Source organism: Bacillus sp. PK3-037 (genome assembly GCF_054161355.1).
In genome coordinates, this window is record NZ_CP096408.1 from 3,046,871 (window position 1) to 3,162,213 (window position 115,343).

114 protein-coding genes and 4 pseudogenes are annotated in these 115,343 nt (G+C 43.5%); 45 read left to right on the forward strand and 73 right to left on the reverse strand.

Annotation, left to right across the window (positions count from 1 at the left end):
- Positions 1-457: 457 nt before the first annotated feature.
- From M1D69_RS15695 to M1D69_RS15705, 3 genes are all read left to right on the forward strand, one after another.
- Positions 458-895: an HIT family protein gene (locus M1D69_RS15695; RefSeq protein ID WP_003327743.1), complete on the forward strand. Its 438-nt coding sequence runs from the start codon at positions 458-460 to the stop codon at positions 893-895.
- A gap of 147 nt (positions 896-1,042) precedes the next feature.
- A complete protein-coding gene (gene serC / locus M1D69_RS15700; RefSeq protein WP_458106135.1) occupies positions 1,043-2,122 on the forward strand; it encodes a 3-phosphoserine/phosphohydroxythreonine transaminase in 1,080 nt (359 codons plus the stop codon).
- 123 nt (positions 2,123-2,245) lie between these two features.
- Positions 2,246-2,764 carry a tryptophan transporter gene (locus M1D69_RS15705; RefSeq protein WP_044156554.1) on the forward strand — a complete coding sequence of 173 codons (519 nt, stop codon included), beginning with the start codon at positions 2,246-2,248 and terminating at the stop codon, positions 2,762-2,764.
- Between the two features lie 73 nt (positions 2,765-2,837).
- On the opposite strand, the gene M1D69_RS15710 is transcribed toward M1D69_RS15705, so the two are convergent.
- On the reverse strand, positions 2,838-3,029 hold the full coding sequence (locus tag M1D69_RS15710; protein WP_024120779.1) for a hypothetical protein: 192 nt from the start codon (positions 3,027-3,029) through the stop codon (positions 2,838-2,840).
- Between the two features lie 127 nt (positions 3,030-3,156).
- Between M1D69_RS15710 and M1D69_RS15715 the strand changes: the two genes are divergently transcribed.
- Both M1D69_RS15715 and M1D69_RS15720 read left to right on the forward strand, forming a co-directional pair.
- Complete coding sequence (locus M1D69_RS15715) at positions 3,157-3,513, forward strand: YtxH domain-containing protein (RefSeq protein ID WP_024120778.1); 357 nt, start codon at positions 3,157-3,159, stop codon at positions 3,511-3,513.
- 177 nt (positions 3,514-3,690) lie between these two features.
- Positions 3,691-4,302, forward strand: coding sequence for an HTH-type transcriptional regulator Hpr (locus M1D69_RS15720; RefSeq protein ID WP_024120777.1), 612 nt, complete (start codon positions 3,691-3,693; stop codon positions 4,300-4,302).
- On the opposite strand, the gene M1D69_RS15725 is transcribed toward M1D69_RS15720, so the two are convergent.
- Positions 4,299-4,640 carry a YhaI family protein gene (locus M1D69_RS15725; protein WP_024120776.1) on the reverse strand — a complete coding sequence of 114 codons (342 nt, stop codon included), beginning with the start codon at positions 4,638-4,640 and terminating at the stop codon, positions 4,299-4,301. The genes M1D69_RS15720 and M1D69_RS15725 overlap by 4 nt on opposite strands.
- A gap of 207 nt (positions 4,641-4,847) precedes the next feature.
- On the opposite strand from M1D69_RS15725, the gene M1D69_RS15730 reads away from it, so the two are divergent.
- Complete coding sequence (locus tag M1D69_RS15730) at positions 4,848-5,366, forward strand: DUF3267 domain-containing protein (RefSeq protein ID WP_458105560.1); 519 nt, start codon at positions 4,848-4,850, stop codon at positions 5,364-5,366.
- Positions 5,367-5,437: 71 nt separating this feature from the next.
- Positions 5,438-5,656: a hypothetical protein gene (locus tag M1D69_RS15735; protein WP_081638266.1), complete on the forward strand. Its 219-nt coding sequence runs from the start codon at positions 5,438-5,440 to the stop codon at positions 5,654-5,656.
- 70 nt (positions 5,657-5,726) lie between these two features.
- On the opposite strand, the gene yhzE2 is transcribed toward M1D69_RS15735, so the two are convergent.
- Both yhzE2 and yhzE1 read right to left on the reverse strand, forming a co-directional pair.
- Entirely contained in the window at positions 5,727-5,813 is an 87-nt protein-coding gene (yhzE2, locus tag M1D69_RS15740; protein WP_003155248.1) for a sporulation protein YhzE2, read from the reverse strand.
- Between the two features lie 125 nt (positions 5,814-5,938).
- Positions 5,939-6,025, reverse strand: coding sequence for a sporulation protein YhzE1 (gene yhzE1 / locus M1D69_RS15745; RefSeq protein ID WP_003327753.1), 87 nt, complete (start codon positions 6,023-6,025; stop codon positions 5,939-5,941).
- A 159-nt stretch (positions 6,026-6,184) separates the two neighbouring features.
- On the opposite strand from yhzE1, the gene M1D69_RS15750 reads away from it, so the two are divergent.
- Positions 6,185-7,060, forward strand: a complete 876-nt coding sequence (locus M1D69_RS15750; RefSeq protein ID WP_458105559.1) for a peptidylprolyl isomerase — start codon at positions 6,185-6,187, stop codon at positions 7,058-7,060.
- Between the two features lie 43 nt (positions 7,061-7,103).
- Here the strand turns inward: M1D69_RS15750 and M1D69_RS15755 are convergent, their stop codons facing one another.
- The 6 genes from M1D69_RS15755 to M1D69_RS15780 all read right to left on the reverse strand — a co-directional run bounded on the left by M1D69_RS15755 (position 7,104) and on the right by M1D69_RS15780 (position 14,852).
- The gene (locus tag M1D69_RS15755; RefSeq protein ID WP_010333590.1) at positions 7,104-7,316 is read right to left on the reverse strand and encodes a sporulation YhaL family protein; all 213 of its coding nucleotides are present in this window, start codon (positions 7,314-7,316) and stop codon (positions 7,104-7,106) included.
- A 124-nt stretch (positions 7,317-7,440) separates the two neighbouring features.
- Complete coding sequence (gene yhaM, locus M1D69_RS15760) at positions 7,441-8,385, reverse strand: 3'-5' exoribonuclease YhaM (protein WP_024120773.1); 945 nt, start codon at positions 8,383-8,385, stop codon at positions 7,441-7,443.
- Positions 8,386-8,458: 73 nt separating this feature from the next.
- On the reverse strand, positions 8,459-11,356 hold the full coding sequence (locus M1D69_RS15765; protein WP_458105558.1) for an AAA family ATPase: 2,898 nt from the start codon (positions 11,354-11,356) through the stop codon (positions 8,459-8,461).
- Between the two features lie 4 nt (positions 11,357-11,360).
- Positions 11,361-12,587, reverse strand: a complete 1,227-nt coding sequence (locus tag M1D69_RS15770) for a metallophosphoesterase family protein (protein WP_458105557.1) — start codon at positions 12,585-12,587, stop codon at positions 11,361-11,363.
- A 116-nt stretch (positions 12,588-12,703) separates the two neighbouring features.
- Positions 12,704-13,963 (reverse strand): ABC transporter permease, encoded by a 1,260-nt coding sequence (locus M1D69_RS15775; protein ID WP_024120770.1) that lies wholly within the window; start codon positions 13,961-13,963, stop codon positions 12,704-12,706.
- Complete coding sequence (locus M1D69_RS15780; RefSeq protein WP_044156564.1) at positions 13,956-14,852, reverse strand: ABC transporter ATP-binding protein; 897 nt, start codon at positions 14,850-14,852, stop codon at positions 13,956-13,958. Before M1D69_RS15780 ends, M1D69_RS15775 begins: the two co-directional genes overlap by 8 nt.
- Positions 14,853-14,979: 127 nt before the next feature.
- Here M1D69_RS15780 and M1D69_RS15785 point away from each other — a divergent pair, with 127 nt between their 5' ends.
- Positions 14,980-15,165, forward strand: coding sequence for a YhzD family protein (locus tag M1D69_RS15785; protein WP_059336506.1), 186 nt, complete (start codon positions 14,980-14,982; stop codon positions 15,163-15,165).
- A 20-nt stretch (positions 15,166-15,185) separates the two neighbouring features.
- Here M1D69_RS15785 and M1D69_RS15790 read toward each other — a convergent pair whose 3' ends face one another.
- On the reverse strand, positions 15,186-15,953 hold the full coding sequence (locus M1D69_RS15790; protein WP_458105556.1) for an enoyl-CoA hydratase: 768 nt from the start codon (positions 15,951-15,953) through the stop codon (positions 15,186-15,188).
- Between the two features lie 186 nt (positions 15,954-16,139).
- Between M1D69_RS15790 and M1D69_RS15795 the strand changes: the two genes are divergently transcribed.
- The 3 genes from M1D69_RS15795 (at position 16,140) to khtU (ending at position 18,250) form a co-directional block, all read left to right on the forward strand.
- On the forward strand, positions 16,140-16,457 hold the full coding sequence (locus tag M1D69_RS15795) for a hypothetical protein (RefSeq protein ID WP_458105555.1): 318 nt from the start codon (positions 16,140-16,142) through the stop codon (positions 16,455-16,457).
- A gap of 67 nt (positions 16,458-16,524) precedes the next feature.
- Complete coding sequence (gene khtT, locus M1D69_RS15800) at positions 16,525-17,022, forward strand: K(+)/H(+) antiporter subunit KhtT (protein WP_010333581.1); 498 nt, start codon at positions 16,525-16,527, stop codon at positions 17,020-17,022.
- A 7-nt stretch (positions 17,023-17,029) separates the two neighbouring features.
- Positions 17,030-18,250: a K(+)/H(+) antiporter subunit KhtU gene (gene khtU, locus M1D69_RS15805; RefSeq protein WP_010333580.1), complete on the forward strand. Its 1,221-nt coding sequence runs from the start codon at positions 17,030-17,032 to the stop codon at positions 18,248-18,250.
- A gap of 18 nt (positions 18,251-18,268) precedes the next feature.
- Here khtU and M1D69_RS15810 read toward each other — a convergent pair whose 3' ends face one another.
- A complete protein-coding gene (locus M1D69_RS15810; protein ID WP_458105554.1) occupies positions 18,269-19,774 on the reverse strand; it encodes a coproporphyrinogen III oxidase in 1,506 nt (501 codons plus the stop codon).
- A 112-nt stretch (positions 19,775-19,886) separates the two neighbouring features.
- On the reverse strand, positions 19,887-20,753 hold the full coding sequence (locus tag M1D69_RS15815; RefSeq protein ID WP_059336402.1) for a Cof-type HAD-IIB family hydrolase: 867 nt from the start codon (positions 20,751-20,753) through the stop codon (positions 19,887-19,889).
- Between the two features lie 487 nt (positions 20,754-21,240).
- Here M1D69_RS15815 and M1D69_RS15820 point away from each other — a divergent pair, with 487 nt between their 5' ends.
- Complete coding sequence (locus M1D69_RS15820; protein WP_458105553.1) at positions 21,241-22,314, forward strand: DNA alkylation repair protein; 1,074 nt, start codon at positions 21,241-21,243, stop codon at positions 22,312-22,314.
- A gap of 44 nt (positions 22,315-22,358) precedes the next feature.
- Here the strand turns inward: M1D69_RS15820 and M1D69_RS15825 are convergent, their stop codons facing one another.
- Both M1D69_RS15825 and M1D69_RS15830 read right to left on the reverse strand, forming a co-directional pair.
- Positions 22,359-22,712, reverse strand: a complete 354-nt coding sequence (locus M1D69_RS15825; RefSeq protein ID WP_010333576.1) for a YlbF family regulator — start codon at positions 22,710-22,712, stop codon at positions 22,359-22,361.
- 91 nt (positions 22,713-22,803) lie between these two features.
- The gene (locus tag M1D69_RS15830) at positions 22,804-23,937 is read right to left on the reverse strand and encodes a DUF445 domain-containing protein (protein WP_458105552.1); all 1,134 of its coding nucleotides are present in this window, start codon (positions 23,935-23,937) and stop codon (positions 22,804-22,806) included.
- A gap of 261 nt (positions 23,938-24,198) precedes the next feature.
- Between M1D69_RS15830 and M1D69_RS15835 the strand changes: the two genes are divergently transcribed.
- The 6 genes from M1D69_RS15835 to M1D69_RS15860 all read left to right on the forward strand — a co-directional run bounded on the left by M1D69_RS15835 (position 24,199) and on the right by M1D69_RS15860 (position 28,316).
- Positions 24,199-25,290, forward strand: a complete 1,092-nt coding sequence (locus M1D69_RS15835) for a YheC/YheD family endospore coat-associated protein (RefSeq protein WP_458105551.1) — start codon at positions 24,199-24,201, stop codon at positions 25,288-25,290.
- Positions 25,280-26,641 carry a YheC/YheD family endospore coat-associated protein gene (locus tag M1D69_RS15840; RefSeq protein ID WP_069486318.1) on the forward strand — a complete coding sequence of 454 codons (1,362 nt, stop codon included), beginning with the start codon at positions 25,280-25,282 and terminating at the stop codon, positions 26,639-26,641. The genes M1D69_RS15835 and M1D69_RS15840 overlap by 11 nt, the downstream gene beginning before the upstream one ends.
- 158 nt (positions 26,642-26,799) lie before the next feature.
- Positions 26,800-27,009 carry a YheE family protein gene (locus M1D69_RS15845; RefSeq protein WP_024120758.1) on the forward strand — a complete coding sequence of 70 codons (210 nt, stop codon included), beginning with the start codon at positions 26,800-26,802 and terminating at the stop codon, positions 27,007-27,009.
- Between the two features lie 212 nt (positions 27,010-27,221).
- On the forward strand, positions 27,222-27,425 hold the full coding sequence (gene sspB, locus M1D69_RS15850; protein WP_010333571.1) for a beta type acid-soluble spore protein SspB: 204 nt from the start codon (positions 27,222-27,224) through the stop codon (positions 27,423-27,425).
- Between the two features lie 106 nt (positions 27,426-27,531).
- Complete coding sequence (locus M1D69_RS15855) at positions 27,532-27,657, forward strand: hypothetical protein (protein ID WP_081638264.1); 126 nt, start codon at positions 27,532-27,534, stop codon at positions 27,655-27,657.
- 38 nt (positions 27,658-27,695) lie between these two features.
- On the forward strand, positions 27,696-28,316 hold the full coding sequence (locus tag M1D69_RS15860) for an NAD(P)-dependent oxidoreductase (protein ID WP_458105550.1): 621 nt from the start codon (positions 27,696-27,698) through the stop codon (positions 28,314-28,316).
- Between the two features lie 45 nt (positions 28,317-28,361).
- Here M1D69_RS15860 and M1D69_RS15865 read toward each other — a convergent pair whose 3' ends face one another.
- A complete protein-coding gene (locus M1D69_RS15865; protein WP_458105549.1) occupies positions 28,362-30,383 on the reverse strand; it encodes an ABC transporter ATP-binding protein in 2,022 nt (673 codons plus the stop codon).
- Positions 30,380-32,137: an ABC transporter ATP-binding protein gene (locus M1D69_RS15870; RefSeq protein ID WP_458105548.1), complete on the reverse strand. Its 1,758-nt coding sequence runs from the start codon at positions 32,135-32,137 to the stop codon at positions 30,380-30,382. The genes M1D69_RS15865 and M1D69_RS15870 overlap by 4 nt, the downstream gene beginning before the upstream one ends.
- A 445-nt stretch (positions 32,138-32,582) precedes the next feature.
- On the opposite strand from M1D69_RS15870, the gene M1D69_RS15875 reads away from it, so the two are divergent.
- Both M1D69_RS15875 and nhaC read left to right on the forward strand, forming a co-directional pair.
- Entirely contained in the window at positions 32,583-33,083 is a 501-nt protein-coding gene (locus M1D69_RS15875; RefSeq protein WP_458106134.1) for a universal stress protein, read from the forward strand.
- A 125-nt stretch (positions 33,084-33,208) separates the two neighbouring features.
- Positions 33,209-34,570 (forward strand): Na+/H+ antiporter NhaC, encoded by a 1,362-nt coding sequence (gene nhaC, locus M1D69_RS15880; RefSeq protein ID WP_458105547.1) that lies wholly within the window; start codon positions 33,209-33,211, stop codon positions 34,568-34,570.
- Between the two features lie 37 nt (positions 34,571-34,607).
- Here the strand turns inward: nhaC and dat are convergent, their stop codons facing one another.
- Positions 34,608-35,459 carry a D-amino-acid transaminase gene (dat, locus tag M1D69_RS15885; protein WP_458105546.1) on the reverse strand — a complete coding sequence of 284 codons (852 nt, stop codon included), beginning with the start codon at positions 35,457-35,459 and terminating at the stop codon, positions 34,608-34,610.
- A gap of 282 nt (positions 35,460-35,741) precedes the next feature.
- On the opposite strand from dat, the gene M1D69_RS15890 reads away from it, so the two are divergent.
- On the forward strand, positions 35,742-36,590 hold the full coding sequence (locus M1D69_RS15890; RefSeq protein ID WP_024120750.1) for a polysaccharide deacetylase family protein: 849 nt from the start codon (positions 35,742-35,744) through the stop codon (positions 36,588-36,590).
- Positions 36,591-36,615: 25 nt separating this feature from the next.
- Here M1D69_RS15890 and M1D69_RS15895 read toward each other — a convergent pair whose 3' ends face one another.
- The 3 genes from M1D69_RS15895 to M1D69_RS15905 form a co-directional block, all read right to left on the reverse strand.
- Positions 36,616-37,341, reverse strand: a complete 726-nt coding sequence (locus M1D69_RS15895; RefSeq protein ID WP_458106133.1) for an NAD-dependent protein deacylase — start codon at positions 37,339-37,341, stop codon at positions 36,616-36,618.
- Positions 37,342-37,440: 99 nt separating this feature from the next.
- On the reverse strand, positions 37,441-38,556 hold the full coding sequence (locus tag M1D69_RS15900) for a mechanosensitive ion channel family protein (protein ID WP_044156590.1): 1,116 nt from the start codon (positions 38,554-38,556) through the stop codon (positions 37,441-37,443).
- 149 nt (positions 38,557-38,705) lie between these two features.
- Positions 38,706-38,813 (reverse strand): YhdX family protein, encoded by a 108-nt coding sequence (locus tag M1D69_RS15905; RefSeq protein ID WP_024120747.1) that lies wholly within the window; start codon positions 38,811-38,813, stop codon positions 38,706-38,708.
- 235 nt (positions 38,814-39,048) lie between these two features.
- Here M1D69_RS15905 and M1D69_RS15910 point away from each other — a divergent pair, with 235 nt between their 5' ends.
- Genes M1D69_RS15910 through crcB form a run of 3 tightly spaced genes read left to right on the forward strand, consistent with a single transcriptional unit; the run spans position 39,049 to position 40,515 of the window.
- A complete protein-coding gene (locus M1D69_RS15910; protein WP_458105545.1) occupies positions 39,049-39,774 on the forward strand; it encodes a glycerophosphodiester phosphodiesterase in 726 nt (241 codons plus the stop codon).
- Positions 39,767-40,159 (forward strand): fluoride efflux transporter FluC, encoded by a 393-nt coding sequence (locus tag M1D69_RS15915; RefSeq protein ID WP_458105544.1) that lies wholly within the window; start codon positions 39,767-39,769, stop codon positions 40,157-40,159. Before M1D69_RS15910 ends, M1D69_RS15915 begins: the two co-directional genes overlap by 8 nt.
- A complete protein-coding gene (gene crcB, locus M1D69_RS15920) occupies positions 40,159-40,515 on the forward strand; it encodes a fluoride efflux transporter CrcB (protein WP_099043373.1) in 357 nt (118 codons plus the stop codon). Before M1D69_RS15915 ends, crcB begins: the two co-directional genes overlap by 1 nt.
- A 14-nt stretch (positions 40,516-40,529) precedes the next feature.
- Here crcB and M1D69_RS15925 read toward each other — a convergent pair whose 3' ends face one another.
- A complete protein-coding gene (locus M1D69_RS15925) occupies positions 40,530-41,915 on the reverse strand; it encodes a hemolysin family protein (protein WP_458105543.1) in 1,386 nt (461 codons plus the stop codon).
- Between the two features lie 654 nt (positions 41,916-42,569).
- Positions 42,570-43,751 carry a pyridoxal phosphate-dependent aminotransferase gene (locus tag M1D69_RS15930; protein WP_458105542.1) on the reverse strand — a complete coding sequence of 394 codons (1,182 nt, stop codon included), beginning with the start codon at positions 43,749-43,751 and terminating at the stop codon, positions 42,570-42,572.
- A gap of 157 nt (positions 43,752-43,908) precedes the next feature.
- On the opposite strand from M1D69_RS15930, the gene M1D69_RS15935 reads away from it, so the two are divergent.
- The 3 genes from M1D69_RS15935 to M1D69_RS15945 all read left to right on the forward strand — a co-directional run bounded on the left by M1D69_RS15935 (position 43,909) and on the right by M1D69_RS15945 (position 46,812).
- On the forward strand, positions 43,909-44,340 hold the full coding sequence (locus tag M1D69_RS15935) for a MerR family transcriptional regulator (protein WP_099043372.1): 432 nt from the start codon (positions 43,909-43,911) through the stop codon (positions 44,338-44,340).
- 58 nt (positions 44,341-44,398) lie between these two features.
- A complete protein-coding gene (locus M1D69_RS15940) occupies positions 44,399-45,733 on the forward strand; it encodes a hemolysin family protein (protein WP_458110415.1) in 1,335 nt (444 codons plus the stop codon).
- Positions 45,734-45,912: 179 nt separating this feature from the next.
- A complete protein-coding gene (locus M1D69_RS15945; protein WP_458105541.1) occupies positions 45,913-46,812 on the forward strand; it encodes an NAD-dependent epimerase/dehydratase family protein in 900 nt (299 codons plus the stop codon).
- Positions 46,813-46,836: 24 nt separating this feature from the next.
- Here the strand turns inward: M1D69_RS15945 and M1D69_RS15950 are convergent, their stop codons facing one another.
- The 3 genes from M1D69_RS15950 to M1D69_RS15960 all read right to left on the reverse strand — a co-directional run bounded on the left by M1D69_RS15950 (position 46,837) and on the right by M1D69_RS15960 (position 49,794).
- The gene (locus M1D69_RS15950) at positions 46,837-47,964 is read right to left on the reverse strand and encodes an NAD(P)/FAD-dependent oxidoreductase (RefSeq protein ID WP_458105540.1); all 1,128 of its coding nucleotides are present in this window, start codon (positions 47,962-47,964) and stop codon (positions 46,837-46,839) included.
- Between the two features lie 99 nt (positions 47,965-48,063).
- Positions 48,064-48,663, reverse strand: coding sequence for a 1-acylglycerol-3-phosphate O-acyltransferase (locus tag M1D69_RS15955; RefSeq protein WP_024120737.1), 600 nt, complete (start codon positions 48,661-48,663; stop codon positions 48,064-48,066).
- A gap of 135 nt (positions 48,664-48,798) precedes the next feature.
- A complete protein-coding gene (locus M1D69_RS15960) occupies positions 48,799-49,794 on the reverse strand; it encodes an aldo/keto reductase (protein ID WP_458105539.1) in 996 nt (331 codons plus the stop codon).
- Between the two features lie 196 nt (positions 49,795-49,990).
- Here M1D69_RS15960 and sigM point away from each other — a divergent pair, with 196 nt between their 5' ends.
- Genes sigM through M1D69_RS15975 form a run of 3 tightly spaced genes read left to right on the forward strand, consistent with a single transcriptional unit; the run spans position 49,991 to position 51,826 of the window.
- The gene (gene sigM, locus M1D69_RS15965) at positions 49,991-50,482 is read left to right on the forward strand and encodes an RNA polymerase sigma factor SigM (protein ID WP_024120735.1); all 492 of its coding nucleotides are present in this window, start codon (positions 49,991-49,993) and stop codon (positions 50,480-50,482) included.
- The gene (locus M1D69_RS15970; RefSeq protein ID WP_458105538.1) at positions 50,472-51,548 is read left to right on the forward strand and encodes an anti-sigma factor; all 1,077 of its coding nucleotides are present in this window, start codon (positions 50,472-50,474) and stop codon (positions 51,546-51,548) included. The genes sigM and M1D69_RS15970 overlap by 11 nt, the downstream gene beginning before the upstream one ends.
- A complete protein-coding gene (locus tag M1D69_RS15975) occupies positions 51,536-51,826 on the forward strand; it encodes a hypothetical protein (RefSeq protein WP_024120733.1) in 291 nt (96 codons plus the stop codon). The genes M1D69_RS15970 and M1D69_RS15975 overlap by 13 nt, the downstream gene beginning before the upstream one ends.
- A gap of 33 nt (positions 51,827-51,859) precedes the next feature.
- On the opposite strand, the gene M1D69_RS15980 is transcribed toward M1D69_RS15975, so the two are convergent.
- Positions 51,860-52,288 carry a GNAT family N-acetyltransferase gene (locus tag M1D69_RS15980; RefSeq protein ID WP_458105537.1) on the reverse strand — a complete coding sequence of 143 codons (429 nt, stop codon included), beginning with the start codon at positions 52,286-52,288 and terminating at the stop codon, positions 51,860-51,862.
- Positions 52,289-52,397: 109 nt separating this feature from the next.
- On the opposite strand from M1D69_RS15980, the gene pdxR reads away from it, so the two are divergent.
- The gene (pdxR, locus tag M1D69_RS15985; protein ID WP_458105536.1) at positions 52,398-53,804 is read left to right on the forward strand and encodes a MocR-like pyridoxine biosynthesis transcription factor PdxR; all 1,407 of its coding nucleotides are present in this window, start codon (positions 52,398-52,400) and stop codon (positions 53,802-53,804) included.
- A 37-nt stretch (positions 53,805-53,841) separates the two neighbouring features.
- On the opposite strand, the gene M1D69_RS15990 is transcribed toward pdxR, so the two are convergent.
- The 4 genes from M1D69_RS15990 to citA form a co-directional block, all read right to left on the reverse strand.
- On the reverse strand, positions 53,842-55,197 hold the full coding sequence (locus tag M1D69_RS15990) for a sodium-dependent transporter (RefSeq protein ID WP_458105535.1): 1,356 nt from the start codon (positions 55,195-55,197) through the stop codon (positions 53,842-53,844).
- Positions 55,198-55,314: 117 nt separating this feature from the next.
- On the reverse strand, positions 55,315-56,712 hold the full coding sequence (gene bcaP / locus M1D69_RS15995; protein ID WP_458105534.1) for a branched-chain amino acid transporter BcaP: 1,398 nt from the start codon (positions 56,710-56,712) through the stop codon (positions 55,315-55,317).
- Positions 56,713-56,960: 248 nt separating this feature from the next.
- Positions 56,961-57,830 (reverse strand): SDR family oxidoreductase, encoded by an 870-nt coding sequence (locus M1D69_RS16000; RefSeq protein ID WP_458105533.1) that lies wholly within the window; start codon positions 57,828-57,830, stop codon positions 56,961-56,963.
- 72 nt (positions 57,831-57,902) lie between these two features.
- Complete coding sequence (gene citA, locus M1D69_RS16005) at positions 57,903-59,003, reverse strand: citrate synthase CitA (protein ID WP_458105532.1); 1,101 nt, start codon at positions 59,001-59,003, stop codon at positions 57,903-57,905.
- Between the two features lie 108 nt (positions 59,004-59,111).
- Between citA and citR the strand changes: the two genes are divergently transcribed.
- Positions 59,112-59,987, forward strand: a complete 876-nt coding sequence (gene citR / locus M1D69_RS16010; protein WP_458105531.1) for a transcriptional regulator CitR — start codon at positions 59,112-59,114, stop codon at positions 59,985-59,987.
- Positions 59,988-60,057: 70 nt separating this feature from the next.
- On the opposite strand, the gene M1D69_RS16015 is transcribed toward citR, so the two are convergent.
- Complete coding sequence (locus tag M1D69_RS16015) at positions 60,058-61,059, reverse strand: LysM peptidoglycan-binding domain-containing protein (protein WP_458105530.1); 1,002 nt, start codon at positions 61,057-61,059, stop codon at positions 60,058-60,060.
- 537 nt (positions 61,060-61,596) lie between these two features.
- Between M1D69_RS16015 and M1D69_RS16020 the strand changes: the two genes are divergently transcribed.
- The gene (locus tag M1D69_RS16020) at positions 61,597-62,973 is read left to right on the forward strand and encodes an alkaline phosphatase (RefSeq protein WP_458105529.1); all 1,377 of its coding nucleotides are present in this window, start codon (positions 61,597-61,599) and stop codon (positions 62,971-62,973) included.
- A gap of 30 nt (positions 62,974-63,003) precedes the next feature.
- On the opposite strand, the gene spoVR is transcribed toward M1D69_RS16020, so the two are convergent.
- Positions 63,004-64,410, reverse strand: coding sequence for a stage V sporulation protein SpoVR (gene spoVR / locus M1D69_RS16025; protein WP_024120723.1), 1,407 nt, complete (start codon positions 64,408-64,410; stop codon positions 63,004-63,006).
- A gap of 166 nt (positions 64,411-64,576) precedes the next feature.
- Here spoVR and M1D69_RS16030 point away from each other — a divergent pair, with 166 nt between their 5' ends.
- The 3 genes from M1D69_RS16030 to M1D69_RS16040 all read left to right on the forward strand — a co-directional run bounded on the left by M1D69_RS16030 (position 64,577) and on the right by M1D69_RS16040 (position 68,263).
- Complete coding sequence (locus M1D69_RS16030; RefSeq protein ID WP_458105528.1) at positions 64,577-66,109, forward strand: mechanosensitive ion channel; 1,533 nt, start codon at positions 64,577-64,579, stop codon at positions 66,107-66,109.
- A gap of 113 nt (positions 66,110-66,222) precedes the next feature.
- A complete protein-coding gene (nsrR, locus tag M1D69_RS16035; protein ID WP_458105527.1) occupies positions 66,223-66,663 on the forward strand; it encodes a nitric oxide-sensing transcriptional repressor NsrR in 441 nt (146 codons plus the stop codon).
- Positions 66,664-66,817: 154 nt separating this feature from the next.
- Positions 66,818-68,263, forward strand: coding sequence for a LysM peptidoglycan-binding domain-containing protein (locus M1D69_RS16040; RefSeq protein ID WP_458105526.1), 1,446 nt, complete (start codon positions 66,818-66,820; stop codon positions 68,261-68,263).
- A 42-nt stretch (positions 68,264-68,305) separates the two neighbouring features.
- Here the strand turns inward: M1D69_RS16040 and M1D69_RS16045 are convergent, their stop codons facing one another.
- A complete protein-coding gene (locus tag M1D69_RS16045) occupies positions 68,306-68,629 on the reverse strand; it encodes a YqzG/YhdC family protein (protein ID WP_458105525.1) in 324 nt (107 codons plus the stop codon).
- A gap of 201 nt (positions 68,630-68,830) precedes the next feature.
- On the opposite strand from M1D69_RS16045, the gene M1D69_RS16050 reads away from it, so the two are divergent.
- Complete coding sequence (locus tag M1D69_RS16050; RefSeq protein WP_024120719.1) at positions 68,831-69,073, forward strand: YhdB family protein; 243 nt, start codon at positions 68,831-68,833, stop codon at positions 69,071-69,073.
- Between the two features lie 16 nt (positions 69,074-69,089).
- On the opposite strand, the gene M1D69_RS16055 is transcribed toward M1D69_RS16050, so the two are convergent.
- From M1D69_RS16055 to M1D69_RS16115, 13 genes and pseudogenes are all read right to left on the reverse strand, one after another.
- Positions 69,090-69,614, reverse strand: a complete 525-nt coding sequence (locus M1D69_RS16055) for an NADPH-dependent FMN reductase (RefSeq protein WP_458105524.1) — start codon at positions 69,612-69,614, stop codon at positions 69,090-69,092.
- Positions 69,611-70,258 (reverse strand): response regulator, encoded by a 648-nt coding sequence (locus M1D69_RS16060; RefSeq protein WP_458105523.1) that lies wholly within the window; start codon positions 70,256-70,258, stop codon positions 69,611-69,613. The genes M1D69_RS16055 and M1D69_RS16060 overlap by 4 nt, the downstream gene beginning before the upstream one ends.
- Positions 70,255-71,397 (reverse strand): GAF domain-containing sensor histidine kinase, encoded by a 1,143-nt coding sequence (locus tag M1D69_RS16065; protein ID WP_458105522.1) that lies wholly within the window; start codon positions 71,395-71,397, stop codon positions 70,255-70,257. The genes M1D69_RS16060 and M1D69_RS16065 overlap by 4 nt, the downstream gene beginning before the upstream one ends.
- Positions 71,398-71,543: 146 nt before the next feature.
- Complete coding sequence (gene pgcA / locus M1D69_RS16070; protein WP_458105521.1) at positions 71,544-73,289, reverse strand: phosphoglucomutase; 1,746 nt, start codon at positions 73,287-73,289, stop codon at positions 71,544-71,546.
- A gap of 130 nt (positions 73,290-73,419) precedes the next feature.
- Entirely contained in the window at positions 73,420-75,087 is a 1,668-nt protein-coding gene (gene glpD, locus M1D69_RS16075) for a glycerol-3-phosphate dehydrogenase (protein ID WP_458106132.1), read from the reverse strand.
- A gap of 139 nt (positions 75,088-75,226) precedes the next feature.
- Positions 75,227-76,717, reverse strand: a complete 1,491-nt coding sequence (glpK, locus tag M1D69_RS16080) for a glycerol kinase GlpK (protein ID WP_458105520.1) — start codon at positions 76,715-76,717, stop codon at positions 75,227-75,229.
- 18 nt (positions 76,718-76,735) lie between these two features.
- Positions 76,736-77,560 carry an MIP/aquaporin family protein gene (locus tag M1D69_RS16085; protein WP_458105519.1) on the reverse strand — a complete coding sequence of 275 codons (825 nt, stop codon included), beginning with the start codon at positions 77,558-77,560 and terminating at the stop codon, positions 76,736-76,738.
- Between the two features lie 170 nt (positions 77,561-77,730).
- A complete protein-coding gene (gene glpP / locus M1D69_RS16090) occupies positions 77,731-78,306 on the reverse strand; it encodes a glycerol uptake operon antiterminator GlpP (protein WP_024120712.1) in 576 nt (191 codons plus the stop codon).
- A gap of 30 nt (positions 78,307-78,336) precedes the next feature.
- Positions 78,337-79,619, reverse strand: a pseudogene (locus M1D69_RS16095) (aminotransferase).
- A 385-nt stretch (positions 79,620-80,004) separates the two neighbouring features.
- The gene (locus tag M1D69_RS16100) at positions 80,005-81,546 is read right to left on the reverse strand and encodes a GNAT family N-acetyltransferase (RefSeq protein ID WP_458105518.1); all 1,542 of its coding nucleotides are present in this window, start codon (positions 81,544-81,546) and stop codon (positions 80,005-80,007) included.
- Between the two features lie 15 nt (positions 81,547-81,561).
- Positions 81,562-82,224 (reverse strand): HAD family hydrolase, encoded by a 663-nt coding sequence (locus M1D69_RS16105; protein ID WP_458105517.1) that lies wholly within the window; start codon positions 82,222-82,224, stop codon positions 81,562-81,564.
- Positions 82,225-82,346: 122 nt separating this feature from the next.
- Positions 82,347-82,769 carry a CBS domain-containing protein gene (locus tag M1D69_RS16110; RefSeq protein ID WP_024120708.1) on the reverse strand — a complete coding sequence of 141 codons (423 nt, stop codon included), beginning with the start codon at positions 82,767-82,769 and terminating at the stop codon, positions 82,347-82,349.
- A gap of 136 nt (positions 82,770-82,905) precedes the next feature.
- Entirely contained in the window at positions 82,906-83,301 is a 396-nt protein-coding gene (locus M1D69_RS16115) for a YhcU family protein (protein WP_024120707.1), read from the reverse strand.
- A 110-nt stretch (positions 83,302-83,411) separates the two neighbouring features.
- Here M1D69_RS16115 and M1D69_RS16120 point away from each other — a divergent pair, with 110 nt between their 5' ends.
- Positions 83,412-84,320, forward strand: coding sequence for an RluA family pseudouridine synthase (locus tag M1D69_RS16120; protein ID WP_458105516.1), 909 nt, complete (start codon positions 83,412-83,414; stop codon positions 84,318-84,320).
- Positions 84,321-84,350: 30 nt separating this feature from the next.
- On the opposite strand, the gene srtA is transcribed toward M1D69_RS16120, so the two are convergent.
- On the reverse strand, positions 84,351-84,944 hold the full coding sequence (srtA, locus tag M1D69_RS16125) for a sortase SrtA (protein WP_458105515.1): 594 nt from the start codon (positions 84,942-84,944) through the stop codon (positions 84,351-84,353).
- A complete protein-coding gene (locus tag M1D69_RS16130; RefSeq protein ID WP_458105514.1) occupies positions 84,941-88,504 on the reverse strand; it encodes a 5'-nucleotidase C-terminal domain-containing protein in 3,564 nt (1,187 codons plus the stop codon). Before M1D69_RS16130 ends, srtA begins: the two co-directional genes overlap by 4 nt.
- A 145-nt stretch (positions 88,505-88,649) precedes the next feature.
- On the opposite strand from M1D69_RS16130, the gene M1D69_RS16135 reads away from it, so the two are divergent.
- Positions 88,650-89,297, forward strand: coding sequence for a spore coat protein (locus M1D69_RS16135; RefSeq protein ID WP_024120704.1), 648 nt, complete (start codon positions 88,650-88,652; stop codon positions 89,295-89,297).
- Here M1D69_RS16135 and M1D69_RS16140 read toward each other — a convergent pair.
- Positions 89,229-90,195: pseudogene (locus M1D69_RS16140) on the reverse strand (hypothetical protein). The gene M1D69_RS16135 and the pseudogene M1D69_RS16140 sit on opposite strands and share 69 nt — an antisense overlap.
- Before the next feature lie 121 nt (positions 90,196-90,316).
- On the reverse strand, positions 90,317-90,886 hold the full coding sequence (locus tag M1D69_RS16145) for a YhcN/YlaJ family sporulation lipoprotein (protein ID WP_217827224.1): 570 nt from the start codon (positions 90,884-90,886) through the stop codon (positions 90,317-90,319).
- A 154-nt stretch (positions 90,887-91,040) separates the two neighbouring features.
- On the opposite strand from M1D69_RS16145, the gene M1D69_RS16150 reads away from it, so the two are divergent.
- Positions 91,041-91,481, forward strand: a complete 441-nt coding sequence (locus tag M1D69_RS16150; protein ID WP_217827225.1) for a hypothetical protein — start codon at positions 91,041-91,043, stop codon at positions 91,479-91,481.
- Positions 91,482-92,130: 649 nt separating this feature from the next.
- Here M1D69_RS16150 and M1D69_RS16155 read toward each other — a convergent pair.
- Complete coding sequence (locus tag M1D69_RS16155; RefSeq protein ID WP_044156634.1) at positions 92,131-92,754, reverse strand: hypothetical protein; 624 nt, start codon at positions 92,752-92,754, stop codon at positions 92,131-92,133.
- An 82-nt stretch (positions 92,755-92,836) separates the two neighbouring features.
- Here M1D69_RS16155 and M1D69_RS16160 point away from each other — a divergent pair, with 82 nt between their 5' ends.
- Complete coding sequence (locus M1D69_RS16160; protein WP_217827227.1) at positions 92,837-93,010, forward strand: hypothetical protein; 174 nt, start codon at positions 92,837-92,839, stop codon at positions 93,008-93,010.
- Between the two features lie 86 nt (positions 93,011-93,096).
- On the opposite strand, the gene M1D69_RS16165 is transcribed toward M1D69_RS16160, so the two are convergent.
- The 4 genes and pseudogenes from M1D69_RS16165 to M1D69_RS16180 form a co-directional block, all read right to left on the reverse strand.
- Entirely contained in the window at positions 93,097-93,276 is a 180-nt protein-coding gene (locus M1D69_RS16165) for a hypothetical protein (protein WP_044156636.1), read from the reverse strand.
- Positions 93,277-93,372: 96 nt separating this feature from the next.
- Positions 93,373-93,789, reverse strand: a complete 417-nt coding sequence (locus M1D69_RS16170) for an immunity 70 family protein (RefSeq protein WP_229043432.1) — start codon at positions 93,787-93,789, stop codon at positions 93,373-93,375.
- Positions 93,790-94,120: 331 nt separating this feature from the next.
- Positions 94,121-95,420 (reverse strand): annotated as a pseudogene (locus M1D69_RS16175) (ribonuclease YeeF family protein); the annotation flags it as partial.
- A 335-nt stretch (positions 95,421-95,755) separates the two neighbouring features.
- On the reverse strand, positions 95,756-97,147 hold the full coding sequence (locus tag M1D69_RS16180) for an L-cystine transporter (RefSeq protein ID WP_458105513.1): 1,392 nt from the start codon (positions 97,145-97,147) through the stop codon (positions 95,756-95,758).
- A 172-nt stretch (positions 97,148-97,319) separates the two neighbouring features.
- Between M1D69_RS16180 and M1D69_RS16185 the strand changes: the two genes are divergently transcribed.
- Positions 97,320-98,399: a diguanylate cyclase domain-containing protein gene (locus M1D69_RS16185; RefSeq protein WP_458105512.1), complete on the forward strand. Its 1,080-nt coding sequence runs from the start codon at positions 97,320-97,322 to the stop codon at positions 98,397-98,399.
- A gap of 2 nt (positions 98,400-98,401) precedes the next feature.
- On the opposite strand, the gene M1D69_RS16190 is transcribed toward M1D69_RS16185, so the two are convergent.
- The gene (locus M1D69_RS16190; protein WP_458105511.1) at positions 98,402-99,232 is read right to left on the reverse strand and encodes a MetQ/NlpA family ABC transporter substrate-binding protein; all 831 of its coding nucleotides are present in this window, start codon (positions 99,230-99,232) and stop codon (positions 98,402-98,404) included.
- A 444-nt stretch (positions 99,233-99,676) separates the two neighbouring features.
- On the opposite strand from M1D69_RS16190, the gene cspB reads away from it, so the two are divergent.
- Entirely contained in the window at positions 99,677-99,880 is a 204-nt protein-coding gene (gene cspB, locus M1D69_RS16195; RefSeq protein ID WP_010333511.1) for a cold shock-like protein CspB, read from the forward strand.
- A gap of 91 nt (positions 99,881-99,971) precedes the next feature.
- Here the strand turns inward: cspB and M1D69_RS16200 are convergent, their stop codons facing one another.
- The 15 genes and pseudogenes from M1D69_RS16200 to M1D69_RS16270 all read right to left on the reverse strand — a co-directional run bounded on the left by M1D69_RS16200 (position 99,972) and on the right by M1D69_RS16270 (position 113,444).
- Positions 99,972-100,913, reverse strand: a complete 942-nt coding sequence (locus tag M1D69_RS16200) for an ABC transporter permease (RefSeq protein ID WP_044156646.1) — start codon at positions 100,911-100,913, stop codon at positions 99,972-99,974.
- Positions 100,906-101,823, reverse strand: coding sequence for an ABC transporter ATP-binding protein (locus M1D69_RS16205; protein ID WP_458105510.1), 918 nt, complete (start codon positions 101,821-101,823; stop codon positions 100,906-100,908). The genes M1D69_RS16200 and M1D69_RS16205 overlap by 8 nt, the downstream gene beginning before the upstream one ends.
- 16 nt (positions 101,824-101,839) lie before the next feature.
- The gene (locus M1D69_RS16210) at positions 101,840-102,538 is read right to left on the reverse strand and encodes an ABC transporter ATP-binding protein (protein WP_059293174.1); all 699 of its coding nucleotides are present in this window, start codon (positions 102,536-102,538) and stop codon (positions 101,840-101,842) included.
- Positions 102,535-102,906, reverse strand: coding sequence for a GntR family transcriptional regulator (locus M1D69_RS16215; RefSeq protein ID WP_458105509.1), 372 nt, complete (start codon positions 102,904-102,906; stop codon positions 102,535-102,537). The genes M1D69_RS16210 and M1D69_RS16215 overlap by 4 nt, the downstream gene beginning before the upstream one ends.
- 5 nt (positions 102,907-102,911) lie before the next feature.
- Complete coding sequence (locus M1D69_RS16220; RefSeq protein ID WP_458105508.1) at positions 102,912-103,691, reverse strand: hypothetical protein; 780 nt, start codon at positions 103,689-103,691, stop codon at positions 102,912-102,914.
- Positions 103,692-103,860: 169 nt separating this feature from the next.
- Positions 103,861-104,235, reverse strand: coding sequence for a hypothetical protein (locus M1D69_RS16225; RefSeq protein WP_458105507.1), 375 nt, complete (start codon positions 104,233-104,235; stop codon positions 103,861-103,863).
- 12 nt (positions 104,236-104,247) lie between these two features.
- On the reverse strand, positions 104,248-104,778 hold the full coding sequence (locus tag M1D69_RS16230; RefSeq protein ID WP_003224063.1) for an NAD(P)H-dependent oxidoreductase: 531 nt from the start codon (positions 104,776-104,778) through the stop codon (positions 104,248-104,250).
- A 22-nt stretch (positions 104,779-104,800) separates the two neighbouring features.
- Positions 104,801-106,405, reverse strand: coding sequence for a DHA2 family efflux MFS transporter permease subunit (locus M1D69_RS16235; protein ID WP_458105506.1), 1,605 nt, complete (start codon positions 106,403-106,405; stop codon positions 104,801-104,803).
- Between the two features lie 40 nt (positions 106,406-106,445).
- Positions 106,446-107,112: pseudogene (locus M1D69_RS16240) on the reverse strand (HlyD family efflux transporter periplasmic adaptor subunit).
- Between the two features lie 35 nt (positions 107,113-107,147).
- Positions 107,148-107,612, reverse strand: a complete 465-nt coding sequence (locus M1D69_RS16245) for a MarR family transcriptional regulator (RefSeq protein ID WP_044156656.1) — start codon at positions 107,610-107,612, stop codon at positions 107,148-107,150.
- 159 nt (positions 107,613-107,771) lie between these two features.
- On the reverse strand, positions 107,772-108,950 hold the full coding sequence (gene yhbH / locus M1D69_RS16250; RefSeq protein ID WP_458105505.1) for a sporulation protein YhbH: 1,179 nt from the start codon (positions 108,948-108,950) through the stop codon (positions 107,772-107,774).
- A 178-nt stretch (positions 108,951-109,128) separates the two neighbouring features.
- Entirely contained in the window at positions 109,129-111,024 is a 1,896-nt protein-coding gene (prkA, locus tag M1D69_RS16255; protein WP_024120689.1) for a serine/threonine protein kinase PrkA, read from the reverse strand.
- A gap of 356 nt (positions 111,025-111,380) precedes the next feature.
- Positions 111,381-112,088, reverse strand: a complete 708-nt coding sequence (locus M1D69_RS16260) for a hypothetical protein (protein ID WP_458105504.1) — start codon at positions 112,086-112,088, stop codon at positions 111,381-111,383.
- Between the two features lie 10 nt (positions 112,089-112,098).
- Positions 112,099-112,812: a bactofilin family protein gene (locus M1D69_RS16265; RefSeq protein WP_458105503.1), complete on the reverse strand. Its 714-nt coding sequence runs from the start codon at positions 112,810-112,812 to the stop codon at positions 112,099-112,101.
- A complete protein-coding gene (locus M1D69_RS16270) occupies positions 112,803-113,444 on the reverse strand; it encodes a YhbD family protein (protein WP_458105502.1) in 642 nt (213 codons plus the stop codon). The genes M1D69_RS16265 and M1D69_RS16270 overlap by 10 nt, the downstream gene beginning before the upstream one ends.
- A gap of 191 nt (positions 113,445-113,635) precedes the next feature.
- On the opposite strand from M1D69_RS16270, the gene M1D69_RS16275 reads away from it, so the two are divergent.
- Positions 113,636-114,786, forward strand: a protein-coding gene (locus tag M1D69_RS16275; RefSeq protein WP_439024324.1) for an IS3 family transposase whose coding sequence is annotated in 2 segments (ribosomal slippage) — positions 113,636-113,909 and positions 113,909-114,786 — 1,152 coding nt in all. Because the reading frame shifts where the segments join, the coding sequence is not laid out codon by codon here.
- A 61-nt stretch (positions 114,787-114,847) separates the two neighbouring features.
- Here the strand turns inward: M1D69_RS16275 and trmL are convergent.
- Positions 114,848-115,330 (reverse strand): tRNA (uridine(34)/cytosine(34)/5-carboxymethylaminomethyluridine(34)-2'-O)-methyltransferase TrmL, encoded by a 483-nt coding sequence (gene trmL, locus M1D69_RS16280; protein WP_458105501.1) that lies wholly within the window; start codon positions 115,328-115,330, stop codon positions 114,848-114,850.
- Positions 115,331-115,343: the final 13 nt, after the last annotated feature.

Here is a 115,343-nt window from a genome sequence, read left to right on the forward strand (position 1 = left end):
ACCAAAAACAAAGCCTGATTTGAAACAATTCCCTTTTAACAAATGATGAATTTGCTGTCATAAAGAGACAGGTTTCTGGACAATATAATCGTTGTAGAGGAAAAAGCATATCAACTGAAAAATGAGGTGTTTGTCAAAGACGTCTTAGGCACAGTTGGATAGAAAATAAACATGTCCTATGCTCAAACCTTTTTGCATTCACTGAATTGATGAATCTTCATTTCTGAAGCTGATTATCAAATGAGGTGTTTATCGCAGGAATCGTTAGGCATTAAACAAGTCTTCATTTTATTGACAAATGAGGTGCTTACCAAAGGCATATCACATTTTCTTTATAAAGCTGATTCCTCTGCATTCAGGGTGAACGCTCCGCCGTTCATCCTGTTTTCTATTTTCTTCATTTCTGTGGTACGATGAGTTTATACATAAAAAAACAATTTCATAAGGAGGAACCCTCATGCATAGTGCAGAGAATTGTATCTTTTGTAAAATTATCGCCGGCGAAATCCCGTCAGCAAAGGTTTATGAAGATGAACATGTGCTGGCATTTCTCGATATCAGCCAAGTGACGAAAGGCCATACCCTCGTTATCCCGAAAACACATATTGAAAATGTTTACGAATTTACAGACGAATTAGCGAAACAATATTTTCACGCCGTTCCGAAAATTGCCCGCGCCATCAGGGATGAATTTGAACCGATCGGCTTAAATACGTTAAACAACAACGGCGAAAAAGCAGGTCAATCTGTTTTCCATTACCATATGCATATTATCCCGCGCTACGGAAAAGGAGACGGATTCGGAGCAGTGTGGAAAACACATGCAGATGATTACAAACCGGAAGATTTGCAAGACATTTCTTCATCCATTGCCAAACGCCTGGCCTCATCATAAAGATGAGGTTTTTTTATTTGTGAACAATTCGCAAATATTCGTCATTTTCTTTTGATAATTCTAATTTTTTATCAAAAAAACTGAATTTTTGTGATAGGATAATTGTATTATTTATTACATTAACGTGGAAAACAGGGAGAGATCATGATGGAACGTACAACGAATTTTAACGCAGGTCCTGCAGCGCTGCCATTAGAAGTTCTGCAAACAGCACAGAAAGAGTTTATTGATTTTAATGAATCCGGCATGTCCGTTATGGAGCTTTCCCACCGCAGCAAAGAATATGAAGCGGTGCATCAAAAAGCGAAAAGCTTGCTGATTGAACTGATGGGCATCCCGGAAGACTATGACATTCTGTTTCTTCAAGGCGGGGCAAGCCTTCAATTCTCAATGCTTCCGATGAACTTTTTAACACCTGAAAAAACCGCTCATTTTGTGATGACAGGCGCTTGGTCTGAAAAAGCGCTCGCTGAAGCGAAACTGTTCGGAAACACATCTGTGACGGCGACAAGCGAATCAGACAATTACAGCTACATTCCAGAGGCTGACCTTACAGATGTAAAAGACGGCGCATATTTACATATTACATCTAACAATACGATTTTCGGCACACAGTGGCAGGAATTCCCGAATTCTCCAATTCCGCTCGTTGCTGACATGTCAAGCGATATTTTAAGCCGAAAAATCGATGTATCCAAATTTGACGTCATTTACGGCGGTGCCCAAAAAAACCTTGGCCCTTCAGGTGTTACCGTTGTCGTAATGAAAAAATCATGGCTGCAAAATGAAAATGACAACGTTCCGAAAATCCTTAAATATTCAACACATGTCAAAGCGGATTCACTTTACAACACTCCGCCTACATTTGCCATTTATATGCTGAGCCTCGTTCTGGAATGGCTTAAGGAAAACGGCGGTGTTGAAGCGGCTGAACAGCGCAACGAACAAAAAGCACAGGTTCTTTACAGCTGCATTGACGAAAGCAATGGCTTCTATAAAGGCCATGCCAGAAAGGACAGCCGTTCACGCATGAACGTTACCTTTACGCTCCGTGATGACGAATTAACGAAAAAGTTCGTTCAGGAGGCAAAAGAAACAAAAATGGTAGGCCTTGGCGGGCATCGCTCAGTAGGAGGCTGCCGTGCTTCCATTTATAATGCGGTGTCACTGGAAGACTGTGAAAAATTAGCTGCGTTCATGAAGAAATTCCAGCAGGAAAATGAGTAAAAAGTCTGGCTGTGCAAACCGCTCGTTTGGTATACTGTTTGCATAACAAATTTTTTAAGCCTTCGCAATAAATGATGAGCATATTATTGGAGGGCAAAAAGCTTAGCAGAGGAGAGCATAGTTATGAAAACAAAAGAGTTAGTCATTATGGCTCTGTTTGCCGCAATCGGCGCAGCGCTCCATTCCATTATTCCGCCCTTTTTAGGCGGGATGAAACCAGATATGATGCTGATCATGATGTTTATGGGCATCCTTCTGTTCCCGCGGGTGCAAAATGTACTCGTTATCGGAATTGTGACCGGAATCATTTCAGCTCTTACAACCGCGTTTCCGGCCGGACAGATTCCGAATATCATTGACAAACCTGTATCAGCGTTTCTGTTTTTCTTCCTGTTCCTTCTGGTCAGAAAGAGCCAGAAAACAGCTTCAGCCGCAGTGCTGACAGTCATCGGCACCATCTTATCAGGAACTGTATTTTTAACGTCAGCTTTATTTATCGTCGGTTTGCCTGGCGGTTTCGCCGCATTATTCGCCGCAGTCGTTCTTCCGGCAGCTGTATTGAATACAATTGCCATGATCATGATGTATCCGATTGTGCAAACCATTTTAAGACGCTCAAGTTTTATGGAAGCTGCAAAATAAATGTGACACAAAACCTCTTCCGCTTCCGGGAGAGGTTTTTTTAAAAAAAGAGCCCGCAGCATGTCAGCATGTTTTAAGCGAGGAGTTTTGTGAAAAAGATAAGGCATAGTGTAAAGGCGGTTCCGGTTGAACAAACAAGCGCTTTCTGCCGGATGACTTTCTTCGGCGGATAAGAAGCAGCCTGGCTGAGAAGTCTGATATAGTAAATGGCGCCTGTTGCAAAGGCAAGGGTGATGCAGGATAACACAATCATAAAGACAGACAACCTTCTCCCTCCTTTTCACTTAAAAAATATGCTAAAATAAAGCAAGCTATGTATAGAAGTTCATTCTTCGAACAAAATTGAAAAAGCTGCATGTATCATATTTCAAGAAAAAAACGGGGTGATTTTAATGGCGGACGGACGTTCTCTATTAACAGGACTATTCGTGGGCGGCATCATCGGAGGTGCTGCAGTTCTTCTATCAGCACCTTCTTCAGGTAAACAGCTGCGAGAAAAGATCAAAACCAATTGCGATTCTTTTGAAGAAACGATCAAGCGCTTAAAATCAGACGGCTTAACTTTAAAGGACCAGCTAGTGAAAGCGGCAAAAGAAAGTGCAGATGTCATTAAAGACGTGAGCGGTGAACTGCAAACCTCAATTAAAAAATGGCAGGAAGAGATCAAACCTCATCAGCAGGATCTTCAAAAAGAAATCGCCGATATTGAAGAAAAAATCAAACAGCTGGAGAAAACCTTACAAAACTAATATCCTATTCAAAGGAAAAAAGTGCGGGTCAAAACATGACCTGTACTTTTTTTATTCGCAAAAGCCTTTCCTAGCAACGGCTCAAGAATTTATTAAAAAATTCTTACATTTTCATCTTTATTAATCTTTATTTTATTGGCATAATAGAGAAAAAGATAAAGAGAAGCAGGTGACGTAATGAATCAAGTGGAACCGCCTTACGATGTGAAAGAGGCTCTGGTCTTCACCCAGAAAATGGCTCAGCTTAGCAAAGCTCTTTGGAAATCGATTGAGAAGGATTGGCAGCAATGGCTCAAACCGTATGACCTGAATATTAATGAGCACCATATTTTATGGATTGCTTATCAGCTGAATGGAGCTTCTATTTCTGAAATTGCCAAGTTCGGAGTCATGCACGTTTCAACGGCATTTAACTTTTCAAAAAAGCTTGAAGAACGCGGGTATTTAAGGTTTTCAAAACGGCTGAACGATAAACGAAACACATATGTTCAGCTGACTGAGGAAGGAACTGAGGTATTCTGGAGCTTGCTTGAAGAATTTGATCCGACGCGCAACGCGGTTTTTAAAGGATCACAGCCTCTGTACCATTTATTCGGAAAATTCCCTGAAGTGGCAGAAATGATGTGTATGATCCGCCATATATACGGCGATGATTTTATGGAAATTTTTGAAACATCACTCACAAATATCGACAACGACTTTGAAAGCGTAAACGGAAAACTGAAGAAAAAAGCAACGGACACTGCTGCGGATGAATCAGCCGAAGAACTTGAACCTGTAAACAGTTAATCAAAGTGTCTGATAATGTCTATAAAAACTTCCATCAGTTCTTTATAAAGCCCCTGCTCATACAGGGCAAAAATCGTTTCATGAACATCTAATTTTTCGTTCAGCTGTCCGGCAAAAAGCGCAAGGAGCTTATCAAAGGTTACAAATCCCTGCGCTTTTTGTGCTGCCAGCTCCTCCGACAATTCACCGCATATGCGCACAACCTCTTCCCCTTCTTCTCTGCTCAGCCCTTTATCAATCAGCAGCGCATAGAAAGGGTACCTGTCCATATCCACTGTTTTCACTAATAATTGTATGTAATATTCCAATCGCTCAATGCGATGATCCATCGAATCCATCCACACCACTTCTTTCTATCTTTAATCTTATTTTAGCTGATAATTCACTGAGAAGAAAGTTCTAACCCCATATTTCATAGATTGTTTGCTCCTTTCAAAAAAATACCTATTGAAAGATATTTTTTCTTAAAAAAGCATTGATTTTTTTTCTTGGGAGGAGTAAATTATTTTGAGATTCTATTCAAGATGTACGGAAGGATGACTTTGATGAATTGCTGGAAAACCATAAATCTGATGAAAGATTATGGTGCCGTTCGCATAATATTGATTGCTGTGTGTTTCATGATTATGGTTTTTATATCTAACTTCTTAGCATTTGAGCTGTTGCGGCCTAAAACAAGCTTGAGCGATGAATATGTACCGCTGTTCGGCGCTTTGCTCGTCGTTATTTTATTTGTACATAAAGTCATCCATGTCCTGCCGATCATCTGCAAAAAAAGAAAAATAGAAAAAAAGATTTATATATGGCGTATGCGAACGTGGAAACGAATACCGAAAACGACGATGCTGATTTCACTGTTAAGCCCTTTTATGCTGATAACACCTGTATTATTTTACGCCGCGCTGGCGTTTCCGAATCACGCCCATTACTTCTGCATGATTTCAGGCATTCATGCAGGCTACTGTCTGCCTGACTTTTTGCTGGCTCTGAAGCTGATGAAAGCACCGAAAGCATGCTTTATCGATCAGGAAGCAGACGGCTTGGATATTTTGGTCGAAAAGTAGCGGACGCTTGGCGCTGTGCCGATTTTTCAGTTTACATTCTATCTTTTTTGATAAATATTTGGTAATGTAATATGGGAGCAGTTCAGAGAGAGGGGGAATCTCCCATCATTTTATTCTATTTTATCGTGACTGCCTTGTTTATTGTTTACTTTATAAACAGGCTCACCAATACATTATGCCTTGTCAGAGAGATTCCTGAAGAGCGCCAGGATAAGGTATTTCGATTTATCAATGTATGTATATTAATTTTACTGATCTCTTCATTTGTGGAGATATCCTTTACTGTTTAAATATGAAGGAAGTAAAGAAAGCATAGCTGCCGGTCTCGCTAGAACCGGCAGCTATGCTTTTTTGCATTGATTAGTAAAGCCAAGAAGCGCCGATGATAATCAACAAGATAAATAAGACGACCAATAAAGCGAAACCGCCTGCAAATACTTCACCCATCTTAAAAAGCACCTCCTGTAAAAAGCTTTATTTTCCAATTCCATCTTATGCAGTTAATTGATGAAACGATTAGGCGCTTGTGAAAGTAAAGGATCGCTTATTCAACAAGCGATCCCTTTTGCTGCTTAGTAGATGTAAGCTGCACCTACAATGATAAGCAAAATGAACAGTACAACAAGCAAAGCGAAACCGTTTGAATATCCTCCGCTCATGTTACATACCTCCTTTTCTTGATCAATATATTTGTATGTCATCAGCAAAAGTTTGACTAGACGAATGCCCTTTATTTAAAATCTTTTTACAGAAAGCCACAATATGTTATGATACGCATAGGCAATTCAATTTGGAATGATTAGGAGTGTTTGAAAACAATGAAGAAAATCGCAATAGCAGCTATCACTGCTACAAGCATCCTCGCTCTCAGTGCTTGCAGCAGCGGCGACAAAGAAGTCATCGCAAAAACGGACGCAGGCGATGTAACAAAAGGCGAACTTTACACAAACATGAAAAAACAAGCTGGAGCGAGCGTTCTGACTCAGCTGGTGCAAGAAAAAGTTTTGGACAAGAAATACAAAGTATCAGATAAAGAAATTGACAACAAGCTGAAAGAATACAAAACACAGCTCGGGGATCAATATACTGCGTTAGAAGATCAATATGGAAAAGATTACCTAAAAGAACAAGTTAAATATGAATTGCTTACACAAAAAGCAGCAAAAGATAACATCAAGGTTACAGATGACGAAATTAAAGAATACTGGGAAAACTTAAAAGGCCAAATTCGCGCAAGCCACATCCTTGTCGCTGACAAAAAGACAGCTGAGGAAGTGGAGAAAAAGCTGAAAAAAGGCGAGAAATTTGATGCCCTTGCGAAGGAATACTCTACAGACACAAGCTCAGCTACAAACGGTGGCGAACTTGGCTGGATTTCAAAAGATAACGAACAACTGGATTCCACATTCAGAAAAGCTGCATTCAAGCTGAAAACAAACGAAGTCAGCGACCCTGTGAAAACACAATTTGGCTACCATATCATCAAAAAGACTGAAGAACGCGGAAAATATGAAGATATGAAAAAAGAGCTGAAATCTGATGTTCTTGAGCAAAAACTTAATGACAGTACAGCTGTGCAGGCAGCCGTTCAAAAAGTAATGAAAAAAGCTGACATCGATGTGAAGGATAAAGATTTGAAGGATACATTTAACACTTCTTCTTCTACTAGCAGTTCTTCAAACAGTTCTAAATAATAAAAAAAAGCTGTGCAGGCTCACCGGAGCTGCGCAGCTTTTTTTATGCGATGGAATGATTTTGGTTTTCTTCCTCACGCTGCTGGGACGTGCGGCGTTCTTTTTCTTTTTCCATCCTTTCAATATAGATCTGACCTTCTTTTTCAATAAAAGACTGGTCTAACTTATCTTCCTCTTTGGCTGCTGACACCAGCTTATATGCACTGAAAATGATACCCACAATACAAAGATATACCCACCATGGAAAAAACAACACGGGCTTCTCCCCCTTTTGCATAGATTCTTTATTTTTAACCTTATGCATGAATGAGACAGGTTATGAGCGGGAAAAGCATGTAAAAAAGGACTGAGCTGAACATGTCAACATCAGTCCTTTTTGATTATTGATGAAAAGTCGGTTTATAAAAGGAACGGTTTTCAAGTGCAAATACACGTTCAGTGTACTCACCCGGCTTCACGCGCTCCAGCGCTCTGTCCATCATATTCATTTTCGCATCCAGGTTATCAATATAGTGCAAAATTTCCGCTTCTTTTACCATCGGCGGTTTTGGGCTGCCCCACTCTGCTTTGCCGTGATGGCTCAGGATCAAGTGCTGAAGAATCAACACCTCTTCAGAATCGATTTGAAGCTCCTCAGCCGCTTTTGACAGCTCTGTGACCATAATGGAAATATGGCCGAGCAGATTGCCTTCTACTGTATAGGAAGTGGAAACGGGCCCGGACAGCTCTTTCACTTTTCCGAGATCGTGAAGGATAACTCCCGCATAAAGAAGATCACGGTCAAGAGACGGATATAAATCAGCAATTGCTTTTGCCAGATTCAGCATAGAGACGACGTGATACGCTAAACCCGAGACAAACTCGTGATGATTTTTCGTAGCCGCCGGGTAATCCATAAATTCTGCTTCGTGTTTTTTGACCAAATATCTTGTTATTCGCTGGATATTTGGATTTTTCATTTCAAATATATATTGAGTGATGGTATCCAGCATTTCATTTTTCGGAATCGGCGCAGTTTCCAAAAAATCATCAATATTGACGTTTTCATTCTCGCTCACCGGTCTGATATTTCTCAGCTTCAGCTGGGTGCGTCCGCGGTAATGGTGGACATCCCCCACAACCTTAACGATCGTCTGCGGCGCATAGGTTACTTCATCGCTTTGCTTGGCATCCCACAGCTTGGCTTCAATATCACCTGATTGGTCTTGAAGCATCAGAGTTAAAAACGGTTTTCCATTGCTTGCAATCCCTTTTGTTAAGGATTTGATCAATAGATATTGGTCAACCTGTTCGCCAACCTCATGTAGCATAATCCCTTTAGCCATACTATTAAAGCTCCCTCCGTATCTTACATAATATCAGTATATCACATACCGATTTTCAGCTATATAACCTCATTTATGATACTAAATGGATGATTTGATCACCTTGAAACGCATTTTTTACATGTTCATGGCATGTAAAATAGAAAATCTGCCGTTCTCCTCCTGATAAAACAGCAAGCATTTCCAGCACGCGGTTCAGACGTTTCTGATCGAAATGTACAAAGCTGTCGTCGAGCTGGAATGGCAGCATTGCCCCATCCTGACGAGTAACGGCCAGAGCGAAACGAATTGCTGTATACAGCTGTTCACACGTGCCCTGAGACAGCTCTTCCGCCTGAAATACCGTTCCAGCGCTGTTCATGACCATGATGGAATTATCTGTTTCGGAAAAATAAATCGATTGATAGCTGCCGTCAGTCAGCGGGCGGAAGAATTCTTCAGCCGTCTCCAATAGACGCGGCAGGCCGACTTTTTTATGCCGCTCCATTTTGTTTCTGATCACATGTCTGACCATTTGAATCGATGCCCATTTTTTTGAAATTTCTTTCACACGCTCTTTTTGCATTTCGGTTTGCAATTTGAGATCTGAGACCAATCCCGAAACCTCTAACTGTTCCTGTTTGACCAAAAGCATTGCGATTTGAGCGCGCAGCTGTTTCAGCTCCTCATCGAGCCGTTCTTTTTTTTCATGTTCCTGCAGTCGTTTTTGTTCCAATTCAGAAAGAGTGCAGGAGTCCGTCAAATGAAGTTCTGCTGAGCTGACACCTTGAAGCTGTGCATTAACGTTATACAGCCTTATTTCAGTATCCTTCAATTTCTTGCTGATATCGGCTATGGCGAAAAACTCATTTCTGTCTTTTGCTCCCGCCTCAGTGAATAATTGTTCGATCTGCGCTTGGAAATACCGTATCTCTTGTTCCAGCTCCAGCACCTGCTCTTCGTGAAATTGGATATCTGTTTCAATTTCTCTTTTTTGCTTCTCGATCTCTTTTTCGCGTTCCGCATTTTTCCGCAGTGCGTGAAGGACATCAGCCACGGGGGTTTGAGAATCGTTTTTGTCGGAATGCAGCATTCTGACGCGTTCCTCAAATGTCCGCCGATGCTTTTGAAGTCTCCCGGCTTCGATCGTCAGCTCATGTTTTTTCTTCACTTCTTTTTTTACATCCTTCATTACATTGTAAGCATCCAGCAAGAAGGAAGGGTCTTCCTTAAATCCGAGTTCATTCATGAATTGCTCAGCTTGTCTGAAGGAGGGAGCCATATCGGCCTCCCACTGTTCGAATTGCTGGATGATCCTTTCGTAAGCCGCCTCTTTCTGCTGGAGCTCTGCCCGCAACGATGTGAGGTTTTGTTTATTGCGGTCATCCTCCCATAACGCTTCTCTAATCGCTTCGGCTTCTCGCGGAGAAATATCCGTTTCTGGCTCTTTCCACTCCCTTACTTCTTCAGAAGACAGCGGCTTTCTGCCAGTTGTAAAGGCATACAGCATGAGTGCAGCGCCGACACATATGGCTGGAATCCATTGCCCCAGCAGCAGAAAGAGAACCATGAAGAGAATACCTGCTGCAATCACGATCTTCTTTTGTTTCGCCTGCTGCCTTTCGAAGAACTTCAGCTGTTCCCTCAGTTTCATCTGCTCTTGATGCTGTCCCTGTGCTTCATCATATGCTTTAAGAGCGGCTTCTTTATCTTTTCTTTGGCTGTCTTCAAGTACAGCGGAAGATACGTCACGAACTGCCCTTTCAGCGTCTTCCAGCTCGCGCCGCGCCGCTTCAAACGCTTCGTCAAGCTGCCTTTTTCTGTCTCTTGCCTGCACGTAATGCCGCACCGCCTGCTGGAGCTGCCATTCATAGTCATAGGACGTGTTCATATTCAGCAGTTCATTTTCATCTGTTTTATTTAGCTGCTCCAGCCCGGCCGCTGCCTGTGAAGAGGACTGGCGCAGCTGTGCCTGGATGGCGGCAAGCTGTTCCCCGTAGGATTGGTACATATGATACGCTGATGATAGCTCTAGGATAAGCGCTTCATTCGCCAATAGATCCTCATTCGGGTTAAGCTTTTGCAGCTGTTTGTCCAACTCTGCAAGCTTTACCCGAAGCGCCTCCAGCTGTGCGGATTTCGGATGAAGATGGGATTCATACTTTTCTAAACGATGTAATCCGTCAGCGGGGAATTGCCCCGCATGCTCCGGATATTGTTCAACCGCCTGTTCCAGCGCGTTTTTTTCGATTAGCACCGGTTTCAGTTCAATGGCTCTGTCGATGTTTCGAATTTGTTCCGCAGTCTCTTTCAGTCCTGTTTCAGCAGCAGCAAGACGGGATTCGAGCGTTCTTTTCTCCTCAAGAAGCTGATGATAGCCCGCCTCCTCCGTTTCAGCCTGCTTCAGCTTTGCTGCCAGCTGCTTCAGCGTTTCCAGCTCCTGATTCAAATGAGGGTTTCGGCCGTTTGGTTTAAAGAGCCTTTCGCTTTCCTTCATCAGTCTTGAATCAAGCTTTGATACGGCTTCAGCGCCAAACAGGCTGGAAAACAGCAGGAATTCTCCAATCTTGTCCCGATTAAAGGCGTGAATTTCCTGCAATCCGAATACGTCAAACGAATAAATGGCTTTGTACAGCGCCCTGTCCGTACCCTGGAACAGCTGCTTCAGAAAATCTTCCTGCTTTACTTCTCCGGTTTCTGTGTACACCCTTACCTTCTCAGCGGTTCCTTTCGTCCGTTCAATCTTCACCACGCCGTATTCAGGGTGCTCAGCCTCAAGAACACCGCCATACACACCGCCTGATTTCGGTTCATATTTTTTCGATTTCGGAAAACCAAACAGCATGCTTTCGATAAATGACATCATCGTCGTTTTTCCTGCCTCATTTAATCCGTAGATTAATTGGACAGGCGAGGCGGAAAAGTGAAAGGTCTGATTTGAAAATTTTCCGTATTGGTAGATATGTATTGATATGATTCGCATAGCTTTCACCGCCTCATAACTCAAGCACCTTAAGCTGTCTTTTCAATAAAACCTGTGCCTGCTCTTTTATTTCCTTTATCTCCTCTTGACTAAACCGGTCTGCGTGTCTCCTATATACAGGATGCCGTTCAAGTCCTTCCAGCACGCCTGCAAGATCAGTCTGTTCAATGTCTTCCAATAAACCGCCGAAAAAAGGATCAAGGCTCTTAAGCTCTGCTTCATTTTCCGTCTCATCTTCCAATGAGAGCGGCCATATAAAATTCTCCTCGTCTACCTCTTGCTCCTGAAAGGCTTCAAGGAGCTCGTCCAGTGAACCTCTCGGCGCATCCGATAACCATTCTGGCGCGATCCCCTGTAATACGAGCTTCACACAAGCAGGAGTCCCTTTTTTCCGCAGCTTTGAAAACGTGTCCTCGACAATTTGAAAGAGCGCCGTCATATTCTCTATCGCTGACACATCAACTTCTGCTTTCTCCCACAGGACGTCATGCGCTTTCTTAAATTCATAGGAAATATCTCCGCGCTCCACACGGACAAGATAAAAGCCTTTATCTCCTGTCTCCTTCATATGGCGCGCTTGAGGATTTCCCGGATATATCACGGCCGGATTCCCGGCAGAAAGAACCTGGCGTTTGTGAATATGGCCAAGCGCCCAATAATCCATCCCGCTTTTCACAAGATCATCCTGAGTAAACGGGCAATATGGATCGTGTCCTTCAGATCCTGATAACGTGCCGTGGAGCATCCCGATATGAAAGGGCGCGTCAGTTGATCTCCGGTAGCGGGCGGCTTGGTTTTCCGTCACGGCTCTGGTCTGATAGCTGAAACCGTAAATGCTTGCTGCGCGCCTGCCATCCTTATAAAACGATTTTTCTTCAGGGACTGGGGATGTAAACATGTGAACATTCTCCGGCCATTCAATCGGCGTCCATTCTCCGCCGAGATGATCATGGTTCCCAAAAATCACATAGACTGAAATCCCGTACTCTCTAAGTCTATCGAACTGTTTTTTCAAAAAGAGCTGCGCCTTTAAACTTCGATTGGCCTCATCAAACAAATCCCCCGCCAGCAAAACGAAATCAACGTTCTCTGTGATTGCAGCGTCTATGATATGTCTCACGCTTGAAAACGTGCTTTCTTTGATCCGGGCAAAAATGGGTTCCGGCAGATGCGATATCCCGTAAAACGGGCTGTCGAGATGAAGATCTGCCGCATGAATAAAGGTTAGATCAGTCAACATTCTGCTCCTTTCCAGGATGAAGTACCCTTATTTTAGCACCGATTTCTTACGAATGCACGTTCTGTCAAAACGAATACAATCAAAAACAGCCTGAGCATCCCCAGGCTGTTTTCCAATCAGCTTTTTGACAAACGCAGCGCTTGTTTGATTGCTTTAAACGCGCTTGAGTTGCCGTAAATCAAGACGCCGCCTTTATAAATTCTGGCGCCGATGACGGCAAGTATGATAATGGTGAGCAGTGTTATCCCGATGCCGGCAGCCGCCTGCCAAAACGGAATATCAAGCATGCCGACGCGCAAGAACATAATCATCGGCGTAAAGAACGGGATAAACGATGTGACCGTAATAAATCCTGCGTCCGGAGCGTTTAGTCCGAACATGGCAATCATAAAACCGGCAACCACCAACAGCGTCATCGGTGTGATCGTTTGCTGCACGTCCTCTATTCTGCTGACGACGCTGCCAAGAAACGCGGCCAGTGTCGCATATAAAAAGTAACCGAGCAAAAAGAAAATAACAGCATATATCACGGTAGAAACGGGAACGTCGGTCAGATTAAGAAAACCGCCGACAGATGAAGCCGTTTCGCTCGTTTTGTTCAGCTTCAGCGATAGATATCCGGCAGAAATAATGACAGCAAGCTGTGTTATTCCGACGAGCCCGATGCCTAACAGCTTTGCAAACATTTGCTGGATCGGCGGCATGCTTGAGATGAGGATTTCCATGACACGCGAAGATTTTTCGGTCGCAACCTCCATCGCAATCATGCTGGCATACATAATAACGGAGAAATATATGACAAACAGCATAATGTAAACAAGCCCCATCGCCTGCCCCAGCTCTTCCTCAGACTTTGCTCCCTCTTTCAGCGCCTCCTGCCCGACAGTGACAGGCGCATAGAGACTGCTGATGGTTTCCTGCGAAACGCCGAGCTCCTCTGTTCCAACAGCGGTTTTTGTTTGCGTTAACGCCTGCTGCAGTGTTTGGTACGTGCTTTCATCCGAAATCGTTAACGCTTTGTACGTCCCTGAGATCGTCCCTTTTTCATCTCTTTTAATAATGAGCATCCCATCAAGCGTTTCCTCTTTGACTTGCTTTATAACCTTTTCCTCTGATTGCTTAGACTGCTTCACATCAAGATCGCTGTCTGTATCGACTGCTTTCAGCTGCTTTGAGAAAATCGGATATAATTCGTTTGTTTCATCAATAACAGCAATTTTCTCTTTTGTATCTTCTCCTTGAAACATAGAAATGATCGATTCTAAATTGGTGACAGCCAATACAAGCAGAACCGTGATGACAGTAGAAATAATAAAAGACTTTGCCATAATCTTATTTTTGTATGTATGAGAAAGCATGATCAAAAATTTATTCATAGACGGCCCCCACCTTTTCTATAAAAATATCATGGAGTGACGGCTCTTCAAGCTCAAACTTTCGAATAAAACCTTTTCCTTGGAGCATGGCGAAGATCTCTTGAGAGATGTCTTCATTGGCAATTTGCAGCTTTACGCCGCCGGCCGTTTCTTTCCATTGCGTAATTCCCTCGTGCCCCTGTAAAAAATGCAGATCGTCATCGGAATGAATGGTCACATTCTTTTTGCCGAATGAACGTTTAATTTCCTTCAGTCTGCCTTGCACAACAGGCTTCCCTTTTTGCAAAATACAAAGGTGCTCACACAGCTCCTCGACATGCTCCATCCGATGGCTGGAAAATAAAATCGAGACACCGCTGTTTTTCAAAGAGATAACAGCCTCCTTCAACAGCTCGACATTGACAGGGTCCAGCCCGCTGAATGGTTCATCGAGAATCAGCAGCTCAGGCTTATGCAAAACCGACGAAATAAACTGGATTTTCTGCTGGTTTCCTTTTGAAAGCTCTTCTACTTTTTTATTCTCGTATTCTGTTATATTGAAGCGTTCAAGCCATGTTCCAAGCTCTTTTACGGCTTCGCGTTTCTCCATGCCTTTTAATCTTGCCAGATAGACAAGCTGGTCCTTTACCTTCATTTTCGGATATAGTCCGCGCTCTTCCGGCAAATATCCGATTTTGTTGCTCATACTGTAGTTGACGGGACGGCCTTTCCAGCTGATCGTACCCTCCGTAATACTTAATAAGCCGAGAATCATGCGAAAAGTCGTCGTTTTTCCCGCTCCGTTTGCGCCTAAGAGGCCAAACATTTGCTGTTCCGGAATTTCCAAATTCAAACCGTCAACCGCTTTATAATCTCCAAATGTCTTCGTTACGTGATCAATCGTCAGCACCGAATCTCCTCCTTCCCTGACCCATTATATACTATATTTGGTTAAAACATAATAAAGGATTTTGGTTTGCTTGTTAGAATATAAATGAGGAAAGAACGATAAATGATGAAGGTGGAGGCGAAATATGATGGCGGAGTATTTTCTTACGGCTTTTGATCCTTCGGGAGAAACACTGATAAACGAGCGATTTGAGGCGGAAAACGAAGATGCGGCAAAACAGCAGGGTGAAGCCCTGTTAAAGGAAAAAGAGCTTCATAGTCATACCCATCGTTTAGTGAATGCAGCCGGAAAGCTGATTTTGTTTCAGAGATGATCAGCTTCCCGGCTGATCTGTTATGCTTGAAACTTCGGCTCCCGTTTCTCTAAAAATGCACGGATTCCTTCCTGGTGATCTTTTGTCCTCCTCATTCTCTCCTGGGCACTTCGTTCAAGAGCCAGCACCTTCTTCAATTCATCAATATGGAGGCTTTGAAAAATGGCTTTCGTCTCAATCATTGCCAATAGGGGCGAGGCTAAAAGCGTTTCAACATAAGGTCTTGCACCTTCCGCAGGATCTCCGTTAAATGTTCCATCCAAGAGACCCATGCCAGCCGCTTCTTCAGCGGATAGCTTTTTCCCGCTCCAAATCAGCTTTTTCGCTTTCGCTTCCCCAATCCTTTTTTTCAGCAAATAATGTCCCCCGCCATCAGGAACAAGGCCGATGCCGATAAAGTTCATTGCAAGAACGGCATTTTTCTCCGCAAGCACAATGTCAGCACAAAGTGCTAAACTCAAGCCCAGTCCCGCGGCAGCACCATGGACAGCGGCAATTGTCACTTTTTTCATGTCGTATAACGTTAAAGTGACGGCTTCGATCGTATCCATCAGCTGCCTAAATTGATCAGGATCATGATCAGAGGTCATCATCCGTATATCACCGCCTGCCGAAAAACCTTTTCCGGTACCTCTCAGGAGGACGATGAGCGCCTCGCTTTCAGAAACCTTTTCACACGCCTCCTTCAGCTCGAAAAGCATTTGCTCATTCAAGGCGTGATGTGCTTCAGGGCGATTCAGCACAATTTCTGCCACAGGCCCCTTCAGTTCATATTGAATATAATCCATATGAAACACCTCCATGTATACGCTTTCTTTTTTTCTTTCTCATATACATTCCCCGCCGTCCTTAAAGAAACCTTTTTTATTTTTCAAGGTCAATAGATACTGAAAAATGCATATCATTTGAATGGGAACATAAAGTTTTATATAGTGAAATGGAAGGGATATAGACTGAAAAAGGGGGAAGGTAACATGGATAAATTGCTAATCAGCTTTCTATTAAGCTTATTTATGGTGTGCTTTCCCCCTTCTGACGTGGTCCTGCCCTCCCAGTTTGATGCAAGCACTGACAGCTATGTGCCAATGGCCTCATATCCGAAAGAATCACAATCAGCCAAAACGCCTTCACCGGGCAGTCTGCATCTGGCGGAGTTTATGAAAGAGTACAATCCATTGGCGCAGTCGATCAGAACGTTATCTGTCAAGCCGCATGATGATCCTCACATCAACAGGCTGGAAAGGGTTTGTGCCGTCCCTGTCAAATACCAGTCTAATTACCTCCGAATATGAATGTATACCGTTTTGTTTGTACCCTATCTTTTATGCCAACACTACACTACATTCGGAGGGATTTTCATTGAATATAAAAGAAAACGATCTGCCGGGAATCGGCAAAAAATTTGAAATTGAAACAAGAAACCGCGAAAAAATGACGATTATCATTCATGATGACGGAAGAAGGGAAATCTATCGGTTTGATGACCGGGATCCCGATGAGCTTCTTTCCAATATTTCATTGGATGATTCTGAAGCAAGGCAAATTGCCGCCATTTTGGGCGGCATGGTCTATAAGCCGCAGGCTCTGGAATCCATCGAGATGGCGTTTAGCGACCTCATTATTGAATGGTTTAAGGTGGAAAAAGGTGCGAAGTCAATCGGGCGCACCCTCGGCGAACTTGATGTCCGTCAAAACTATGATGTCACTGTCATCGCCATCATTAAACACAACCAGCAAAAGTTTTTAAATCCGGGTGCGGACTCGGTGATTGAAGAAGATGATACCCTTGTCCTCTCAGGTGAAAGAAAGCATCTGAAGAAACTGACTCATGATTTTCTTTCTAGAGAGGGCGTGTGATCAGCGGATGGATCATCTTGTTTTTGAAGTCGGAACCGCGCTTGTGCTTGTGGCAATTGCCAGTGTCATCGCAAATAAAATTAAGTTTTCAATTATCCCGTTTCTCATTATTTTAGGGATGCTGCTTGGCCCTCATGCCCCTAAAGTCGGGATCATTGACCTCACGTTTATAGAAAGCAGTGAAATCATTGAGTTTTTCGGGCGGATGGGCGTGCTTTTCCTCCTTTTCTATCTCGGACTTGAATTCTCTGTCGGAAAGCTGATCAAGTCTGGAAAATCCATCGCAATTGGCGGATCAATTTATATTTTGATTAACTTCAGCCTCGGCCTGCTTTATGGCTTTATCACCGGGTTTTCTTTTCTGGAAGTCCTCGTGCTGGCAGGCGTCATCACCATTTCTTCAAGCGCGATCGTCGCAAAAGTGCTGGTCGATTTAAAAAGAACGGCCAACCCGGAAACCGAGCTGATTCTCGGCATTATTATGTTTGAGGATATTTTCCTTGCCGTGTATCTGTCTGTTGTTTCCGGCCTTGTGCTTGGAGACGCGACATCAGTCGGGAGCGCGCTTTTGTCAATTCTGATCGCATTTGGCTATATGCTGCTGTTTTTTATCGCGGCCAGAAAGCTCCCGCCGCTGTTGAATAAGCTGTTGGACATTCGCTCGAATGAAGTGTTTATTATCGTCATTTTTGCAGCGCTCTTTTTCATCGCCGGATTTTCAGAGACAATTCATGTGGCAGAAGCCATCGGCGCGCTGCTGCTCGGTTTGGTATTTTCGGAAACAGAGCATTCCGATCGGATTGAGCACCTTGTCGTTCCGTTTCGCGACTTTTTCGGCGCAATGTTCTTTTTCAGCTTCGGCCTCAGCATAGACCCTTTTTCACTTGGTGAAGCGGTTTGGCTGGCATTGGGAGCTGTGATCCTGACCATATTCGGAAACTTTATCGCCGGAATGGTGGCTGGACGCCGCGCAGGGCTTTCTCATAAAGCCTCATCCAATATCGGTCTTACGATCGTATCACGGGGAGAGTTTTCGATTATCGTTGCCAACCTCGGCATAGCCGGCGGCCTGTCAGCCACATTAAAGCCGTTCGCCGCCTTATATGTCCTCATTCTGGCGATTTTAGGGCCATTATTAACAAAAGAGTCAAAATGGATTTACCGCCAGCTGAACAAGGTGTTTAAATGGAAGCCGGACGTTCAGCCTGTGAAAAAACAGCGAGGATAAAAAAAAGCAGCACTGTGATCAGTGCTGCTTTGTCGTTCTCTCAAAAATCTGCTCTAAATATTTGATCTTTTCGTCCGTGTAGTGCTCAAATCGATCATTGTATGATTTCGGGTCTTTCGGATTGGCAAAGTGTGTGATTTTCCCTGTATCCGGATCAATAAATTTACTTGCCGCACCGCAGCCGATACCGATAATCGTCTGCACTTCTTCCATAATCATAATGTTGTAGATGCTTTCCTGGCCCGGAATCGAGTACCCGACGTTTTCCAGATTTCCAAGAATATTTTTCTGGCGGTATAAATAATAAGGCACGTATCCATGTTCTTTCGTCCAAGCTACCGCATCATCCATCATTTGAGAAACCTCTTCTCTCCCGGCAACTTTGTATTTATGTTTGTTTCTTGTCATTTCTGACGCCCGCTTAAAGGAAAGGGTGTGAACAGTCAGTGATTCCGGCATCAATTTCTCGGTTTCTGAAAGACTGTGTCTGAACTCCTTCACGCTTTCGCCAGGCAAACCGATAATTAAATCCATATTGATATTATTCATGCCGTGCTGGCGTGACAGATGATATTTTTCAATGGTCTCTTCCACCGTATGATGACGGCCGATTGCCTTGAGCGTTTCGTTTTCATAGGATTGCGGGTTAATGCTGATCCGGTCAATATCATATTTGTTCAACACGGCAAGTTTTTCTTCAGTAATCGTGTCGGGGCGGCCGGCTTCCACAGTAATTTCCCGAATGTTTTTCACATCCGGGAAGGAGCGGACCATTTCTTCATACAGAAGATCCATCTCTTCCGCTGTAATGCTTGTAGGCGTCCCGCCGCCAAAATATATGGTTGTGACCTTGACGTCATGCTCCTTCAGCCATTCGCCGATTTTCTGCATTTCGTAATGCAGCCCCCATAAAAATGAGCCGACTCTGCCTGCTTGTCCTTGAATGGCGTATGCAGGGAATGTGCAATACGCGCATTTGGTCGGGCAGAAAGGAATGCCGATATAAATACTGACTTCGTCCTTTACTTGATACAAATCAGGAACTGCCGCCAGCTGTCTGTCGACAATTTGCTGCATCAATTCAATTTTCTCATCATGAATTAAATAGTCTTTTTTCAATTCTGCATGCGCCTGTTCCTTCGGCATCCCGCTTTGCAGCTTTTTATGAAGCAGCTTCGTCGGGCGGATTCCCGTGAGGATTCCCCACTTTTGCGTCATGCCCGTATGCGCTTGAAGAAGATTTAAGTAAACATAAGAAATTGTGTTTTTCACTTGTTTGAAAGCTTCTTTTTCATTCATATCAGGAGAAAAAGATTTACTATGGTGTTCCTTAATTCCGGTTCCTTTCACTTCTCCTGAAACCGTCACATGCTCATCCGTTTGCGTGCACGCTAAAGAGATGACAAAATCTTCCGGCTCCTCTCCGCCGTAGACAAGATCGCATTCCTCATAAAACAAATTTGCGATATTTTGCAGCGGCCGATGAAGGCGGTCATCGTGTATGCCTTCTATTTTCATTTGCAACTTCATCACCTAATTTATCAGATTCAAAACTTTCTTTAGTGTACAGAAATAAACAGCTAAAATCAATCCGGCAAAAAAGCCGCCGCACCTGTTTGGGCGCGAGCGGCTTTTTTTATACGCGTTTCATGTGGAACTTATCGAGGAATCCTTTTCGCTGTTGCATACGGAAATATTCCTTCATCATATATGCGACGCCTTGCTCGTCATTTGACCTTGTGACCCAATCGGCTTTTCTCTTAATTTCCGGTGCAGCGTTCCCCATCGCAACCCCAAGTCCGGCAAGCTCAATCATCGGAAGATCGTCTTGCTGATGGCCGATAGCGACTACATCCTCCATCCCCAGCCCCAGTTCCGAAGCAACAAGTGCAAGGCCCGCTTCCTTCGAAACTCCCTTTGGAACAATGTTCATCTTCTCATCGTTTACGCGAATCACGTCAACCGCCGGGAAGGCTTTTGTAATCGTTTCTGTAATGTCTTGCTGAATATCATGTTCTGTATATACTTCGATGACGGGCGCACTCACCGGTTCATCCATTAGAAGATCGCTTAACGATTCAACAAACTGAACCGGGTAAAAGATGGGATCTGACGGGTGGATCAGCGCTTTCCCAAGCAAATTTGAATTGACCTTTTTCTTGTTTCCTATCGAATATTTCTCGTGAAGAAGCCTGATGTTGCATTGATAGCTCTCAAGCACTTGAACGATATTAAAAGTATGATCGTCAGAAATTCTTTTTTCAAAAAAGGGCGCGTCTATTTTCTCAGCGATATAGGCGCCGCTGTGGGTGATCAGCTTTGCATCAAGCTTCAGCGATTTTGCTATTTTCTGAGCTGAGCGAAAATGGCGGTTGGTGACAAGTGTGACGTAAATCCCTTTTTTCTTAACATATTCAATCGCGTCTTTCGTTGCCTGATGAATTTTCCCGTTCGACCGAAGCAGCGCTCCATCTATGTTTAAGGCAAGCAATTGTTTTGACACAGAGATGTCCCCCTCCTTGATGACTGTACTTGTGTATAGGATATGACCCTGTCTCTGTGTTTAGAACAACCTTTTCTGCAAAGCAAAAAAAGCCTGACTCAGCAGACTTTATATACGCAATCATAATAGGATACGATCGAAGCAGCCATTCTCCCTAATATCGTTATTTCGATTTACGAAAAATCATGTATCAGGAACCCCTTATTTGACCAATGATGCGCTCCGAACACTTACTCTCTGTTGCTTATCCCCTCTATATAACGGCATGATATGCGACCGTATCCATTTGAAATAGGTAAGTGTAGGCGCTTTCAATGTTATTATCCCAGTTTTCTCTGCAGATGACAAGGGTTTTTTTAACTAAAAAAAGCAACCAATATCTGTGTAACTAAGGTAGCGTGTAATGTTAATTATTGGATTTCACTACTTGAATAGGAACGTACATTCGTATACAATATAAACATTAAATGAAAAAAGCGGTGGTCCAATGACTGTATTAAAAGAAATTTATAATCAAGAACTGATCTCTCGATTGACAGATACTGTAAAAGAAACCTATCCAGCATTCAACAAAGACAAATTCGAGGAACTCTTAATGACGGGAGAATGGCCTGAGCTCGCATTAAAAGAACGCATGCGCCGCATCACCGTTGCTTTATACGAAACACTGCCGAAACATTATGGCGAAGCGCTTGCAGTATTATGGGATGCAGCTCCTCATTTTAAGGGACTCAGCGGAATCATATTTCCTGATTATGTGGAGCAGTATGGGTTAGAGCATTGGGATGATTCAATAAAGGCGTTAGAATACTTTACGGCATATTCCACTTCAGAATTTGCTGTGAGGCCTTTTTTGTTTTTAAATCAGGAAAAAATGATTGCACAATTGCTGATATGGTCTAAGCATGAAAATGAGCACGTAAGAAGACTTGCGAGTGAAGGAAGCAGGCCCCGCCTCCCATGGGGAAAATCGATACCCGCTTTGAAATCGGACCCCTCCCCCGTGCTGCCGATCCTTGAGCAGCTGATGCAGGACGAGTCTTTGTATGTGAGAAAAAGTGTGGCCAACAACCTTAACGATATATCAAAAACGCATCCCCACTTGCTGAGAGAAGTCGCAGAACAATGGTATGGAACACACCCTCATACAGACTGGATCATCAAACACGCTTACCGGACCTTGTTAAAAAAAGGCGATAAACAGGCTTTATCACTTTTTGGCTATCACGATGCTGACTCGATTCAACTGCAAGATTTAACGTGCGAGTCCAGCCGTATTTCTATTGGCGAAACCCTCAAGTTTACTTTTCATATTCATTCAGACAGGGATCAGAAAGTAAGAATTGAGTACGCCATTGATTACGTAAAAGCCAGAGGCCAGCATCATCGAAAGGTATTTAAAATAACAGAAACTAATATACGAAAAAACGAAACAAAATCATATACCAAAACACAAACCTTTAAGGATTTATCTACAAGAAAACATTACAACGGAATTCATACATTATCAGTGATCATCAATGGAGAGGTAAAGAAATCGCTGGATTTTCTAGTTTGCTGAACGAATAAAAAAATCCCTTCTTATCCAGAAGGGATTTTGAATCATTAGCCTTCGACACTGCCGTAAAGCTCTTCTAAAGGCTTCATGATGATTTTGTTTAATTCGCCGATCAGCATACTCATACGCTGCTCCGCTTCCATCAGCTGAGAGATTTTTTCGTGCTGCTGCACAAGCGCAACGGTTTTTTGAGCCTGCTGCACTTCGTCTTCTGTAATTTCTTCTCCAGCCATTTGTTTTTGCTGAAGTCTCAGCTGCACATCACGGAAGTTTTCAAACATCCGTTTCGCAGACTCGTCTGCGTTTACTTCATCATACAAGTTTTTTAAACGGGTAAACTCTTCGCTCCCGCGCAATGCATTTTCCAGATCATACGCTACATCGTAAAAATTAACAGCCATGTAAATAGCTCCTTTCATTATTGCCGATTGACATACCACTCCACTATAACAGACTATGGAGCTCCTTTCATTAATCGAAACCCGTTTCTTCTTAAAAAAGGATGACAAACAACGCTTGAATTGCACCTATGATTCCGCCGAGAAGGCCGCCCAAATAGGTTATCATTTTAAATTCTTTTTTCGAAATCGACAGCACCATTTCTTCAAGACGCTGTACCGGGAACTGATCCACCTGCTCCTTTACAATTTCCTCAAGGCGCATTCGTTTTAATACACTTTCAAGATTGGTTGAAATCCCCTCAAGCAATTTGTCTAAAAGCGCCGGCAGGATACGATGGTTCAGATCATTTTCATAGCGGGCTGTAAGCGAGCCAATTGTATTTTCAAAAAACGGAGCAGTTGAAAATGCTTGCAGCACTCTTTGTTTCAGGCTAAAGATTAGTACTTTTGCGTTCCATTTTTCGTCCGCTTCATTAAATGTATACTCCTTCAGCTTGCCCCATTCGTTTTTCAGAAGATCAGAAAGCAGCTTATTCGTTTCCTCATTCCGCAAAAACTTCAGAAGCTCCGGCAGCACGCGATCAACAAGGCTTGAATTGCCGAGAAACATTTGCACCATGCTTCCAAGCATACCGCGTTCTTTTAAGAAATCATCAATCATATTGCCGAGACGGATTTTTCCTTCTTCACTTTCAAAATAATGAATGCTTCGCGACAAAATATAGCCTGAAATCATCGGTATCTTCTCTTCAAGCTTTTCCTGCACTTCCAATGGCAGTGCTTCTTTTAACGTTTGATGCTCATATCGGCGGAAAAGTTCATTCAATTTATCATCCGTCCAGCGGCTGATCCAGGCGTCTGCCGCTTCACCCGGATGCTTTACTCCGGCTTTTTCAAGCGCTTCTTTTACTGTCATTTCAGATAGCGACAGGTTTTGAATCAGCTGTTCTCCGACTTGAAGCGCCTGCTTTTTGGCTGAATCTGAAACAAGCCGCTTTTTAATACCCTCAGGCGTTAATAAGTGGTTTACCACCATCAGCCCCATTTGTTTCGCAAGCTCATCACGTCTTCTCGGAATCAATCCCGGAGTAAAAGGGACTCGTTTTCCAAACAAATAATATGCCTTATACGGCCTAAATAGCATTTGAATTGCTAAATGATTGGTCACCGCGCCGATCACTGCGCCGATCACGATCATAAATATAAAGGTTCCTGCAATACCCATTCCTGCTCATCTGCCTCCATCTGTGCTTTTACTTTTCATAAATAGAATGACCTATTTGTATTATAGAGGTTGGTGTGATCACTTAGCAAACAAGGAGACAAAACATATGGCCATAAAATCAGCTTGTTTAACAGGAATAGGGCAAGATGCTGAATCGTAATCTGTAAAGTAGACTACCGACAGCTGTGTTCCTGATGTTTTTTGAAGCGTAAAGCTGCTGACACCCGCCGGCAGCTTTTTAATAAAAGGGGGAGTCTCACCATGATAACACTCGGTTTTATGTCCTTAACCCGCCAGCACGAGCAGGATTATTCTGCAGAATTGGCCACAAGAGCGCCCGAATTCGGCATACGTTTGATCCGCTTTACACCGTTTGACATTTTGCCTGACACCCTGCGTGTCAAAGCGCTGGTATATCATCCAGCGAGCAGCAATTGGAACGAAACAGAACTTGCGATTCCCGATTATATTTATGACCGCTGTTTTTATGGGAAGGATTCACAATCACAAAAAGCAAAGCCGATCGTTGAATGGCTCAAAAAATATCCGAAAACCGAATTTATCGGGCGGGGTCTTCCTGATAAATGGACTGTGTTTCAAGATTTGCAGGAGCATTCTGTGATCAATCCTTACATTCCGGAAACCATGAAAGTGAGCCGATTTGAACAAATCCATTCGTATTTATCGAAAGAAAAAGCCTGTATTTTAAAGCCAGCGTTCGGTGCTGGCGGCAGAGGAGTGATACTTCTGGAGCTTGGCAAGAAAAACATAACCGCCACCTACCATATCGGAAAGGATAAACAGACAAAATCCTTTTCCAACCAAGCTTCATTTAAAACTTGGTGCAAAAAAGTGCTTCAGCACCAATATTTGATGCAGCCTTATTTAAATATCCAAGATAAGGAGCAATACCCTTGTGATATCCGGCTATTTATGCAAAAAAATGAGGACGGTGAATGGCATACCATCGGAAAGGCAGTGAGACGCGGATACAAAAACGGGCTGCTGGCCAATTTATCAGGCGGATCGGATACGCTTACATTTGATACATGGTTTGAAAATATCCCGAAAAAACAGCAGGTAGTCTTACTGGATGACGTATTCTCGATTACCCAATCGGTTCCGTATTATCTTGATGAGCGATATGGGCCATTATTTGAACTCGGTCTGGATATATGCCTTGCGAAAGACGGTAGGATCTGGATCTTGGATATCAATTCTAAACCAGGCAGAAAATCAATACTTCATGTTTCCCCTGAGAAAAAAGAACATCTATATACTTGTCCTCTTAAGCGGTGCAAATATCTATTTTCGCTGCAAAATCAGAAAGGAGTCCTTCCGCGTGAATCGTAAACGGTTTTTGATCGGCATAGACAAAAACAGTGAAAATACTCTGTTTCTGCCCTCCGCAATGAAGCAAGACGGCCTTTTGTCTGCCTCATTCGGAACGAAGGTTGTCAGATGCCATGTTACTTTCAGACGAAATCTCGAACAGACAGTGCTCCTCTCTGAAAATCTGTTTCACGAACTGTTGATACCGCATCGCAGCCGGGCTGATATTCTCATTCATGATCATTCGGTGCACATTGGTCCGTTAATCGGCATCTTCACCGCGGGGTTTACCGCATCACTTGAGCGCCCTTTTAAGGACCGTTCTCTCTTTTTTTCTAAACTGCTCACTTTGCATGAACAAACAGGAAGCTATTGCTTCGTGTTCGGCGCGCACCAAATCAATTGGCAGGAAGGGACGATTGAAGCGCTTCTATACAGGGAAAATGGCTGGGAGAAACACATTGTCCCGCTGCCGAACGTCGTGTATGACCGTTTGCCGAATAGAAAAATCGAGAACTCAATTGTCTTGCAGAATACAAAAAACCGGCTGATCAATGAATATCAAATCCCATGGTTCAATAAAACATTTTTCAACAAATGGGATGTTCATCAATTGCTGGAAAAAGACCCGAGAACGGCTCCTTACTTACCGAAATCAATCCTTCATCCTACTGTTGAGCGGATTGAAGAGCTGAGTGATTCATTCGGCAAGGTTTATATAAAACCGGCGGACGGAGCACTCGGCACCGGGATTTATCAGCTCGCAAAAACGGAATCCGGTTTGACTGTGAAACATACGAATGATGCCAAATCTTTTTCTTCAATCGATTATCCCGATGCTTCCGCATTTCTGGATGAATTTCAAAAACAGCATGATCCCGCTGTCTTTCTCGTTCAGCAAGGGGTAAATTTGATTGAATTTCAGGGAAAACCAGCTGATTTCCGCGTTCATACGAATAAAAACAGTAAAGGCAAATGGACTGTGACCGCCATCGCAGTAAAAATCTCAGGAGAAAACAGCATTACAACACACCTATCCAATGGCGGAAAAGTGAAAACGCTGGCCGAAGTATACGATGATCCGGCGGAACGAATACATGTCATTAAAAAGCTTTCTGCGGCGGCATTGACCGCCAGCCAAGTGCTCCATGACCATATCGAAGGGTTCATCGGCGAGATCGGTTTTGATTTTGGCATTGACCAAAATGGTAAGGTATGGATGTTTGAAGCGAATTCACGTCCGGGCCGCAGTATTTTTTCTCATCCGAGTCTGCAATCTGTCGATTCTTTGACAAAACGAAGAAGCTTTGAATATGCTTCATATCTTTCGAAGATGGCCATTACTTCCCATGAATCGCTGTGGCCATCCTAATTTGCCCGCTTTATGCAAAAGCGGGCTTGAAGTTTATTCAACGCAAGGACAAGTTCATCATAAAGCCCCTTCAATGATGTTTTGCAACAATGATACAATGAATGTAATTCGTCCGTATCCATGTCAATTGATATCAAGTTCAAGGAGCGTGACCCCTGATGATTTCTCATTTCAGCTGGAAACCTTTGTTTCAAAAACAAAAACTGCCCGGATGGACAATTTCGTTTTACTATAAAGGCATGCATTACGAGGGCATCTATCATAAAAGCGGCGAGATTGAATGGGGAGATTTGTTTCCCGCCCGTGCTGATGAGCCTGCACTCAAAAACGAGATACATGAATTAATGCTTTTTCATATTTACGATTAGCTTAGCCTGAGCGGCTAAGTTTTTTTTATGCCTTCTCAAGATTTACCACTAAAATCCCCGCATGAGTTTCAGTCAAATCTAACATAATACGTAGTAACAAGCCGGCAAAGCATTGGGTTACGCCGAGACGGCAGTGACACCCGAGACGGGTCCACAGACTGGTGCAACTCCAGTTAACCCAACCATATCAAATAAAAAAGGAGATTTTACACATGGCAAACCAAAACTCTTCAAATCAATTACTAGTACCTGGCGCAGCTCAGGCTATCGACCAAATGAAACTTGAAATCGCTTCTGAATTCGGCGTTAACCTTGGAGCGGATACGACTTCACGCGCTAACGGTTCTGTCGGAGGAGAAATCACAAAACGTTTAGTATCTTTCGCTCAGCAGAACATGGGCGGCCGCGTACAATAACAATTCAATAAATGGCTGACAGAAGGCGCGGTTTCCGCGCCTTCTTTATATTTGTCACCCTTTTTTCCTACACCACATATCCTAGGAGAAAAGGGAGGGAATCAAGGTGCCATTCATCGCTATTGTGAATTGGGAGCTGGTGCAGTTCGTAAGTATATCCATGATTAATGAATATGTTTCCCATCGTTCTGTCTTTTTGTACAGGTATTCTTTCCCGCGCTGTTCAAACTGAGTACCTCCTTTTATAATGAGGGGCGAGGAGGTTTTTTCATGAAAATTGCCTTATTTGGCGCAGCCGGCCGTGTCGGACAAGCCTTTTTAAGATTGGCAGGCACCAATGAACAACTTGATATTTACGCTCTGATCAGATCATCGAATGATAAACTTGGCCTGCCGAAAGAACGGATCGTTATCGGGAATGCACGCTGCCGGGAAGATGTGAAAGAAGTCATGAAGGATGCTGAGATCGTCATCAGCTGTCTCGGTACAGATGGCGACGATACGTTGTCAGCTGCCATGACGCATATTCTTGCCATTATGCAGGAACAGCATATCAAACGGCTCATCACGATCGGCACCGCGGGCATTCTTAATTCACGATGTGAACCAGGAAAATACCGATTTGAAACAAATGAATCAAAACGAAAGCTGACCCGCGCTGCCAAGGAGCATGCAAAGGTATATGATATGCTTAGAGATTCATCCTTAGACTGGACCATGATCTGCCCCACATATCTCCCCGACGGAGAAGCAGCAGGTGAATACCGTGCAGAGCGCAACGTCTTGCCGGCGGAAGGCAAAAAGATCACTGTCGGCGACACTGCGGCTTTTCTGTATCACGAGCTTCTTACAGGAGACTATATCGGCTGCCGGGTAGGACTGGCTTATTAATGCGTACAAAAACCCAAAACATTGAATGTCTTGGGTTTTTGAAAGCTATGCAATGGAGTGCTTCTGTCCTTTTTGCAGCTCATACATTTGATAATATTGCCCTTTTAGCGCCATTAGTTCCTCATGATTCCCTTTCTCAACAATTTCTCCTTTTTCAAGCACTAAAATTTGATCCGCGTTTCTGATGGTTGAAAGCCGATGGGCAATGACAAATGTCGTGCGCCCTTGTTTCACTACATCCAGTGCCTTCTGGATCAAAGCCTCTGTCTCCGTATCAATATGCGCCGTTGCTTCATCCAAAATCAAAATGGCGGGATCGTACGCCAGAGCTCTCGCAAAGGAAATGAGCTGCCGCTCTCCTGAGGATAGCGTGCTGCCTTTTTCTATGACAGGTTCGCTGATGCCTTTCGGAAGCTTTTCAAGAAGCGACTCAGCCCCGACTTGCCGCAGTGCTTCTATGATGTCTTCTTCTGAAATTCTTTCATCCTCCAGACTGACGTTAGAACCGATTGTTCCTGAAAATAAGTACGGGTCCTGCAGCACAATCCCCATATGGGATCTAAGTTCCTGCCTTGACATGCTGTAAATGCTTCTCCCATCGATAAGCACATCCCCTTGTTGCGCATCATAAAAGCGGAAGAGGATATTCAAAATCGAGCTCTTGCCTGATCCGGTATGGCCGACAAGCGCTACCGTTTCGCCTTTTTGCGCTGTAAAGGAAATGTGTTTCAAAACATTTTCTCCTTCTTGATAAGCAAATGATACGTCTCTAAATTCAACCCGCCCCAGCGCGCGCTCCTTCGCCGGTTCACCCGCTTCTTCCGTTCCCTTTTCTTCAAGCAGTTCAAAAACACGCCCGGCGGACACCCGCGCCAGTTCCAGCTTAGAAAACTGATTGACGATACCTGTAATCGGCTGGAATAAGCGGTTTAAGTAATCCACAAACGCGTACAGCACACCGATGGAAACAATTCCTGCCGCGTTTAGGCTTGCGCCGCCAAAATGCCAGATCAGACAGACAAACGCAAGGTTGCGGATCACATTCACAAGGTTGTGTGACATTAAGGAGTTTAAATTCAGCATCCTGTTCTGATAGTAATAATGAGATTCATTTAATTCCTCGAACTCTCTCATTGTTTCTTTTTGATGGCGAAAAGCTTGGATGATCGGCATGCCTTGAATGGACTCATTCATTTTTGCATTAATATCACTATTGAGCGAACGGATTTGATGATTGTAATAGGAAGCGTATTTCCGGTAGATGATCGACCACAGCCAGATGATCGGCACAATCGCCAAGCATAAAAACGCGAGCTTTACATCCAGCAGGAACAACGCCGTAAATATCCCGATCATATATATACCGCTTGTCACAAACGTTGACAGCACTGTTACATATAAATCTCTGATTGCCTCGGTATCATTTGTAATTCTTGCGACTACTTTGCCCGCGGGAAGATTATCAAAATAGCGAATCGGCAGTCTCTGAATGCGGGAAAACACATCCTGTCTCATCTTTTGAATAATACGGTTGGCACTCATCTGCAATAAATAATGCTGCCCATATTGGAAAAATACCGAGAAGACAAGCAAACCGGCATACAGAAAAATAAGAAACGTCATCCCCTTCATTTCCGGCTTATAGAACTGAAAAATCTCCTGCTTTGTCAGCTTTTCAGCAGGATACGCGTTGCTTTCGTTCCCATTAGTGATCGTCAGCTTTCCGTCAGAAACGGTTCTGTTCCCGTCAAAGCTGACAGCCTGATCAACGAAATAAAACGCCATTCCCACTTGATAAATATGCGCTTCTTTCTCTTTAGCAGCCGCTCCCTGCATCCGGTCCTCCCTGACATAGAAGGTGCCGTCAAATTCAACTGCATTTTTATCTTTTTCCGAGACCTCATACCATGTTTTTTCAATGCTGAGGATGTGGTCGTCAATCATTTTTTTGCCGATAAACGGTCCGGTCAGCTCTGCCCCGACTGCAATCGCAAGCAACAGGACGGCAATAATCAGCAATTTTTTATATAGGAGTGCGTATCTCCATAATGTTATTCCCGTGTTCATGCCCCCGCTCCTCCTTCATCTGCAGTGAACAGCTGCTGCCTTTCGTATTGTTCCCGATACCATCCGTTATTGGCCATCAGCTCTTGATGTGTGCCTCTCTCAGAAATCACGCCGTCGTCCATCACAAGGATGAGGTCGGCATGCTCCACAGCTGATAAACGATGCGTCAGAATAAATGTCGTTTTCTCTTGGCGGTTTTTCCTGATATTACTGATAATAGCCGCCTCCGTTTTAGCATCTACAGCGGATAGAGAATCATCCAGGATTAAAATCTCCGGATTCGCCATCAGCGCCCTCGCGATTGAAATTCTTTGTTTTTGCCCTCCAGAGAGTGCGACGCCTTTTTCACCCACCATTGTCTCCAGACCGGCCGGAAGCATTTGCAAGTCTCTTTCAAAATGAGCTTCTGAAACAGCCTTCTTTACCTCAGCATCACTTGCGTCAAGCTTTCCGTACAAGATGTTTTCTTTTACAGACCGGGAAAACAGCAAATGATCCTGCGGCACATATCCAATCCATCCGCGGAGCCGGTCAAGAGGAATCTGCTCAATCGGCACACCTGAACATGTGATGCTCCCTTCACCGGCTGGATACTGGCGCAAAAGCTGCTTAATGATCGTCGTTTTACCGCTCCCTGTTTTACCGGCAATCCCGACAGTCTGCCCTTTTCGCACGGCAAAAGAAATATCTTGAATATTCACATTTGCTGAGCTTGGATATGTAAAGCTGACATGGCTGAAAACGATATCTCCAGGCTCTTTTAAATCAGACGGCCGCTTCGGATCTGTCACGTCCGGTTCATAAGAAAGGGTTTCATTTACCCGATCTAAGGACGCGTTGCCGCGCTGCATCACATTAATTAATTCACCGATCGCAAACATCGGCCAAATCATCATGCCCAAATAGACATTAAAGGAAACAAGCTCGCCAAGCGTCAGCTCATTACGGAAAACAAGAAACGCTCCATACCCCAGCCCAATCAGATAGCTGGCGCCGACAAGCAGCTTAACAGTCGGCTCAAACAGAGAATCGATAAAGGCTACCTTCATATTCTTCCGGTACACATCGGCCGTCATTTCATTAAAACGGCGTTCATCATTCGTTTCCTGCACATAAGCGCGAATCACTCTCACACCCGAGACCGATTCGAGCACTCTGTCATTCAGCGCTCCGAAAGAATTTTGTGCCTCTGTAAACCTTTCATGAATTTTACTTCCGTATATGCTGATCGCAACAGCCATAATGGGAAGCGGTATTATGGCTGCAAGCGTCAGCTTCCAGCTGATCAAAAACCCCATCGTCAAAAAGATCGTCATCATAAACATTGTGGAATCGACTAATGTCAAAATGCCAAAACCAGTCGTTAAACTGACAGCCTGGAGATCATTTGTCCCCCGCGCCATTAAATCTCCTGTTCTGTATTTTTCATAAAACGGGGGCGCCATTTTCAGCAAATGGCCCATCAGCTTAGAGCGGAGAATTTTTTCCATCACATTCGCTCCGCCGAACAGCTGGTGCATCCAAAAATAAGACATGATATACACCACCGCCGTCAAACCTAAAAATACACTGACATAAAACAGCAGCCCGCCTGAGGTAAACTCCCCCGATTTCATATCATCAATGGCGTTCCCCAACAATTTAGGCGGAAACATTTCAAGTACATTTACACATAATAAAAGCACAATCGCAATGGTATAGCGCAGCCAGTAGGCTTTAAAAAACCAGCCCAGCTTTTTCAATACTGAAAACATCCATCCCCATCTCCTTATCTCGTCAGCCGCCTTCTATTTTTTCCTTGCAGCTCTTTTCGTTCAGGTTGTCATAACCAATCCTTGCCTCTGTATTTGTCTTCACATCCGATACACCTGTCTTTCTTAAGATTTGTATATAAAAAAGGCACGAAGCGTCAGCTCCATGCCTTTTGTTATCGATTATGATGTACAGAGCGCTTTTCGGCGCGCGGATTAACCCAAATCAAAAAAACAGAATAAGGGTTTGCCGCGCCAATATGAAACTGTTCTGTAAGACATATCATTCCTTGGCATAGCAAACCCTCCATTCATTCTGATTTTTCATTCTTTTTTCATAATATAAATAAAACCTTTTTTTGTCAATCATTACTTGAACAGAGAAAAGATTAAATAGATATGATGTCGGGTATTGTATTGTACGACGTTTTTTGAAAGGGTGTGAATGATGTTTCATGCTGACCGTATCATTGTCGCGTTTGACGGAAGTGAAAACAGTAAGAAAGCGCTTCAGACAGCCATTGATCTTGCGAAAACGGTAAATGCAGCCATTACAGTCGCCCATTCACATGATATGAAAGACAATCAGACCATCATCGACCCGCCGAGACCCGCAGCAGGGGCAAGCTATATTGGCGGAGGCATGACAAGTGTTCCTGACCCGCTGATATCAGATGTTGCGCCACCGGAGCCAATGATTTATGAAGACCGTACGGAAGAAGTCATCGCCGAAGCCAGAATGATGCTGAATAATCAGCAGACAGAGGGAGATATCGATATATTGGAAGGTGACCCGGCTGAATCAATTATCGAGCATGCCAACCGGGTTTCAGCCGATCTGATTGTAACCGGAAGCAGAGACCAAAACAGACTGAAGAAACTTTTGTTTGGAAGTGTAAGTGAAAAGCTTTCGGCGAAATCAGATATACCGGTTCTGATCGTAAAGTGAGCACGCCACGTGCTCGCTTTTTTATATTCATAATTGTGAAAAAACATAGATTTTCGTTTTTTTCTGTTATAATGCTTTCGTGCCCAAAAGCACAAAAGCATTAAAGATATATATGGGGTGTTATTTTGGATTCTCAAAAAAAGCTGACGTTTCCGTTAGCCGTCGGTTTATTTATATTCATGTTAGGAGTCATTATCTCCTGCTTATTTTTTCTTCATACAGAACCGCATATCCCGCTGTTCCTATGTGTTGTCCTGCTTTCAGCAGCCGGTTTTTGGTACGGTTTTTCCTGGAACAGCCTTGAAAAAGGAATTGTAAACGGGATTAAAAACGGTGTACAGCCGATCATTGTTCTGGCACTGATCGGTATCTTAATCGGCGCTTGGATGTACAGCGGCGCCATACCGTCCGTTACAGTTTATGCTTTGTCCTTTATTGAACCAAGCCATCTTCTGTTGACTGCTTTGTTTTCCTGCATGATCATCAGCACGCTAGTCGGCTCAAGCCTGACAACTGTAAGCACAATTGGCGTGGCACTGATCGGCGTGGCGAGCGCGGCAGGCGTTCCGCTCGAATGGACGGCGGGGGCAGTCATTTGCGGAGCCTGCTTTGGTGATAAAATGTCACCGATGTCGGATACAACAAATTTCGCTGCGGGTATAGGCGAAATATCTATCTTTGAACACATTCGCCACATGATGGGCACAACTATTCCCGCCTTGCTGATCACCGTTGTCCTTTTTTACTTTCTTGGTTTATCAGTCTCAGCAGACGCTGCTTCAACAGATGATATTGCGCACGTTATTGCCGGAATAAAAGGTGCAGCAAACGTCACACCGTGGGCGCTTCTTTCTCCGCTCTTAGTTGTTTTGCTGGCGATGAAGCGCGTGTCCGTTATTCCCGTTCTGACTGCCGGTATTATTTCCTCGGGAATTTTGACTGCCATTTTCGTTCCCGACAGCAGCATTCAGGCTTTTATGTCAGTCCTGCAAAATGGCACCATGTTCGAAACTGACAATGAGGCTGCCGCTAAAATCATCAACAGAGGCGGACTGCAATCCATGATGGGCTCAGTTTCTCTTATTATGATCGCCTTTGCACTCGGCGGTTTAATGGAGAAAATCGGCCTGATCTCCGCACTATTGGAGGGTGTGATGAAAGGAATCCGTTCAAAGGGCAGTCTCATTGCAGCAACTGTCTGCTCCAGTATCGGTGTCAATCTTGCAACAGGCGAACAGTATTTATCTATATTAATACCGGGACAGTCATATAAATCCTTATATGACAAACAAAACATTCAGCGGAAGTTTTTATCAAGATCATTAGAGGACGGCGGAACATTGATTAATCCATTGATCCCTTGGGGAGTCAGCGGGGCTTTTATGGCAACCGCGCTTGGTGTTCCCGTCATTGACTATATCCCATTTACGTTCTTCCTCTATATATCGCCGATCATCTCGATTTTAGTTGGATTTGTAAAAAAATAAAAAGAGCGCCGCTTGCAAAGCGGGCTCTTTTTTAACATTAAAATGATACGCGGGCTGCCTGTTGAATGCTTTCTTGAAAAGCCGCCTGCAGCTGTTTTGTCACCGGTCCGGGCACTCCGCTTCCGACTGATTTTCCATCAAGCGTCACAACCGGAACAATCTCTGCCGTCGTAGAAGAAATAAAGATTTCCTCCGCCTGTCTCAGCTCTTCTTCAGTAACGGGCTTTTCATCAAGCTCTATGCCGTTCTTTACGATGAGATCCAAAATCTTCATTCGTGTAATCCCATTGAGAATCATTCGGTTAGCCGGATGCGTCCGCACCGTACCGTTTAAAACAGCATAAACATTAGAAGCTGTACCTTCTGTAACAATTCCGTCTCTTATTAAAATGCCTTCAAATGCTCCCGCTTCATAGGCTTTCTGCTTTGCCATCACATTATACAGTAAATTCAGACTTTTGATATCGCATCTCAGCCAGCGAAGATCCTCATCCGTGATGGCTGAAACGCCGTAGGTCTGCTCCTGTTCCGGCTTTTTAACAGAAAATGTATAGGCCGTCGTCTGCGGCTCAAGGCCCGCTTCATATTGGTGTTTTCGCGGAGCAACCCCTCTGGTGGTTTGAATGTAAACCGCTCCGTCGCTGACCGCATTTTCCTGCACAAGCTTTTGCAGGTCCCACTCTAAATCTTCTAAACTGAACGGCAGTGAAATTCCGATCTCAGCCGCGCTTCTGAATAAACGCTCCGCATGCTCGCGCAAGCCGAATAATACCCCTTTATACACCCTGATAACCTCATAGATTCCGTCTCCAAACTGATAACCGCGATCTTCCACATCAACGGATGCCTCGTTCCGCTCCACCAGTTGGCCATTGACTAAAATCTTCATATAAGCCCTCCCTTTTTCGTATTTATCCAGATGTCTAATCAAGCTGTCATTGTCACTCATTCTACCATATCAAACCAGCTGAAAAACAGAAAGATCAAGAACTCAATAGCTGGGAAGGAGATTATTTTTTCCTTAAAATCTGACATTTCGACATTTTTTCTATGTTCTTTCCAGTTTTATTCCTGTATACTTGACTCGTAATACATAGGTTGTAAACAATGGCACCTTCAGAGCTGCCAATACAGCGGTATGTAGAGATTTTATGCCACTGGAGAGATTGATATGCGACAAACGAGAGGAGACGCTTCTCCTTCTGCAGTTTCGCTTGCTTTTAAATTTGCAAGTTTAGCAGTTTTATGTGTGCTGCTTTTGCTTATGGTGATTTTAGGTTATTCCAACAGCTCCTCGAAAGCAAAGGAGATCACTGTCACAACAAACAGCCAGCTTCGTGATGAAAAGGAAAGCTTGAAGCTGAAAGACGACTCCCCAGGCCTGCTGATAAAACATTTGCAGACCGAGCAGAATATGGGAGACAAAACGGTTTATTTAACCTTCGATGATGGCCCGTCAGCCTCTACCAACCGCTTGCTGGACGTACTGAAAAGCGCTGATGTAAAGGCGACATTTTTTATGCTGTCACCGCGAATGAACGAATTCAAACACGCGGTTAAAAGGGCCGGAAATGAAGGGCATGCACTCGGTTTACACGGGGTCACGCATAATAACAAATTGTTTTATCAAACGCCGACATCACCGCTAAAAGAAATGCAGCAGGCGCGTGACACGCTGGAAAGCATTACAGGCTATCGTACTGATCTCGTCAGAACGCCCTACGGCAGCAAGCCGTCTCTTACAGATTCACAAATTCGCAATCTAGAAAAAGACGGTTTTGTGTACTGGGATTGGACGATTGACAGCATGGACTGGAAATACCGCAATTCAAAATACGTAGCGGAAGTACTGCAGCAGCTTGACAATATGGAACACAGCCATTCAAATCGGCCGTATGTGATTCTCATGCACGATCTTCCTGCTACAGTAAACGCACTGCCGGTGCTAATCCATAAACTGAAAGAAAAAGGCTATTCCTTCGGTGTGTTAAAGGATACAATGGTTCCGGTTCATGAATAAAAAAGTGAGGCGCTTATCTGCGGCCTCACTTTTTTATGCCCAAGCTCCGGGCAAACTCTCCGATTTTTTGATGGATGACGAAATCAAACAAACTGTCGCAGTACGTCGGCTCCAGGTTAATAATGGCTTTTTTAATGCCTGGAATCCGGCTTGCATCCTCAGGCACAAATCTGGCGGGAGCAACTTCAAGAGACGTGCCGATCACCAATAATAGGTCGGCTTTATCCAGCTTTTCATAAAGCGTGTCAAAGTGCAAAACGGCATCGCCAAACAGAACGACATCGGTTTTTAATACCGTTCCGCACGCCTCACCGTCATTTCCGACCGCTGTACACTCCGGCACATCATGCTTCAGCAAATGAGGGAGATCATATCGGGCGCCGCATGAGAGACAGCTTGCTGTTTGGATAGAGCCATGCAGCTCGTATACATGTCTGCTTCCGGCTTTTCTATGAAGGCCGTCAATGTTTTGTGTGAATATATCCACCTGCTTCCCTTGTTTCTCCAGTTCTGCCAAAAGCAAATGCCCTTCATTCGGTTCATAGCTCCCGCTCATTTTCATTTGAAACAATTCTTTGAACTTAGGCCAAAACAGACGCGGATAGCTTAAAAAATAATCAAGGCTCATCGCCTCCATCCTTGAGGCATCCTCAGTCCAGATGCCGCCGGCTGAGCGAAAATCGGGTATGCCTGATTCTGTGCTCATTCCCGCTCCGGTCAGCACGACAATTCGCTGCGCTTCATTCAGCATGTTTCTGAATGCTTCCAATTCAACACCACCGCCTTACATTCTTTTTTCTTATTTTACCATGAAAAAGACCCCGCCTCTTTGAGACGAAGTCTTTCTTTTTTAAGCCCGTTCCTTTTCCCCTTTATTGAGATTTACTTGAAACGGATCGTGCTGGTGCTTCTGGTTGACATACACCATTTGTCCGGGATAAGCAAATTCAACCCCTTCAGCGCCGAGGATTTCAATAATTTTGTAGTTGATATCCTCTCTGACATGAAGGTTCTCCGCCCAAACCGTTGTTTTTGTATAGAAGTTGAAAAATAAATTGTAATAGCTGTCAGCAAACGTATCGAAATTGACCATGATTGTATCATTATCCACGCCTTCATGTTCAAGCAGCATCTTTCTGAGCGAACGAATGCAGCGTTCCAAATTCTCAATCGGCGTTGCGTAGGATACATGAATGGAAAATGTAATCTGGCGCTTGGTCATTCTCGTCCAGTTCGTGATGGCTTCCATCGACAGCGTGGAATTCGGCACCGTTACAAGCGCACCCTGCGCTGTTCTGAATCTTGTGCTTCTGAAGGTAATATCCTCCACTGATCCGGTCACTGTCGCCGTCTCCACCCAATCACCGATCGTAAACGGCTTTTCAGTGATAATGATGATTCCGCCAAAGAAGTTGCTGATCGTGTCTTTCGCTGCTAGCGCAAAAGCCAACCCGCCAAGCCCAAGGCCCGCCACAAACCCATTGACGTCATAATTGAATTCCTGCGCGATCACACTCACACTGAGCGCTATAATGACAAAACGGAGCAGCTTAGACAAAAACGGCGCCAGAATATCATCCATATCCAGTTCGAAGCGCTGATTCACTTTATGAAAAATAAAAGATGATGTAGCGGTCAAATTACAAAGCCCCCAGCACAACAGCGCCACAATCAGCGAGCGGTATATTTTACTGATCAGCGGCATCTGTGCATCTAAAAACGGTGAATAGCGAATCGCTAAAAACAGCCCTAAGGCAACAAAAAACCATCTGGCAGGCTTATCGAATGCCACAACCACCTGTTTAAAAATTTCGGTTTTCGGTTTGTTTGTTATATTAAAAAGCAAATTAAAGAAATATCTTGTAAACAGTTTTCTTAGTATAAGAAACAACAGCAAAATTGCCAAACTGATGCCGGTTTGTATAATTTTATCTAGCGTGAAATATTGCTGCAGATGATCTAGCATGGCAGTCTCCCCTCTATCCCAATCGAATGTTATTATACTAAAACATTCGGCAGAATGCTTCTCTAAATGTCTTTATAAAACACAAAACCCCGGCGGAGCGCCGGGGCAATTTCTCATTTTAACCATTCAGCCAGATTCAATAGGGACAGTCACTTACTTTTTTTCGTTTGTGTCTGATCAAGGAGAGTTGCTTTTTGCATTTCAACATCTGTTTCGGCTTTAATTCTTTCCTCCACTCTGATTCTCCCTTTTCCCATGATCTCGCCTCCTTTTTTGCTATTATAAAGTAACAGAATATTTTGTGAACATGTCGAAAGCACTATTTTTCTGCCGAAATATGCTCGGATACGGTGAGTGGTTCTTGTTTCAGTTATACGTTGTTTTCAGCCTGGACTATTCAAATATGACAGAAAAAAATTCACAAGTTGGTATCGCGGTGCATATATGGATTTGATACAATAACAGAAATGTCCATATGAGGAGCTGACAAGCTTGTACACCATTGCCCACCGCGGAGCATCCGGCTACGCTCCCGAAAATACAATTGCTGCATTTGATCTCGCGGCAGAAATGAATGCAGATATGATTGAGCTGGATGTCCAGCTTACAAAAGACAGGCAGATTGTCGTTATACACGATGACAGAGTGGACCGGACAACAAACGGTTCAGGCTTTGTTAAAGATTTTACGCTGAAGGAACTGCAGGCACTCGATGCAGGAAGCTGGTACGGCCCCGCTTTTCAAGGAGAAAAAATCCCGACTCTGGAGGACGTGCTCAAGCGCTACCATAAAAAAACCGGGCTTTTAATTGAACTAAAAGGCCATCCTTCGCAAATCGGAATTGAAGAAGAAGTGGGACAGCTGTTAGGACAATTTTCTTTTTCTATTAACAATATTGTTCAATCCTTTGGGTTCCGCTCCATCCAAAGGTTCCGCGAACTTTATCCATCAATTCCGACAGCCGTTATTACAAGGCCGAATTTTGGTATGCTGTCCAGAAATCAGCTGAAAGCCTGCAAATCTTTCGCAAATTATGTCAACATCAAATACACACGTCTCAATCGTCTCATGATCGCTTCCGCCCATAAAAACGGATTAAAAGTGTTTGCATGGACAGTAAAGCATCAGAAAACAGCAGCCAAACTGCAAGCCATGGGCGTGGACGGTATTGTCACAGACTACCCGGACTACGTATTAAAGGATGGAAAACATGAATAGATATAGTGCAGTTTTTATCGGAGGCGCCCTTGGCGCTTGTCTCCGATACGGATTGAACATCGGCATAAACAATGACATATTTCCGGCTGCAACTTGGCTGGAGAACGCGGCAGGCAGCCTTCTACTAGGCGTTCTGACCGGTTTTTTTATGATTAGGGCGAAACAGCCTTTGCTATCGGCTTTTTTAGGCACCGGTTTTTGCGGAGGCTTTACAACCATGTCAACATTTTCTAAAGAAGCGGTCATGCTGTTGCAATCCCATTCGTCATTAGCTGTTTTGTATATGGCGTCCTCATTCATATCCGGAATCGCGCTTGCCCTCTTTGGCGTTTTGGCAGGACGGCGAGTAGCCCGATCTCAAATAGGAAAGGGGCGGAAGCAATGATGACACTAGCTGGTATTTTCGCAGCGGGAGGACTCGGTGCTGTGCTGCGTTTTTGGCTCGGCAATGTCATAACATCTAAAACCGAAAGCCTTCGTTTTCCAGTCGGCATTTTGACCGTTAATATACTGGGTGCCCTCGGTCTTGGTCTTTTTACAGGGCTTCACGTGACAAATTCATCTGCAGCACTCATCATCGGCACCGGCTTTTTTGGCGCCTTTACCACTTTTTCCACTTTCAGCGTTGAAAGTGTTCAGCTCTTGCTGGCCAAGCGTGTAAAGGAAAGCATCCTATACATCGGCTTCACGCTTTGCGGGTCCCTCTTGGCGTTTTGGTGCGGCTGGACGCTGCTGACATAAAAAAAACCTTGAGCTTATTTCTCGCTCAAGGTTGCACTGTTCAGCATGACCGGCTCGGGCAGCGGCAGCGTATGGTGGGCTGTAACCCCGGTTGTCTTGCTGATTTCTTCTTTTATATCTATTTGCTTAATCAGACGGCCATCCATTTTCAGCACCTTTATTGTGTATGATCCGATGCGAATGGATTCACCAGCCTCAATATCAATGTTTTCTTTCAATATCAGCCCGCCGATAGTGTCCACGTCTTCTTGAATCGATGCGCCAAGAAGGCTGTTCACCTGATCCATGCGAACCTTTCCATCCATAACATAATGGCGGTCGCCAAGCTTTTGGATCAGCGGCTGTTCGTCTTCATCAAATTCATCTCTGATCTCGCCGACAATTTCTTCAAGAATGTCCTCTGTCGTGACAAGTCCCGAGGTTCCGCCGTATTCATCCGACAAAATCGCCATATGAATGCGTTCACGTTGCATTTTAATCAGCAGATCATGAACCGGAATTGTTTCAATGACTTCGATCACTGGCCGCACATACGGATGGATCGTCATTTTCATTCTTTCCTCTTCTGTCATAAACAGCAAATCAGAAAACAAATGCTTCGTATTGACCAAGCCGATTACACTGTCTTTGTCCCCATCTGTGACAGGCCAGCGGGTGTATTTTTCTTTCAGCATAACCTCCAGCATCTCGGCCATCGTCATATCTGTTGATACAGCGGCCATTTCCTTCCGCGGTATCATAATTTCTTTGGCAATGCGGTTATCAAATTCAAAAATCTTATTCACATATTTATATTCAGACGGATTAATCTCTCCGTTTTTTAAACTCTCAGACAACAGCATTCTGAGTTCTTCTTCAGAATGAGAACCCTCATGTTCTGACGCCGGCTTTAAACCAAACATGCCGCATAAAAGCCGCGCCGATCCATTCAGGATCCAAATAAACGGAAACAGGAGCAAATAGAATAGTCGCAGCGGACCCGCTATCAGCAAGGTTAGCTGTTCAGCCTTTTGAATCGCGACTGTTTTCGGAGCCAGTTCACCTACAACAACATGCAAAAATGTAATCAAACCGTACGCGACCGCAAAAGAGACTGCATGAGAAACCGATTCCGGCAGGCCGAGCGGTTCAAACAATGGGTGCAGCAGCCGTTCAAATGCCGGCTCCCCCAGCACGCCGAGTCCAATTGATGTCAATGTAATGCCCAGCTGGGATGCAGATAAATATTCATCCAAATCTGTAATGACACGCTTTGCGAGTATCGCCCGTTTGTTTCCTTCTGTTATAAGCTGATCAATTTTGGATCTCCTTACTCTAACAATCGCAAACTCACTTGCGACGAAAAATGCGGTTAAAGCAATGAGCACACCAATTAAAATCAGACTGTCAATATCGTCCATTTAACCTTATCCCCTCATTAAAGGATAAGGAGTCACCTCCTGATATAATCATTTTTCCTTAACATTGAGGTACGCGGTGTATTGTTGCCTAAGCAGAGGGCCCCATCATACCACCTCCAAGTCAAAGTTTGATTATAAATTGTATATTTTATTGTAACACAACTCATTCCAAAAATGATTTTTAATTTTTAGACTTTTATCACGGGACAAACTATTGATTTATCTGGCCAGCAGGTTCTCGATATCCGTGTATAACCTTTCAATCTCTGACTCTGCACCTGTTAAGATGCTAAAACTATTGACTAGACGCTGTTTACTGAAGTATCAGACATTGATCTGTTTTTCAAGCTGAAGCTCGTATACTGATTCAGAGGCGTGCATAGGATGAAGCTCGTTTAAAATGGAACAATTGGTGACTGTTAGATCATTTGAATGCTTAAAAGATGCGTCTGTCACGCAGCGCAGGCAAGGGCCAGTAATTGGCTTATCCAGTTTGCGTTATATTTTGCCGGCTCTGCTGTTATGATTGAATTTGGCGGTTTATCTAAGGGAGAGATAAAATCAGGAATTGAAAAACGGGGCAAAGCTTGGGGCATACGTCAAATAAAAAAGATAACAGCCTCAACTAGCTGTTATCTTTTTGTCTGAGGTGGCCTATGAAAAATCTTTATATAAGGCAATAAAGATGTCGCGTGATTTTTTGATCTGCTCCAGCGGCACACTGAAGGATAAACGGAAGTGCCCTTTCATCCCAAAACCGCTGCTCGGTACAATTAACAATTTATACTTTTGCGCTGCATGCACACAAAATGCGACTTCATCTTCAATTGGCGACTTCGGAAAAACGAAGAAACCGCCTTTTGGCATTTCAAATTCAAAACCGGCTTCCTTTAAAATATCAACCATGAGATCCCTGCGCTCTTTATAAGCGCTTGCGTCTATTCTTAAATCATCCATTCTCGCGACAGCCCGCTGCATCATGACAGGCGCATTTACAAATCCAAGCGTTCGATTGCAGTACACAAAAGCGTTTATCAAAAGGCCGGCATCCGGCATGCTGCTGTCTAAGCCGATATAACCAAGCCGCTCCCCTGCTATGCCGAGGTCTTTACTGAATGAGCTCGCCAAAATGACACGGTGATACGATTGAAACGGATTTGCCAGTTCTTCATCATAAATCAGCTGACTGTACGGTTCATCAAACAGCACATAGATGGTTTGGCCGTTTGTCTCTTCGATCTCTTTTAACAGAGCGCCTAGATCATCTATATTTTTCTGGCTGAGTACGGTTCCCGTCGGATTATGCGGTGTATTCAGAATGAGACCTTTCGTCTGTGGGGTAATCGCCTGCCTGACCGCTTCAATGTCAATCTCGAACCGGGCTGTCAGCGGGCAGCTGACAGCCTTCCCGCCACAGTTCTCAATATACAATTTATATTCTGCAAAATAAGGAGCGAGAATCATGACCTCTTCTCCCGGATTTAATATACTTTTTAACGCCACATTCAATGCGCCGCCCGCACCTACTGTCATGACAACACGCTCAGCTGAAAACTCGGCAGCAAAGCGGCCTGCCAGAAATTGCGCGACTTTTTCTCTAGCTTCAGGAAGGCCCTGATTTTGTATGTATCCGTGGTTTCCTTTTTCAGCTTCTTCTATTAATGCTCTCGTAAAGGCTTCAGGCGGTTCAACGACCGGGTTGCCGATTGAAAAATCAAACACCTGGTCATTCCCGAACTCTTTCTTCAGTCTCGCTCCTTCATCGAACAGCTTTCGAATCCACGATCCTTTATTTAGGTTCTCTTCAATTTCCCGCGATAAACCAGCCAATCTCATCTGTCCCTTCTGCACATATAAATTGAAAATTCTATCTATCTATGTTACTTCAATCTGAATTCGGATGCCACAAATTCCATATCCGGCATCTCAAAAAAACAATAAACTTGTGTAAGGCACCCTTCATATATTAAACTATTCTCATAACTATAACGTGATGGTTGGGAGGGATTTAGATGGGGCTGAGACTTATCGTATCAGTGAACTAGCGGCACTTGCCGGAGTAACGAAACGAACAGTTGATTATTATACGAATCTTGGTCTGCTGACGCCGGCCAGATCCTGTTCAAATTATCGTTACTACGATGAAAACGCACTTAAACGACTCATATTTATTGTAGATTGCAAGCAGCAGCGATTGGCCCTGTCCGATATTAAAGATCGACTGGAGAACCAGTTTCCCTCTTCAGCCATAGATCATGATGAAATTGGAAATCTGGCATCTGAAATTGATTATATGAATCAAAACATCTCCGGAATCTTGCATCGGTTTGAACGGCTGGAGCCTGAGGATCGTGACAAGCTGAAAAGCAAACTTACACCCGAAAAGCTCGCCGTGTTCCAATCATTTATGCTGCTGTTAAGTTAAAACCATTTTACTAACAGGAGGTGTTACCTTCATTCTCATTGTAGAGTGAAGGTTCTAATTGGACATAGTGAATTTGATTTTAGTCGCTGTTTTAATCGCGCTGACGGCGTTTTTCGTAGCATCTGAGTTTGCCATTATCAGGATCAGAGGCTCACGGATTGATCAGTTGATCGCGGAAGGAAATAAATCAGCCATTGCCGCAAAAAAAGTGACCACGCACCTTGATGAATATTTATCAGCGTGTCAGCTGGGAATTACATTGACTTCGATTGGATTAGGGGTTTTAGGCGAATCGACGATTGAAAGGCTTCTCCACCCGCTTTTCGAACAGATGAACATGCCAGGTTCACTGTCTCACGTCATCTCATTCATTTTTGCCTACGCCATCATTACTTTCCTGCACGTCGTTGTGGGAGAATTGGCGCCTAAGACGGTCGCAATTCAGAAAGCTGAAGCAGTGTCCATGCTGTTTGCCAAACCGCTGATTTGGTTCTACCGCATTATGTTCCCATTTATTTGGGTGCTAAACAACTCAGCACGATTATTGACGAAAGCTTTCGGCTTGGAGACCGTTTCTGAAAATGAACTGGCTCACTCCGAAGAAGAATTGCGGATTATCTTATCCGAAAGCTATAAAAGCGGAGAAATCAATCAATCAGAATTTAAATACGTGAATAAGATATTTGAATTTGACGATAGGCTCGCGAAAGAAATTATGATCCCGCGGACCGAGATTGTCAGCCTTCCGCACGATATTAAGATTTCTGAAATGATGGAAATCATTCAAATTGAAAAATATACCCGCTACCCAGTAGAAGAGGGCGATAAAGATAATATTATCGGGGTTATTAATATTAAAGAAGTTCTGACCGCCTGCATCAGCGGCGAGGTTTCTGTTGATTCCACCATCTCTCAATTCGTGAATCCGATCATTCATGTGATTGAATCTGCGCCGATCCATGATTTGCTTGTCAAAATGCAAAAAGAAAGAGTCCACATGGCAATCCTGTCAGATGAATACGGGGGAACTGCCGGACTGGTGACGGTAGAGGACATTATTGAAGAAATCGTTGGCGAAATCCGCGATGAGTTTGATATTGATGAAATCAGCGAAATCCGCAAAATCGGCGAAGGCCATTACATGCTGGACGGTAAAGTCTTGATCGACCAAGTGAACGACCTGCTCGGCATTCATTTAGAGAATGAAGAAGTCGATACGATCGGCGGCTGGTTCCTTACTCAGAAATACGATGTTGAAAAGAACGATTCAATTATCGAAGAAGGCTGTGAATTTATTATTAATGAAATTGACGGCCACCACGTCGCTTATATTGAAGTAAAAAAGCTCGCATCAGAAGAGCTGATAGAAGTTGGAGAGTCGAAAGAAGCATAATTTGAAAAAGACACCCTTTATCGGGGTGTCTTTTTTTATTCTGGTTCGTTTTTGACGTGATCATACCTCTTTTCTGAAAACTGCTGCTAATAAATCGGTCATCCGCGGGAACTCTAAAAAAGTGCAACTGCGAGAAAAACGAACATCTCTCTGCATTATTATCGAAAAGGAGCGAAAACATGAAAGTTGTCGTAACTGGAGCAGCAGGTAAAATCGGACGCTGGGCTGTAAGAACAATATTAGAGGCCGGCCATGATGTGACAGCATCAGACAGAGTATTAAAAGAAGAATCCGCATCGAAAAAATTTATTCAAGCTGATTTACGGGATTACGGTCAGGTATGTCAGCTAATTATGGGCTGTGACGCTGTGATTCACCTTGGGAATATCCCTACAGATGTCAGGAATACATCACAGGCGATATTTGAAAATAATATGCTTGTTAATTTTAATATCCTGGAAGCCTGTAAAGATTTTAAAATCCGTAAGCTTGTGTGGGCTTCAAGTGAAACGGTGCTGGGATATCCATTTGTGCCGGACGAGCTCAGTTACCTTCCCGTAGACGAGGAGCATCCAACGATCGTAAAGTCTTCTTACGCGATGGCAAAACGGCTGACCGAAATTCTCTCAGATATGTATTCAAAGCTGATCAATACACAAATTGTCACTCTCCGCTTTGCGAATATATATGAGCCTGATGAGTACGAAAAAATCCCAGGCATGCACTGGAACGAGCAGCAAAAGGATATTCAAAAGAAAAACGCATGGGCGTATTGTGATGTCAGGGATGCCGCACATGCTTGCCTTCTAGCACTCGAAAAAAACAATCTCGGAAATGACGTCTTCCATATTACTGCACCCGATACCATTATGAAGGAATCGAGTGAAGACTTAGTAAAACGATTTTTCCCCGATGTATCTTTAAAGAGAGATATAAAAGGATTTGAAACGCTGATGGCAATCGATAAAGCCAAAAAGGTCCTTGGCTATGAACCGCGTTATACATGGCGTTCTGTATTAAATAATGACGGCTCTCTTAAAGCACTGCCAGAGGATCAGCTATCATTATCAAAAATATAAACACCACAAAAAAGCAGCAGGCGATCACCGGACTCCTGCTGCTTTTTTTATATCATAATCATCTAAATTGATATCCAAATCCATTTTGAGGGCCATCTTCGCCAACTGCTCCCCCATATAGGGGCCCATTGTTAAACCAGACGATCCAAGACCGTTTGCCACTATGATCCCATTCCAGCCGGGAAGAGATCCGATCACCGGCACATCGCCTGGTGTAAAGGGGCGTAAGCCGACTCTTGCCTCTTGAAAGGTACTGTTCGCTAAGCCGGGAGCCATTTCTAATCCTTTGCTCAGAAGTTCCTGCAGCCCGCCAGCCGTTATCCGTACATCACGTCCGCCTATCTCATCTTCACGTGTCGCCCCGATGGCTATTCTATTGTCATGATAAGCTAAAAGATATTCTTTGGAAGGCGGCATCACTGCAGGCCAGCTGTCGATATGATTTACATTCGGCACCTGCACATACACAATTTGCGCTTTTTGCACACTTACTTTGAAGCGAATTCCCAAAGGCGCTAACAATTGGTCTGCCCAAACACCGGCACAAACAATAACCTCGTCAGAAGAATAGATTTCATGACCGACAGTTACGCCTGTGACATGATTCGAATGATGTCGAAGCGCAGCATCGCCTTTTAAAATGACTGCGCCGTTTCTTTGAGCAGATCTCAATAATGTATCTCTCAGCACTTCTCCATCCACGCGGGCGGCTCCGCTTATATGAACAGAATGGTACCGTTCGGCCAGCAGAGGAAACAAATCAGCGGTTTGGTTTTCATGAAGAAAGGTAATCTCACCCATTTCCCCGGCAGCTTGTTTACGCTCCCGCACACGTTTTTCGATCTTTTCTATCTTTTCTTTATCGTGATGAATACTGAGAGCACCGACTTGAGCATAACCAATGTCCGTCTCGCCTTCTTTTCTAAGTTCTTCTATGAACCGAGGATAAAAGCGCGCTCCGTCCTTTGCCAGCCGGTACCAAGCCTGATCACGGCGAGGAGACAGCCATGGACAGATAATGCCTTTCGCTGCATGGGTGGCCTGGCCCTTATCTTTCCGATCTATAACCAGAACCTCTGCACCCATTTTGGCTAGCTGATATGCTGTTGATGCTCCCAAAATTCCAGCCCCGACTATTATAATTTTTTTCATGATCCGTAACCTTTCCCAATGATCAATACCTCATTTAGTATAGCTAATGGCCGGAAATTATAAACAATCGGGAAATGGGTGAATGCAATGACTGATGAATTAAAGTTGTTCCAGCTTCTTTTCAAGCTCTTTAATGCTGTTATTCAAAGCCTCTGTCATAGCAGCCAGCCTTTCCTTAGACGGAAGATGGGCAAAATCGGCCTGCTGCAAAGGTTTACCGATAATCAGCTTCATTTTTCCTTTTTTGAACAATGCCTTTCCGCTTGAAGGTCCTTTATAAGCGGCCGGAACAAGGGGCGCTTTCCCCATTTGCGCAATTGTCACTGCGCCTCTTTTTAAAGGCACATCCTCAGAGGTTCTTGTTCCGCTTGGGAAGATTCCGACAATTTCTCCTTCTTTCAGCAGCTTAATCGGCGTTTTAATGCTGCTTGGGCCGGGATTTTCCCGGTCTACCGGAAAGGCATGAATTTTCTTCAGAAACGAACCGATCCATTTATTTTGAAAAAGCTCTTTTTTCGCCATATAGTGTATTTGATAAGGAAGAATCCCGACTCCGAGTGTGATCACATCAACCCAGCCAGAGTGTGTACACGCGATGACAAAACCTGAATCGGCCGGAAGGTTTTCTTTGTTATACACCTTCACTCCTCCGCGAAGAGAAAGAATAACTTTTAAAGCATTTGCACAAAACTTATACATATCGCACTTCCTTTGTCGTAATCAATGATTCTTTCTGTTACTTATTATAACAACATTTTTTATTACCTGGTACTAATTTTTAAGATTTCTCTTTTCTTAACGTCAAAAAGCTGAGGAATCATCCTCAGCTTTTTATTATATGCCCTCTCTTGTCGGAGGCGCCATAAATTCCGGTCCGACCGGGTTTGATATCGTATGTTCCAATATGGTATTGATGTCTTTTTTATCTTCACTGCTCAGCGTCCAGCCGGTAATTTCTGATACCGCCTCTATTTGATCAGGTTTTCTAGCCCCCCAAAGAGCGATTCCCGCTCCCGGCTGGTCTAAAATCCATCTGACGGCCAGATGGATCACTGATTTTCCATACCGTGACTTCGCCAGCTCATCTAATTGATTGACAGCAGAAAGATACTCTTTAAATGTTGGCTTCTGGAATTTCGGATCGTGATTTCGGAGATCGTCTCCCTCAAATGAATGATCTTCTGTCATTTTTCCTGTTAACAGCCCTCTGCATAAACTGCCGTACAATAGTGTTGTCATCTGTTTGTCTTTCGCATACGGGAGCACATTCTCTTCAATTTCCCTTTCAAACAGATTGTAAGGAGGCTGGATGGTATGAAGCAGAGCAACAGCCCGAAACGTATCCATTTGTTCAACCGAAAAATTACTGACGCCGATCGCGCGGATTTTCCCGGCATCATATAATTCCTTCATCACTTCTGCGGTTTCCTCTATCGGGACAAGCGGATCAGGCCAGTGCACCTGATATAGATCGATATAATCCGTCTGAAGCCGTTGCAGGGAATCCTCGACCTCCTGTATGATTCTCGCTCTGTTAGCATGGCGGAACAGCTGATTGTTTTTCCAATCCAGCGCCGTTTTAGTGGCAAGAACAACCTGATCTCTTGCCCCATGCTGCTTGATCGCCTTGCCGACAATTTCTTCGGACTGTCCGAAGCCATATGCCGGCGCGGTGTCAATCAGTGTGATCCCTTTATCAAGAGCGGCGCGGATGGTTTCGATCGATGTTTTTTCATCAGTGCCTCCCCACATGGTTCCGCCGATCGCCCATGTGCCGAGTCCAATTCGGGAGGCTTTTATTCCTGTGTCTGAGATACTGGTATATTCCATTGTGCCACTTCTTCACTTTTTCACTATGGTTTCCCTGATGGAAAAAATGTTAAACATTTCTCACCACTATCTTTCAGGGCAAATTTTCGGTACTATAGAGTAATGGTGTTTGATTACGTATTAAAAAGCCGTTTGCATGTAATGTGCAACTTTAAACCTTTCTTATGCGTGTATAACATAGAGGGGAGAAAAGGCAGTGACGATCGATGAAATTTACCAAATGTACATGAATGATGTTTACAGGTTCCTGCTCTCCATGACAAAAGACAAGCATCTTGCCGAAGACTTGCTGCAGGAAACCTTTATGCGGGCATACATACACATTCACTCCTATGATCACAGCAAAGTAAAGCCCTGGCTTTTTCAAGTGGCGCGGAACGCCTTCATTGATTACGTCAGAAAGCATAAGAAAGAAGTAACCATTTCTGATGATTTGATTGGAAGTCTCTTTCAGACTGCTGTTCAGAGCCCTGCCCATCAGGTAGAGATAAAGGAAGTGCTGACTGGTTATATGTCCGAGCTCCCCGATAACTATCGGGAGGCGTTAACACTATATTATTTAAAAGAATTAAATTACAAAGAAGCATCCCATATTATGAATATTTCAGAGGCGAATTTTAAAAGTGTTTTGTTTCGTGCCAGACAGCGGCTGAAAGCACTTTATAATAGAGGTGTTAATGATGAATGAAGAATTTAAAAAGCGTTTTGATCAATATAAAAACGGTGAAATGAGCGATCAGGAAATGACCGCGTTTGAAGAGGAACTTGAGAAGCTCGAAGTGTATCAGGAACTGATTGATAGTGAGCTGCCAGACGATCATGATTGGGATGTCGACATCAGTCCTGAAAAACAAAAAGCCATTCTGGCCTACGGCAAACGGAAGTCTTATTTGCGTATTTCCGCGCTTGCCGTCATTTCGACATTAATGATTTTGCCGCTCTGTACGCTGGGAAGCTACCTCTATTACGGAATGGGAGGAAAAAACAGCACCGGTAATGAATTTATGGAAACTGCCGCAGTCACTGTAGCCCTGACTATGCCAAATGTTCTTGTCGATACTTCTGGACTGAAGAGCCAGGTGAAGCTGTTTGGCATGAATACAGAGTTCCCGCTGCAAAAACAGATTGGCACGAAAACGGCCGCCGTGGGGAATGAACGGGTGGAAATGTTTTATGACAGAGTGAAAGCGCCGGTCGTCAACTACTATGACTTAGAAATCCATAAAGCCGGCCATTACTTTACACACCCATCAAGCGGATCTGAACAAACAACCGCAAAAGCGGAAAAAACATTAAAAACTTTGCCTGAAGGGACTGTTTCCGAGGTCTACCTTTCTTATGACAGGGCATATCCGGCAAAAGAAGTGTATAAAAAATTCAGCGGCTATGATGTAAGCTTTTTGTGGAACGCGGTTGAAACAGAGAACAATACAAAGGATACCCCTTACGCAGAGCCGCTTGGCTACCCAGGAAAAGATTCAAAATTCCTGACTGCGATTCATACAAAAGGCAAGTCAAACGGCGACCAATTTATCGATGCTTTAACTTACATATCGAAGCACGAGAAATGGGCGCAGGTCATCTCAAAACGAAAAGATTTAAAAGTGGATTCCCGCTTGGATTATGTAGAGAAAAATGGTGTTAATGTATACGGCTCAGTCGTTACTGGACCGACCAAGGAAATCCAACGCATGCTGAAAAACAAATCAGTAAAATCAGCAAATGTCGGCGAGGTGGAATTATGGAATTGGTAAGAATTTTTAAAGAACATAATGTATTTGGCTGGATATCTGTCGGAACAGCAATTCTGTCTTTGCTCTTGCTTAATTTGGCGATTATCAGCAATGTGACCTCTTATTCTTATCAAATGCTGCCGTTTGCCATGGCCGCTGTTCCGTTTGGCGTTATCGAGCTTTTCATCAAAAGAGGACGCACGGGTCCCGGCCTGCTCGGCGTTGTGCTTAATCTCTTTGTGATTATCTGTGTGTATACGATCGTATCTGTGGATACCAACTTACAGTTTGGCTTTTAGCAGAAAAGACGCCTGAAACGGCGTCTTTTTTTATTACAGCTGTTTTCTGAATAAGTAGCTTTCAATCGCAAATCCCATTTTATCCGTATAAAATCTGTGGGCGTCTTTGCGCTGAAGGCCTGATGAAAGACTGACAAGAGGATAGCCCGCATCTTTCGCCCAGTTTGCCGCATAATCCAAAAGATGTTTGCCGTACCCTTTAGATCTGTGAGACCCGCTTGTGACAAGATCCGCTATCCATACGTACTCTCCTTTATGAAGCGAGACCCTTGGCAGTGCGCCGCACAGCGCCCTGATCGCTTTATCCTCATATAAGGCAAACAGCATATACGACTCTTCTTGGACACAGTGCTCCAGCCTATGTAAATACGTCTCTTCATCCAGCTCTGTTCTTAATTCGTGCATCACCGGATATGCTTCCATCCATTCTTCTCTAGTCGTTAATTGTTTGATATGAAGCATCTTATCAATCCCCTCTCCATTCGTTACAATGATGATATCCGATTTATGGCATTCACCAAATAGCCAAAACCAGAAAAAATGATCACGTCAGATGCAAAGGAGAGATAAAATGGATATCACGCCGTTTCTGGACAAAACAAGCAAAACACCGCTGTATGAACAGCTTTACACCTATTTCAAACAAGAAATGACACATGCCAGAATCACCAAGGGAATGAGGCTTCCGTCAAAACGCAGGCTCTCCGGCTTGCTCGGTGTCAGCACGGCAACGGTAGAACGCGCCTACGAGCAATTAACCGCTGAAGGATATGTCAAAAGCAAGCCTAAAATCGGCTGGTTTGCGGCAGAAATTGAACCTGAGTTTCCGGCTGCTTCAGTATCATATCAACCGCCTCCTCAATCGGTCACTCATAAAGAAATAGAACCTGTTATTAACTTTCATCAAGGGAATGTCGATCCGATCCACTTTCCCTTTAACGTTTGGCGAAAAAGCATAGTGAAAAGTCTCGATCTGTATTCTGAACAATTTCACACCTCAGGCGATCCTCAAGGAGAACCTGCACTCAGAGAAATGATAGCCCGATTTGTCAGACTGTCACGCGGTGTCAATTGTGAACCCAGCCAGATTATTATCGGAGCAGGCACTACTGTCCTTCTGCAAATTCTTTGCCTTACGCTTCAGCCAGGAACAAAAATCGGCTTTGAAGAACCGGGATTTCATCGTTCAAGACGAATGTTTGAGGCCAATCACATGAACGTGGTTCCCATTCGCACTGATGAAGAAGGAGTCCTGCCGGCTAGCCTTACACACGAGAGCCCGCATCTTGTCTATACGACTCCCTCGCATCAATTCCCCCTCGGGAGCATAATGCCGATCGCCCGAAGACAGGAGCTGTTATCTTGGGCAAAAGAGGCAAACTCATTTATTATTGAGGATGATTATGATGGAGAATTCCGCTACAGCGGGCAGCCCATTCCATCTCTGCAAGGCCTTGACCCGAATGGCAGGGTCATTTATCTCGGCACTTTTTCAAAATCATTGCTCCCTTCCCTGCGGATCAGCTATATGATTCTTCCTGCTGTACTTATTGAACCCGTAAGAAAAAATGCGCTTTTGATGAAACAGACGGTCTCTTCCCATAATCAATTGGCATTGGCAGATTTCATTGAAAACGGCGAATGGCAAAAGCATTTGAACAGGATGAGATCCTTGTATCGAAAAAAACACGTTGTTCTGCTGGAAGCGATACGAACTGAACTGGGAGACAGTGTGGAGGTTCTCGGAAAAAACTCGGGGCTTCACATCCTGCTCCGGCTCATGTTTTCAGCCAGTGAGGATGAAGCGATAAAAGCCGCTGCCCAAAACAGAGTGAATGTCTATCCGGTATCTCCATCGTACAAAAGCCAGCCGCCGTTTGTTTCTGTCTTAATCGGTTATGGAGGGCTTTCTGAAGAGGACATCCGGCTCGGTATCAAAAAGCTGAAAACCGCATGGGAGCCGCTGATGAAATCATAAAAAACAAAAAAACAGGCCCCCAGCGGAGCCTGTTTTTCTAAAAGGATATAATCCCGATTAAATTTAAGAACACAATAATAATAGCCAGCGGCACAACGAAACGGAGCAAATAAAACCATATATAAAAGAATGCTTTCCCGGGATGCGATCCTTGTCTCATTTCTGCCCACAGCTCCTGTTTTGATATTTTCAGCGGAATGAAAATAGAAATTAACAGGGCTCCTAATGGCAGCAGAACATTGCTGACAGTAAAATCGACAACGTCAAAAAACGTCTTATCAAATATGCGCACATCGCTCAGCATGCCATAAGATAAGCAAGATGGGATACCGACTAAGAAGATTAAAAACCCGCTTATCCATGACAGTTTTTTCCTCTTCGTTTCATCGCCTTTGCCGATAATGGCTACAATCATTTCCACCATTGAAAAGGCAGAGGTCAGTGCGGCAAATAAAAATGCGACAAGAAAGCCGATGAAAAACAGGATGCCGAACGGAAGCTGTTCAAAAACGGCCGGAAGCACTGTAAACAGCAAAGTCGGACCTTCATTCGGCTCCAATCCAAAGGAGAAAACCGCAGGAAAAATAGCCAGGCCTGCCAAAAGTGTCACAATGATATTCATGACGACAATGGAGGCGGCAGAACGCGGGATATTTTGCGTTTTCGGCAGATAGGAGCTGTAAGTCACCATGACCGAAACCCCCAGTGTTAACGTAAAGAAAGCCTGTCCCAGCGCAAATAAAACAGACTCCGGCGTCAAATCGCCGAAATGAGGCACAAGCAAAAATTTCACGCCTTCAATCGCATGATCCAGCGTGAGCGACCGAAGAACAAGCAGGACAAACAATATAAACAAAATCGGCATCATTACCGCGCTTACCCGTTCAATCCCTTTTTGAACCCCTCTGGCGACAACCAGCACAGTCAGCACCATAAAGATAAGCTGAGCCGCGAGCGTCTGCACGGGATTTTGAATAACAGAACCAAAAAGTGCTCCGTACTGTTCCTGGGTGAGTCCTGACAGTGAACCTGATGCTGTTTTCACTATATATAGTAAAATCCATCCTCCGATAACACTGTAAAACGATAAAACTAAGAAACAAGCCGCTACGCCGACCCATCCTGTGAGAAACCAAGCTGTTCGCGGCGCTTCTTTTTTATATGCATCAATGGCATTCGTTTGGTTCCGTCTTCCAAAGATAAATTCTCCCACTAAAAGCGGATAGCCCAAGAGAATGGTAAATAGCACAAAAATAAGGAAAAAGGCGCCTCCTCCATTCGTCCCCGCTACATAAGGGAACTTCCAAATCGCGCCTAAGCCGATAGCTGATCCAGCGGCAGCCATGACGAAACCGATTTTTGAAGCCCATTGGACTGGTTTTTGCTCAGACAATGATGTCACTTCCTTTCCAGCCTATATTATCTCTTATTTTCATGCTTATTTCTATATATTCATTTGATGAGAATAGAAAAGAGAGCGGCCAGTGTAAGCCGCTCTCTTCTTTGAGAGTTATTGATTTAATTTTGAATGCTTTCTTGAATATAAGAAATAGATCGCCATGCCAATTAACAGCCACACAAGGAAGCGGACAATCGTCACCCATCCAAGATTAAAAATTAAGAACAGGCAGAAAAGAATTGCTAAGCCCGGGATAACCGGAACCCCCGGACATTTAAAAGCTCTCGGGAGATCAGGCTGTTTCTTTCTCAATACGATAACCGCCACAGAAATCAGCACAAACGCTGACAGCGTACCGATGTTTACCAGCTTGGCAAGCTCATCAAGCGGAACAAGTGAACCGAGAAGCGCCGACATAATGCCGAAAAACCATGTCGCAACATAAGGTGTTTTATGCTTCGGATGAACCTTAGAAAGCGAGCCCGGAACCAGGCCGTCACGAGACATAGCAAACATAACGCGTGTCTGTCCATAAAGCATCACAAGCATAACCGTTGTCATTCCCAAAACCGCGCCGATATCGATAATGCCTGCCACCCAGTTTTGCCCCGCGCTTTGAAGAACGAGAGAAACCGGATGATCGACGCCTGCAAACTGGGCAAACGGAATAACCCCTGTCATGATGGCTGATACAGTCACATATAAAATCGTACAAGCCAATAATGAGAAAATAATTCCTTTCGGCAGATCCTTCCCAGGGTTTTTCGTCTCTTCCGCAGCAGAGGATACAGCGTCAAATCCGATAAAAGCAAAGAAAACGAGCGCCGCTGCGCTGAATACGCCGCCAAAGCCCATTGGCATAAACGGCTGCCAGTTATCCGGCTTCACGTAAACAGCTGCCACCGCAATAAATAAGAGAACGACCAGCACTTTTAAAATCACCATAATGTTGTTGACTCTTTTAGATTCTCTGATGCCTAAATAAAGCAAATACGTAATCGCAAGAACAATGACAAACGCAGGCAGATTAAAAATGGTAAATGTTCCTTTTACAGCCCCCGGAGCAGCCGTTAAGGCAACCGGAAGATGAATGCCAAGCCCGGACAAAAATGATTGAAAATATCCGGACCATCCGACTGAAACGGCACTTACCGCCAGCATATACTCCAAAATTAAATCCCACCCGATAATAAAGGCTAAAAGTTCTCCCATTGTAGCATAGGTAAATGTGTACACGGAACCTGAGACAGGCACACTTGAAGCAAATTCAGCATAAGACAATGCAGCGAATAAACAAGCCAGCGCTGCGACAACAAATGAAACGGTCAGTCCGGGTCCGGCAGTTACCGCCCCTGTTCCCGTCAGTACAAAAATCCCAGTACCAATAATGGCCCCAATCCCAAGCAGTGTTAAGTCAAATGCCCCTAATTCTCTTTTTAAGGATTTTTCCCCATTTGTGGCAGCGATTAAATCTTGTATGCTTTTCTTCCTAAATACGCTTCCTTTCATTCCCCTTCAACTCCTAGCTGATGTTTTCTTTATATTTTATTTGAATTTTCTGAATTCATGAGCGGTAATGGCCGTTTTTCTTTTTTTCTACTATATTTGTACTGGTGATAAATCATTCCTTTCTCCTACTCAATATTATATATAAAAATCCGAAAATGAAAACTAAATTTTTTAAAAATTCGACAAATTTCTGCAGTAACATATTTTCATGCACAAAAAAACCAGCAGATTTGCTGGTTTTTTGTATATTATGTTGAAATAAAACGGCCGCCATTTACATGAATTGTCTGTCCCGTCATATAGGAAGATTCATCAGATGCGAGCAAGACGTACGCACCCGCATGCTCAACCGGCTGTCCCGGTCTGCCCATCGGTGTATCAAGTCCATGCTGTTTCACTTTTTCTTCCGGGAATGTCGCCGGAATCAGCGGTGTCCAAATCGGACCGGGCGCCACCGCATTCACTCTGATGCCTTTATCCGCAAGAGATTTGCTCATTGATCGTGTAAAGGCGACAATTGCACCCTTTGTACTGGAATAGTCAATTAATGCGGTATCCCCTTCATAAGCGGTAATCGAGGTCGTATTAATGATTGCGCTCCCTTCTTTCAAATGAGGCAAAGCTTTCTTTGTCATATGAAACATTGAAAAAATGTTCGTGCGGAAGGTTTTTTCAAGCTGTTCTGTTGAAATATCAAGAATACTGTCCTGCGGGTGCTGTTCAGCTGCGTTGTTAACCAAAATATCCAGCTTCCCAAAATGGTCTACGGTTTGCTGTACAGCCTGTTCACAATGCTTCTCATCTCCGACATCACCCGGAATCAGCAGGCAGCGGACGTTTTCCTGTTCAATCTGTTTTCGCGTTTCCTCGGCGTCAGAATGTTCGTCCAGATAAAGAATAGAGACGTCCGCCCCTTCTTTTGCGTACGCGATTGCTGCCGCTTTCCCGATTCCGCTGTCGCCTCCTGTAATGATCGCGACTTTTCCTTTCAGTTTTCCGCTTCCTTTATAATCACGGTCCTCTGATAAAGGAAGAGGATTCATTTCGGACTCAATACCCGGCTGCCGGTCCTGCCGCTGCGGTTCTTGTCCTTCTGTTTGTCTGTCCATTGGGTTCATATTGATCACTCCTAGACATGATAATACTGATCGTTTACCACATCACAGCAGCGAATAAACCGCAAAATATGTTTATAAAAGTACTTCTTCAGGAATAGCCCCTGTATATTTAGCTGACGGGCGGAAAATCATGTTGTTTTCTGCTTGTTCCAGCACGTGTGCGCACCAGCCTACCATTCGGCTTGCTGAAAACGTCGGTGTAAACAATTCATCATCAAAATCAATTGCCTTCATGACAGCAGCTGCATAAAATTCAACGTTTGTGTACAGCTTGCGGCCCGGTTTGTAGATGTCCAGCAAACGAATCGCTTCTGCCTCTACATGCAGCGCCAGATCCAAATCACGGTCATCGCCTGCAACCTCTTCAGCTTTCTGTCTCAAAGCTTCTGCCCGCGGATCTTTCGTCTTATACACGCGGTGCCCAAATCCCATCAGGCGTTCTCCTTTTTCAAGCTTTGCTGTCAAATACGCTGCAGCATTCGCTTTTTCCCCAATGTCTTCAAGCATTTTCGTCACAGCAGACGGAGCCCCTCCATGAAGCGGGCCTTTCATCGTGCCAAGCGCAGCGGTAATGGCCGATACCAAATCACTCTCTGTAGACAAAGTGACCCGTGCCGAGAAAGTTGATGCGTTCATGCCGTGCTCCATGGCCAGAATCATATATGTTTCAAGCGCTTTCTTTTTTGCTTCTGAAGGCTGTTCACCTGTGAGCATATAATAATAGTTTTCGACATGTCCGTACTGGGAAGATGGCTCAATGGCTTGCTCGCCGCGCGCCCAGCGTTTTCTGTAAGCGATAATGGACGGCGTGATGGCAATCAGCCGAATCGCTTCTTCTATTTTTGGATAAAACGTGTACGTATTTTCCCCTAATGCTGAAACAACCGTTCTCAGTACCGACATGTCGTCCATGTTGTTTGGCAGCGACTGAATCAAACGCCCGATACGGTCAGGCAGGTTTCGCTCCGCAATCAGCTTTTTTTCAAATGTCTGTAATTCATCTGATGCCGGCAGTTTTCCAAATAAAATCAAGTAAGCGGCTTCTTCAAAGCTGTGATGCAGCGCGATGTCTTTTGCATGATGCCCTCTGTAGATAAGCCGGCCTTTTTCGCCGTCAATATGGCTGATTGATGTGTCCACACATGTAATTCCCTTTAATCCGTAATGTACCATTTGTATTCCCCCTATCCTTTTCTGTTATTATAGTAAATATAATATTTAAAAAATATTGAATATTTTAAAGGGAATTAATTAAAAATCTTAATCAGAGGGAGAATGGAAATGGATTTCAAATGGCTTCACACCTTTGTGACTGCAGCGAAATATGAAAACTTCAGAAAAACAGCAGAAACGCTTTTTTTATCTCAGCCCACTGTAACCGTTCATATCAAGCAATTAGAAAAAGAAATCAGCTGCAAACTGTTCGAGCGAAAAGGCAGGCAGATTCAGTTAACCGATGAAGGCAGGGCTTATTTGCCGTTCGCACTGAGGCTGCTTGATGACTATGAAAACAGCATGGCAGAGCTCCACAGAGTGAGACAAGGCTACTCTCAAACCTTACAGCTCGCGGTTTCGCCGCTTATCGCCGATACCGTGCTTCCATCTGTTATGAAACGATACACTTCAATGAATACCGAAACAGAAATTGCAGTGAAAATTTTTGAATCGGCAGAAATCTCGTCTCTGATTAAAGCCGGCGAGGCCGATATCGGACTGAGCTGTTTAAAAGTCCAGTCTTCTTCTTTAACATGCCACTGTTTATATAAGGACCCTGTCGTCCTCGTTGCGCCTCCTGATCAGCGTTTCACATCAGAGGAAGAAATTGATGCCAAAGAGGTGCTTGAGCAATACCTGCTTTTGACCCACAATCATCCTGACTACTGGGACGACTTACTCCGTCAAGTCAGAGTGACTTTTCCATTTGTGAGAACAATGAAAGTCACACAAACCCATATAACGAAACGGTTTATAAAAGAAGGACTTGGCGTTTCGTTCCTCCCCTTATCTACAGTAAAGCGTGAATTAGAGGAAAAACAGATGATCAGAATCCCTTACCATTCTGTGCAGCTGCCCTATGCCGGTGCTTATGCGATCGCCCTTTATGAAAATAAGAAGGAAAAAAAGTTTTTGGACTTTTTATCACATTTTCATTTTTAGATGTAACCAAAACGAAGATGCTCCGTCTAATGAAAAAAACCCGTTCTATGAACGGGTTACTTCGCAAAAATTAGAATCTTTTCGCACCGAGGTAGCGAGGCTTCCAGTAGCTGTTGTTCAGGCTGCTGATTTGTACGCCGTCAGATCCTGCATGAACGAAACTGTTGTTTCCAATGTAAATCCCCATGTGAGAAGGGCCGGATTTATAAGTTGTAAAGAAGACGAAATCACCGACAGACGGGCTGGCAATGCTCTTCATGGAACTCCAGTATCCCGCAGTGCTCGTTCTTGCCACACTTGTTTGTTTGTTTAATACGTACCAAATGAATCCGCTGCAGTCAAAACCGGAAGTTGTTGTTCCGCCCCATTTGTACGGCGTTCCAGTTAGCGCTTTTGCATCAGAAACCAGTTTGCTTACGTTAAGTGATGTAGATGATACTTTGCTGCTTGAACTAGATGAAGGCTTAGAGGAAGTGACAGGTTTAGAACTTGTTCCTTTCACCTTCAATACTTGTCCGACATAGATTAAATCTGATTTTAAGCCGTTAAGACTCTTTATTTTGCTAACCGTTGTGCCGTATTTTTTCGCGATTTTAGATAGACTGTCGCCGCTTACTACTTTGTATGTAGAAGTTGCAGACGTAGACACGCTTGATGAGCCGGAGCTGCTTGAACTGCTTGAGCCCTTCACTTTCAGAACTTGGCCGATACGCAGAAGATCTGATTTTAAGCCGTTCAGTTTTTTCAGTTCATTGATCGTCATGCCGTATTTTTTCGAAATTTTCCAAAGACTGTCGCCGCTCACTACTTTGTATGTGGAAGAAGATGAACTGCTTTTTGAACCTGATGCTGCCGATTTACCGTTAATAGATAAAGTCTGTCCTGCGTAAATAATATCAGAACGAAGCTTGTTTTCTGATTTAATTTTACTTATTGTGGTGCCGTATTTTTTTGAAAGATCCCATAACGTGTCGCCTTTTTTCACCTTGACGCTTTGTGCAGATGCCGCTCCTGCAAATAAGGTCGATCCTAAAACTACTGCTGTTGTAGCTGTAATGATTTGCTTTTTCATGTTATCCTCCCTAAATATGTATATCTATCATTATCTCTTTTTTTTAATTAATCATCTTGTTTTCTATTATAAGGATGGATTCCCAACAGAAATAGTCTTGACTTCACGTGACAAATTTCTTAATTATTCGTTTTCAAAAAAAGTTTTTAAGGGTATTAAATATTTCATTTTCATTTCAAAGGTGACAAAAAACGAGTGCTTTTGTCATGTTTTTTGGGCGGTTTATCAACATTTAGGAAATAATTGAAGAAGGTTTGGGGATTTATGACATAGCTGAAAAATGAGGGACTTATAGGTTTCGATAAAAACTGCGGGCATCCGCAGTTTTTTATTTAAACAACCATATCACGCATAAACCATGAGGTAAAGATTTTTCCGGAAAAATGAATGCTTTGATGAAAGAAAGGCAAGATAACGGACACAGACAATTTATATTCATCACAATTCTTTACTTAATGTTTACAGGATCAATAGCCGCACTTAACAAACATTCCCTATTGTAATAAGCAGAACAAATTAAAGGAGGCCTGCAAAAAAATGAGGCTGTTTCAAAAAATGAAATCAAAATTGCTGCCAGTCGCAGCTGTTTCCGTGCTTACAGCCAGTATATTCGCCGGTGCAGAGCTGCAGCAGACCGAAAAAGCAAGCGCCAAAAAACAAAACAAAGATGAGATCAGAAATGTCATTGTGATGATTGGGGATGGCATGGGTGCATCATACATAAACGCCTACCGTTCCATGAAAAATAACGGTGAAACACCGAATAACCCGAAGTTAACTGAATTTGACCGGAACCTGACAGGCATGATGATGACGCACCCGGATGACCCTGACTATAATATTACAGATTCAGCTGCAGCCGGAACCGCATTGGCGACAGGCGTTAAGACATATAACAATGCAATTGGCGTCGATAAAAACGGAAAAAAAGTAAAATCTGTGCTTGAAGAAGCCAAGCAGCAAGGCAAGTCAACAGGGCTTGTCGCAACGTCTGAAATTAACCACGCCACCCCTGCCGCATACGGCGCCCACAATGAATCCCGGAAAAATATGAACCAAATCGCCAACAGCTATATAGATGATAAAATAAAAGGCAAACAAAAAATTGACGTTTTGCTTGGCGGCGGAAAATCCTACTTTACCCGCAAGGACAGAAATGTAACGAAAGAATTTAAACAAGCGGGCTACAGCTATGTGACGACAAAACAAGCGCTGAAGAAAAATAAAGATCAGCAGGTGCTTGGGCTTTTCGCAGACGGAGGGCTTGATAAAGCGCTCGACCGCGACAGCAAAACCCCATCCCTGAAAGATATGACTGTTTCAGCCATTGACCGGCTGAATCAAAATAAAAAAGGATTTTTCTTGATGGTCGAAGGCAGCCAAATTGACTGGGCCGCTCATGACAATGATACTGTCGGAGCCATGAGCGAGGTTAAGGATTTTGAACAGGCCTATAAAGCCGCTATTGAATTTGCGAAAAAAGATAAACACACGCTTGTGATAGCAGCTGCTGATCATACGACAGGCGGATTTACCATCGGGGCAAACGGCGAAAAAAATTGGCATGCGGAGCCGATCTTGGCCGCGAAAAAAACACCTGAGTTTATGGCCAAAAAAATCAGCGAAGGCAAACCGGTCAAAGATGTGCTCGCCCGCTATACAGATCTGGATTTCACACGTGAGGAAATAAAAAGTATTGAAGCCGCTTCACAGGCTGACAAAAGCAAAGGCGCCTACAAAGCCATCATCAAGATTTTCAACACCCGCTCTAACAGCGGCTGGACCAGTACCGATCACACCGGTGAAGAAGTGCCGGTATACGCGTACGGCCCCGGAAAAGAGAAATTCAGCGGACTGATCAACAATACCGACCAGGCAAAAATCATATTTAATATTTTGAAAACAGGAAAATAAAAAGGATGCAGAACACTGCATCCTTTTTTCTTATAAATACCTGCGGTGAACCCCTTTTCCGTCATACGAAAACATCACTTGCTTATCCTCCAGCACAGATTCGATATGCACGCTTCTTCCCCACAGCTGGTATAAATAAGGAAGCACTTTCTCCAAGTATTTCAAATCCAGTTCTATGCCCTCATACCAATGCTTAATTAAGAGCTCGTTATTTTTCAGATAATCGCCTTCGTTTACTGTCAAATACGGAAATCCTCCGTTTACCCGCATGCTCACAAGCTGGTCGCGGACAGCCTCCCACTCTTTATCGACGATTTTGTAGTCTCTGCCCTGCTTTTGGAACAGGTAAAGATCCTCGCGCATCACTAAATCTTTTGTTAAATAATTGCGGATGAATGAGATATCTGATTCAATCTCTCTGACTTCAAACATTTTCTCCCGGCCTGAGTTCGGCTTGACGCCCATTTTCTTCATTTCCTCAGTCGGATTGTTATACCGTTCCTCAATATCTTCAAAAATCTTCAGTCCCAAATAATAAGGATTGATTCCCGTTTTTGACGGCTGGACAACCCCGGCGTTCAGCTTGGCGAACTCTATCGCTTCATCAGAGGTTAAATCAAGCTCCCGGATAATTCTTTGATGCCAGTATGAAGCCCATCCTTCATTCATAATTTTCGTTTCCAGCTGAGGCCAGAAGTAAAGCATTTCTTCTCTCATCATCGTCAAAATATCACGCTGCCACGGCTCAAGTTCCCTTGAATGCTCTTCAATAAAAAGCAGAATATCTTTCTCGGGCCGCGGCGGGAAAGGTTTTTTTGATTTTTTCAGTTGTTTTCTCGGTTTCTTTCCATCTAAATTCCATAGATCATCGTACGGCGTAGCCATTTCCTCAAACTCTTCTTCCTCATCATCCACACTCCATTGGAGCTTCGGACGCACCAAAGAAGGATCGATATGCTCCTGGATTGAAAGGATCGCGTCTAAAAATGCCTCCACTTCCTTTATTCCGTGAATCCGTTCATAATACTTAATCCGCTCCGCCGTTGCCGCCATGCTTTCCACCATGTCACGCTTCGTGTTTTGGAAGCGGCAGTTGTTTTTGAAAAAGTCACAGTGGGCGAGAACATGGGCGACAATCAATTTATTTTGAATCAGTGAATTGCTGTCCAGCAAAAAGGCGTAGCATGGGTCTGAGTTAATGACAAGCTCATAAATTTTGCTTAATCCAAGGTCATAATGCAGTTTCATTTTATGAAACTGTTTCCCGAAGCTCCAGTGGCTGAATCTTGTCGGCATCCCGTACGCGCCGAATGTATAAATAATTTCAGCCGGGCAGATTTCATATCTCATCGGATAGAAATCAAGGCCGAATCCTTTTGCAACTTCGGTAATTTCCTCAATTGCCCGCTGTAATCCCTTTTTCTCCTCCGCGTTCAACCGAATCCCCCCTACTTGGACTTATCTATAATGTATGAGCCCGCCTCATAAAAGATGATAAGTCACATTTTCGCCTGAAAAAAACTCGCCCTGCACATTGGCCTGTTTGCCAAATGTGTCAGTGGGTAAAAACAGACCATATTACGAAAAAAAGGAGCGATACCAATTGAATGCAGCAGACATGTTTTCTTCTTATCTCAGTAAGTTGCCAAACCTCATCATTGCTTTGCTTGTCTTATTAATCGGATGGGCTATCGCCAAAATCATTGAAAAAGCGGTGTACAAAGGGCTCAGTAAAACAAAAATCGACGACAAGATCTTTGCTGAGAAAAAGCCGTCACGCTATTCATCAGAAAAAATCGTAAGCAAGGTCGTTTATTTTATCGCTTTGATTATCGTCTTTATTTTATTCTTTAACATTTTGCACCTGACAACAGTGGCTTCGCCTTTTGTCAGCATGCTTTCTGCTATTGCAGCAGCTGTTCCGAGCGTGCTGAAGGCCGGATTGATTCTGCTGTTAGGCTGGGCGGCAGCTTCTGTGTTAAGCTTTCTTGTCAAAAAAATCGGGATGAAGCTGAACACGAGCGAAAAGCTGCGCAAATGGAACTTGGTATCTGAAGGGAAAGATATTCACCAGGCAGTTAACGCCGCTTCACAAATTGTCTTTTATCTTGTGCTGCTCGTATTCTTGCCGGGAGTCTTATCTTCACTGAATATCAGCGGAATTTCAGGCCCGTTTACAAATATGATGGAAAGCGTACTCGCTTTTCTGCCGAAATTATTCGCTGCGGCGCTGATCGTTTTAATCGGCTGGCTCATCGCCCGCCTGGTCCGTGACATCATCACGAATTTCCTAGCAAGCATCGGTACAGAAAGATTCGCTGCTCGTATGGGATTATCCATTTACTTAAAGGATACAAGCCTTTCAGCTGTCATCGGAACCATTGCTTATGTGCTGATTTTCATTCCGGTTGTCATTTCAGCGCTTGATCGTCTTAATGTCGCCGGCATTTCTCAGCCAGCCGTCTCTATGCTCAATACCATCTTAAACATGCTCCCGAATATCATTATCGCCATCGTACTGATTTTAGCCGGTATATGGGCCGGAAAATGGGTAAACACAATGGTGTCCGGACTGCTCCGCCGTGCAGGCTTTGATTCCTTATTAGGAAAAATGGGCGTAGAACCTGGCGCATCCGCAAAGCTGTCACTCTCCCAAGTTGTCGGTATGATTGCGCAAATCATTGTGATCCTGCTGTTTACAGCCGAGGCGCTGCAAGTTGTTCAGCTGCATTTACTCGTTGAGATCGCAGGAGGCATCATCGCGTATCTGCCGAATGTCCTTGTCGCAGTATTTATCCTCGGAATCGGCCTTTACGCCGGAGAATTGGTGCGCAAGGTACTGGCCAGCATGATCAAAGGTCAGGAGTTCAAATCTTTAGCTGCGATTGCCAAGTATACAATCATCGCACTGGCTTTCTTTATGGCACTAGATCAGCTCGGAGTCGCTGACACAATTGTCAATTCCGCATTTATCATTGTGCTTGGCGGATTCGCACTTGCATTCGGTTTATCATTCGGTCTTGGCGGAAAAGATTTTGCTTCACGTTATCTTTCTAAATTCGAACGCAAAATTCAAAACACTGAAGTTGATACGAAAAACCGTTCAAAACAAAGTCCTTCCAATGACATGAATTAAAAAAATGCGTGTGCCCAGCAGGGTGCACGCGCTTTTTTAGGGAAATTCCTTTTTTTTCATTTTATAATAGATTATGATAAGATATAGAAAATGTCTTATTCCGAGGTCTTAATATGAAGTTAACAAATTATACAGATTATTCATTACGAGTTTTGATTTTTCTGGCTGCAGAACGTCCCGGAAAACTTTCAAATATAAAACAGATCGCCGAAACGTATTCTATTTCAAAAAATCATCTCATGAAAGTCATATACAGGCTCGGTCAGCTCGGATATGTAGAAACGATACGCGGACGGGGCGGCGGCATACGTTTAGGCATGGATCCTGAAGACATTAATATCGGAGAGGTCGTCAGAAAAACAGAAGACGATTTTAATATTGTTGAATGTTTTGATGCGAATAGAAATCTCTGCATTATTTCTCCAGTGTGCGGCTTAAAACACGTGCTTAATGAAGCGCTTATGGCCTATCTTGCCGTTTTAAACAAATATACGCTGCGAGACCTTGTCAAAAACAAAGAGGATATTATGCAGCTTTTGAAAATGAAGGAATAATTGATGATTCCTTCTATTTTTTATGCCCTTTTTCCTGATTTTTGTTAAGATAATATGACTGATTTTTAAAAAAGGCCAAAACGATGAGTTGAATCTGCCGATATAAAAAAGAAACAGCATATTCAAAATCATTGGGGGAAAAAGGAGAGCTCAGATGAAAAAGAAATTAGCAGCAGGGCTGACTGCATCCGCGATTGTCAGCACAACACTAACGATTACACCCGCTGAAGCAGCAACGATTAAAGTCAAAAGCGGGGATTCCTTATGGAAGCTGGCGCAAACCTACAACACAAGTGTAGCGGCCATCACATCCGCCAACCATCTTTCGACTACCGTCCTGTCAATTGGCCAGTCGCTTACCATCCCAGGGAGCAATTCCGACACTTCATCATCTTCTTCAGGCTCAACAGCAAAGAAGAGCGGAAATTCTGTTTACACAGTGAAAAGCGGTGATTCACTATGGCTGATTGCCAATGAGTATAAGATGTCGGTACAGGAACTGAAAAAGTTAAACGGATTGAGCAGCGACATGATTCGTGCAGGGCAAAAATTAAAAGTATCCGGAAAGGTTTCTTCAAATTCCAGTTCCGGCACTTCAAGCAGCTCTAAATCATCTAAATCGAGCTCAAGCTCTTCAGCTTCGATTGGCACTTACAAAGTGCAGCTAGGTGATTCGCTTTGGAAAATCGCGAACAAAGTCAATATGTCCATCGCTGAATTGAAGGTATTGAACAATTTAAAATCAGATACCATTTATGTGAATCAAGTGTTAAAAACAAAATCAGCGGGTTCTCATTCGTCATCAAAAGACAATTCATCCAAATCGAATCAATCAGCGTCAGCAACAACGAAGTACACCGTAAAAAGCGGAGACTCACTTTGGAAAATCGCAAACAAATATAACCTGACTGTACAGCAAATCCGAAACAGCAACAATCTGAAATCAGACGTTCTGTACGTTGGACAAGTGCTAAAGCTGACCGGCAAATCATCTTCCGGCACATCAACATCACCGTCTTCGTCAAATTCAAGCTCCGGCACCACGACGACTACATATACGGTGAAGAGCGGTGATTCCTTATGGGTGATCGCTCAAAAGTTCAATGTGACAGCCCAGCAGATTCGGGAGAAAAACAACTTGAAAAACGATGTCTTACAAATCGGCCAGAAGCTCACGATTACAGGCAAAGCTTCATCTTCAAATTCAAGTTCCGGATCTTCAGGCAGCACGATCTCAACAAGCGCGAAGATTAACAAAATGATCGCGGCCGCTAAGGAGCACCTTGGTGTTCCATATCGCTGGGGAGGAACAACACCGGCCGGATTTGACTGCAGCGGATTCATTTACTATGCGCTAAACAAAGTGACTTCTGTGTCCAGATTAACGGCGGCTGGCTACTGGAACACCATGAAACCTGTCAGCCAGCCTGCAGTCGGAGACTTTGTCTTCTTTTCGACATACAAAGCCGGCCCTTCTCATGTCGGGATTTACCTCGGAAACGGGGAATTCATTAATGCCAACGACTCAGGGGTTGTCATTTCAAATATGAACAACTCATACTGGAAACAGCGCTACCTCGGAGCAAAGCGTTATTTCTAAAAACAAAACTGTATGGCCTTTGTCGGCTGTACAGTTTTTTTATTAAAGACGAAACACATTGATGCTGATCATATGTTTTGTCACAGGGTGAAAATAAACTTCCGCACGCACGGAAAATGTTTCATCATTCTGTTTGACGGTCACCCGAAAGACATCCTTTGTCTGCTGGTCATTCACCTCGGTCCGCCCCATATAGGCGTAATCGGAAAAAGAAGCCCCTTTATATTCATCTTGAATTTTACTCCAAGCGAGCTGTTCCCACTTTTGAACAGACTCGTTCATGTTTTCTGAATGCCCTTTTGCAGCCATCGATAAGATGAGTAAACCGCAAAACAGAAACGCAATGGCATACGGCAGAGATTTCATGTGTTCAGTCTCCTGTACCCAGATTATTTTCATCTTAGGTTTTCCAAAACCGCTTGCTTCATTCAGACATTTTCATTTTATGTCTCCCTCATATTGCTACCCCAGTTCTGACGCAGACGCCAAGTTTTGCCCCGTCAATAACAGCTGATGCGGCATAAACTAATCCTGAACTTCTCACACAGGAAAGGAGAAGCGATTGATATGGATTATGCTGATTACGACAAAGCATTGTATTACACCCATCGTTCCCAATGGGATAATTTATTAATTTTAATGGTGCGGACAGAGGATGATTTGTTATCAAAACGAATTGAACATTTTTTGCATGCATACCATTTTGAACAGGATTATGCTGTATTAGAAAAGGTGCTGTATTCTCTTCTTCGCTATATTGACCATGCCACTGAGCTGACATATGAGGATCAATTAGCGCTTCTCACATAATAAAACCCCCCGGTGTTTAGACGCCGGGGGTTCCTGCATTTGCGAACATGTGCAATTCTTCCATCAGCTCTTTTATGCTGGCCGCCATGTGTTCCGTTACTGTTGCGTTTACTGCATCAATTGTTACCGGATCAAGCACAAGCTGCCTCGGAATGGCATTGGCATATAAGCCCCTCATCACGGTTCTCATATTGTTCAGCGCATTGATTCCGCCTTTTCCGCCGCCTGCTGCTGCAAAAAGAGCTATTGGCTTATATTTAAATTGTTCACTGCTTAAAAAATCCAGTGCATTTTTTAAAGCGCCGCTCATGCCGCTGTGATATTCAGGAGATAGTAATACAATCGCATCCGCTTTGCTGACGCGCTGTTTCAGCTCTTGTACCCGCGTAAGCTCGGCCTGTTCGGCTTCACCGTTAAATAGCGGCAATATAAATTCGCTCAAATCAATCAAATCCGTTTGATACATAGATGAAATATAGGCTGCCGCAATTCTTGTCCTGCCATGTGTTCTCGGCGAGCCGCTAATCACTAATATGTTCACTTTGTGGTCTCTCCATTCAAGTTGTATTTCACTGCAAAAAGCGCTGCTTGTGTGCGGTCCGCCAGCTCAAGCTTTGCTAAAAGATTAGACACATGGGTTTTTACTGTTTTTTCTGAAATAAACAACGATGCTGCGATTTCTTTATTGCTTTTTCCGCAAGCAATTTCGTTTAGCACATCTCTTTCCCGCCGTGTTAATTGATAAAATTTTTCTTTTTCCGGTTCATTCTGTTCTTTCATATGTGTCAGGACATGGGGCATAATAGCTGAAGACAGCATATATTCGCCTGAATCAACCTGTCTCAGTGTTTTCACCAATTCCTCCGGCTCTGTATCCTTTAGCTGATACGCCTTCGCTCCCGCCTGAAGCGCAGGGATGACATGCTCCTGATCAGAGTAACTCGTCAGCACGACGATATGGACTCCGGGAAATTGCTGTACTGCTTTTTTTGTTGCCGCTATTCCATCCATATCCGGCATCGACAGATCCATCAGCACGAGATCTGGCTTTGTTTCTTCGATGACACGGAGGGCCTCCATTCCGGTTGCCGCTTCTCCGACAACTTCAATGTCGTCCTTGGTGGCAAAGAAAAAACGTAGCCCCTGCCGGACAACATGGTGATCATCCGCTATTACAATTCTCATCTCACTGTCCTTCCTTTCTGATTGGTAAGCGGAAGTCTGACAGACAGCTTCGTGCCAGCTCCAAGCTCTGACTCAATGAAAAATTCCGCGCCGGCTTTTTCTGCCCGCTCTTTCATTCCTTTGATGCCAAGTGAAGGCAGTCCGTCGTGCGCTTCATAACAAAACCCTGCCCCATGATCGATAATATCCAGTTCTGCATAGGCCGAAGAAGCAGCAATTCTGACATATGCCGTATCAGTCCCGGCATGCTTTTTGCAATTATTGAGGGCTTCCTGCACGACACGCCACAGCATATGCTCCTCTTCATCACGAAGGGCCGGACATCCTTTTTGTGTAAGGACGACATTCAACCCGATCAGAGTGCCGTAGCTTTTAATGGCTTCAGCCAGCCCTTTTTCCAATCCTCCGGGGCGAAGCTGCCAAATTAAGGACTTCATTTCAGCCAGCGCGTCCTGCGTTAACGTTTGAATAAAATCAATCATCTGCTGCAGGGTCTCTTCTTGTGTTAATGTCTTTGCCGCTTTTGCTGTTAAACTGACGGAAAACAGCATCTGGTTGACTGAATCATGCAGCTCCTGAGCGAGACGGTTCCGCTCCATTAAAAGAGCGTTTTTTTGTTTGTATTCAGCAAGCCTCATCCGCTGTATCGCCGTTCCGATCTGAAAAGCAACCGCCTCCAGCAAATGAAGCTCCTCCTCATCAAAAAGTGTCTTTCCGGCCGCCGCCACATTTAATAAACCAAACCGTCTGTCTCCGTCTTCTAAGGGAACGGTTGCATGATGCGTAATCCCTTCTGTGTCAAAACAATGCAGCTCTTCAGCTGATTCTATACGTTTACAGTTCATAATATTGGCTGCTTTTCTAAGTCCGCCGTTATTGAATTTCGTCAGGCAATAGCACTCCCCTTCACACATCAGCACTTTTTCCCTGCGGCTTAAAGCAGGCGGCAGGTATGCGTCTGCCGCTAACGTGTAGGAACCGTCCTCTTCAATGAGAAAGATCCATCCAGACTGAAGATTCGTTAAGCTCAGCAATTCTTTTAACACTTCATTCAGCGTTGCTTTGACATCGTGTCCTTGATTCAAAGTCTCGGCAATGGTTTTCAGTGTTCTTAATTTTTCCACCCTCGGTTTGGTCACGTCTCTCACTCCGGCTATGGTTATTATCTAAGATTATACCAGTTTTTTGAATATTGTTACTTCACATGAAGGATGATTTTCTTTCAGACTTTTGGATGAGAAATAAAAAAAGCTGGATCACATTGCGTGATCCAGCTTTTTTCGAATTACTTTGCTGTTGCTTCGACAATTTCATCAACTGTCTTCATGACATCGTCAGAAAGTGCGGCAAGACGCTGTTCACTGTCTTGGAGGGATGTTCCTTTTACGGCGAAATAAAATTTGACCTTCGGCTCAGTGCCAGAAGGACGGAGGCAGAACCAAGATCCGTCTTCCAAGAAATATTTCAATACATTTGATTTTGGCAGGTCGATGGCTTCTTCTTTATTTTCCGTTAAAACCATCCGTTTGCTTACAGCGTAATCCTCTGCTGAGACAACCTGTTTACCGGCCATTGTTTGCGGAGGATTTTGTCTGAAGGAAGCAAGAATCGCTTCAATCTGCTCCGCTCCCTGTTTTCCTTTCAGCGTCAGTGATTTCAGCCCTTCACGGTAAAAACCATATTCTTTGAAGATATTCATTAACGCTTCGTATAATGACGTTCCTTGTTTCTTATAGAACGCGCAAACCTCAACTGCCAAAAGTGCGGCCTGAATGGCATCCTTGTCGCGGGCGAAATCTCCGATTAAATAACCATAGCTTTCTTCATATCCGAATTGGAAAGTGTACTGGCCTGAGGCTTCGTATTCTTTAATCTTTTCACCGATAAACTTAAAGCCCGTCAGTGTATCAATCGTATCGAGTCCGAATGAAGTTGCGACATCGCGGCCGATTTCACTTGTTACGATTGTTTTGAGAACGACGCCATTCTCAGGCAGGATTCCTTGTTTTTTCTTTTCAGAAAGCAAATAATGAAGCAGCAGGGCACCGGTTTGGTTTCCTGTCAGCACTGTATATTTGCCTTCATCATTTTTCACCGCAATGCCAAGGCGGTCCGCATCTGGATCTGTTGCAATAAGAATATCTGCATTTTGCTCTTCGCCGAGCTTAATAGCGTATTCAAATGCAGCATGCTCTTCCGGGTTCGGAGATGTTACAGTTGAAAAGTTCGGATCTGGCCGTTCCTGTTCCTTCACGACCGTGACATTTTGATAGCCGAGGGCTTCGAGTCCGCGTCTGACCGGTTTGTTTGCAGTTCCATGCAGCGGAGTGAAAACCACTTTCACATCCACTTCTCCGGATAACTCAGGGTGAACGGAAATAGATGTCAGTTTTTCAGTATAGACCTTATCAATCTCTTCACCGATGATCTTTATTAAGCCTTTTTCTTTTAACACTTTTTCATCTTCGACTGTGATTGTCAGTTCATTTTCGATAGCGTTTACCTGCTCAATGACGATGTCTGCTTCACGCGGAGGCAGCTGGCCGCCGTCATCACCGTACACTTTGTACCCATTATATTCAGGCGGGTTATGGCTTGCTGTTACCACAATCCCTCCATAAGCGTTTAGCTGTCTGACAGCGAATGACAGCTCCGGCGTCGGGCGAAGCTCATCAAACACGTATGTTTGGATGCCTTGTGTCGCAAGTGTTTTTGCCGCTTCCATCGCAAATTCCGGCGATTTATGGCGAGAATCATACGCAATGACAACGCCCCGTTTTTTTGCTTCCTCACCTTGCTTCGAGATGTATGCCGCAAACCCGGCTGATGCCTTGCGCACCGTGTAAATATTCATCCGATTCGTCCCAGCGCCGATTTCTCCGCGCATTCCGCCGGTACCGAATTCAAGGTCTTTATAGAAACAGTCCTCAAGAGCCTGTTCATTCCCCTCTAATTCAGTGAGGCGCTCTTTTAATTCCGGATCTAAATGTTCTGTTTGTTTCCAGCGTTCATAGCTCTTTCTCCAAGTCATGTTCGTCCTCCTATGTATCAGCTTATGTCATTATTTTATATGAAGCGAGTGCCTCTGTCACTTGATAACCTGAGATCTGGCACTTTCGGCACATAAAAAGAAATAACGGGCTGCAGACAGCCCGTTATTTTTATTGTTCGACCGGTACAACCGCATCGTGTATTAGCTTGTTAAGGTTTTCTGTATGTCTGTTTTGCGTCTGCTCATCCCACTGGAATCGCTCGCTCATAAAATCAATAACGGCGTCTTTATATGTTTTTACCCAATTGATATCAAAAAATAAACGTCCCGTTCTGCGGACAAAGAAGTCAGCAGGCGTTGCAGTCAATTCTTCTTCAATGCTGTATTCTGCCTCGGCAAGGATATGAACCGGGATATTTCGCTTCACAGCCTCGTCTTTCAGCGCCTCGACCCGATGAAAGACACGCTCTACGTTGGAGCCATATCTGATAGCCAGCTGTTTGGCATCCTTTTCTGATAAGCCGGCCGCAATGCCTTCTTTCGTTTTCGCCGTCACGAAGGATGCAAGGTTTTTAGAACCGCCGACGTGCCCGCCTGAAATCGGCATGTTTTTCGTTTTGCATGGGCCGAAATCCTTTTCGCCTTCCTCTTTTAATCGATCACGAACAAGATCGACAATGTGCTCCGCCATTTTTCTGTACCCGGTCAGCTTACCGCCGGCAATAGTGATCAAGCCTGAATCTGACGTCCAAATTTCATCTTTGCGTGAAATCTCGGAAGGGTCCTTTCCTTCTTCATGAATGAGCGGACGCAGGCCAGCCCAGCTTGATTCAATATCATCCGCTTTCATATTCAGTTCAGGGAACATGTAATTGATTGAATTGATGACGTAATCGCGATCCTCAGTTGTCATGCGCGGATGCTCCAGGGCCTCTTTGTAAACGGTATCGGTTGTGCCCACGTATGTTTTGCCTTCACGAGGAATAGCAAACACCATCCGGCCGTCCGGTGTATCAAAATATACCGCTTGTTTCAAAGGAAAGACAGATTGGTCAAATACAAGGTGAATACCTTTTGTATGCTGAAGGTGCTTTCCGTTTTTAGAATGGTCTTTTTCTCTGAGCTGGTCTACCCAAGGGCCTGTCGCATTGACGATTTTTTTCGCATATACTTTATATTCTTTTTTCGTCAAAACGTCTTCAATTAATACACCGACTGCTTTGCCTTTTTCATAAAGGAGCTCTTTTACTTTGGAATAATTCACAGGCTCTGCCCCGAATTTGACCGCTTCCTTCATGACCTCGATTGTCAGTCTCGCATCGTCAGTGCGGTATTCAACATAGTAGCCGCCGCCTTTTAAGCCGTCTTTTTTCACCAAAGGCTCTTTTTGCAGCGTTTCTTTTGCTGAAAGCATACTTCTGCGTTCTGATTTTTTTACGCCGGCTAAGAAGTCATAAACTCTTAAACCGATAGATGTTGTGAATGAACCGAATGTGCCGCCTTTATGAAACGGAAGCAGCATCCATTCCGGTGTGGTAACGTGCGGGCCGTTTTCATAGACAATCGCCCGCTCTTTCCCTACCTCAGCGACCATTTTCACTTCAAATTGTTTTAAATAGCGCAATCCGCCATGAACCAATTTTGTTGATCTGCTTGATGTTCCAGCCGCGAAATCCTGCATTTCGCTGAGTGCGACCTTCATACCCCTTGATGCCGCGTCAAGAGCTGTACCTGCTCCTGTAATTCCTCCTCCGATAATAAATAGATCATATGTTTTTTTCGTCATGTCTGTCAGCATGCGATCCCGCTCAAGACTTGAAAATTGATTTTTCATTATTACGTTTCCTCCTTGTTGTACGGTAAATAGAAAAAGAGACCACAACAGCCAAAGTGCATATTCACACTTTGGTGCTGTGGTCTCTCCTCATCTCAGGACCGTTCTTATTAACTTGTAACCATTATAACATACTCTTATTTTATTTAAAAGCCATAGCTGCTTTAACGGCTTTTTGCCAGCCTATATACAGCTCATTTCGTTTTTCTTCTTCCAATTTAGGTTCAAAACGCTTATCCAGATTCCACTGGTTAATAATTTCAGAACGATCCTTCCAGAATCCCACAGCGATACCCGCCAAATATGCCGCGCCAAGCGCAGTTGTTTCATTGATTTCCGGTCGTTCCACAGGCACATCCAAAATATCTCCTTGAAACTGCATCAAAAAGTTATTTTTAACAGCGCCGCCATCCACACGAAGCGTTTTCAATGAAATGTGAGAATCCGCTTCCATTGCATCAAGCACATCTTTCGTCTGATAAGCCAATGACTCCAGCGTGGCACGGATAAAATGTTCTTTCGTTGTGCCTCTTGTCAGGCCGAAAACTGAACCGCGCACATCGCTGTCCCAGTAAGGCGTTCCCAAGCCGACAAAGGCCGGAACGACATATACGCCGTCAGTTGAATCAACTTTCTCCGCATATGATTCGCTAAGCGAAGAGTCCTGGAACATTCTCATTCCGTCTCTGAGCCATTGGATGGCTGAGCCTGCGACAAAAATACTTCCTTCTAAAGCATATTCAACTTTACCGTCAATGCCCCAGGCGATTGTTGTCAGCAGCCCGTGTTCCGACTTAATTGCTTTTTCCCCTGTATTCATCAGCATGAAACATCCTGTGCCGTATGTGTTTTTCCCCATGCCTGCTTCAAAGCACGCCTGGCCGAACAGAGCGGACTGCTGGTCGCCTGCTGCTCCAGCAATCGGAATATTTTTTCCGAAGAAGTGATAATCAACTGTCTCCGCATACACATGAGAGGACGGTTTTACTTCAGGGAGCATTGATTTCGGAACGCCTAAAATCTCAAGCAGCTCATCGTCCCATTTCAAATCGTAAATATTAAACATCAGCGTTCTTGAGGCGTTGGAATAATCCGTCACGTGCGCTTTTCCGCCTGACATTTTCCAAATGAGCCATGTGTCAATCGTTCCAAACAGCAGCTCGCCTTTTTCCGCTTTTTCTCTTGCGCCTTCCACATTGTCTAAAATCCATTTCACCTTCGTGCCAGAAAAATATGGATCTATCAAAAGGCCTGTTTTCTCTCTGAATGTATCATTATATCCTTTTTCACGAAGCTCCTCGCAGATTCCAGACGTCTGTCGTGACTGCCAAACGATCGCATTATACACAGGCTTTCCTGTATCCTTATCCCAAACAACCGCTGTTTCCCTTTGGTTGGTAATGCCGATTCCGGCAATTTGAGAAGCGCTGATTCCCGATTCAGAAATGACTGATGCGATAACAGCAAGGACAGATCCCCAAATTTCATTTGCATTATGCTCAACCCACCCTGGATGCGGGAAATATTGTGTAAATTCCTTTTGAGCGGAGTGAACGATTTTGCCTTCTTTATTAAACAGAATCGCTCTTGAACTTGTTGTCCCTTGATCTAAGGATAAAATGTAAGTTTCCATAAGATGTCTCCCCTTTGCTTAAATATATTTTGAATTTGATAGTGTTTTAGCTGCATGTTTTTTCGTATAGCCATAGAGTCCTAACAATACCATAACCAATACAACGCTTACAATCCAGAAACTGCTTGTAATCTGCCCCTGAAACGCGGCGCTGTAAAATACACCGCCGAATGATCCGCCCAAAATCGGGCCGGCAACAGGAACCCATGCGTACTTCCAGTTTGATGAGCCTTTCCCCGGAATCGGCAGAAGTGCGTGGGCAATCCGCGGACCTAAGTCGCGGGCGGGATTAATTGCATATCCCGTGGTTCCTCCAAGAGAAATACCTATAGCAACGATGAGAAAACCGACAATTAAAGGGTTAAGTCCCTCTGTAAACTCATTTGCCCCAATCGCCAAAATTCCAAGCACAAGGACAAATGTCCCAATAACCTCACTTAAAACGTTTGCAAACGTATGCGGAATGCTGGGTCCGGTTGAAAAAACACCTAGCTTGGCAGCGGGATCATCGGTAGACTTCCAATGCGGCAGGTAATGAAGGTAAACAATCACCGCACCGATCATTGCACCGATCATTTGCGCCGCAATGTAAACCGGAACCTCTTTCCACGGAAAATCACCAACAAAAGCAAATGCTATCGTTAACGCGGGATTGAGATGGGCGCCGCTGATGCCGCCGACCGCATAAGCGGCCATTGCCACACCTAATCCCCATCCAAATACAACAACAATCCAGCCAGATTGATATGAAAGCGATTTCTTCAAATTGACTCCTGCACAAACACCTGCGCCAAAAATAACAAGCAGCATCGTACCGATTAGTTCTCCCCAAAATGCTGTCATAGATAATTCCTCCTAAGGTTGCGATTAAGAAGTATGATAGAGAATAAAAAAACCACAACAAACCGCTTTACGGGTGCATAACCTTTACCGTAAAGAGCTGCTGTGGGTCTCCGGATTCTCCATCACATTGTATTAACCTAGTGCAATTGTATCAGTGGATGAAAGCGGTGTCAATCACTTTTCGTCAAAAAATTTTCATATTTTTTCCATAATTTGGTGTTTGATGTGGTGACAGCAACGGCACCAGCTTTCAGTGCCTGTTCTACATCTTGTTCTGTGCGGATGAAACCTCCCGCAAAGATAGGGATACCTGTTTTCTCTTTGATTTCCTGAATAAGTGACGGCACGATGCCCGGCAGCACTTCAATGAAGTCAGGCTTATGCTTGCCGACAAACTCCATGCTTTTTTCCATTGCGCTTGTATCAAGCAGAAACAAACGCTGGATCGCATAGATTTTCTTCTGTTTCGCTTTTGCAATCACGTTTGATCTTGTTGAGATAATCCCCGCTGGCTTGATATCCTGGCAGATAAACTCCGCTCCGTATTCATCATGTTTGATCCCTTGAATTAAATCGACATGCACCATCATCTTCTTCCCGTGCTTTTGCGCCTCTCTGATCACGCCTTTTAATTGCCCGAGATGGATATCAAGTATCACGCCGTACGAAAACGAGCTGTTTAAAAACTCATCAAATTGCTTCATATTGCGAATAGCCGGTAAAATAGGCTGGTTGTGAAAACTCATCGTGTGCTCCTTTAACAAATCACTTTTGTATCAAATCGTCAGTATGCTTTCCTTCACCGTTTTGACGATAAATGCAAGGTCCTCTTCTGTCAGACAAAATGGCGGGGCGAGCTGAATGACATTGTTATATCCGGCGACTGTATCGCCGTTTTTGCCGATGATCAGCCCTTTCTCTTTGCATGCCGCAACCACTTGGTTCACTTGGTCAGCGCCAGCCGGCTCTTTAGTCAGCTTATCTTTGACAAGTTCGATTCCGACCAGCAGCCCTTTTCCCCTTACATCCCCTACCGCAGGGTGTTCTCTCAACGACTGAAGCTCACCTAAAAGCTTTGCTCCGAGATCGCGGGATCGCTGAATCAGCTGTTCATCCTCCATAATTTGCAGGTTTTTCAAAGCCAATGCGCAGGCTGCCGGGCTGCCGCCGAATGTGTTGACGTGGCGGAAACGGTCATAAGGAGCTTCTCCTTGGTATGCTTCAAAAATCTCCCGTTTACGCCGTAGTGCATAAATCCGAACGGCTCGCCAGTCCGCCCAAATCCGCAGATGACTTCGTCGCAAATCAGCAGGGCGCCGTGGCGGCGGCAGACTTCCTCCACTTTCTTCATATATCCGTCCGGCGGCATTAAAATGCCTCCGCCAGTAATAATGGGCTCCATAATGACACCGGCAATCGTTTCGCTTAATTCCCATGTCATGATGCGGTCAATTTCATTTGCGCTCTCTAGCGTATCGGCGTCCTCAGGATTTCGGTAGACATCAGGCGGGGCGGCGTGCAGGAATCCTTGGCTTAACGGTTCATATTTATATTTCCGCTGTGCCTGGCCGGTGGCAGAGAGCGCTCCCAATGTATTGCCGTGATAGGCTCTATATCTAGAGATGAATTTATAACGGCTGTGGTCGCCGTTTTCCAGATGGTATTGGCGAGCGATCTTAAAAGCGGTTTCATTTGCTTCCGAACCGCTGTTGGAAAAGAAAATCACATAATCGCCGCCAAGCCACTCATTCAGCTTCTCCGCCAAGTGAATCGCAGGTGCGTGACTTTGCGTTAACGGGTAATACGGCAGTTCCTTTAATTGTTCATAGGCAGCCTCCGCAAGCTCTTTTCTGCCGTAACCAATATTAACGCACCACAAACCGGACATCGCATCAAGATAGCGGCGTCCGTCTATATCAGTCACCCAGGCTCCTTCCGCCTTTTGGGCAATCAGACTGTCCGCTTGATGCGCTCCCTTCATAGCATGCCACACGAATTGCTCATCCTTTTGCTTTAATTCCTGATTTTGCTGAATGTTTTCCATCCCCATCATCTCCATTTCATTAGCGTACCCTAAAATGCCAATTCATTGAAACAGACCTTCTCTTTATGTGATGTCTTGGTGATGATTTCCCTGCCTTCAATATAAAGCCAGACGGGGCCAGAGTCAATAAACCGTGTAAATAATAAAACATCCTCTTTCATCAAGAAGAAAGAGGATGCAGCATCCAAACAGAACAGGCAAACTGACAATCTCCGCATCGGACTGATAAAGGTCTCACACGAAACGACTTGGACAGCCATTGCAATAGCAATGTGAAGCCTAGCCGTTTTCTGACGAACATATTTAAAACTTCATAAGGCACCTTCCAATATACAATTTACTTTAAAGAAAACGTATCTTTTGTTTTAAAAAAACCCGCCAATTCAGGCGGGTTTCCGGATTATTTCTTATAGTGAATATGATAAATATCGCGGCGTCTGTCTTTGAGCTGACGCACCGTTCCGTTTTGGCGCTGTCTTCTGAGAATTTCTAAGTCAACATCGCCAATGACGACCATTTCAATATTCGGGTTGGTTTCCCCAACGATGCCGTCTCTTGCGAATTCAAAATCAGAAGGGGCAAAGATGCCTGACTGGGCGTACTGGATATCCATGTTTTCCGTTTGTGGCAGGTTTCCAACCGTTCCGGAAATGACGGTATAAATTTGATTTTCGACCGCCCTAGCCTGTGAACAGTATCTGACACGCAAGTAGCCTTGGCGGTCTTCCGTACAAAATGGCGTGAAAATAATTTTTGCGCCTTTATCGGCCGCAATGCGGGCAAGCTCAGGAAACTCAATGTCATAACAGATCTGGATCGCAATTTTCCCGCAGTCCGTATCAAACACACGTACCTGGTCGCCCGCGCTGATTCCCCACCATTTGCGTTCATTCGGCGTAATATGCAGTTTATATTGCTTCTCAATCGTTCCATCGCGTCTGAACAGGTAGGCGATATTATAAATTTTCCCTTCCTCTTCTACGAAATGAGATCCGCCGATAATGTTGACATTATACTTAACAGCCAAGTCTGTAAACAGACTGATGTAATCCTCAGTATACTCGGTAATTCTCTGTACCGCCAAGCTTGGTGAACGTTCCTCAAGGAAAGACATCAGCTGGGTTGTGAAAATTTCCGGGAACACTGCAAAATCAGACCTTGCGTCAGATGCGACATCGACATAGTACTCTACTTGATTCGCAAATTCCTCAAAGGAATAGATTTTTTTCATTTCGTATTGAATGACACAAATTCTCACAGGGAAGGCCGATTTATAATAACGCTTTGTCTGCTGCGGCAAATAATCGACATTATTCCATTCCATCAGCGTCGCATATTTGATTGAAGCTGTATCATCCGGGAGATAATCCGGGTTAATCCGCATTAGGGTAAAACCGTTCATCAGCTGAAAAGAAAGGACAGGATCGTAAATTTGATGGCGTGTTACCTGTTCAACATACTCTCTCGCAGTCATTTCATCAGCATATTTATGATAGTTCGGTATCCGTCCGCCTAGGATGATGCTTTTCAGATTTAAACGTCTTGCCAAATCCTTTCTTGCCTCATACAAACGATGGCCGATTTTCATCCGTCTGTAATCAGGATGCACCATGACCTCGATCCCGTACATGTTTAAGCCATCCGGATTGTGATTGGTGATGTATCCGTCATCTGTAATGTCCTGCCACGTATGGCGGTCATCATATTCATCAAAGTTAATCAGGAGGCTTGAGCACGAACCGATAATTTCACCTTCGAATTCTGCACAAAACTGCCCTTCCGGAAAATGCTCCAGATGGCTGATTAAATGCTCGCGCTTCCACGGCTCCATGCCTGGAAAGCAGTCCTTTTGAAGGTCGATAATGTTGTCGATATCTTTCTCTTCGATATTGCGGATGACCATTTTCTTTTCAAAACGGGTCAAATCTAATTTCTCAGACAATCTACTCGCTCCTTTCTAGTTTTGTGCGTTCAGATGATCAAGCAATAGGGCGAGCTCCATCTCCGCCATTGATTCGAGCCTGTGATCATATTCTTCAAACATCAAGGTGCCTGTTACTTGATTCGGAACGATTACACACTTCATGCCCGCTCGCTTGGCAGCAATCGAACCATTGACGGAATCCTCGAATGCGAGACATTCCGACGGCGATACCCCAAGATTCTTTGCCGCTAGCAGATACAGCTCGGGATTGGGCTTGACCTCTTCTACATCATCAGCTGTCTGAATCACTTCGAATTTGTCAAACAGGCCAAGTTGCTTCAAATGGCCGGATACCCATTTATAATCTGAGCTGGAAGCCAGTCCTACTTTTAAGCCTAAATCCTTTGCCGCATTCAGATACGCTTCAACACCAGGTCTCGCTTTTTCTGTTTCCATGCGTTTTGCAAACCGGTCTCTTCTCAGTTTTGTCAGCTCTTCATGGTTCAGCTTTTTGCCTATCTGCTTTTCTAAGTATTCAAATGGCCGAAATCCCGCCGCTGTTCCGATAACCTTGCCCCAAACGGATAACGGCAGAACTGAGCCATGTTCCTCAAAAATTTCCTGAAGGACTTCATATTCATGTGTTTCTGTATCAAGAATAAGCCCATCAAAATCAAAAATTAACGCTTTTATCACTGCGTACAACTCCTTTGGCCCGAATTGAGACATATGTATACACTATACCCCGAAACGCCTCTGCTTTCAAAAAGTAAGGGTTTATGTGAAGAAAGAGCCTGCACACTGCAAGCTCTTTCTTATTAATGCAAGTTTTGATGAGAAATGTTTGTCAGCGCTTCTCCAGCAGACTCGTTCGACATCTGATTGACAGCCAGGTCTCCAAGCGCAACGATCCCGACTAGATTGTTTTGATCTACAATAGGAAGGCGGCGGATTTGGTGCTGGGCCATCAGATGCGACGCGTCTTCCAGACTCATATTAGGATTTCCTGATACGAGGTCTGTTGACATCACTTCTGAAACGGGTGTCTGGCCATCTCGGCCTTGAGCTGTGGTTCTCAATGCAATGTCACGGTCAGTCAGCATTCCTTTTAAAACACCTTGCTCTACCACGGGAACAGCCCCGACGTTATGCTGTTTCATCAGAGAAGCCGCTTCCTGAATCGTTTGATTCGGAGAAACGGTTGCTACCTGCGTTGTCATTGAATGTTTAACTGAACTCATTGGTCAGCACCCCTTTCAATCATTAGTATGTTCAGACACCGGATGATTAAAAAGGGAGTTGCAGGAAAGGTTTTGTGGTATGATTTCTCTGATGCAAAAAGAGCTTTTCTCGAAACGGAAAAGCTCTTGCCGCAGATTATATCAGCCTTCTGTGACCCGAAAAAGCATTGTTTGTTTTCGGTTGAAAATCAGATAAAGCAAACGGAAAATATACTCCGCAATCATTCAGCATCTTGCTGTTTTTATCAAAAATAGCTTGATCACTCAAGTCATCGTGCGGTGAAGGCTTTGTCAGAATAATATGTATCATTTGCAGACAAGCCATAATTTGAAAAGCTTCTTTTAATGTTCCTTGGTAATATTGGTTATTTAAAGACAGAACGCCTTTCTTTTTAAAGCGCTGAATGTCCAGTTCGGAGAAATAAAGAGGAAATACATGATGGAAAAGCTCCATTGACAGTTCCTTGATAAAGCTTTCCTGTTCTTCAGTTGCTGCGTTCACGATTCTCACGTCTATCACCTTTCTTGCCATCGAATATCCAAAGTCTTTCTCAAGAATATCACAGAAAAAAACGCGAATGTTAAGGTAAGTGTTTCCTATGAGAAGCAGCGGCCTTTCGCGCGAAAAGGAGCCATTTGATCATGAAAGAAAAAGGCAAAGGGCTAGAGCTGATAATCAGTGAAAAACAGGACGGACAATGGCTGTTTTCTGTACTGAAAACAGAGCTCAAAGCTTCTAAACCCGTTATCCAAGAATGGATGACTTATCACAATATAAAGGTCAATCACGAGCCTGTCAAAAACAACATACTCGTAAAAAAGGGTGACCGCTTGTTTATTGATCTTCAGGAAAACGAAGAGGCCTCCGTCCTACCTGAGTATGGAGAGCTTGATATTTTATTTGAAGACCGCCACATGTTAATCGTCAATAAACCAGCTGGCATTTCCACTCATCCCAACGAAGAAGGCCAAACCGGCACACTCGCCAATTTGATCGCATATCACTTTCAGGTCAATGGCGAAACAATCAAAGTGCGCCATGTCCACCGTCTTGATCAGGATACATCAGGCGCTGTCGTATTCGCCAAGCATCGTCTGGCGCATGCCATCTTAGACCAGCAGCTAGAGCAAAAAACGCTGAGGCGTACGTATCTCGCAATTGTTGAAGGAAAACTGAAACCGAAAAAAGGCAAAATCGATTCACCGATTGGAAGAGACAGATCACACCCGACAAGACGGCGGGTTTCGCCAGGCGGACAAGCCGCCGTCACCCATTACCGTACCCTTGCTATCAATGCGAGAGAACAGCTCTCGCTTGCTGAATTAGAGCTGGAAACAGGCAGAACACATCAAATCCGTGTACATATGGCCAGCATCGGCCATCCGCTTACGGGGGATACACTTTACGGAGGCGGGAGCCAATTTCTTAACAGGCAGGCGCTGCATGCCAAAAAGGTACAGGCTGTTCATCCGATTACCGAAGAGCTGGTCGTTGCCGAAGCACCTCTTCCCGCTGATATAGAAAGCCTTTGCCATACGTATTTATCATGAAAGAAAAGCCGCAGGGATTGTCCTGCGGCTTTAAATACGTTTTCCGTAAATAATATAACGTTTCGGGGCATTCCCGACATATGAAAAAGGATAGCAGGTGGTCAGAATGAGCTCTTCCTTTTCGTGCTGCAGCGTAATAATGGAGGTATCATCCTTATCCACGATTTTTGTTTTTTCAATTTCATATGTGAAATCACCATATGAAAGGATGATGTTGAGCAGGTCACCTTTTTCAAGCTCTCCTGTCCGGCGAAACACGGTGTCCCGATGCCCTGACAGTACAATTTGCCCGTTTTCATCTGGATAATAGCTGTCCTTGTAATGCCCCACACCCTTTTCTAAATCATCCGCATCGGTCCCTTCCACGATCGGAAGCTCCGCATTGATTTTCGGTATTTCCAGTATGCCGCTTGCTTGGCCGGTCTTCGGCTTAAACGATGATTTTTTCTCGGCTTGATTATCGTTTTTCTTCGTGCCTGCAATCGCCTGCGGCTGTTCAGCCGCCTTTTTTGCTTCTTTTAATGTCTGCTCTGTTTTCATGCTGGTATCAATCAGTTTGAAGCCCCCGTAGCCTGTGATCACAAGACCGATCACAATGATCACAAGAGGAATATATTTTTTCACGACGTAGCGGCACTCCTTTTCCTTCTGATATATAAATACGTTCCGGACAGTGAGACCGCTGCGCCGATCACAATAAAGTTGTAGTATCCTGCTGACGTATCCGGAAGCTTATGATCAGAACCGCTTTCCTCACTTTCTTTATGCAAAGGCAGTGTGTTTATACGGCCGGCGGCAGTGGCAGGCTGTTTGGTCTCTGTTAATTCTTCAAAGGTCGAAATGACTGCAGGCGGCAGCTGATGGACCGGAGCTGTGCCCGGGGTCTCTCTTAGATCAGGCTTTTCTTCCCCAGGTGTCGGATTTATCTTGCCCGGATCGTCTGTTCCCTGACTGTCTGCCGGGTCTTCAGTGACTGGGTCTTCAGCTTGTCTGTCTTCAGCCAGTTTAATTCTGCCTTCTTTTGTATATGAAATCGGCTTATCAAAGCTTTTTACATATTCTACAGTCGCTTCTAAATCCTCAGGCCCTGTAACCGGATGTTTCCCAAGCAATCCGATTGGCTGGTATTTGGCTCCTGTCGCCGTCGCCATAAAATTATTGACGGTTAGAGTGTATGTGGCATCCGGCTGGATTTCGGTTCCGTCTGCCATCTTTATATCAACCGCTTTGCCTGTTTCTTTATCCCACGTATACGTAAACCCGCTTATGCTGTAGTCGGGGCCGAAAACCGATGAGATTTGCGCATCGATGATCTCCCGCAAATCTTTTCCTTTAATCTCAAGCTTCGTCAGCACATTTCCAAACGGCTGAATGTTATAAAGATCCCCCCATGTAATTGGGCCTTTCTTCAGCCCTTCCCGTATCCCGCCGCCATTCATTAGCGCAAAATCTGTTTTCATCGCCGTTCTCATGCCATCAGCAATCAAATTTCCAAGAGGTGTGTCGCCATCATTAGAATAACCGCCTTCCATATCAACAGCCGCTTCACCGACTACTTCGCTGATAATCGGTTCAGCAAGGGCCTGATACTTCCTTAAAATAGCTGAAGCGCTGGCATCAGGTTTTTTCTTGCTTTGATCGACGTATTCGATTTCAGCCGACTTTTTGACGATGTCTTTTGTCTGTTTATTAATTTCCAGATCAACGACACCTATCGCTTTTCCGTATTCAAACGCCTGAACGATCAGCTTGCCGTTCACTTCACCATTGACGATCTTATGGTTATGCGCTGCAAAAATGATGTCTATCTCAGAATCTGATTTGTTTGCAAGGTCAGCGGATTCACCTGTAATTGTGGTGCCGTTTTGTTCGGCCGACATATGTGCGAGCACTGCAATGGCCCTGATGCCTTTTTTCTTCAGCTCTTCGGCAGCGTCATTTACCGCTTGGACTTCATCGGTAAACTCAATATCCTTTATTCCGTCAGGCATGACCATTCCGGCCGCCGACTGTGTGACAACCCCAATGAAAGCAACGGGTATGCCCTCTACATATATAATGTCATAAGCCGGCAAAAAGGGTTCTCCGGTAGACTTCATTTTACAATTGGCGCACACAAGGGGAAAATTTTGTCCGTCATAGCCGCTAGTGCCTTTTGAGTGATCTCCCCCTTTTAACATTCTCATGAGTTCATCCGTACCTTCATCGAACTCGTGATTGCCCACAGTTCCGACATCAAATCCGATATCCTCCATCAGTTCCACAGTTGGTTCATCTTGAAGAAGAGATGATACGGGCGAACTGCCCCCGATCATATCCCCAGCGTGCACAGTGAGCGTGTTTTTCTTTTCCGCCTTTTTTTCTTTCAAATAGGCAGCTGCATAGTCCATGCGTCCGAATGTGCCATCTGGAGTGCCGTCTCCATCAAGATCAAGTTCGTATTGCTGATCGATTTTCCCATGTAAGTCGTTCATGCTTAACATCCTAAGCGGTATATTTTCTTCGGAGGTTTGCTTTTTCTTGTAACCGGCACTCTCTGCTTCAGCTGCTGAAGAAAAGAAGATCCTGTTTTCCATAGCCACCTGCTTCCAGTCTGCTGGCGTAACATAGGTCTTGTTTGATGAGTCTCCCACATACCTTGTCAGCCCTTTTCCCTGCTCTCTGGCTCTAAATTCAAACGGCATTTCCATTAGAGGATCCGCTTCATTCCAAATGCCTTTTTGCTCTTTTTTAGCATTGGCGGCTGCGGCCTGAAATTCCTGATAATCCTCTTCATTTTCAACAGGCCAAATAAAATATGTTGGGGCATAGCCATTTTTCACGAGTTCTAAATTTACATTTGCCCCTGTCTCCGTCACAACCTGTCCAAGAAGTCTGCCATAGCTGTCCTTGGCTTCGCTGCCGACTTTTACAGTGATGTGATCTCCTGGAGACAAAACCGTTTTTAAATAGTCAGAGGCTTTCTTTCCAAATCTTAACTGATTTTCATCCGCTTCATTTTTTGGTGTATGGTACGTTTCTGGCGTGTCTACATTTACAAAGCGGATTTTTGCCGTGCCAAGTATCGGTTTTTTGACATGAATGGTATCACCGTCTACAACGCGATCAACCACAGTTTCATATTCGCCTTCTGAAGACGGCGGGGCAGGCTGCTCTTGAAGCAGCTTCATGTCTGCTGATTTTCGCGGAAGAAGCTGAAAGGATTGATATCTGCTCAACACGCCAGTGATTTCATACCATTTATCCTCAGTCAGTTCATCAATGATACCTGTCTCACTCATAACACGCAGGGTCATTGCATGATGATCATTATCAATCATCGTAACATTGTAACCGCCGCCTGCTTGAGAATTTGGGATAGAAGAAATATAAGCTTTGACTGTTACAAGACGCCCTTCATATTGATCACCCAAGCTGCCATTGACCAGTTCATTGATCGTTGAAAATTCAGGGACAGGGAGAGGCTGATTTGATTGGGTAATACGGATGCCTGATGTATCCGGAACTATTTCAGTAAGCCCTTGGTAAGTCGTTATTTTCCCTGTCACCGTAATGTCCATTCCTTCTTTTAACTCAGGGAAATTCTCTGGTGCTGCCGAATAAATGTTGATGCCGCCTGTGTCATCCTGCATAAAGGTCGACAGCTTTCCGCCTCCGATTGCGCTCTGATCGGCAGTAACAACGCCTTTAATCGTGACATGTTCATTCATTCGGCCGCGCGCTTCCTGTATTGTAATAGGCTGTGCTGCCGGCGGAGATTCAGCTTCATCCTTTAAAACCATCGACTGGACCTTCTTAAGACCTGTCGTATTAAAATAATGTTCAAGCTCGCCTTGAACAGCTATCTTTTTCCCAAGAAGCAGCGGGTTCGTTTGCAGTCCGAATTGGCTTCTAAATGCGGAGGGGATTTGCACGGGAAGGATGTGATCGGGTGATGTCTCGTTTTTGCTGTCCGCTATAGCAACGTTATAATCATTTGAAAAAGGGCTTGTCAGATTGTAATGCTGGGGTGAAACAGCTTGGCCGATTGTATATCCTTCGACAAGAGCTTGGCCCTCTTTTTGCTGTATCGCTTTTTCAACCGATATTGGTACTGGCTCAGCAGCTCTTACAGCTTCATAAGCGGACATGACATTCAAGAAAATGAAAAGTATGATCAAAACAACATGAAAAAAACGCCTCATCAATTTTCCTCCCTTACATCTTGCATAATTCGTTTATTTGCTAATCACTTCGACAATCAGCATATAAATCCTGTCAGGCGCTGCATAAAACACCGAAGACAAGCACAAAATACAGCTGATCTGAAAAAAAAAGGAGGAATTCGGTTTGGATCAGCAATTTCAGCAGCAATCACAGAATAAAGGGATACCAGGCAAACCGCATCAAAATCACGGCGGACATGAAATGTTTGATATGCACGAGGTGCTTTCCGGAACGCTTACTGTGCTTGATCAGTTTATGATGCTGAGACAATTCTGTAAGGATCAGGAATTATTAAACATCCTTGACCGTCAATATCAATTCATTACATCTCAATATAACTTAACGGCAGAGTGCTTCAAAACAGGAAGCGAGCCTTCACAAAAAACGGCTACTTATATGATGAAAGAAGACAACCAGACTGTTTACGGTATGCAGCCGGCACAGCCTAAGAAACCTGTTCAATCCATGAATGACATTGATGACAGCATCATCAGCCGCCAAATGCTTTGCGCTGTTAAGGCACAGGCATCTATGCTCACGATGGCTTCTCTAGAAATGACAAATCCGGCCGTAAGACGTGTACTGTCTGCGCAAATTCAGCAGTATGTCGAAATGGCTTTTGAGATTTTCCTTTACCAAAATAAACATGGTTATTACCAGGTTCCGCAGCTTGACGCGCAGGATATGGAACAACTGAGAAATTCATTTGCCCCTGCACAAGGACAAATGCCTCCGACTCAAGGCGGTATGGGCCAGCAGGGACTTCATTAAATAAAAAAGGCATTGGATAGAAACTATCCAATGCCGCATTTTCTTCAAACGCTCTGGTAAAATCTTTTTCAAATTGATCAAGACTATCCTGTGTCGCTGCTTTAAACCCTTTTTTAAAATCCCCTTTTTTCGCTGTTTCCTTTATAATCTCCAACATAATGTCTTTCCCGTATGTTTCCGTCAGCTCATTGACCATATAAAAACTTTGCAAATAAACATCGGTTTCATATTCCGATCGAGCTTCCTGCCAGTTCTGATCTGTCTGCAAACGGTCAAACGGCACGACAGTAAACGTAATCGGATCTATGAGCAATTCATAGTTCGCGATCCACTCGCTTAATCCTTCATGGAACCATAAAGGGAACTCATCAGGATCTGTTTCGAGCTCCCGTAATTTCTGATGAAACGCATGGTGTGTGTACTCATGAATCAATAATCTCTGATACAGATAAACCGCTACCTCATCACCTTCTAAAAGCTGCTTTTTCTCTTCAGGCAATAATCCGATCAGCTGCTCCCGCTCAGAATAAAAGCCGACAACATCCATTAAACCGGAATAAGCCTCCATCTGTTTTTCATTAGGAAAAAAAATAATATCAATAGGCTTATGATTCGAATAGTCAAGCATGACCTGATTAATACTCACCGCATATTCAAGCGTTTCTTTCGTTAATGGCAGTAAGGATTTTTCCTTAGAAGTGTAATAAACATCGGCCTGTTTAAATGACTCTTTCTTCATGTGCTTCGTCACTTGTTCTTTCGTTATCCCAGATGTCTGCCCTGGCAAAGACAGAATATACATCGTGCTTGATACGATGGCCGAGCTTACGGCCAGCATCACAAGGACTCCGCACAGGAATAGAGCGGATGCCGCACGCTTTCCTATGCCACCCTGCAAACGTCTCCCTCCCTGAGCCGGTCCGTCTTGTACCTTTTATTTTTACTCTATGCAGCCTTAGTTCACAGCGTGTCATTTCTGCAAAGAAAAAAGCCGCACAAGTTATGCGGCTTTTTATCTGTTATTCAGCTTGCGGAAAGACACGTTGTACTGTTTGACTGAATTCATCAAAGAATCCTGCAATCGGATCACCATTTTGAATCCGTTCGCCATACCCCTGCATCCGATCAACAAAGTCTGGATTTGCAGAAACATAAACATTGTCCATGTTCTTATCAGTGTCTCTTACTTTATCGGAAATTTTCTTTTTCAGATCTTTTCCAACTTCTTCTTTCCCATTTGTTAATACAACTGCAACATACGCTTGATTTCCGGCAACAATCACATTCGCGTGTTTAACTTCTTTCATATCGGTAATTTTATCGGCTGCATCATCAGCAACTTCCAACTTGCGGTTATCATCACCGTTATTGTTATCACCATTATTCGTCATATTATTATCGACGTTGTCACGGCTATCATTTGCATTGTTGATATTTCTTGTGCCGTTATCATTTGCCGGATTGCGGTAGTTAACGTTTTCAGGCTCTGCATTATCACGTCTGCCCTCACCCTGATTGGCCATACCGCAGCCAGTCATAAGTAAAGGGACAAGAAGCATGGACGCAAGGACTTGTTTTTTTCCAAGCATGTGAATTCCTCCTTTATCACTTTACTTATAGGTTTTTCTAATTGGCTCTAAATATGCATGAAAAAATAACGGAAATGCTTTCCCGGGAAATAAAACGGTTAATTTGTCTAATCAGAGGGGAAAATATCAATACACTTATAAAGGAGGGATCACGTTGTTCAATCAGCGAAAAGGAATCAGTCCTACAGCCTTAGTTATCGGTTCAACTGTGCTTGTTGCTGCTTTATCCCCGCAGATCCGGCAAAAAATCAGCGGGTTTATTACAGGTCAAATGAACAACCGGAATGCTCAAAATAAGTCGTTGGATCTTTCTAATGTTGGAGATATGATGAAACAGGCGTTTGGCGGAAATAATCAAGATCAATCTCAAAATCGTCAGCAAAATGCCCGTCAGCATCAGCATGCAGGCCAACAGCAAAGCCAACCTCAACAGCATCAGTCTCAGTCTAAGCAAAATCGTCAAACGGACACAACAACATCCAGAAATAGACAGCAGCAATATGCAGAGCCAATCCATTTCGAACAAAGCGCAATGAATGTAATGGATGACAACACTGTAATGGAAATGCTGGAAGACCTAGAACCCGGCCGTTAAAAAAAACGTGTAATCCAGATGGGATTGCATAAGGGTTCAAATGGTTAATTATATTGGCTTTTTAGACGTTTTTTGCTTTCAACTTTTTTGTTTTTTATATTTTTTCACCTATTTTGGAGTACAATTGGTGAACATAAAAAAATCCTTCTTTCTTTCAATATTGAACGAAAGAAGGATTTTTTCATTTATGCTGCTCTATCCGAAGCAATCTTTATCATTTCATTATTAGTTCCCACTTCAAAAGTTGAAAAGGACAGAACACTATTTAACACCGCTATTACCAATATACCTCGACTGAGTTTCATTAATAATCTCTCCTTTTTTAATTTTGTTTCTTGCTACAACACTCAACATATAATAAGCGTTGGAAATCCTGTTCGGTCCGATGAAAAAATACAAATATTTTATTTGGATGATGCACTGGCTTCTAGGAGATTGATCGGGTATGGCGGCATTTTGAAAGAGATACATAAAGAGCTAAATCTTAGTGATGTGGAAGACAGCGATCTGGTTAGATTGAGGAAGAAGATGACGAGGCTGCAAATGGTGCATTTGAGGTAATGGCTTATTGGCACCTGGGAATTAAAATTACATAATCAAATAATACAAGCAGGTATTTACCCTGCTTGTATTTCTGTTTTTAAAACAATTAGAAACAATTATTAACAACGTCACCTAAACTAAAGAATTCTAGTACGGCTTTTTGAGTTTCACCTGGTAGTGCTTTAGTAGATACTTTTACGGCTTTTTTAATAGCATTTGTTCTAGAAAGTCCTAGGTTTCTTTGATGTTTATAAGCTCTGATAATTGTTTTTGTCATAGAATTTAGTCCGCCCATTAATTTTGCGGCTTTTTTAACTTTTAAGATCTTTGCCCATGGGATGGCATTTACTGCTATAGCTTTAGCAGCACTAGAAATGCAACTCCATGTATTCAATACTATGAATGGTCCTATACTTTCCTGTACGGTTTTAACAGCAGTTAGGTTTTCTCCATCAGCAACAAATTCATAACCTTCAAATTCGTTACCTTTATGTACGTTTAACCATTCAACACCGGAGTTTATTCCTTGCTCAGCAACATCCTCTGGCATTTGATCAATTAATTCTAATAGAGGTTCGAGAGTTCTTTTCATGCTCTGAGCTTCTACATTAACTTGCTCAGCAGAAACATCATTAGAATTTTCTTTTGCGTTAGCTATTGGTATTGTAATAGCGGTGAAAATTAGAGAGAAACAGATTACAATGACCAATTGTTTAATGCTTTTCTTCACGATAAAACTCCTTTACAATATCTTTGTAGAATTATTTTCCGTGAAAATAATAACATATTTTTAAAAAAATAGGAGGATGTTTATGAAAAAAAGTTTGTATTTTTTGATACTATTGATTGTTGCAGGCTCATTTATTATTAATATTTTCGTAGATAATAAATCTATTTCAACAATAGTTAATATTATTGGACTAATTGCGATTATTATTATGGGCATTGTTTTAAGAATTACTTTTGGTAGCTCTTCAGAAAAGTAATTCTTTTTTAGATCAAATGAAAAAAGCAGACCTTTAAAAGTCTGCTTTTTTCGTGTTAGGTTCAATACGTGAGGACGGAGATTGCTTCAATTTGGTTTATTTTGATCTTTGGGTTTAGAGGGGAATTTTGTAGAATATCCAGCAGCTAATAAAAAGATAATAGCAAGAACATATGCTAAAATACCTTGATGTAATATGAATATCGAAATTAAATTAAATGCTGCAGCAAGAATAATAAAAATAATTGTATATATGTTTAATCTCAATAGGGAGACCTCCCTTGGTTTGCTAAGCAAGTGTTCATACAGCTTAATCAACCTTGTGCAGAAACCTCACCTTCTGAAATTGGTGTAGTCCCCGTTTCAGATACTATCAATAAGAACTTCTGATTTCGTTTTTAAACCTTTTTCGAGAGCACTCTTTAAAAGACTTATAAAATCTTCTCCATCACTCGTAACAAAATAATTTGATAAGTCAGTTATGTCCTCGCTTATATTATCTCCCCAAGGTGGGCGTTTATTAATGTCTTCAATATCCCAAATAACTTGTGAAGGACTGTATTCTTTCAGTCTTTCTTTAATATCTTTTAATTCTTCAAGGGCAGCTTCAATGTTTTTGGTTTCAAGCTTTCCTTGATAAAGTTCATTTAATAAATGCGGATATTTTGATCCCCAACCGTGTTCTTCTAAATGATAGCTCACAGTTGAAAAAAATGAATGGAGGAAGTCTCCATGTCCAACCTGATACCAATAATATTTAACCTTAAACCCAACAGTCATCGTGTTCACCTCTAATTGGTTTTGAATTTAATATCTGCTTTCCCATTAGTCTTTTTCATAATTTTATCATATAAATCGTCCATTATTTCTTCAGAACTGATTGTCCCCTAATATCTATGATTATTGTTTGTTTAGTATTACCCGGAAGGTCAGTCAGACGTTTTTCGACTTGTTTAGAAACATTGTTTACTAATCTGCTTCTTCCACTGGACGTAGTAATCTTATAGTTTTTAACCTCTATACTATGCTCATCTTTATAAAAGTCTGGGCGGGAACTTCCTTTCTTTCCATAAGGGACCTCTTTGCCATTTATAAATGACTTTTGTTCACTGTAATTAGGATAATCTTTTCCAACATCTTTTTCAGATTGTCGCCAGGATGGTCTTTTAGGAACACTAGGATTTGTTGCATTTAACTTTTTGTTCACACCACGCAGCCCAAATCCACCAAGAACACCTAGAGCCTGATTAAGACTATTCTGTCGTTGTTCATCAGATATTTTATTCCCAAACATATCTCGGCCGGTTATAGCTTCACTAAAGCCATTCGCCGAAGCAAGTCCGTAAAGCCCTTTACTTGAGTTTTGAAGAGCATAGAATGTTTTAGGTGTTTTATATACTTCGAGGGCTTTTTCGGCTTTAGAGATAGCTTTTCCTGTTGAATAAACAGCTTTTACACCTTTCCCTAATTTACCGGCCCATCCCACAATAGGAACATAACCCGCAGCAGCCATTGCACCAGCTGCTACTCGTTGTCCCTCAGTGAGCTTTTCACCAGTTACAGGGTCAACTCCATCGGCAGCCCTTTTATAATCATAATATCCAGAGACTTCTCCTGTAAAATTACAAACAACATCCCACGTCTTTTCGTACCATGGGCGATTTTCAAGCTCCTCCTGTTCTTTTGCAATCCTTCTTTGTTCAGCCTGCTGATCTTTAAAGGAGATATAATCAGTTGATTGTTTTTTTACATCCTCAGCCATCTTGTGAACTTCACTGTCTCTATAAGCTTTAGCATCATAATAGATGGGTGAAGCACTTTTACCTTTTGAAGTTGCTCCAATCAAGGCTTGGTAATCTGCCTGAATCATTTGTTCATTGGTTTCTGATAGAGCATATTCAGATGTTAGATTTTCATCGACTTCACTTTATTTTCTCGACTGTGTTTTTTCGTTCTTTATCTGCAGAAGATAATTTATCTTTAAAGTCTTCTGTTGAAAAAACATCTAGGGGAAGGATGTCGTGTATATCATTTAAGATGTCTTTAATCGCTTTTTTCTGTTCAGACATGATGGCCTTTGATTTAGTATTAGCATTAACCAACTCATGTTCTAAGAAGGATTCTTCTATGTATGCATCAGATAAGTTAGCATCTTCCAAGATACCAGGAATACTTGTTAAAAAAGCAATTTTCATTTCAATCAGATCAATCCATTGATTAGCTATGCCGGCCTGATCCTCATAAAATGATTTGATATTATCTGCACCTTTACCTGAAAACTCACTATCATCTAAGTCAGCAACAGCTTTAAAGGCCTTCTTTAATTTGACCATTTTACTTTTTAATTCTTTGTATTCTTTTGCTCGATTTTCTGATTCTGAAAGAAGTGTTTTCGCTTCAAATACTTTCATGACCATATCCTTTCTTAATAGTTTAATATCAAAATATTACCATGGGAAAATTAAGAAGGGGTGGTCATGAAGAATTAATCCTTAAAATGATAGTTTAGACCTGCGACTTATCTCTTAAATTCCGAAAGCTACTTCAAGAATTTCTTGATCACGGTCAGGAAGGTATCCTTTCTGACCCTTTATTTCTAATTACTTTTAGTAAGTGGAGTAAACAGGAGTAAAAATAAATCACAAAAAAGAAAAAGAACCCACGAAACCCTAATATTAGAGGATTCATGGGTCTTTTATTGAAATTTAACCGGTAATCCCCCGTGGGATTACACGTTTTAATATGACTAGGCTTCTTCCGCTTCGATCACATTGGATCGATCTTGGAATACACCAGAATCTATTTCCTTCGTAACTTTGCTGGTAATCAGGCCTGATGTCATACTTCCGCTGACATTCAGCGCAGTACGTCCCATGTCGATCAACGGTTCGATAGAGATTAATAAACCGGCGAGCGCGACAGGCATATTTAACGCTGATAAAACGAGCAGCGCTGCGAATGTAGCTCCGCCGCCAACTCCGGCGACACCAAACGAACTGATGGCAACAACCGCGATCACTGAGATAATAAACGCCGGATCAAACGGATTTTGACCGATTGTCGGGGCAATCATCATCGCCAGCATAGCCGGATAAATCCCGGCACAGCCATTTTGGCCGATAGATAGCCCAAACGAGCCGGCGAAATTCGCAATTCCTTCCGGGACACCCAAGCTTCTTTGTGTTTTAATATTCAGCGGCAAAGCGCCTGCGCTTGATCGTGACGTAAATGCAAACACGAGTACAGGCAGCGCTTTTTTCAAATAAACAACCGGATTTAATCCGCTGATCGTCAGCAGAAGCAAGTGGATGATAAACATTACAATTAACGCGGCATATGAAGCAATGACAAACATACCCAGTTTCAAAATGCTGTCAATATCACTTGTCGCAATCGTTTTTGTCATAATGGCCAGCACACCGTAAGGCGTCAGTCTCAAGATGAGAGTAACAACACGCATGACAATGGCGTAAACAGCATCAATCAATTTTTTGAACGTTTCAGCCTGTTCCGGCTGTTTCCGTCTCACACCTAGAAATGCAATACCCAGAAAAGCGGCAAAAATAACGACTCCGATAGTTGATGTCGGTCTAGCCCCTGTAAAATCCAAAAACGGATTTCCAGGAAGCAGCTCAATCATTTGCTGCGGCAGTGTTTTCGCTGTCATCTCCTCTGATTTCTGTTCAAGCTCCTGTCCTCTAGAAAGCTCTGTATTTCCTTGATCAACCTGAATCGCATGAAGATCAAAGGAAAGGGCGGACGCAATACCAACCGCCGCGGCTACCGCTGTAGTCGCAACCAAAATCCCGATAATCAAACCGCTGATTTTCCCGAGATTTTTTGTCAGCTTCATCTTTGTAAAAGCGCCTAGAATGGAAATAAAAACAAGCGGCATGACAATCATCTGAAGCAATTTGACATATCCGCCTCCGGCAATATTAAACCAGTCGGCTGTTTGAACCACAATGTTTGAAGTCGGACCGTATATCAGCTGAAGCGCAAATCCAAAAACGATCCCCAGCCCCAGGGCAGTAAACACACGTTTTGAAAAAGAAACATGTTTCTTCTGCATGGCAAATAGCCCAATAATAAGTAAAAGTAAAATAAATACGTGCAAAATGACTAGCAAAGTCTCCAATTGAGGCAAACTCTCCCTTCAAAATTTTTCTTATATACTATATTACACAAATTCCGATAGTTCAAGTAAGAATTATTTCAGCATCAATATTTGGATAAAAAAACCCAATGAATACCGTTTTTGTTCTTTTCATTCCCCCCTTTCTTTAGTAACTTATATAAGGGTGATAATATTGCTGAAAGAACTGTTCGTAAATTTGACCATTTTAATCACATTTAATTATCTGTTCACCCACCTGTTTAAAGAAAGGTTAATACATAAAAAAGACCGCCTGTCCTTTCAGTTAATAAAAGGAACTGCCTGCGGTCTCCTCGGGGTTATTCTTATGAATTTTGGTTTGACGTATCACCATTCAATCATAGATTTTAGAAATATCCCTATTATGATCGCCGCTCTTTATGGAGGCTGGGTGTCTACGGCGACAGCTCTGATGATAATCGCAGCAGGCCGCATGCTGATCAGCTTGAATGAATCAGCACTGTATTCCATGATTACAATTTGTATCGCTGCCGTGCTGTCACTTATTGCATCAAGGAGAGAAAAAGTTCAGCTGAAACACGTTCTGTTGCTTTTAATCATTTCAAATGGTTTCATCTCCTTTTTCTTCTATGTATTTGTTGATATCCATTCACTTAAGCTTCACTTTTACTTTTGGCTGATTTCAATTATCGGCGGCATGCTCAGCCTATATATTATCGAGCATGAAACAAATGCACATCTTTTATTTAAACAGTATAAGTTCCAGGCGCACTTTGACTTTTTGACAGGTATTTATAACCGCAGAAAGTTTGAAGAAATCACAAAAGACCTGTATCAACAGGCTGCACACACTCCATCTTTACAATTTTCGCTTATTTATATGGATATCGATCACTTTAAAACGATTAACGATCAATACGGCCATCATGAGGGGGATCAGGTTCTAAAAGAGCTGGGATCCCGACTAAAACAAAATATCCGCAACACTGATCCTGCCGCACGGATCGGCGGCGAGGAATTTGCCGTCCTCTTGCCAAATTGCACGCCCGAGAAAGCATTCCAAATCGCCGAACGAATCAGGTACTCGATTAGTCATACACCGATTGTATTAACAAACGGGGAAAAGCTTGCCGTTACGGCCTCACTGGGAGTAGCCCATTACCCCCGAAACACAGATAAGCCGGAAACCTTGCCGGTTCTTGCTGATCAAATGCTGTATAAAGCGAAAGAAAACGGCCGAAACAAAGTATGGTTTTCCGAAAAAAAAGAATGAATTCATGTTTTGAATTCATTCTTCCAATCTGAAAGACGATGTAAAGGTAAAAAAGCGGGAACAAGCATCCCTTGATATTCCTTCTCTATAAATGCCGCTGTATCATCTGATTGATAGAGTTCAAGGATGGTTTGCAGTGTTTCGCGATCTCTGTCCTCAGCTCTGACAACAATTACATTCATATCTTCCTTCCCGATTCGCCTGCCGCCCTTTAATGTATGCTTCTGCGGGTTCAGCCCCGCTTTTTTTGCGGCGGCTGTTTTCATCACAAACACGTCGGCTCCGCTCAATACGTCCTGTTGGCGTACGGTTTTCAATTTCAAGTGTTTCGGATTATCTTTTATCACATCAATTGAACCGGTTCCGTTAAATCCGTTCTTCAAAGTAAGCAAACCCGCTTCCTGCAGGAGCGTAAGGGCTCGCCCAAAATCGAGCGCTTCATCCGGGACAGCAACAACAGCACCGCGCGGAATATCTTTGATTCGATGATATCGTTTTGAATAAATGCCCATAGGCGCTATGTATGTCGTGCCGAGCGGTGCCAGTTTATGTTTGTATTTCTTTGAAAACGACTGAAAATATGAAATGGATTGAATAGCATTGGCATCAATCTCTTTGTTAGCCAGCGCAATATCTGATTCTGCATAATCAGAGAATGGAATCAGCTGAATATTAAGCCCTTCCGCTTCAGCCTTTTTTACGATATAGTTCCATATCGCTTCGTCCGACTCAGCAATTCCAATTTTTATCGTTTCATGTTCTGCTGACGGTGAGCATGCAGTAAATGAAATGAAAAGAATAAGAACAAAACTGCATACAAGCCACTTTTTCATTGTGACACCATACTCCTATCTATTTATTAGAGCATGCAAGCAATATCAGACATAAAAATCAGACGCTCTTCGTTGATAAACGTTGTCATTTGTAACATTGGTTAACTTTACCTTACTCATATGAGAAAGGGTTGTCAATTACTATTACCCAGCCTTTCCGTAAAGAGATAGTAAAGTAAAAAGTCCTGCAAACATATGATCACGTATCGAAAAAACAGATACATTTCAGCAAATAAATATCAAAATGAAAAATAATATGTTATTTTCCGAAAAAAGTTTCATTTAACAGTTGTTTTTTCTCAAAATTACTGGTAGAGTAAAGGTAATTATTTTTGTTCGAACTATCTTTAAGAAGAAAGTTTTGTAAGAGTTTTCGTCTTGGAAGTTTGTTTTAGAGCAAGAATAGTGAATTTAAGCGTTATGATCGCTTTAGGAGGAAATTTCATGTTAGAAGGTAAAGTAAAATGGTTCAACTCTGAAAAAGGTTTCGGATTCATCGAAGTAGAAGGTCAAGACGATGTATTCGTTCATTTCTCTGCTATTCAAGGCGAAGGCTTCAAAACTTTAGAAGAAGGCCAATCAGTTTCTTTCGAAATCGTTGAAGGAAACCGTGGACCACAAGCTGCTAACGTTACTAAAGAAGCGTAAGCATAAATTGATAATAAAAACTGCAGGTGCAAGCCTGCAGTTTTTATTTTAAAGAAAAAGCTGTTTTGCTTATGCAAAACAGCTTTTTTCATTAGTTCGCAATATCCCGTTTCATAAAGATTCCGAAAGCAAGCAACAGGAAGACGACAAAGTAAATCGCCAGCATCACTATAGAGAAAGTCATTGTCATCCCTTCCACTAACGGTGTCCCCTCTACATACTGCATCAGATTAACATTGGCAAATAAAATATACTTCGCCCAGTCAAACTTCATCGCTATAAATGCAGTGGCTGTCGTGCCTGTTACCAATAAAAAGATGGAAAACCCTACAGCAAGAGAGCTGTTTCTAAATACTGCGGACAGCATAAATGCCATCGTAGCCAGCATTAAAGCCGCAACAGATTCTGAGAGATACGTTTTGGCCAAATACCCCAGCATGTTTTGTTCCAATACATGACCGTCCTTATAGATTAAATGAACATTCGCGGCAGTGTCCCCGCCTGTCCCGAAAAAGACCAGTCCCAGCAAAGTTGAACCCATAAATAATATAAACAGCAATAAGAAACCAAATAAAAGAACGGTAATATATTTAGAAAGCAGAATTTGAAAACGGCTGAGCGGCCGGATCATTAACAGCTTAACCGTACCCCAGTTAAATTCGTTTGCGACGATGCCGGCTGCGATTATAATCGTGAACAGCCCAGTAAGGATTGTAAAACCGGCAGAATCCGTTACATAAGACCAAACGGTATAGCCAGTGTCACTCGGGATATTATGTTCAATGCGATAGTTATTGATTGTGATCGTTTCTTCATATTGTCCTTTCAGGGAAGGATCTTCTTTCATTGCCTTCTTCAAATCAGCATTTTGTGCTTGAAGCGTTTCTTTCCACTTCGGATTTGCTTCATCGGTCGAAAAGTGGTTTGTTAAAAATGCCCACCCGATCATTGTCAAAGCAAGGATTCCGATCATCACCCATGTTCCGACACGGCTGAAAATTTTGATCCACTCATTATAAATCAAATTAAGCATGTTGAACCTCCTCTTTTGCTTCGCCTGTGATTTCTAAGAAACGGTCCTCTAATGATTTTGTAATCACTTTGACTTCATAAATGCGAATTTGCTGCATGACCAGCAATTCAATGACTGCAGGGACGTCCTCTTTAGCCAGTTTGATTTCCAAACCGTTTGTCTTGATTACCGAATCATATTCTTTTAGAATCGCAGCAGCTTCCTTCGGCTGCTCCACTTGGAAGAAATATGTATCCTTTTCATCAGTTATTTCATCTCTTACATTCTGAATGTCGATAAGCTTTCCTTTTTGGATAATCGCAATTCGGTCACACATCAGTTCCATTTCTGACAGCAGATGGCTTGATACGATGACAGACATTCCTTTTTCTCGCGTCAGCTTCTTTAAATGGTCTCTGATTTCTCTGATTCCCGCCGGATCAAGGCCGTTTGTCGGTTCATCCAAAATCAGCACTTTCGGATCGTGCAGAAGGCATTGTGCCAAGCCGAGACGCTGCCTCATTCCCAGAGAGTAGGTTTTCACTTTATCATGGATTCTTTCTTTGAGGCCTACCAGTTCTACCACTTCATCAATTTTTTCCTTCGTGACACCCTTTACCATCCTTGCGTATTGCTGGAGATTTTTATATCCGCTTAAGAATTTATACAGCTCTGGGTTCTCTACAATAGCCCCGATATGTTTGATTGCCTTGGCATAATCTTTCGTGATTGACTGGCCGCAAATGAGCACGTCACCTTGTGACAGCTTCATTAAACCGACCATCATTCTGATTGTCGTCGTTTTCCCCGCTCCGTTCGGTCCCAGAAATCCAAATACTTCGCCTTCGCGAATCGTAAAGCTCAGATCATCAATGATCGTCCGGCCTCTGATGTTTTTTGTCACATTTTTTAATTCCAATACTGTTTTCATCAAATTCCTCCTCTATCTAGTAAACTTCCATATTCGTTTTAAACCATTGCAGCACGGACATACCTTCCTGCTCGCGAATCTCTTCCACATCACGCTGCGCCATTTTTTCTCCGTCGGCGAGCACGATGACCTCGTCAAGCAGGATTTCAATTTCATCAATTTCGTGTGTCGCAATGACAACGATCTGCTGCTCAAAATCAATATAAGAAACGAGGCTGTTTACGATTGAATCCCTGACCATCGGATCAAGACCGGAAAAAGGCTCGTCCAGCAGAATGACGGAAGCTTTTCTTGATAGTGCCAACACGATTTTAAGACGGCCTCGATTCCCCTTGGAAAGCTGCTTTATCTTTTTTTCAGGCTTCAGCTGCATTTCCTCAAGCAGCTGATAGGCTTTTTCCATCTGAAAGTCAGGGAACTGTGATTCGTAAAAATCGAGCATATCTTTCACCGTAAACCCGGGATAAAACATGTCTAACTCTGTTAGATAAGCCGTCTGCTTGATCATGTCTCTTGTTACAGGCTGTTCACCCGCTTTTACTGAACCTGAAGTAGGAAACATCAATCCGGCGATTAATTTCAAGGTTGTCGATTTCCCGCTGCCATTCGAGCCCAAAAATCCGTAAATTTTTCCCGGATATAAAGTGAAGGATATATTGTTTAGCGCCGTGTGGCCGCCGTATCTCTTAGACACATTGTCAAACACAATATTCATTCCTGTCCTCCTTCCGTGTATTTTTTAATCCCTGCCAGCATGTCTTCTTTTGTTAATCCCAGCTCTGCCATTTGATGAATAAAGCTTTCAAACACTTCACGGGTAAGCCTCTCTTTCAGTTCATCCACGATTTCAGCTTTTTCAGCGATAAACGTCCCTTGCCCTCTTCTTGTCTCCACAATTCCCAGCCTTTCCATTTCACTGTAGGTTCTTTGAATCGTATTCGGATTTACTTTTGTTTGAATTGCCATTTCTCTGACAGACGGCAGCTTGTCTCCGGGAACAAGCTCCTGTCTGACCAGCCTATAAAAGATTTGATCAGCAATTTGCAAATAAATCGGTTTAGAGGATTGAAAGTCTTGTCTCATGTTCTCTACACCTCAACTTTTCGCTGCAGGAGCCTGGAAGCCAGAAAAAGAAATACAGCTGCCAAAACCAGCATGACAATAATAGACGGATATGGAAGATGGAAGATGTTTAATTCCACGCTCCACCCTAAAGATCCCTTGTATGTAAAACCGACATCTCCATACGTTGTGAAATAATACAATTTATCCAGCGGTGTCAGCCAAGGCATGATCAAATGGTCCTCTGCATAAAACCACCCTATCCCCAGTAACATACAAATGAACCAGCGAAACCGCCTGATGAGGAAAGAACTCGATTTTAAAGAATGAAACACATTCCACAGCAGGATCACCGCACAGGAAAGATAAGCAGTAAATACCAGCCCATAAAGATTAAAGATCAGTATAGTGCCTGCAAGCGGAACTTGATCAGCAATGAGCGCTTTTGAGTCAAGGTACTCATAAAGAAAGACGCCGTAAACTGAAATCAAAAACTGAAAAATAAATTGATAGACAAGACCGGCAGTCAGTTTCGAGAGTAAAAGCGCGGCTGCGCCGTTCGGATTATATAACCATAGCTGGTTTTTCCCCTCTACACGAAGACTATTGTAGACAAGCAAAGGAGCTAAAAACACTTGAAAAATGGCAAGCATTACCCAGCATCCAAAAGCAGCTAAAGGTTCTTCAGTCACTCGTTCTAATAAAAAGCTTCCGGCAGCTAAAAGTATGACTGCACCGAGACACGCAAAAAACCGCATTTTTGACAGTCTCAGATCCTTTTTTACTAAACCCCAAAACGGTTTCATTGTTTTCCTCCTAAAAACACTCATAAAGTGTATGACTCAAATAGTACACTAGAACTTTCTAAAATACAACATATTCCATGGATTTATTTTATAAAAAACCAAGTTTTATGCATTTAAACAGCATAAAAAAAAGCAAACCCGCCATGAGTAAACGGATTTGCCTTCGATATTATTTCTTTTTATTTTTCATGGAGAGCAGCGCATCACGATAACTGCTGTCCTGCATTTTGTCACTTTTTTCAGTGTCCTCTTTGTCTTTCTGATCTTCCTCAGAATGCTTAAACTTTTGAAGCGCCTGCCTGTAGAAGTCATCCCCAATTGAGTCACTTTTCTCTTTTTCAGAGTCAGCTTTCACAACGGCTGGGACATGCTCAGCAGCCCGTGCTTCAGCAGGGTATTGCGCTTCGTTTTCTTCCTCTTCTGGAGGGGCGATTTTTTCAGCTGTTTCTAGCTTCTCGAGTCCAGCAGAGGCGTTACGGACGTTATACGTGATAAGGCCCGCAATCACAATGACAGCAGCAATAATTGCTATAATAATGGCCATTTTAACCTCTCCTTACTGTCCGGCTGTTAAGTTTCCTGTGACTTGGCTGACGCGTCTTCCTAATGCGCGGCCCAGCTGGATACCTTCCTCAGACATTAACTCATCACTGTCTACCGGGCAAGTGACGCCCGCTCCGTAGTAAGAACCGTACAGCGCGTTTTCAGGCACATTCCCAGGCAGACCGACAACAATCATCCCTTGGTGGAACATTGGCGTGATTAAGTTGTGCATTGTCATTTCCAAGCCGCCGTGTGTTGTTGCCGTTGTGCAGAATACTGCGCCGACTTTGTTGATCAGCTCGCCTTCAGCCCATAAGTAGCCGAGTCTGTCGATCCAAGTTTTCAGACCTGCACTGATTGTTCCGAAATGCCCGGGGCATCCCCAAATAATCGCGTCCATGTCTTTAAGCTTGCGGATATCCGCCTGATCTACGTGGTCGATGAATACTTCAGCCGCGTCGTTTTCCCGAGCGCCTTCAGCAATCGCTTCTGCCAATACCTTTGTATGTTCGCCTTCACTGTCATACACTACATAAATTTTCATTCAGGAAACCTCCCTGTACAGTTTAAGATTCCTTAACTTCTTTTGGAGCCGGAAGCAATGAAAGCTCCTCTTTTTTCTTTTTCTCCGCACGCAATTTATCTTTTCTGACATCACGCAGGAAAAGACTGAGAATCACACCTGCCACACAGAATAATGTCGCCCACATAAAGGCGTCATTAATCCCCATGACGTTTGAATCGAGTGTCGCGTGTTTATAAATATGTGAGTAAACATACGTTTTCGCTGTTTCATAAGGCACATTCAAATTCACCATTATATTCGAAACTGCATTTTGGAACGCGTGGAGGAAGTTCGGGTCCGCCGTGCTTGTTTTATCTGCAATTTGTGAATAATGGAATGTCGTGCGGTTTGTATAAATCGTCGTAATTAAGCTTGTTCCAATTGATCCGCTGATTTGGCGGAGCGTGTTGCTCATCGCCGTTCCGTGACTGTTCAGACGGGCAGGAAGCTGGTTCATCCCGGCTGTCATGACAGGCATCATTAAGAGTGACATACCGAATGCGCGAATTGAGTATACAAGCATAATGTGTGTATACGGTGTATCGATGGTCAATTGCGTATATTGGAATGTTGTCACCACTGTCACGACCAGACCGATAATCGCAAGCGGTCTCGGACCGAATTTATCAAACAAAATACCTGAGATCGGCGACATGATCAGCATCACGATCGCACCCGGAAGCAGAAGCAAACCGGATTGAAGCGCCGTAAATCCGACCAGGTTTTGCAGATAGATCGGTAACAGGAACATACCAGTGTAAAGTGCCACTGTAATAATGATATTAATAACACTTGAGAGTGAGAAAATGTCGTATTTAAACACTCTGAAATCAAGCATCGGATCATCATGGCGCAATTGCTGAACAACAAAAGCAACAATTGCAATGACGCCGATTATAACTGTAGACAGGACAATCGGGTCGGTCCAGCCGTCAGAACCCGCTTCACTGACTCCGTATAATAAGGATGCGAAACCGACAATTGAGAGGATCGCTCCAAGAGTGTCGAGTTTGATTTTTTGCGGCTCCACCAAATTCTTAAAGATGAAGAAAGCCACAATGATAACAATTGCGCCGATCGGCACAAGTCCGTAAAACATGATGCGCCATGTGTAATGCTCAATAATCCACCCGGAAAGAGTCGGGCCGACCGCTGGAGCAAACATCATCGCAAGTCCGAAAATCCCCATTCCTTTCCCCCTGCTTTCAGGCGGGAAGATTAACAGAATGGTTGTCATAACAAGCGGCTGCAAGATACCTCCGCCTACGGCCTGAATCAAACGGCCGATCAGCATTACAGAGAAGTTAGGTGCGATACCGCAGACTAACGTACCGAGCGTAAAACAGAACATGGCGACGAGAAAGAGACTCCGTTGGCCAAAACGTGTAATCAGGAAGGCAGATAACGGAATCAATACGCCGTTAACAAGCATGTAACCTGTTGTCAGCCACTGAATCGTCGTTGCACTTACGCCAAATTCAGTCATTAAGTGCGGCATTGCGACGTTAAGCAATGTTTGGTTTAGTATTGCCAAAAATAAACCCGCCATTAGCACAATCAGCAATGTCATAGGGCTTTTTGTATTTTTTTCTTTGCCTGTAGCCATCTAAGACAACCTCCTTTCATGGTTTGATGACTGATCTGTTTTACTCAGAAATCTTAACAGATGCATTCATACCTGGAAGCACCTTATCAGATGGGTTTTTAATTGAAATTTTAACAGGAACTTTTTGCGTTACTTTTGTGTAGTTTCCGCTTGAATTTGTAGATGGAAGCATATCAAAAGTTGAGTTCGTCGCATAGCCAATTTCTTCTACAGTACCGTCAAAAGTTGTATCAGGATCTCCGTCAACGACTACGTCTACACTATTTCCTACTTCAATATCCGCAATATCTGTTTCTTTAATATTTGCTGTGATGTACAGGTTGTCCATGTCAATCGTTTGCGCAATTGTTGTACCAGCCTGTACGGTTTGTCCGTTTTTCACTTCATTTTTCACAATTGTTCCATCCATGATGGATTTTACATCAACAGTTTGTTCACCTTTGATTTTTGCAACTGTGTCGCCTTTTTTCACTGTTTTTCCTTCTTCAAGATCCCAGTCGGATACTTTACCTGCTGCTGGAGCTGAGATAGCTGCCATATCGCCGGCTACTTTAGCTTCATCTGTTTTTACGTAGTTTGTGCTTTGATAATAGTAGTAAGCACCTCCGCCTATAATTGCAAGAACAACAATCAAACCGATAATGTTGGTCAGAATTAAACGTCCTCTGTTCATTTTGTTTTTCTCCTTTCGTTTCTTCCTCTATCATTTTGTGGAAAGCTGGTGAAAATATGTGGGAAGTTTTCAATTACCGCTTTTTTCTGCACAGCCTTCAGCGAGCTTTGATAAACTTCCGGCAAGCTTACGCAAATATTGAAGCTGAGACGTGTCAAGCTTCTGATACAGGCTCGCGCCCATTTTTGCGTATTGCACAGCGGCTTTCTGTAAAAGTTCTTCCCCCTCTTCGGTTAACTGAATCATGACGATACGGCGGTCATCCGGACTGTCATATCGATTCATCAATTGCCGGTTATATAGGATATCGGTCATCCGGGTCACAGAAGCAGGCTTAAGATCAAGAGACATGGCCAGCTTGCTGAGCGGCGTGCTTCCGCTTTGATGAATTTTAAACATCAGTAAATATTGAAGGACTGTAATATCAAAAGGCTCAAGCACAATCTCCAATATCTTCTTCTGTTTTTTATAGATAGACCGAGACGTATCGAAGAGCTGTTCAAAAGTGAGCAAAGCACGTTCTGATTCAGTCAACTCCTTTTCACCTCATTCCTCAATAATAGTTCACAAGATAAAATATTAATAAATGAAAGAAGATTTGTCAAAGGAAAAATTCCTTTTTTCTTCTTATTTTTTTCGTAATCGCTTTCTTACTTTTTTTAAATAAAAAAAAGCCCTGAAATGGGCTCTTCACTAGGATAATTGATGGCTGATGACAGGTTCTTCATTTCTAAAAAAGTTCTTCAGCGCCTGAAAAACGTCTGACTTCTGCTTTAAAATATAGTATTTGAATTTCTCGTCTTTCACATTTTTATAAGCCGACATTAACGTCGAGTGTCTATTGTATTGATTGACCTCTCCATAACAGAACAAATTCGCTTTCTTCATAATATCATTCACCAATTTCACGCACCGGGCATTATCAGATGTGAGATTGTCGCCGTCGGAGAAATGAAAAGGGTAAATATTATAACGGGCGGGGCTGTATTTTTCATCGATCAGCTCTAGCGACTTTCGATATACGGAAGAACAGATTGTTCCGCCGCTTTCTCCCTTTGAAAAGAAATCTTCCTCAGACACAACTTTTGCTTCTGTATGATGGGCAATAAATTCAATTTCAACTGTTTCATATTTCGTCCGTAAAAAGCGGGTCATCCAGAAAAAGAAGCTTCTCGCCATGTACTTTTCCCACACGCCCATACTGCCGCTCGTATCCATCATTGCTAACACGACAGCTTTTGACTCAGGCTTCGTGACATCATTCCATGTTTTATATTTTAAGTCCTCCGGATAAATCGGATAGAAAGACGGCTTCCCTGTCATCGCGTTGCGTTTAAAAGCCGACATCATTGTTCTTTTCTTATCAATATTACCGGTTAACCCTGTTTTACGGATATCGTTAAACTCAATATCCGTGTGGATGATATTATCTCTTTCTTTTTGCTGAAGATTCGGAAGCTCTAATTCTTTGAAGAGCGCTTCTTCTAAATCCATTAGTGAAACTTCTGCTTCATAATAATCTTCGCCTGCCTGATCTCCGGCTCCCTGGCCTTTACCCGGCCCCTGCTTTTTGTCTGATCCGTCCCGGGCTACCACATCTCCAACCTGGCTGTCGCCGTCCCCTTGCCCTACATGTTTATTTTTATCGTAGTTATAGCGGATTTTATACTCATCCAATGATCGGATTGGAATTTTCACTACATCCTTGCCGTTAGACATAATAATGCTTTCCTCGGTGACGAGATCCGGGAGATTGTTTTTTATGGCTTCCTGTACTTTTTTTTGGTGGCGCTGCTGGTCATCGAAGCCTTTGCGATGGAGGGACCAGTTTTCCTCAGAAATCAAAAAATGGCCGCTGTCATTTTGGGACATGAATTCCCCTCCTTAACCATTTGTGGTCGTGATACATACCTATTCCGGCTTGTGCCAGATTATGAAACAAGTCTTTCGAAAAGATTTATATTCATCATATGCGCATAAGTACAGTTAATTGACAAACTATTTAGAAAATGGTACAAAACAACCCGCCCTGTTCGGACGGGTCACTTGCTTATCGGTTCAGCAGGCTGCCGACGTATTTCAGCAGCTCATTGGCACTCGTTGAGTTGTAGCCGTGCTCATCAATTAAACGGGCCACGACTTCATTTACTTTCTTCAGCTGCTGCTCATCAGGCGTTTTTGTTGAGGTCGTAATTTTAACGACATCCTTTAAATCAGCAAACAATTTTTTCTGAATGGCTTCACGCAGTCTTTCGTGGGAATTGTAGTCAAACCGCTTTCCTTTTCTCGCATAAGCGGAGATGCGGATTAAGATTTCTTCGCGGAACGCTTTTTTCGCGTTTTCGGAAATGCCGATCTGTTCTTCGATCGATCTCATCAGCTTTTCGTCCGGGTTCATTTCTTCCCCTGTCAAAGGATCACGCAGCTTATTTTTATTGCAATAAGCCTCTACGTTGTCGAGATAATTATCCATGAGCGTTTTGGCTGATTCTTCATATGAATATACAAACGCTTTTTGGACTTCCTTCTTCGCAATATCATCATATTCCTTACGTGCTGCGGAAATAAAATTCAAGTACCGCTCCCGATCCTCGTTTGAAATAGACGGATGCTGATCAAGTCCTTCTTTTAAAGAACGGAGAACATCAAGGGAATTGATCGACTCCATATTTTTTCTGATAATGGTTGAAGAAATGCGGTTGATTACGTAGCGCGGGTCAATTCCGCTCATCCCCTCATCATTATATTCTTTCTTCATGTCCTCAACGTCTACTGAATTAAAGCCTTCCACACTTTCTCCGTCATACAGTCTCATTTTCTTCACCAGATCAATATCAGACCGCTTCGGCTCTTTTAATCGCGTAAGGATTGAAAACATCGCGGCGACCTTAAGGGTGTGAGGAGCAATATGAACATCTGATACATCACTTTCTGCGATCATTTTTTCATAAATTCTTTCTTCCTCAGACACTTTTAAATTATAAGGAACAGGCATCACAATAATTCTGGAGTGCAGGGCTTCGTTTTTCTTATTAGAAATAAATGAGCGATACTCCGTTTCATTCGTGTGAGCTACGATCAGCTCATCAGCGGAAATTAACGCAAATCGCCCGGCTTTAAAATTCCCTTCCTGTGTCAGTGAGAGCAAATGCCAGAGAAACTTCTCATCACATTTCAGCATCTCCTGAAACTCCATCATGCCTCGGTTCGCCTTGTTCAGCTCTCCGTCAAACCGATAGGCGCGCGGATCAGATTCAGAACCGTACTCGGCAATGGTTGAAAAATCAATACTTCCCGTCAAATCGGCAATATCCTGAGATTTCGGGTCAGACGGGCTGAAGGTGCCGATTCCCGTACGCTTATCCTCAGAAAAGAAGATCCGCTCCACCCTCACATCTTCAATACGCCCTCCGTACTCTTCCTCCAGCCTCATCACATTTAATGGTGAAAGACTTCCTTCTATTCTAATGCCGTATTCTCTGTAAAAATCCTCCCGCAAATGATGAGGGATTAAATGAAGGGGGTCCTCGTGCATCGGGCAGCCTTTAATCGCGTATACAGCACCATTATCCGTCAGCGTGTACGCTTCAAGACCTTTTTTGAGCATCGTGACCAGCGTTGATTTGCCGCCGCTCACAGGGCCCATTAAAAGCAGAATCCGCTTTCTGACATCAAGCCTTTTCGCTGCCGGATGAAAATATTCTTCCACAAGGCGCTCGAGGGATTCTTCAAGCCCGAACAGCTCGCGGTCAAAAAAGCTGTACTTCTTCCGTCCGTCAATCTCCTCTATCCCGCTGTCTTTTATCATATTAAAAACACGAGAATGAGCAGATTGCGCGACCATTGGATTTTCTTTAATAATCTCCAAATAATCAGCGAATGTTCCTTCCCATTTCAGACGCTGCTCTTCCTCTCTGTACTTTTCAATTTTCTTTAATATATCCATAAGGACCTCCTCTATCGTGTTTGATGCGCTGTGCAAAAAAAGGTACTTTGATACAATCTATGCCGTCAGCTCGTGATACATGCTTTGGTTTCTTAAAAATAAAGATACCTTATACAGCGTTGACAAGGCAGACTGGTGCGTTCATAATAAAGAAAATACAGAAACATCCAGACTCGGACAGCAGGAAAAATTGAAGAGGGGGAGAGACGGTGAAAACAATCATCATGATGGGAGTCATTGTCACTTTTTTAGTATCAATTTTTACCTCAGGGTACGATAGCAAGCCGGGAAAAGAATAAAAAGAAAAGGGTGCTCCCTCCTGAGAGCACCCTTTTCCTTTGTAACAGAACAATGTTCTACAACTTAATTCTTTTCATCATCTTTGAATGCTGATCGCATTCGCATTTGTTTTCAAACTCAACTGTGCCGATTTTACAGCCTGGGCCGATAACGACTTCTTTCCCTCTGACAACCGCCGCCTCGGTATTTTCCAAATAGATTTTATCTCCTTCAATCAGCTCCGCAGTTAGTTTCGCTTTTTTTCGCGTAAAAAAGCGCGCACGTTTTTTTACTGTAATGGACGTTCCGCCTATTTCCCGGACCCGGCTGGCATCATGACTTAATCGGATATCAATCTCGCCTGCATTCAACAAACCGGTTACGTCCACACAGCCAGTGATATGGAACGATTCGGTTTCACAATCGCCTTTCACGCTGAGCTTTCCTTTTGCTTCGCACGAATCCCCTGCCATATTGCCGCCGATCTCAGTCAGACCCTTCAGCTTCAATCGGCCAACATGAAGAGCGCCTCTGACTTGCATCGTCCCATATATGCTGATTTTGCCCGCAGTCAAATCGCCTCCAAACTCGCTTTCTCCGAATACTTTCAGCCGTTCAGTCTCCGCGTTCCCGAGAAAACGGCCTGTGCCGTATATGCGGCAGTCTGCAGCGGACAATCCTTCTCCAACCGTACCTTCACCTTTGATGCTGACATGGTGATAGGCGCCTCCCGCAGCGTGCCCGGCACCATATAATTTTAAATTCCCTAATTTTACCGTTTCCATATGATCCTCCTTACATTCTTGTGTACGTGCCTACCGAAGCGTTCGGATCACAAGTATAATCGCCGCTGTATTCCACGGTCTCAATCCGGCAGTTCGGACCGATTTTCACTGTATTTCCCCGCACAGTCTTGGCGTTCGTATTTGTCAGCTCAATCACGTCCCCCTCGATCAGTTCAGCCGTTAACACAGGGGTCGGCATCAGCTTCAGCAATGTCAGCATCCCTTTTCTGCCCGTCACTTGAAGATGGCGGCAGCCGATTTCCCGCACATAACTCTCTCCGGAAGAAAGCTTGATATTCACCTGATCAGCATTTAAAAGGCCGCTGACTTTGCATTTCCCTTCGGTCTGAAATGTTTCCGTTTCACAATCAGCTTCCATGACCGCCTTTCCGGAGATCACAATGTCATCAGCCTTGACTGTTCCGCCAAATGTTGACGATCCCGCAACCTTCAATTGTTTAGCGGCGGTCTCACCTTGAATAAAGCCTGTTCCATTCATGCGGATGGATTCTGCTTCAACATCCCCATGAATTTTCCCTGAACCGCTGATCGTTACTGTTTTTGCCTTGACGCTGCCATCCGTTTTGCCGGTCCCGTTAAATGAAAAAGAGTCACACTCCACGTCTCCGGCCACGGTTCCGCTGCCATTAATCTCAACAGATTGAAATTTTCCGCCTTTCGAACTCCCCGTACCGTTTATCACCAGATTATCCATTATTTCCATTGATGGTCCTCCTGCATATATTTTGTCTTTAGTTCCTCTGAAGCATTTGCTAAATCCACTCTTTCGACAATCTTGACGGACGACTCAAAAAGGATGCTGTCCGCGGCAGCCGCTATAAAACAAGTCGTTACACCCAGCTTGCGTAAAATGATCAGTTCCGTCTGCTTCTTGATCTCCGCTGTATCATACTTCCTCAATACCTCAGCAGCCATTTTCGCTTCTTCCAAGCTGACATTTCCGGATTGTAAAAGCCCTTCAAGCACATACAGCGACAACAGATCCCGAGAAGAAAACACCGTGTCTGCTCCGCCTTCTGAAAAGACATGGAGAGCCGGCTTTGATATCAAACCTTTCGTCAGCAATTCATCAGCTGTCATGCTCACATCCTTCATTTTCGGTGACAGCATCTCCCGCATCTCATCCAAAGACAAATTTTCTTTCATCTTTTGAATGATTGAAATGCGCTTTAAAATATCCTCTCTAGGAAAAAACGTCTCTTGTCCTGTAAATGTGGATTTACGTATAAACCACTCCTCGGGGATTAAATTTTTTCGTTTCCATCGATACAACTGACCGTATGAGATGGATGTTGCTTCAAGCAATTCTTTTTTAGAGATTAATTGATCTTCCATAAGTCCAGCTCCTTTGATGGATACATTGTAACATAACACTGTTACGTTGTTAAGCCCAGAATAAAGTTCCATCACACAAAAAACCCGCCCATACACGGGACTGACCCCATAAGATGAGACAAATAAAAAACACCTTCAAGTTTGAAAACGGATGATTGTTAGCCGAAATTAGACTTGGAGGTGTTTTTTCTATGGGGAGAAGAGTGAGTTATCCGGTTGAAGTGAAACAGAAGGCTGTAGAAATGAGATTGGCAGGCGTGCCTATGAAAGAGATCATGGAGAAATTAAAAATTAAGAATAAGACACAGATTAAGACGTGGGTTAGATGGCATAAGGCTGGGGATACACATAGATTCGAACAGCCTGTTGGAAAGCAATACACTTACGGAAAAGGGCCGGAGTATGCTTCCGATTTAGAGAAACTGCAGGCAGAGAATCGTTATCTGAGACAACAAAATGAAGTTCTAAAAAAGTACAACGAATTGGAAAGGAAGTTGATAGCGAAACGTCAGTCGAACTTGTAGAAGGATTGCGCAGCACAATGACCGTGCAGGATATCTGTATTCATTTAGGTATCTCTCGAGCGTCTTATTATCGTTGGAAGAAGAATCAGACGAAAGATCATCCCAAGCGCTATTTTGAAAAACAAATCGGCACGTTGTGCCGAGAGCACAAGTATCGATATGGATATCGGAAAATCACAGCCATACTAAAAAAGACAATGCGTATCAACCATAAAACGGTTCAGCGTATTATGCAGAAAAATCAATGGCAGTGCCGGGTTAAGGTGAAAAAGCGCAAGAAGAATGGGCAGCCATATGCCGTGGTCGATAATATGTTGGATCGGAATTTTCAGTCTGATCGCCCTCTTGAAAAACTAGTAACGGACATCACATATTTGCCTTATGGACAGAAACAATTGTATCTTTCCAGTATATTAGATTTATACAATGGAGAAGTGATTGCTTTTACGATTGGCGATAAGCAGGACACAGACTTTGTCTTAAACACACTTGATCAGCTGCCAACGCTGCCTGAGAACTGCGTGTTACATAGTGACCAAGGATCTGTGTATACATCTTACGAGTATCAAAAAGCTGTTAACACAAAAGGCATTACCATGAGCATGTCCCGCAAAGGGACGCCCGCTGATAATGCCTCCATCGAATCGTTTCATTCCTCACTAAAGTCTGAAACGTTCTATCTTAACAGCATTGATCGAACCACGACCGCCATCGTAGAACGCACTGTCAAAGAATACATTTATTATTATAACAACATTCGTATTCAAACGAAACTAAACAGCCAATCACCGATAAGCTATCGGCAATTGGCTGTATAAAAGGTGTTTTGATCCCTGTCTCAAAAACGGGGGTCAGTCCCACACATGAGCGGGTTTTTCACTATTTTAAATCTCGGTAATTTTGCTGATGCAGCGCCTCATACACAAGAATCGCTGCGGTATTGGACAGATTTAGCGATCTGACATGCTCTGTCATCGGAAGACGCAGGCATCGGTCCATATTATTTTGAATTAATTCCTTTGGTAAACCGCTTGTTTCTCTTCCGAACACAAAGAAATAATCCTCGTCAATATCCGTGTAGTCAAAAGATGTATGCGGCTTTTGGCCGAATTTCGTGATAAAGAAAAACTGCCCTTTTTTATATGCCTCAAACAATTCTTCTAACGAGTCATGATACACCACGTTTACAAACTCCCAATAATCAAGTCCGGCGCGCTTCAGCATTTTATCATCAGTTGAAAAGCCGAGCGGACGAATCAGGTGGAGCGTTGTATCTGTTGCTGCGCAAGTACGTGCGATATTCCCTGTATTAGCAGGAATTTCTGGTTGATATAAAACGACATGTAATGCCACTGTGTTCACCTCTATTTTTCTT

Bases quoted from the DNA above. Each gene is read 5' to 3' on its own strand.
- M1D69_RS16120 (WP_458105516.1), top strand. From the start codon at position 83,412: ATGAAAGAAAAAGGCAAAGGGCTAGAGCTGATAATCAGTGAAAAACAG.
- M1D69_RS16265 (WP_458105503.1), bottom strand. From the start codon at position 112,812: ATGGAAATAATGGATAATCTGGTGATAAACGGTACGGGGAGTTCGAAA.
- pgcA (WP_458105521.1), bottom strand. From the start codon at position 73,289: ATGACTTGGAGAAAGAGCTATGAACGCTGGAAACAAACAGAACATTTA.
- M1D69_RS16115 (WP_024120707.1), bottom strand. From the start codon at position 83,301: ATGGCAAGAAAGGTGATAGACGTGAGAATCGTGAACGCAGCAACTGAA.
- M1D69_RS16110 (WP_024120708.1), bottom strand. From the start codon at position 82,769: ATGAGTTCAGTTAAACATTCAATGACAACGCAGGTAGCAACCGTTTCT.
- M1D69_RS15770 (WP_458105557.1), bottom strand. From the start codon at position 12,587: ATGTTGACTGATCTAACCTTTATTCATGCGGCAGATCTTCATCTCGAC.
- M1D69_RS15900 (WP_044156590.1), bottom strand. From the start codon at position 38,556: ATGCTAGATCATCTGCAGCAATATTTCACGCTAGATAAAATTATACAA.
- M1D69_RS15875 (WP_458106134.1), top strand. From the start codon at position 32,583: ATGTTTCATGCTGACCGTATCATTGTCGCGTTTGACGGAAGTGAAAAC.
- citR (WP_458105531.1), top strand. From the start codon at position 59,112: ATGGATTTCAAATGGCTTCACACCTTTGTGACTGCAGCGAAATATGAA.
- M1D69_RS16040 (WP_458105526.1), top strand. From the start codon at position 66,818: ATGAAAAAGAAATTAGCAGCAGGGCTGACTGCATCCGCGATTGTCAGC.
- yhaM (WP_024120773.1), bottom strand. From the start codon at position 8,385: ATGGCTAAAGGGATTATGCTACATGAGGTTGGCGAACAGGTTGACCAA.
- M1D69_RS16220 (WP_458105508.1), bottom strand. From the start codon at position 103,691: ATGAAACCGTTTTGGGGTTTAGTAAAAAAGGATCTGAGACTGTCAAAA.
- bcaP (WP_458105534.1), bottom strand. From the start codon at position 56,712: ATGAAAGGAAGCGTATTTAGGAAGAAAAGCATACAAGATTTAATCGCT.
- nsrR (WP_458105527.1), top strand. From the start codon at position 66,223: ATGAAGTTAACAAATTATACAGATTATTCATTACGAGTTTTGATTTTT.
- M1D69_RS16190 (WP_458105511.1), bottom strand. From the start codon at position 99,232: ATGAAAAAGTGGCTTGTATGCAGTTTTGTTCTTATTCTTTTCATTTCA.
- M1D69_RS16085 (WP_458105519.1), bottom strand. From the start codon at position 77,560: ATGACAGCATTTTGGGGAGAACTAATCGGTACGATGCTGCTTGTTATT.
- M1D69_RS16210 (WP_059293174.1), bottom strand. From the start codon at position 102,538: ATGAATATTGTGTTTGACAATGTGTCTAAGAGATACGGCGGCCACACG.
- M1D69_RS15870 (WP_458105548.1), bottom strand. From the start codon at position 32,137: ATGTTTTCAGTATTGAAAAAGCTGGGCTGGTTTTTTAAAGCCTACTGG.
- serC (WP_458106135.1), top strand. From the start codon at position 1,043: ATGGAACGTACAACGAATTTTAACGCAGGTCCTGCAGCGCTGCCATTA.
- M1D69_RS15725 (WP_024120776.1), bottom strand. From the start codon at position 4,640: ATGGATTCGATGGATCATCGCATTGAGCGATTGGAATATTACATACAA.
- M1D69_RS15895 (WP_458106133.1), bottom strand. From the start codon at position 37,341: ATGCTGAATGAAGCGCAGCGAATTGTCGTGCTGACCGGAGCGGGAATG.
- M1D69_RS15715 (WP_024120778.1), top strand. From the start codon at position 3,157: ATGGCGGACGGACGTTCTCTATTAACAGGACTATTCGTGGGCGGCATC.
- pdxR (WP_458105536.1), top strand. From the start codon at position 52,398: ATGGATATCACGCCGTTTCTGGACAAAACAAGCAAAACACCGCTGTAT.
- M1D69_RS16200 (WP_044156646.1), bottom strand. From the start codon at position 100,913: ATGCTTAATTTGATTTATAATGAGTGGATCAAAATTTTCAGCCGTGTC.
- M1D69_RS16205 (WP_458105510.1), bottom strand. From the start codon at position 101,823: ATGAAAACAGTATTGGAATTAAAAAATGTGACAAAAAACATCAGAGGC.
- M1D69_RS15795 (WP_458105555.1), top strand. From the start codon at position 16,140: ATGGATAAATTGCTAATCAGCTTTCTATTAAGCTTATTTATGGTGTGC.
- M1D69_RS16015 (WP_458105530.1), bottom strand. From the start codon at position 61,059: ATGAAAAAGCAAATCATTACAGCTACAACAGCAGTAGTTTTAGGATCG.
- M1D69_RS16160 (WP_217827227.1), top strand. From the start codon at position 92,837: ATGAAAAAAAGTTTGTATTTTTTGATACTATTGATTGTTGCAGGCTCA.
- M1D69_RS15835 (WP_458105551.1), top strand. From the start codon at position 24,199: ATGATAACACTCGGTTTTATGTCCTTAACCCGCCAGCACGAGCAGGAT.
- M1D69_RS15775 (WP_024120770.1), bottom strand. From the start codon at position 13,963: ATGAATAAATTTTTGATCATGCTTTCTCATACATACAAAAATAAGATT.
- prkA (WP_024120689.1), bottom strand. From the start codon at position 111,024: ATGGATATATTAAAGAAAATTGAAAAGTACAGAGAGGAAGAGCAGCGT.
- M1D69_RS15825 (WP_010333576.1), bottom strand. From the start codon at position 22,712: ATGGCTGTTAATTTTTACGATGTAGCGTATGATCTGGAAAATGCATTG.
- khtU (WP_010333580.1), top strand. From the start codon at position 17,030: ATGGATCATCTTGTTTTTGAAGTCGGAACCGCGCTTGTGCTTGTGGCA.
- M1D69_RS15955 (WP_024120737.1), bottom strand. From the start codon at position 48,663: ATGTATAAGTTTTGTGCAAATGCTTTAAAAGTTATTCTTTCTCTTCGC.
- M1D69_RS15830 (WP_458105552.1), bottom strand. From the start codon at position 23,937: ATGGGTATTGCAGGAACCTTTATATTTATGATCGTGATCGGCGCAGTG.
- M1D69_RS15860 (WP_458105550.1), top strand. From the start codon at position 27,696: ATGAAAATTGCCTTATTTGGCGCAGCCGGCCGTGTCGGACAAGCCTTT.
- M1D69_RS16020 (WP_458105529.1), top strand. From the start codon at position 61,597: ATGAGGCTGTTTCAAAAAATGAAATCAAAATTGCTGCCAGTCGCAGCT.
- cspB (WP_010333511.1), top strand. From the start codon at position 99,677: ATGTTAGAAGGTAAAGTAAAATGGTTCAACTCTGAAAAAGGTTTCGGA.
- M1D69_RS16260 (WP_458105504.1), bottom strand. From the start codon at position 112,088: ATGGAAACGGTAAAATTAGGGAATTTAAAATTATATGGTGCCGGGCAC.
- M1D69_RS15925 (WP_458105543.1), bottom strand. From the start codon at position 41,915: ATGGACGATATTGACAGTCTGATTTTAATTGGTGTGCTCATTGCTTTA.
- M1D69_RS16130 (WP_458105514.1), bottom strand. From the start codon at position 88,504: ATGAGGCGTTTTTTTCATGTTGTTTTGATCATACTTTTCATTTTCTTG.
- M1D69_RS16000 (WP_458105533.1), bottom strand. From the start codon at position 57,830: ATGAACCCAATGGACAGACAAACAGAAGGACAAGAACCGCAGCGGCAG.
- M1D69_RS16235 (WP_458105506.1), bottom strand. From the start codon at position 106,405: ATGGCTACAGGCAAAGAAAAAAATACAAAAAGCCCTATGACATTGCTG.
- yhzE2 (WP_003155248.1), bottom strand. From the start codon at position 5,813: ATGGGTGAAGTATTTGCAGGCGGTTTCGCTTTATTGGTCGTCTTATTT.
- M1D69_RS16050 (WP_024120719.1), top strand. From the start codon at position 68,831: ATGGATTATGCTGATTACGACAAAGCATTGTATTACACCCATCGTTCC.
- M1D69_RS15790 (WP_458105556.1), bottom strand. From the start codon at position 15,953: ATGGATTATATTCAATATGAACTGAAGGGGCCTGTGGCAGAAATTGTG.
- M1D69_RS15820 (WP_458105553.1), top strand. From the start codon at position 21,241: ATGACTGTATTAAAAGAAATTTATAATCAAGAACTGATCTCTCGATTG.
- M1D69_RS15950 (WP_458105540.1), bottom strand. From the start codon at position 47,964: ATGAAAAAAATTATAATAGTCGGGGCTGGAATTTTGGGAGCATCAACA.
- M1D69_RS15890 (WP_024120750.1), top strand. From the start codon at position 35,742: ATGCGACAAACGAGAGGAGACGCTTCTCCTTCTGCAGTTTCGCTTGCT.
- M1D69_RS15845 (WP_024120758.1), top strand. From the start codon at position 26,800: ATGATTTCTCATTTCAGCTGGAAACCTTTGTTTCAAAAACAAAAACTG.
- M1D69_RS15785 (WP_059336506.1), top strand. From the start codon at position 14,980: ATGGCGGAGTATTTTCTTACGGCTTTTGATCCTTCGGGAGAAACACTG.
- M1D69_RS15960 (WP_458105539.1), bottom strand. From the start codon at position 49,794: ATGGAATATACCAGTATCTCAGACACAGGAATAAAAGCCTCCCGAATT.
- M1D69_RS16170 (WP_229043432.1), bottom strand. From the start codon at position 93,789: ATGACTGTTGGGTTTAAGGTTAAATATTATTGGTATCAGGTTGGACAT.
- M1D69_RS15975 (WP_024120733.1), top strand. From the start codon at position 51,536: ATGGAATTGGTAAGAATTTTTAAAGAACATAATGTATTTGGCTGGATA.
- M1D69_RS15730 (WP_458105560.1), top strand. From the start codon at position 4,848: ATGAATTGCTGGAAAACCATAAATCTGATGAAAGATTATGGTGCCGTT.
- yhzE1 (WP_003327753.1), bottom strand. From the start codon at position 6,025: ATGAGCGGAGGATATTCAAACGGTTTCGCTTTGCTTGTTGTACTGTTC.
- M1D69_RS16045 (WP_458105525.1), bottom strand. From the start codon at position 68,629: ATGAAATCTCTGCCGTATGCCATTGCGTTTCTGTTTTGCGGTTTACTC.
- dat (WP_458105546.1), bottom strand. From the start codon at position 35,459: ATGAAGATTTTAGTCAATGGCCAACTGGTGGAGCGGAACGAGGCATCC.
- M1D69_RS15720 (WP_024120777.1), top strand. From the start codon at position 3,691: ATGAATCAAGTGGAACCGCCTTACGATGTGAAAGAGGCTCTGGTCTTC.
- yhbH (WP_458105505.1), bottom strand. From the start codon at position 108,950: ATGTCCCAAAATGACAGCGGCCATTTTTTGATTTCTGAGGAAAACTGG.
- M1D69_RS16230 (WP_003224063.1), bottom strand. From the start codon at position 104,778: ATGAAAATTTATGTAGTGTATGACAGTGAAGGCGAACATACAAAGGTA.
- M1D69_RS15705 (WP_044156554.1), top strand. From the start codon at position 2,246: ATGAAAACAAAAGAGTTAGTCATTATGGCTCTGTTTGCCGCAATCGGC.
- M1D69_RS15865 (WP_458105549.1), bottom strand. From the start codon at position 30,383: ATGAACACGGGAATAACATTATGGAGATACGCACTCCTATATAAAAAA.
- M1D69_RS16145 (WP_217827224.1), bottom strand. From the start codon at position 90,886: ATGCTTGGAAAAAAACAAGTCCTTGCGTCCATGCTTCTTGTCCCTTTA.
- M1D69_RS16215 (WP_458105509.1), bottom strand. From the start codon at position 102,906: ATGAGACAAGACTTTCAATCCTCTAAACCGATTTATTTGCAAATTGCT.
- M1D69_RS15930 (WP_458105542.1), bottom strand. From the start codon at position 43,751: ATGAGATTGGCTGGTTTATCGCGGGAAATTGAAGAGAACCTAAATAAA.
- sspB (WP_010333571.1), top strand. From the start codon at position 27,222: ATGGCAAACCAAAACTCTTCAAATCAATTACTAGTACCTGGCGCAGCT.
- M1D69_RS15935 (WP_099043372.1), top strand. From the start codon at position 43,909: ATGGTTGGGAGGGATTTAGATGGGGCTGAGACTTATCGTATCAGTGAA.
- M1D69_RS16270 (WP_458105502.1), bottom strand. From the start codon at position 113,444: ATGGAAGATCAATTAATCTCTAAAAAAGAATTGCTTGAAGCAACATCC.
- M1D69_RS15735 (WP_081638266.1), top strand. From the start codon at position 5,438: ATGGGAGCAGTTCAGAGAGAGGGGGAATCTCCCATCATTTTATTCTAT.
- M1D69_RS16225 (WP_458105507.1), bottom strand. From the start codon at position 104,235: ATGGCCATTATTATAGCAATTATTGCTGCTGTCATTGTGATTGCGGGC.
- crcB (WP_099043373.1), top strand. From the start codon at position 40,159: ATGACACTAGCTGGTATTTTCGCAGCGGGAGGACTCGGTGCTGTGCTG.
- M1D69_RS15945 (WP_458105541.1), top strand. From the start codon at position 45,913: ATGAAAGTTGTCGTAACTGGAGCAGCAGGTAAAATCGGACGCTGGGCT.
- M1D69_RS15750 (WP_458105559.1), top strand. From the start codon at position 6,185: ATGAAGAAAATCGCAATAGCAGCTATCACTGCTACAAGCATCCTCGCT.
- glpK (WP_458105520.1), bottom strand. From the start codon at position 76,717: ATGGAAACTTACATTTTATCCTTAGATCAAGGGACAACAAGTTCAAGA.
- glpP (WP_024120712.1), bottom strand. From the start codon at position 78,306: ATGAGTTTTCACAACCAGCCTATTTTACCGGCTATTCGCAATATGAAG.
- citA (WP_458105532.1), bottom strand. From the start codon at position 59,003: ATGGTACATTACGGATTAAAGGGAATTACATGTGTGGACACATCAATC.
- M1D69_RS16060 (WP_458105523.1), bottom strand. From the start codon at position 70,258: ATGAGAATTGTAATAGCGGATGATCACCATGTTGTCCGGCAGGGGCTA.
- M1D69_RS15695 (WP_003327743.1), top strand. From the start codon at position 458: ATGCATAGTGCAGAGAATTGTATCTTTTGTAAAATTATCGCCGGCGAA.
- M1D69_RS15980 (WP_458105537.1), bottom strand. From the start codon at position 52,288: ATGCTTCATATCAAACAATTAACGACTAGAGAAGAATGGATGGAAGCA.
- M1D69_RS15905 (WP_024120747.1), bottom strand. From the start codon at position 38,813: ATGGGAAAAGGGAGAATCAGAGTGGAGGAAAGAATTAAAGCCGAAACA.
- M1D69_RS15970 (WP_458105538.1), top strand. From the start codon at position 50,472: ATGATGAATGAAGAATTTAAAAAGCGTTTTGATCAATATAAAAACGGT.
- M1D69_RS15915 (WP_458105544.1), top strand. From the start codon at position 39,767: ATGAATAGATATAGTGCAGTTTTTATCGGAGGCGCCCTTGGCGCTTGT.